Consider the following 113,389-nt stretch of genomic DNA (forward strand, 5'->3'; position numbering starts at 1 on the left):
ACGATCAGGGAAAAGCGTGACCTGGTCCCGGTCGATACCATTGATGAAACCCGCCATCCCTGTCTCCTGCCGCCTTGCGAAAGCTTACCACGGAACAGCGTTTCCACACAGCCTCGGCCGTGAGCCCCCGCACGCCTGGCGCGACAGGGTAAGGGTCCCGCCGCGCCGCCGCATGACGGCTTTGAGCCCCAAACTGAACGCGTCGACATTGTTTGAGTTCATTGTTGCAGCATCGGCAGGCCAGTTACAACAGGCCCTATCCAGACATCGGGCAGCTTTCGCTAGCCATACCCTCTTCCATCTCGCCGCGTTCGGTGCGTCAGTGCTTCGGTCGCAAAGTCCATCGGGGATGTGGAGCTGTGGTAATGCCGCGAGGCCAAGGAAGAGTATCGCCAAGCAACCGAGAATTCGTTGGCACAGAACCTGTAAAAAAATTAGGTGTACGAATAGCGTTTTGACGCAGGTAAACAGGTCAATATGACTATACTCCAAGACCATGCGCGAATTCCGTAACACAGTCTTCCGGTTTCACCTCATCAGTTTCCTTCACTCACGTCCGCATTCTGGTGATTGTCATCAGCGCGAACATCCACCGTAACGTCAAGGTCGCGGAAATCAGAGTTCGTGCCTCTGAAACTGCCTGAAACCGGTGAAATTTGATGAATATTCCGGGCAACAGCGACGGACACAAGATTTGCGGAACCGAAAGATCTATTCGTTGGATCGAAAGGTATCCATCCCGCTCCTGGGACAAAAACCTCCACCCAGGCATGGGTTGCGCCCGCCTCGGTTGTCCCGATCCTGTTTTCGAAGGGATCGAAGAGATAACCTGAGACAAGCCGCGCTCCGAACCCCAATGTTCGGACAGCCTCTGCATAAAGTACGGCGAAGTCACGGCAGGTGCCCCAGCCACGGTCCAGCGTCTCGAGCGGGCCCTGTGTGCCTTCGGTTTCGCGTCCCTGATAGGCGATCCGCGTCGTGATCGCATTGCTGACGTCTTTTAGAAGGGCCAGCGTGTCGGTTGGCCTCGCCGCAACGATAGACCTGACCCAGCCTTGCAGACGCTGCGCCTGATCTTCGTACTGCGGTAGGATGAGCACGCCGAGGTCAGCGCTTTCGTCGGGCGAATAGATGAAAGGATAGGATGCTGCAGAGACCGAGATTGGAAAGACCGGCCAGACGGGCGCGCGCAGATCAACGTGGGACTGTGACAGGATTTCCAGTTCGCACGCCCGGGATCGGAAACTGGCCGAAGCCACGACATTGCCGGCCACGTCATGCGACCAGTCGATGACCGCCTCAGGCCGAATATCGAGTCTGAATGACAGCAGCCTCAGGTCGGGGGTTTCGCGGGGGCGCAGCATCATCCGGTGTGGCGCCAGATCCACGGCATTGTGAAAGCGATACCGTGTCCTGTGGATGATCGAGAGATGGGTCATGGCGAAATCACGACGACCGCCCACCGCGCTGGCGCCCGGTCGACCCGCGATCCGGAACGGAGCTCCGCCAGGCACTCGACCCCTTGCAGCGAGGGCAGATCCGGTGTCCGAACCCTTCGCTCGCAAACGGCTTGCGACAGGACATGCACAGGTGTTCCGCCGCAACGTCCGCTTTGGCAGGCACGATCGTATCGTCCAGTGATGTGGGGCGCCCGTCCGTCACCTGCCGTCTCCTCCTCGCACCGCTGCCTGCGCAGCGGCGGCCTTTTGAGCAAGGTGTTCGCCTGCAAACCTCATTCACCGATACCCGGCCGAGGTGTGCCCGGTCGAGGTCCCGGTTCGGGAACAGCCGTTTGCGGCACCGACATGACCGATGAAGCAGGTCGTTCGCGCCCGTGTACACGCGACGGAAGACGCATCCTGTAGAGGGTCCTGATCTCGTGTTCCGACACACCGTCCGCCAGCATGACGAGGCGAATGAGCGGGTCGGACAACATCCGCTCGACGAAGGCTGCCGTCGGTTCACTGTCCCGATCCCGGCCTTCGGCGCCATCGCTCCCGGTTGCGGGCAAAACCCGGCTGACGCTGCATCCTACGAGATCCGGTCGCCGCAGGGCGTCAAAAGACCTGGCTATCTCGTCCTGTCCCGTGCGGGGAGCGGCGCGGCCGCCGGACGCCTTGCCCGATGAGGCAAGACTGGCGGCGAGGCACTCGCCGGACATGCGCGGAAGGGTTGTCATATCGACGTGAATGTTCACCTGAAAAATCCTTGGAAATGGTGGAAGGACACTGCCAATGGGCAAGTGCCCATTGCTGCGACGGTCCGTGGTCTCTGGCCCTGAAGGTCAGGTATCGGGGATGTCGGGCCTTTCGCCGTGAACGTCCTGGGTCCACACCTCAAACCCGGACAGGGTTCCCGGCCCGAAGATCTGCGTCAGCGGCACGTCTGCGGCATCCCTGCCGCGCGCCACGAGAATGCGCCCGGTGCGCCGTTTATTGTTTCGCGGATCGAACACCCACCATTGGCCGCCCAGATAGACCTCCATCCATGCAGCGAAATCGTCGTCGGCATGGGGCAGTGGTTCGCCGATCTCGCTCAGGTAGCCTGTGCAGTACCGGGCCGGGATGTTCATGCAGCGACACAGCGCGATGCCGAGATGGGTGAAATCCCGGCAGACCCCGAAGCCTCCGGCCAATGTCTGCGCCGCGGTACGGGTTGCGTCGGCCTTCATGTAGTCGAAGGTTATGGTGTCATGCACGTAGTTGCAGATCGCCTGCACCCGCGACCAGCCCTGGTCTGTCTTTCCGAACAGTTCCCAGGCGCGTTCCGACAACAGGTCGGTATCGCAGTAGCGGCTGCCCAGCAGGTAGACGAGCGTATCGAAGGGCAAGTCCTCGACCGCATGTTGCCGTGCATCGGGGCAATAGGGGTCGGGATCCCCTGCATCGCGGAAAATCCCATCGGTCTTCAGGGTGAATTCGCCAGCAGGGGCCACCATGCGCGTACACCAGTTGCCGAAGCCGTCGCGGTAGCTTTCGAGCGGAACGCTGGGCTGGGTCACGAGGTAATCCGCGCGCTCCAGGTCGCCGAACCGCGAATAATGCACATTCAGCAGCGCGATCAATGGGGTCGGCTGGGTCAGGGTGTGGGTGATGCGGCACCCGATATTCATGCGCAGCGCCGACGCGCCGTCACCCATCGACGAGAGGCGGGTGTCCTTGTTCACGGACGATCCTTTCAATACCTCGCAAGAGGTCGTTGCAGTTGTTCGATCAAGGGCGAGGCAGCAAAGGTCTGCCTGACAGCCATCCCACCGGGCACGTCCACACGGGCTCGGCAGATGTCTGAGGATGGGGTCGTTCTACGGAAACGAGCAGCGCGGTGAGAGCTCTGGTCGTAGGATAGCGATTGCCGGACAATCGGCGGGGTCCGCTCTTCCTTCAAACCCTCAAAACTTGGGATACGCACGTCGTGCTTGAACAATATATAGGAAGTCTCGCCTGAATTACAACGGCGCTGGCTGTAAAGATCAAAGGCCTCTGATCGTCCTACGTCTCCGATCATCGTATCCGGGCGCACGGTATGATCTTTGAGGAACGGAGCCGCCTTGCCTCGGTCACGGGTTCAGCCCGCAATGTTCGTCACGGGACGTGGGAATGGCCTTTGGGGATGTTTGGCTTTTCCGCCATGTTTTCTCGAAAAATGTCACCGACACGAAAGAGAACCGGAACGCATGTGCCCCCGAGCCGTTGGCCTAAGTATCGTATAGCGCGCTGGTGCGGGCTGCGTTGCTGATCTCCTGTAGCATAGGAACGCCCGCATGATCGACAAGAGCCTGACGATCCTCGTTGTCGAGGACGAGCCGATAATTCGCATGGACCTGGCGCTCGGTCTTGCGGATTTGGGATACAACGTTCTGGAAGCGGGAGATGCAGCAACAGCACTGCGCGTCATGGACGGCAGCGATGCCGTCGACGTGCTTGTCACCGATATCGACATGCCCGGCGAAATGAACGGTATCGCCCTCGCGACGGAAGTGCGGCGGCAGTCTGACAGTTGCCGGATCGTCATCATGTCGGGTGGCACGCCTCCCGCACCTCATGCCTTGCCGCAACACAGTCCGTTTCTTGCGAAACCCCTCGCAGCCACGGACATCGTTGCAGCGCTTGTTCGGATACCGTGATTTCAGGCAGGCTTGGCTGGCATATGGAGGGTGAAGGTCGTGCCTGCCTCCGTTGAAGACGACACATCGAGCCGTCCGCCGTGCGCCAACGCGATCTGTGACGCAATGTAAAGGCCAAGCCCAAGACCTTGAAGGCTTTTCTGCTTGCTCTCATTGCGTGAGAACGGCTGAAACAATGACACCTGTACCTCCGGCGGGATCGGTGTGCCTTGGTTCGTGACGCTGGCAACCAACTCACCGTCGCGCTCTGCGATGTCGACCGTAATGGGTTGATCGGGGGCACCGTGGGCCACGGCATTTCCCAGAAGGTTCGACAAAAGCTGGCCAAGCCGCTGCGGATCGGCGACCAGAGCGCGCGGCAAGTCGATCGAAGGCAGGACCGGCTGACCGGCAACCTGCTCGATCTCGCCAATCACGTCGCGGAACACCGGCACAAGATCGACCGGCACGGGCGCATTCACTTCGATGCCAGCGCCAAGGCGGCCACGGGCAAAATCCATCAGGTTGGCTATGATCTGGCTTGCCCGCGTCAGCGCACGCTTCATCTCCAGCACCAGCACCGCCCGGCGTTCCGGCGAAAGCTCGCGCTTCTCGATCATCCGCAAGCCGGATGTGACCGCGGCGATCGGATTGCGCAGGTCGTGCCCGACGATGGCAATGAACTCTTCCCGCAGCCGTGCGGTATCGCGTTCGGTCTGAAGGCTGGCGCGACCCTCTGCGATCTCCTGCCGTCCCCTGGCAAGTTCGTCCTGGCGGTCGAGCTCGCGGGCGATTGATCTGGCAAAGATCGTAAAGAGCTGTTCTGCCTGCGGCCCGATCTCTTGCGGGTCGGGGTCGATGGCACACAGGGTGCCCCAGATACTGCCATCGCTTCTGATGATCGGAACCGAGATGTAGCTCTTGAATCCGTATTGCCGGGGCGTGGGGTGATCGCGGTAGACCTCGCTGTTATCCACATTCGAAACCATGATGCTGCTGCGGCAGGCCCGCACTTCGCGACAGATGGTCGATGCGACATCAAGTTCGTCGCCTGGCGTCAGACCGAAATTCACATGATCGCGGGACGCGCAGGTCAGCCAGCGGTCTTCGGTCACGCGAGCGACAGCAACAAAACCCATGCCCGTTGCCGTGCCGCAGGCATCGAGGATCATGGAAATATCCGAGACAAGATCGACTTGCCGGATACTTTCTTGAAGGGGATCAATATTGGGTAACACGTGCCTGGCCGGTAGAGTGGTTTCAGCTCAATTTACTTGACCTGATGACGAATTCCCACGGGCCAATGCGCGTCACCGGATGCCCGGCGCGCTTCAGGACGCGCGGTCGGGAACGAATCCGGCAGACAATGCCGCAGCGACGAAGGCGCTGCGTGCTTCCTTTACCGGACTCATGCAGTCCATGGCAGATTCAATCTTTTCCAGGGCTGCCTGACGCGCATCATCCACGATGGGCCAGTTGCGGCGCAGCCAGTGACGCGCCTTTTCGATCGTGCTGAAGCGTTCGGCGACACCATTGTGCGCCGGGTAAAGGGTGATCGGGGCACCCCATTGTATTTCAATCATTCTTCGTCCTTGTTTGGTAACGCGATCCCGGCGTTGCCTGCCCAGAAGGGCAGTCCGCAACGCGCTTCGAAAATGGAGGAGATCGCCTGTTCGGCGCGACGGCGGTCGCGCCTGGTCCCGCATCGGGGACATTGTCGGCTCCGAATACTCGGAACCAACCCTGTTATTCGGCCCCGGTATCCGGAGGCAGAGATGTTGCGACGCTCAGCTTGCCGCGTCGTCGGGTTCCGTTGCCGGTGTTTCGGTCGGTTTCGGCGCCACCGTTTGCGGCTTCGGTGCGCCAAACTTGCGATTGTAGGGACGTTTTTTCGCAGGCGTGCTCAGGAATTCCTTGAGATCAAGCTGCTTTTTCGGTTGGGAATAGCCCATTTCCGTCTCCTTGTGCTAAGTTGAGTACGATGAGCCGCACAAATTCATTCGGAGAATTTTGCGCGAGCAGGAACGTGGGAAGCGGCGGTGTGGAGAACGAGGATCAGTCGTCGTCGCCTTTGTCTCGATCCTCGCGGGCAGCCTTCAGGCGTGCCGTTTTCTCAGACCGGGCCAGAGCCTCGTCATCCAGCAAGCGCTTTGCGCTTGCGGTCGTCTTGTCAAGCGCAGTCATCGGCTCAGCGGCCTTTGCAGCCGCAGAGGAAACGGTGGGCGTCAAGTGCCGCCCACCGTTTCCCTTTTGAGCCGGAACACCTTTAAGCAGGTCTTCCAGCTTGGTCTTCACGCAAGCGCCAGGTTGGTGGCGGATTCGCGACCGTCACGACCGCTTTCGACGTCGAAAGTCACAGCCTGACCGTCTTCGATCCGGCTGATCCCGGCGCGCTCGACGGCAGAGATGTGCAGGAAAATATCTTTGCTGCCATGTTCCGGCTGAATGAAGCCGAAGCCTTTGGTGCTGTTGAACCATTTCACGGTGCCATTGGCCATATCCGTGGTCTCCTTGATAAACGCTGCCCACATAATCGCGGCAGCCCGGCGTAGTCGATCCAAGCCGATCAACCGAAACCAAGCCATTGGCGGCGGAATAACGAAGAGAAGAAACCTAAGCATCTTTCAGTTAGTGCTCGCCTGACAGATTTTCAAGGGCCTACGTGCAATAGTGCTTGTCGCTGAGCCCAGACCACGGGTCGGGAGCGCGCAGATCTGCTGTTGATTGGGCTTCGGTCCAACGTCGGCGGCTGGGCCGGAAACGCGAGAGGTACGGGGCGCCGAGAGCCGCACCCACTTCCTGCGCATCACTGCCATTTGTCCAAGACGCAGCGGAGGTCGGCTATCCGCCCTCTCTCCTGAGGGCCTTTGCAACCGCAGCGCATATCGAGCACTCGCGGCGAACGGCAAAAAGGTCCGCTCTGCCGACCTTTGGTCCTCCGCAAATGCTGCGCGATGGACGAATGGCCGGTCTGGTGAAGCTGCACCGCGGCGATCGGTCAGGGACTGAACGGCAGGTCTGGGCCGGGGATCGCGCCATATGGCCCAGCCAGGCTTGGCACACGGCGCGCTGCTGCGCCGCATAACTGCCCGGGCGCATAACTGCCCGGGCGCAGAGCTGCCCGCCGTACGCGACGCAGCGTGAGGCCGCCCCCATGGTGCAGGAGTTGCACAGGTTTGCGATCAGATGAGGGTGATGAGGCGCAAGCGCTGGCTTTCCGGCTTGTATTCCAGACCCACCAGAGCACGAAACCAACGTTCAGTGGCCGTAGGGCGTGCCTCGATCATGATGTTGAAGCGGCTAACGCCGTGTGCGTCATCCTGCACCATGCTGTAGATGTAGTTGTGGCTGATACGTTCACTGATCATTTCCCTCAACTGGTCAAGGTTGCCGCCGAGCAGCCCCAGGCCTTCCAGGCTCTTGGCCTTCTCGGTTGAGAGATACTCAAACTTTCGAGGGTCGATCTCGATGTCGCAGTTCCCCAACGGAAGAGCGACGGGGCTGATAGCATTGAGAGAGAACTCGGTGTCCGCCTCGTAACCTTGAACCACGGGACGCTCAATCTTGTAGCTCAGCAGAAGCATGAACTGTGTCCCGGGAATGCTGCGCACTGTGTAACCGGCCTTCTTGAAGCCGAAACCGACCAGATCAATGTTCTCAAGCGCGTCGCGATCGTCTTCGTGCTGGCCGATGATTGTTCCACGGAACTGCACGTAGGCGTTGCCTAACTGTGTGGATAGCCACGCCTTAAAAATTGAACTGAAGGTCGTGTCGACGTGGCCGACATAGCAAGGGTAGTCCTCGAATCCCCCGTGAATATTGGCCAACATCTGGTCGGTAAGGTTGTTGACGTAGACAGCGTAGAGCATCGGGCTCTCGAATTGGCGGCCTCCCACTCGAACAAGCTGTTCGTCGGCCTGCTTTAATGCTCCCCAGCGGCGCTCGTCTGTAATGTCAGCGTGCAGCACGGAATGGCTACTTTGCCTGCCAAACAGGCGGAGGAGCCGTTGATGGACCGGGTAGTGGTATGAATCAGATGACTCGAAATCGATGTTAAAGAGGAATGCGGCCTCGTGGCGGTCTTGCTGGGGCACCAGCGCAGTTCGTAGTGCATCGTAGTCCACGCCTTTTTTCGCAAGCAGGGCAGACGTCGAGCGAGCAATTCCCTGGATTTCTCGGTGCATCCATTCCGGCGTCATTTTGAAATGGTCTCGAAGCACTTCGAGAAAGATGTTGTTGCGAGCGTCGAGGGTGTGAACGGTGATGCCCATGATCTGTCCCGTTTCCTTAGTGACCATTCCTAGCGCTTTTCGATCGACTATAGGAGCGGGACGAGTGGCACCTTTGTCCTGCGGAGCTGATCTTGGCGTGCCGGACTTTGCTGCACGATGCCACGGATGGCCGGTTTGGGGAAGCTACGCTGCAGCGGAGCCAGCTTGGTGAAGGTCCGGTGAGGGCCGGGTCAATCAAATTCACACCTGTCACTCGGACGCGATCATGATTGAAGACTGTGCCAGCTCTGCCGTGACTGAATGCCGAGGCGGCAGGTGCTTGTCAGCTCCGTCTTGTGGGAGTCATTCATCGATCAGGGCCTCATACTCCGACACTACCCTGTTGAGCATCGCGCAGAAGGTAGTGCGCTCATCCCCAGCAAGTGGGTTCCTGTCAAGTGAGAATGTGGTGCCGCGCATGACATCTAGGACACGTATTTGTTGAGCGGAAACACGTGGTAATGCCTGTGAGCATACCCATAGAGCAATTGATGCGGCCTCATCTGAGATCACGGGGGTGTGGAAGAAGTACGGATACACAAAATACTCATCACCGCGACCATCGACAACGGAAAGCAGGTTCTCAACTGTTATCGAAATTCCGGTCTCATGTAGTTCAACACGTCCGAAGTGGCGTGCGCCTTGCTCGTAAGGCGCGTTGGTCCACCTCCGGCGCTGCCCCCACCAGAGTAGAAACCCGTCACGTAACTGGGGGTACAGGTTTGCGCGTCGCGGATTCGCCTCGATGCGTGCTTCGGTGTCCGTAGATAGATCGCCGAGCCCGAGAGCGTGCTGCTTGGCATCGCGCCAAAAAGGCCCATAGAAGTCACCGCCGCCTTGGTTTGCTCCGTTTTCTCTATTGCGTTCGGCTCGAATGAATGTACGTAACTCTCCGCGGAGTAGAACTTGATCGGCAAACGATAGTTTTAACGCCTTTCTTAGGGAAAGATCCGAAATCGACATAGCAGCTCCACAGTGTAACTTTCGCAATTGGTGACCAGCTTGCTGATTCGAGCAAGTTAAAGTTGCAAATAGGGAGCGGATCTGCCCTCCAACTGCGGCTTATTGCTCTCTACTGGGTTCCTAAAAGCGCCAGATTATGACGACAAAAGAGCCATCCCAAAACACAACCTATCTGCGTGTGCCGCCGCCTCCGCACCAATTTCATCGACCTCTAAGGATTTTTTCGCAGAATGCCGCTCTTGGAACAAAAGATATCCATCAGTGGGATTTGGCAGTTACATCGCCCAGGATAAAAGGCTGCTTTGGGGCTGAGACAGGCGTTCCGCAGCGCCCGGCGTGGAGGTCGGCAGAGGGCCGGCTTTGGGCTTTCATGGCGTTTGGAGCGAACGTGCGCACTGAGCTAGCACCAAGATCCTAAGCGTCGGGTAGCTCATCAGATTTTTGATCAAGGGAGGCACCGGTTGTCGTTGCTCGGTGACTCGGCTCTGCACATTTGGGTGTCAGTTGATTGGTATCGCCAGATGTTAATAGTAGACCTATTGCAGATGAGGAACCGAGCATGACCCGAGAGCCATTCTACGAAGATCCAGCAGGAAATCAGACGCTGGAAGAAATCGAAGCATTCCTTCGCTCAAGAGTCGTTGGTGATGAGGTTGCGATCCACAACCCCCAAGGCGGACCAGGGCTTTTGTGTATCTTGCTGGCGACGGTTACAGTTGTTCGCCCCCGCGGGCGGCTTTGGACGGACAGACCCGCTTTTGTCGGAGACAGTCGCTGGTTCGTAAAATCCGGCAAGAATTGTGGCGCGCCAACTGGACAGTCGCGGCTGGTTATCCCGACCAAAGAAGTAAGGCGGTATGCAACAGAGCGCCGGTTCGCTCTCGATTTCCGTCCATTTTCATAATAGCGTGCTCAAGCAATTCTTATGCACTCGGAGTGCGTTGCTGCAACTTGCCAAGTCCGGTTTGGGGCAGCTGCGCCGCAGCTAGGCCCAATCTGGCGAATGACGGCGACGGCCCGGAAGGGAAAACGTGTCAAAAATGATGCGCCGCATCTCCGCAAATCGGCTATGGAGACTAATGCGGCCATTACTATTTGTTGGCTGTCGAGGAATCTCATCAGAGATCAGCAGCTAGAAAACTTGAAAGGACGTTTTTTGAATCTTCCGATCGTAAACACCTTCGATCCCCCCTATGAATTATGGGAAACTAGGCCCGCAACTCTGGAGGAAATGATCGCCAATGAGGGGCCGGGCGATATTAAGGTTAGGATGGTGTCAAGTATTTCTGACGCCCGTGAGGCTGCGGAATACATTGCCAGAGTCGCTGTCGACAATGGTTTTAGCAATCACATCGAAACTGCGCTGAGTAATAGTAACGCGTACAAAGCATGGCTGAGCGCAATGCCTTCTAGAACGCCCGCCGAGCTATCCCGCTACCAAAGGGAATTTCCGAGAAGCGACCTTTCTGCGGCTTCCCGGGAAGTCGACCAGCACGGCAGTACCCTTAGTCCTGGACAGTGCTTGTTTCACGGCGGGCTGTGGCCGGGCGGTCGCTGTCTGATTACTGAACGCCCGCTTTCCACGTCGCTGTGCCCCCAAGTGGCCTTGAGGAACGCAGAATACAATGCAAAGGCGTATGATGCAGGCCGGCTCGACCTGCTTGTGCTCCGCGTAAACAATCCGAAGACCAAAGCCTTTGTATTCAAGCGTACAGGCACGAATCTCGGTCATGAAGTCGAGGTCCTGTTGGCATCAGGCGCAATCCTGACATTGAGGGCCGAAACTCTCATTCGCTGTACCTACCCAGCCACGAAAGTCGATCACCCCAAGAAAGAGATTCCGATTTATGTCCTGGAGGTCGAGGTCTCGTAAGTGGTCGCTAAGCGAGCGAAGCGCCGTCAACGGTAACTTTGTCCGCCCGGCCGTCCTTCTTCCCCTGGAAATGCTGCACGCTGGACGAAAGGCCGGTTTGGTGAAGCCGCACCGCGGCGATTAGCGAGAGACTGAACCGGGTCTTTGGGCCGTCCACGCCCCGCGAACACGGTTCACCTGGGCGAGGAGCCGGTCGCGCCGCCGCATGACCGGTTCGAGCCCAAAGGAACGGATTATGCTCGGTGCATGAATGACTGCTCGTTCGGAAGACGGCCCAAAACGTGACATAGACAAAGGCCGTTTCGCCAAGCGTTTGTGGCACAAGATTTTTCAACGTTTCGCGCGATCACGCTGAGCCTGACCAAAACGACCGTACTTGGCGCCGGCGATAATGACTGTCTTAAGGGAAAAGATTTTGGACGAAGGTTTTTTTGCCTGACTCTTCGCTGTTCCTGCGGCTACAATCCATTGCGCGACAGTTTAGGGACAATGAAATTGTGAGCAGAGACGACTACCTCGCCAACTCACGAGCGGCGGGCATCTACATGCAAACTTTCACTCGCGAGCGTCAGGGGGGCTTTAGCGAGACGGCGCGTGAGTCGAGCCCTCGCAAAGGCTGGAATGGAGAGGGCGTCGATGAGGCCCACGATGTCGCGATGTCCCTATGGCACTACACGGATGAGCACTTTCTGAACTGCAGGATTCCAGAGGACTATGGCTCGCCTGAAGCATTTGCAAGCGCCCTTCAGTCCTTTCGCGGCTGGCTCATACGCGTGAGGGATCAACTGCAAGAGATCATGGATCAGGCGGGCGATCGCATCGCCTTAACCGTTCCGATCACATTCAATCACGTGAAAGATACGCTATTCGCCACTGACGAAACACTCCAGCAACTCGCCGAGGCCGGTAAGGAACTGCCGGGTGGTGTAGCCGCTGTATTCGGTGCCGCGCCTACGCCCATGGAAAAGGTCCAAGAGATCGCGAACCGCTTCCCTAGTGTCGTCGCGCGTATGAGGACGCGTCGCAGTACTCGCCCGCCTCTAGAGATCGCCGACGAGTACGATGTTCAGTATCTGTTTCAAGCACTTCTCGGTGTTCCCTTTCTAGACGTTCGCCCAGAAGAGCCAACGCCTTCGGTTGCCGGTGGAGCGGGGAGAGCGGACACGCTCCTTAAACCCGAACGCATCGTTGTCGAGTACAAATGTACGCGCCACAACCTGGAGGCCAAGGAGCTGCGCAAGCAGATTGCCGACGATTTCCTCCTCTATGGGGCGCAGGCGGAGTGCGATCGGCTCTTCGTGTTCGTCTACGATCCAGTCCAGAAGTTGGAGAACCCAGAAGGGTTCGAGGATGACCTCACGCGGACCATTGACGGGTTGGATGAGGTTCGGATTGCGGTTCGACGCTAAGTGGGTCCTTCCATCACGTCCCAAAGAACTCAGACGTTACTGACACAGACTAAAACCACCGTTTCTGTCCCAGACCAAACCGACCGTTTCTGCCGCCCAGCCTACATCAAAGAGGACCTCGGCGCAGCTGCAGCTAAAGCCCGGTTTGTCCGCCCTGCCGACCTTCATCTTCCGAAAATGCTGCGCGATGGACGAATGGCCGGTCTGGTGAAGCTGCACCGCGGCGGTCGGCCAGGGACTGAACGGCAGGTTAGGGCCGTTCACGTCGGTCGCCGGTCCGATGCGGAAGGGGCGGGAGAGTAGCCACTTTGCTGCGCCTTGCCTGGATGACTGCTCCGGGCTGGGTATGCCCCGGCCCGTTTGCGTGAACGCGACCGCGTTGGTGCTATGTGTGCAGGTTGGCACTCGGCCATTGGACTAGCCGGTTCAACTCCGTTGATGGTAGATAAAATAAGCGCTCGTCCGCGGCTCTTGCTATCCGAATTGGTCGAAGCGAGAAGTGCAGCACAAAAAATGTTGAGGGAATTTAATGGACGTAAATGAATTTATCGGACTCGCCAAGTGGATGAACGACCGCGTGAACCCGGCGATGTCGTTGTATGAACAGTTGGCCAAGTCGATGGAGCAAAATACGTCCAATGGGAGCAAGGTGCCACTACGTGAGCATCTGGACGCCGTGCAGAATGCACTGCTCAAAATGCCCCTATCACAACTGAGCTATCAACAGACTGATCTGTTGGACGAAATGGAAGTTGGCGACCTGCTCGGCGCGAAGGGCTGGCGCTTCGTTGAACGCACCGTGAAAGAAGGCAACTACGATCCAGCCAGTGCCGCCACTGACATTCGTAAGGCCAAGCAGCGCCTGGACAGCGCACTCCAACAGTTTAAGAAGATTCGTCTGTCACTATCCGAGGTCGGCATTAAAGGCGAACCGGATTACGAGACATCTGATAAGGTGACGGTTCGTGTTCGCTTCAAGGATGCTGTCGAGATCGGAAACGTGACCCAGCTCAAAAAGTGGTCCACCGAATGGTATGATATCTCTCGTGGCTTAGCCATGGCAGCAGGTGAGCGGCCAGAGGATGTTGAAGTAAAGGGAGCAAGCACAGGCTCACTGATTTTAATCCTTGGAACGACTCTCTCTGTGGCGAGCATCATTGCCCTAATCATGAAGCAAATTGCTTCCACGGTGAAATCGTCCATGGAGATTGCGCATACTCTCCAGGACTGGAAAATGCGTAAGGTCGCTGATGCCGAAGTGGAGCGAGTGCTCCTCGCGCGGCGCAAGAGTGTCGAGGATGGTGGCGTGCAAGACGCCCTCGAATTGGTCCGTGAGAAGATCGGCGAGCGCATTGCAGGCGATGTTGAAAACGCGCTCAAAAAGTCTATTGAAAAGATGTTTCGGTTCACCTCCAAGGGCGGTGAACTGGATATGTTGCCTCCACCTAAGCCTGCCGATGACGAGGAGTTGGACGATACGGTAGCAGAAGCCATCAATACGATCACCGAAAACGTCGAAGAGATGCGCACGCTCAAGGCCGCCACCCAGTTACTGATTGAGGATCAGGCAAACGACGCACCAGATAAAGAAGCGGATGATGCTGAGGCAGGGGAATAGCTGCCCGGATGCCCGGAAAGCGCCGTCCTTCCAGGGCTTCCTCAACGTACTCACAGGTCTGCTTGGACGAGCCGCGCCGCAGCAATGTAGCGGTATGTTGAAGTCCGCTTTGGGCCGCCTTTGCCGAGCAGTGCCGCTCATCTTGGCGTCCGGAAAGATGCTCTGCCGCGGGTCTGATCAGAGGTGTTTTGACCTCATGATACGCGTCCGGCTGAGTGCTGCGGCAACGCAGGGCCGCAGGAAAGGTGGGCCCAAAATGGATGCTGCAGCTTAAGGTTGACAGTCAGCTCTTCGGTCGGGGTTGCCCTTTGCCGCTTGACGCCGCGAACATAGTTGTTGCGAATGAAATGAAGCTTCGTAGTCGCGGTGTCATCAGGCGGTCGCGATAATAGACCAGCCACATCGGACGCTCACCCAAATACCAGGTCGGCAAGAGGCGGACCAGATCGTCAGCCTCCAGATCACGTTGCACCAGAATCTCTGGTTGCATGATCAGGCCAAGTCCCGCCTTCGCGGCACTGTGCAAAGCTTGACCATTGTTTACCGTAATCATCCTCTTGGGCGCGACCTCCACAGCTTCCTCATCTTTCGTAAACCGCCAAGGAGTCGACGCGGAGGGCGTGAAGGCAATCGCTTCGTGACGATTCAGGTCCTGAGGATGTTCAGGCGTGCCCATACGGGCGAGGTGCCCGGGTGAAGCACAAACAATCATCCGATAGGGCGCCAGTGGCCTGGCGATCAAGCTGCTGTCCGGCATTGAGCCAATACGGAAGACAAGATCAAACCCTTCCTCAACCAGATCGACGTTGCGATCAGTCAACGCGATGTCGATTTCGACATCGGGAGCGCTTTCCCTGTAACGACCAAGTGCGGGCATCAGCGCTTCCGAGCCGAAGGTCGTGGCGCAGTGATCCGCAACCTGCCTAGCGCCCGCACCTGCTGCAGCTCGGTCGCGGCCTCGGCAAGTGCGATCCGTTCGAGGATATCCTTGCATTGCTCGAGGTAACTGGCGCCGAACGTGGTCAGGCTTTGTCTCCGCGTTGGCCGATTCAGCAGGCGAATTCCGAGATGGGACTCGAACGCGGCCAGTTGTTGGCCGACCATCGCGGGCGATAGCTGGAGTTCTGAGGCCTCCGCGCTCATCGATCCAGCCTGCACCGTTGTCACGAAGGCCCGCATCCCGCGAACAAAATCCATTTAATGAAAATCCCATAAAGACCTCAAAATTTATCGCAGATTATCTGCTTTTGCTTTCAAGATTATGGTTCCCAAAACGAAAGACCAGAGAGCCGTGGCGCCCTGCGCTGATGGCCTCGCGACCCAAGGGAGATTCATATGACCGAGACCGCGATAGAACGGGGACGGCGCCTGTCTGAACAGTTCAGCCCCGGAATGGAGGCGACGCTCGAGGCACGATACGGGCATCTTTTGCCCGACATGGCCTCCAGCGTGGTGAGCTATGTCTACGGCCAGCATTACGCCCGGCCCGGCCTGGCCTTGCGCGACCGCTACCTTGCGACGATTGCCGCACTTGCGGCGCAGGGCGACCAGACCGCCGCTCAGCTCAAGATCAATATCGCGGCCGGATTGAAGGCTGGCCTGGCGCAGAGAGAGATCGCCGAAGTGATCTGGCAGATGGCCCTCTACGGCGGCCTTCCGGCATCGATCAACGCTTTGAACACGTCGATCGCCGTTTTCTCTGAACAGGATGCCTTGATCGGCTGAGACATGGCGCCAAGCGGGAGGACTTGCCCTTCTGCGCCCCATTTTCAAAGGAGCTTGAACATGGATCTGGGATTGAAAGGAAAGCGCGTCGTCATAAGCGGTGGCAGCGCAGGTATCGGGGCCGAGATCGTGAAGCTCTTCGCCCAGGAAGGATGCCGCGTCGACTTCTGCGCGCGCGGGAACGACAGGATCATGGCACTCAGCGAGGAGATAAGCGCCTCGCTCCACCCCGGCATGGGCCGGGTGTCGGGAACGGCGCTCGACATGACGGATCGCCAGGCTGTTGCGGATTGGCTCGATGGCATCGGAACTTTCGACATTGCAGTCGCCAATGTCAGCGCGCTTTCGGGCGATTGCGAGCGAGCACTTGCGACCGATCTGCGCAGCACGGTCAACCTGCTTGAGGAAGCCTCGGGTCGGCTCGCGGATGGTGGTGCGATCACCTATGTCGGCTCCAAGGCCAGCGGCATCGCCACACCGGGGTTCGAGGTTTATGGTGCGATCAAGGCGGCCATGGTGCACTATGCGAAGTCGACCGCCGGCAAGCTGATTTCAAAAGGGATTCGTGTGAATGTCGTCACGCCCGGCGATACCTTTGTCGAGGGCGGCTTTTGGGATGGGATCAGGCACAATGCGCCCGAGGCGTACAAGGCAGCCATTGCGGAGAATCCCCTCGCTCGCTTGGCAAGGCCGGAGGAAATCGCCCGAGTTGTGGCATTCATTTCCAGCCCCTCCGCGAGCTTCGTGAGCGGCGCCAACTGGCATGTCGATGGTGGGGCGCCCCCCCATGTGCAGCAGTAGCCGGCGGCGTAAGGATGCGACGCATGTCCGAGGCTGCCGTTCGTTTCTATGCGGCATAGAGCTGCTGCCAGGCTTCTGATCGGGGATGACAGGCGCGCCAGAGGTCGAGCGGTTGGCGCGCATATCGGCAATGTTCGCGCCGCTGACCTCAGCCGGTCAGACCATGCTGCAGATGCCACAGATGGCCGATTTGGGAAAGCTGCTCTCCGGCGATGTGCAACCGGGGGAATGGCCGCATCGGGCCGCGGACTTGGCGCGCTCGGGCGGAGGGCCTGCTTCGCCACCGCATGACCGGTTCGAGCCCTTTCCAAGCCCCTTACGTCATTGGCTACCGCACCATCGAGGTCGCGACAAAGGGTTAATTCGCTGCTGTGAGATGCTCCCGGAGGGTTGTTGTGCCATTCGCGAACAAGGCAACCCCGCCAAGGGTCTCGGCAATCCGGTCGCCGATGTAGCGGCCGACGGTCAGGCCAGCCGAACGCATCAGCATGGTCGTGACCCTGATCGCAATGGCTATGATAAAGATATCACCTGCAAGAATGCGAAAAATACGCTGACCGCCATGGCATCGATTGATGTGCCGATTGCTGTAATGATCGTCGCCCCAAAGAAGGTGGATCGAGGTTCATCATCGGTGCGGGTCCGGGTCCGGAGCGCCATGTGAATGCTGACCTCTGCGAGCAATGCGAAGGCGATCCAATGATCGACCTCGGCGACATACTGCGAGGCCGCAACGCCAGCCAGCCCACAAGAGGGGTGATGGCCGCGATCACGCCGAAGATTGCCCCGGTGCGCAAAGTCATCGCAAGTCCGGGGCGGCCCTCCGTTGGGCCGTCGCCGATGGAGGTGACGAATGCGTCAATCGACATCGTGATTGCCAGCACGCCAATGGAAAGTGGAGACATGGATGACTTCATTAGGGCCGTGCCGGGCGATGGATGGACCCCGCTCGTAGAGCCACCTCGCCACGGTCTTGCAAAGCCCGTTGGGGGGGCATGCCACGCGGATTTCCACGATTATGTTGACATGACCCCCGCCACGAAAGCGGTCGCCATTCCCCGATGCCATCGCATAAGGAGCTCCCGCCGCAAAATGTCACGTTGTTTCGAGATATTAAAATGAATCTCATTCACAGATGCGCGGGAGTAAGAAAACAGAACGCCGGGCGATGATGCAACGGATTTGGATCCGTTCAGCATGTTCGCTTCGTCCCCTCGGCTGACCTTGCGCTGTCGGTCCATGCTGCACGACGCCACCGATGGCCGGTTTGGGGAAGCTGCACCACAGCGGGCCCAATCCGGCGAGTGTCCTGTGTGGAAGGCTCCCGCATGGCAAGTCGTAATTGATCTCGTGTACCTTTTCAGAAGCGGTCGCGAGCCGGGCCGGTTTTCCCTGCAACAGCTTCGTCAGCCAGGGATCGGCACGCTCGGGATGAGTGGTGAGCTGACGCACATGCGATGTCATCTCGACAAAGACAAGCTGGCGCAGGTACCGGTCGCCCATCCATTGCCCGGCAGGGCATTGCGGCACGCAATGCCCCGAGAAGGGGGGTGATCTTTCCCAACCGCTCCTTGCCACCGCTGGAGTGGTTGCGTGGTGTCAGACCAAGCACGCCGCAAATTCCCGACCACTCTTGAACTGGTGACCCGACCCGATCGTGGCGGCCACGGTCGAGGCGGTCACTGGTCCGACATCCCGCTGCCCGACAGCACATGCGACGCATGTGCGAGAGGGGGAATGGTCTGCAGGAGTTGCGCCTGGCGGCTGAGACGCGCCTGGATACGCATGGTGATCTCGTACCAGCGAAGGCGGTTTTTCAGCTCGACCAGTTGACGGCTGAGAACCCGCAGAACGTCCTGGGCAAGCTCTGGGAACCCGGACATCCCTTTCGCAAAATCGATGGCCCGCGCAACGCCCCGGGCGATGGCGATCCCGAACTCAGCAGCCAGGCTTCGGAGCATATTGATCAGCTGGGGGCGCTGCCGAACCACGAAGTCCAGTGCGCGATGCAGGGAGAGCAGCGCCTGCTGGTCCGCGGATTTGATCTCGACAAAGCGCATCGTCGGCCGCGTCTGCGCTGCCGCGCGTCCTCCGCCTTCGGATGATCCCCCGGATCATCCGATCGCTGTCGCGACCGTCTTCAGACCCTCGCAAATAGCTTCTGCATCGACAGCATCGGACTTGCCCCGTTTCACGTAGGGTTTGACGTACATCGGCGGCATCAGCCGGACAGTATGACCGAGCTTCGTAAGCGCGCGGCCCCAGTGATGGCTCGATGCGCAGGCTTCGATGCCGATGGAGCAGGAGCCATCCACCCACTCTGCTTTGAGGCGCTCAAGGACGAGATGCGCATCTGCTTCAGCTGCTGTGAAATTTCCTGCCCGGTGCCTTTGTTGGCAACGCCCTGCTTTACCAGCCGTGCCACTGGGAGTTGATCTTGGCAACTTGGCGCGCTGAAGACTCCGGACCAGCGACGAGCTTTGAGCGTACCCATAGGAACGTCTCCACGAACGAAGGCCCGACCTCGCGTTGGAAGTGCCGGGCTTTGATGCTTCTCGAAGACAGGTAGGACAGCGATCCGCTCTCGGCGAATGACGGCTTCGACGGGCCGCGGCGCTCCGGTATCGCGATCCGAGGCTGCAAGTCGGCTCAGCGCCGGGAAGCAGCCGGTCAGGGATGACCTTACATCTCTCGGCCCAGATCCGCTTCAAGCGCACTGATGCGGGTCGCGCCTGGCAAGCTGGCACGTTTGTTCTTGTGACGGCCTGCTCCGGTTATCAGTTCAGAAAGGGGCCGCCCGTCTCCGGGCGGCCCCAAGGGACTTTACAGAAGGGCGAGAACCTTCTGGGCCGCAGCGTCGGACGATGCCGGGTTCTGCCCGGTCACCAGACGGCCATCAGCCACGGCATGAGGCTGCCAGTCGCCGACGCATTCGAACTCGGCACCAAGCGCGCGCAGCGTCGTTTCCAGCAGGAACGGCACCTCCTTCGTCAGGCCCACGGCCTCTTCCTCGCTGTCGGTGAAGGCCGTGACCTTGCGGCCCTTCACGATGGAAACGCCGTTCGCATCGACGACCTTCGCGAAGGCCGCCGGGCCGTGGCAGACCGAGGCAACGATCTTGCCGCTGTCCCAGGCCTTGCCAATGACCTGGGCGGCAAAGGGGCTTTCGGCCAGATCGAACATCGCCCCGTGGCCGCCGGGAATGTAAAGCGCATCGTAGGTGGTGACGTCCTCGTCCTCGAGGCGCCCGGGCTTTGCCAGAAGCGCCTTTGCCGTCGCATCGGCGCGGAACCGCGTGACCGAGGCCGGGGCCTCCTCGGCGGGCACGTCGGAATTCGGGTCGATGGGAACGGGCTTGCCGCCCAGCGTCACCAGCGTGACGTCGTGGCCCGCATCGAGGAAGGCGTAATAGGGGCTTGCCAGCTCTTCGTACCAGACGCCGGTGGGCTTGCCGGTATCCCCCAGGACATCGGCCGCGGTGGACAGGATCAGAATACGTGCCATTTTCAAGGCCTCCTTGCAGTGTTCGGACCGTTCCGCCAGGAGCACCTGCGGAACGTCTCCGGACTGATATGGGGTAAGACCCACAAATCGAGAAATTGATGCACGCCATGTCAGATATCGATTAAATGGGTGAATGACCGCCGATATATCCCTTCTGCGCGTCTTCCATGCCGTGATGGAGGAACGCAATGTCACCGCTGCGGCGCAACGCCTTGGCCAATCGCAAAGCACGGTCAGCGCGGCGCTTGCGCGCCTGCGCCTTGCCCTCGGGGATGAGCTTTTCCTGCGTGCCAGATACGGCGTCGAGCCGACCGAGAAGGCGCTGCAGATCGCGCCGGACATTGCCGCCGGGCTGGACCGGCTTGAACAGGCGTTCCGGGCCGCCGAACCCTTCGTGCCCGCCCAGAGCACGCGGCGCTTCCGGCTGTTGCTGGGCCCCTATGCGGAGGTCGTGCTCGTCCCGCTTCTGGCGGCGGCCTTTGCCCATCACGCCCCCAGGGCCGAGCTTGAGATCGTGCCGATCGGACCTGATCTTGATCCCCGATCCCTTGCCGGGCAGACGTTCGATCTTGCCATCGGACGGTTCTCACCGCCACCGCAGGACCTTGTGGTTTCGGATCTGTTCACGGACGGGTTCCGCTGCATCGTCGCGCCCGGAGCCCTGGCGGAAGGCGCGGTCCTGGACCGGGACCTGTATGAGCAACTGCCGCATGTGGTGGTGTCACCGCCTGGAAAATGGCGCACCGGGCTGCACAAGCTGACGGCCGATGCGGGGCTGCGCCGCAATACCAGTGTCATCGTCTCGCATTTCCTGACGGCCGCTTCCGCGGTTGCCAGCGTCGGCGGTATCGCCACCGTCCCGGCCCGTATCGCCGGCATGGTTGCCGCGCCTTACGGGCTTCGAAACGTGGCGGTCCCGCTGGACCTCGGGACCTTTCCGACACAGATCGCCTGGCACCCGCACAACAGGAACGATGCGCGCAACATATGGCTCCGAGACCTGTTGAAGGCCATTTCATCTGAAGAAGACCAGTGAGGTACCTGCCAAGGGGGGCTTGGTTGGCCCTTGGTGAGGCCGAAGTCGGACCGCAGTGACCGCTTCGGGGCGCGGGCACTGCGCCGCAAATGACCCTGCCCGGGGGGAAGGCGTCCATCACCAGACCGCAGAGGGGATCGGTTCCGGGCCTCGGTCGGCATTGCACCGGCTGCGACGGACAGGGCAGTTTTCGGATCGGATTTGGGGGGGCTTCGGCACAAGGGGGCGACTTAAGGCACCGAAGGTTCGGCGCGCTTCCGGAAAGCTTCGGATTTGGGGGCAGGGGCGCCTGAGTTCAAATCTCGCCTTTTCCATCAAGCGTGGGATTTGCCCCTTTCCTGCCTGCCGTTGCGCAACCGCGCGGGGCGCGGACGCTTGTCGCGTTGCCCCGGGGCGCATTTGCCTGTCCAATGGGCCCAGATAGCCAGGCCCCGGACGGCCAGCCATCCAGTTTCCCTTCATTCCTTCCTTCCGGCCCCAGGCCGATGACCGGAGACCCATATCCGATGACCAAGACCGAGACCCTTCCCCGGGGCATCCTGCGGGATCGCCCCGACCGCTACGGCCTCGTCTCGAGGCTGTTCCACTGGTTGCTGGCCGCGATGATCTGCTGGCAGCTGCTGGGCATGATTCTGAAGGTGACGCTGGGCCGGGTGCCCGTGGCGGGCTTCTTCGTCAGCCACCACCAGCAGCTGGGCAGCGTGATCTTCTGCCTGGTGGCCCTGCGGCTGGGCTGGGCACTGCTGAACCGCGGGCATCGTCCCGGCCATGGCGCCGGCCTGGCGGGCATGGCCGCCCGGTTGGGGCAGGGGGCGCTCTACCTCGTCATGGCGGCGGTGCCCACCATCGCCGTGCTGCGGGCCTGGGGCGGCACGCGGGGCTTTGCCCCCTTCGGCTTCGAGATCTTCGCCCCGCGCGAGGTCGCGATCGGCTGGACGCGTGCCCTGGGCGAACTGCACGGGCCGCTGGGCTGGGCGCTGCTGGTGCTGATCGGCGGCCACGTCGCCATGGCCCTGCTGCACCAGCATGTGCTGCGCGACGGCACGCTGCGCCGCATGGTCTGAGCGCCGCCCGGGGTCCCGCCGAAGCAGGGGTGATTCGCCCCGTGCTTCGGCGTTTTCGTCGGGGAATGACTATATATTGTGTTGATGACCGATTATCCCCTACGCATATGGTAGGTCGCCGCAAAAAAAATTTGGTCCCCCGCGCCTGAGCGCAACCCTGTGGACAAATTCCGGCACAAGATTCAGGGTGCCGCCAACCTGACTGAATCCCAACAGCTTTTTCATCCCCACGGGGGATAGCCGAAATGCCCCTGTCTGGGGGTATGTCGCAACGTCCGCGGGGGCGCGGACAAAGCGGAAAAACCCGGTTGACCGAGGCGGCAGCTATCCCTCAAATTGTGACATATAGAGGGGCGGCCACTAGATGTAGTGGGTGAAAAGCGCGCCACGACAAGCCTGACCAAAGCTGATTTCCGCTGTGTGGCGGTCGGCGCGTGCTGTTTCGCAGCCCGCGAGGTCAGAAGGCATGTCCGGCGATCCCCCGAAACGTGTGTGCGGGACGGGCCCGAGGCCAGTCCGTCCCGGTTCTGGGTCTGGTTGCAACGGGGTCATTCGAGATGAAGATCGAGCGCAAGTTCACGGAAGCCGGGAAGGACGCCTACGCGGGCATTCCCTTCGTCACCACCACCTCCGAGATCCGCAACCCCGACGGCACCGTCGTCTTCCATCTGGATGCGCTGGAGGTTCCCGAAAGCTGGAGCCAGGTCGCAAGCGACGTCATCGCCCAGAAGTATTTCCGCAAGGCCGGCGTGCCCTCGCAGACCCGGCGCGTGCGCGAAAAGGACGTGCCCGAATTCCTATGGCGCTCGGTCCCCGCCGAGGGCGCCGAGATGGGCGGAGAGACCTCCTCCAAGCAGGTCTTCGACCGGCTGGCCGGCGCCTGGGCCTACTGGGGCTGGAAGGGCGGCTATTTCACCACCGAGGAAGACGCCCGCGCCTATTTCGACGAGATGCGCGTGATGCTGGCCACCCAGAAGGCGGCGCCGAACTCTCCGCAGTGGTTCAACACCGGGCTGCACTGGGCCTATGGCATCGACGGTCCGGGGCAGGGCCATTACTACGTGGATTACAAGAGCGGCAAGCTGACCCGCTCGGCCTCGGCCTATGAACATCCCCAGCCCCATGCCTGCTTCATCCAGTCGGTGAAGGACGATCTGGTGTCGGAAGGCGGCATCATGGATCTCTGGGTGCGCGAGGCGCGCCTCTTCAAGTACGGCTCGGGCACCGGCACCAACTTCTCTTCCCTGCGTGCCGCGGATGAGCGCCTGTCGGGCGGTGGCAAATCCTCCGGCCTGATGGGCTTCCTCAAGATCGGTGACCGGGCTGCGGGCGCGATCAAGTCGGGCGGCACCACGCGGCGCGCTGCCAAGATGGTCATCGTCGATGCGGATCACCCCGACATCGAGGATTTCATCAACTGGAAGGTGAAGGAGGAACAGAAGGTTGCCTCCATCGTCGCGGGTTCGAAGATGCACGAGCAGAAGCTCAACGCGATTTTCGACGCGATCCGGAACTACGACGGCGAGGACGGTGAGCAGTACGAGCCCGCGGAAAACGCCGCATTGAAGACGGCGATCCGCGCGGCCAAGAAATCCGCCATCCCCGAGACCTATATCAAGCGCGTGCTGGACTATGCGCGCCAGGGCTATGCCAGCATCGAATTCCCCACCTACGACACCGATTGGGACAGTGAAGCCTATGCCAGTGTGTCGGGTCAGAACTCCAACAACTCGGTGCGCGTCACGGATGCCTTCCTGAAGGCGGTCCGCGACGATGCCGACTGGGAGCTGATCCGGCGCACGGACGGCGCCGTCGCGAAGACCATAAAGGCGCGCGACCTGTGGGAAGACATCGGCCATGCCGCCTGGGCCTGCGCCGATCCGGGGATCCAGTTCCACGACACCGTGAACGCCTGGCACACCTGCCCGGAAGACGGCGCGATCCGGGGCTCCAACCCGTGTTCGGAATACATGTTCCTGGACGACACGGCCTGCAACCTCGCGTCGATGAACCTGCTGACCTTCCTTAAGGACGGCCAGTTCCAGGTCGAGGATTACCTGCACGCCACGCGGCTCTGGACGCTGACGCTGGAAATCAGCGTGACCATGGCGCAGTTCCCGTCGAAGGAAATCGCGCAGCTGTCCTACGACTTCCGCACCCTTGGTCTGGGCTATGCCAATATCGGCGGGCTGCTGATGAACATGGGCCTGTCCTATGACAGCGACGCGGGCCGGGCGCTGTGCGGCGCGCTGAGCGCGATCATGACCGGCACCGCCTACGCGACTTCCGCCGAGATCGCGGCAGAGCTTGGCCCCTTCTCGGGCTATGCGCGCAACGCCGATCACATGCTGCGCGTCATGCGCAATCACCGTACGGCAGCGCAGGGTCTGTCCGAGGGCTACGAGGGGCTGGCCGTTCCCCCGGTGCCGCTGGATCACGCGAACTGCCCCGATGCCACGTTGGTCAAGGTCGCCATGGCGGCCTGGGACGAGGCGGTGCGGCTGGGCGAACAGCACGGCTACCGCAACGCGCAATCCACGGTCATCGCGCCCACCGGAACCATCGGTCTGGTGATGGATTGCGACACCACCGGGATCGAGCCTGACTTCGCCCTGGTGAAGTTCAAGAAGCTTGCCGGCGGCGGCTATTTCAAGATCATCAACCGCTCGGTGCCCGCAGCCCTGGCCAAGCTGGGCTACGGCCCGGCCCAGGTCGCGGAAATCGTGGCCTACGCGGTCGGTCATGCCTCGATCGGCAACTGCCCGGCGATCAACCCGACGGCGCTGGTCGGCCACGGCTTCGGCCCGGTCGAACTGGCCAAGATCGACGGCGCGCTGAAATCGGCCTTCGACATCCGCTTCGTCTTCAACCAGTGGACCCTGGGCGAGGACTTCTGCCAGCAGACCCTCGGCATCCCGGCGGAAAAGCTGAACGATCCCGCCTTCGACCTGCTGCGCCACCTGGGCTTCACCCGGGCCGAGATCGAGGCCGCGAACGATCATGTCTGCGGGACCATGACGCTGGAAGGCGCACCGCACCTGCGCGAGGAACACCTTGCGATCTTCGACTGCGCCAACCCCTGCGGCAAGAAGGGCAAGCGCTTCCTGTCGGTGAACAGCCACATCCACATGATGGCGGCGGCGCAAAGCTTCATCTCGGGCGCGATCTCCAAGACGATCAACATGCCCAACAACGCCACCATCGCCGACTGCAAGGCGGCCTATGAGCTGAGCTGGTCGCTGGGCATCAAGGCCAATGCGCTTTACCGCGACGGCTCCAAGCTCAGCCAGCCGCTGGCCGCGGCGCTGGTCGAGGAGGACGACGAGGCCACCGAGGTGCTGGAAACCGGCACCCCGACCGAGAAGGCCGCCGTGCTGGCCGAGAAGATCGTCGAGAAGATCATCGTCAAGGAAGTGGCCCGCGGCCGCGAGAAGATGCCCGAGCGCCGCAAGGGCTATACCCAGAAGGCCATCGTCGGCGGCCACAAGGTCTACCTGCGCACCGGCGAATACGAAGACGGCACCCTGGGCGAGATCTTCATCGACATGCACAAGGAAGGCGCGGGCTTCCGGGCGATGATGAACAACTTCGCCATCGCGGTTTCCGTGGGTCTGCAATACGGCGTGCCGCTGGAAGAGTTCGTCGATGCCTTCACATTCACCAAGTTCGAACCGGCGGGGATGGTGCAGGGCAACGACAGCATCAAGAATGCCACCTCGATCCTGGACTACATCTTCCGCGAACTGGCGGTCTCCTACCTGGACCGTACCGACCTGGCGCATGTGAAGCCCCAGGGCGCCACCTTCGACGACATCGGGCGCGGCGAGGAAGAGGGCCGTTCGAACCCGAAGGACCTCAGCGAAACGGCGGCGACGAAATCGCTGGAGGTGCTCAAGCATATCTCTTCCACCGGCTACCTGCGCAAGCGCGTCCCCCAGGAGCTGATGGTGCTGAACGGCGGCAGCTTTGCCGAGGTCGCCAGCGTCGCCCAGACCGTGCGCACCACCACCACCCTCGCCTCGGGCGCCACCTCGATGGATGCGCGCACCAAGGCCCGGATGCAGGGCTACGAGGGCGAGGCCTGCGGCGAGTGCGGCAACTACACGCTGGTCCGGAATGGCACCTGCATGAAGTGCAACACCTGCGGCGGCACTTCGGGGTGCAGCTGATGCGCGACGACGGGTGGGGCAGCGGCGCCAAGCCGCCAATCAAGGCAAGAAGCCCCGGGACAGGGGCGACCAGCAGGAAAGGCCGGAGGGCCATGCAGAAACACGGGCACATGAATGAAACGGAGCGTCCCATGGAACTGATCGTCGGCAATACCCGCGTGGTCCCCAAGGAGATGCACCTCATTCCCGGCGGCGTGGTCGCCGAGCTGACCGGCCCGGCGCTCTATTCGGTGCTGGATGCGACCTGCGATGGCCGCGTCTCGGTCGAGGTGTTCGGCGGCGCGCGCGGCACCCGTTCCATGACGGTGACGGAAATCAAGATGCGGGGCGCCACCTCTACTGTGACGTTCCAGGAAAAGGGCGAAGGCATCGTTCTGAACTGAACGGCTTTCGCTCTCAGGCCGGGGCCGCACCGACGGGTGCGGCCCTTTGCCTGTGTGCCGCTTACACCGGGATCAGCCGGCAGTCGGCCTCTGTACAGGCGGCGCGCACCGGGTCGGGCAGGACGCCCGCATGTACCACCACCTCGTAATCCCAGATCCGCCCGGCGCCCATCGGCACCGCGCGCCCGATCTTGGCGCTGTCGAAGACCAGCACCCGGCAGGCTGCCGCACCCGCGATGGCCTCGCGCGCGCGAAGCTCGTCCATGTTGAAATCCAGCACCTCGCCCGTCTCCGACACCCCGCCGCAGGAGAACACCGCCCAGTCCAGCCGGAAGGGGCGGAAGAAGTCATGGGCATCGGCGCCGATCACGTCCATGTCCCGCAGCCGCACCGCGCCGCCCGCCAGCTGCACCGACAGCCCCGGCGCGGGCCGCAGCGCCATCAGCGCGTGGATGTTGTTGGTCGCCACGAACAGGTTTGCGCGCTCGCACAGCGCGCGGGCCACCTCCTCGACCGTGGTGCCGGTGCCAAGCGCCAGGCGGGCGCCTGCGGGGATCAGCGCGGCCACGGCGGCGGCGATGCGGGTCTTTTCGCCCCGGCCCAGGGCCAGGCGCGGCTGGTAGCCGATGTTTTCCTGCGGGGGCAGGCTGGCCGCGCCGTGGCGGCGGCGGATCACGCCCGCCTCGTCCAGATCGCGCAGATCGGTGCGCAGCGTCTGCACGCTGACCTCAAGCCGCTCGGCCAGCGCCTGCGCCGACAGCGGCCCGTAAAGGGACAGCAGGTTCACGATCCGGTCCCGCCTGCGCGCCATCTCGGACATGGGGTTTCCTTCGAAAGTCTGGGTTCTGCATGTTCCCGGGCTGGGTAGAGGATGCCGCCCGGCTTTCACAGCGTCAATTTCTGTTTTTTTCGAAATATCACGGGGCTGTCATCTGGCGCCTGTAGCCGGGCAGGGCAAGTTGAAAGCCGCAGAATGGCTTTCGAACGAAAACAGTTCAGGAAACGGGAAGTTCCAATGAACCTGCGCATCGCTGCCCTTCTGACCGCCCTTCTGCCGCTCTCGGCCCAGGCCGAGACGCTGACCCTCTACACCTCCCAGCCCAATGCCGACGCCCAGCAGACCGTCGATGCCTTCATGGCGGCCAATCCCGACATCACCGTCGATTGGGTGCGTGACGGCACCACCCAGATCATGGCCCGCCTCCAGGCCGAGATCGCCGCCGGCGCCGCCCAGCCCGACGTGCTGCTGATCGCCGACACGGTGACGCTGGAAGGCATGGCCCAGCAGGGCCAGCTGATGGCCTACACATCCCCCGAGGCGCAGGCTTACGACCCCGCGCTGTTCAGCCCCGAGGGCTACTACTATTCGACCAAGCTGATCACCACCGGCATCGTCTACAACACCGGCGCCAAGGATCACCCGACCTCCTGGGCCGATCTGGTGGGGCCGGACATGAAGAACATGGTCGCCATGCCCTCGCCGCTTTATTCCGGCGCCGCGCTGATCCATCTGGCGACGCTGACCGGCGACAAGGATCTGGGCTGGGACTACTACAGGCACCTCGCTGCCGAGGGCACCCGCGCCGAGGGCGGCAATGGCGGCGTCTTCAAGGCCGTCGCCTCGGGCGAGAAACCCTATGGCGTGGTCGTCGACTACATGGCCATTCGCGCCGAGGCCAAGGGATCGCCGGTGAAGTTCGTCTTCCCGAAAGAGGGCGTCTCCTACGTGACCGAGCCGGTCGCGATCCTGAAGGACGCCAAGCACGTCGAGGCCGCGAAGAAGTTCGTTGATTTCCTGCTCTCGCAGCAGGGCCAGGATCTGGTGCTGAAGATGGGCTACATCCCCGCGCGCTCCGGCATGGGCGTCCCCGAGGGCTTCCCGGCGCGTGACCAGATCAGGCTGATGTCCTTCGACCCGGCCAGGGCGCTCGCCGATGCCGACAAGAACAAGGACACCTTCGCCGAGATCTTCGGTGTGAAATGAGCCCGATGCGCTCTGTCATGACACGCGGCAGCCGGTCCGAGGGCCGGCTGCTGTCCCTGCTGATGGTCCCGGTGATCCTTGTGACGCTGGCGCCCGTGGCGCGCCTGCTGGTCGAGGGGATCTCGGGCGAGACGGGGTTTTCGGCCAGCCATCTGGTCCCTGTCCTGACGGCCGAGGCCACCCGCATCGCGCTGGCGCATTCGCTGGTGACGGCGGGGCTGGGCACGGTGATCTCCTGCCTGCTGGGGGGTGCTTTCGCCTTTCTGGTGGCGCTGACCGATCTGCGCGCCAAGGCGGCGCTGGTCTTCTGCCTGATGATCCCGATGATGATCCCGCCGCAGATCACCGCGCTGGCCTGGACCCAGGTGACCGGCCCGTCCTCGGTGCTGCTGAAGACGCTGGGGATCGCGCCGCCGCTGGGCGCGCCGCAGCCGCTCTATTCGCCGCTGGGCATCGCGCTGCTGCTGGGGATCCAGCACACCTCCATCGTTTTCCTGACCCTGCGGGCCGGGCTGCGCGCCATCCCGCCCGAGGCGGTCGAGGCCGCCCGCGCCGCCGGCGCCCGGGGCTTTCGCCTCTGGCGGCAGGTGGTGCTGCCGCTGAGCCTGCCAAGCCTGGCCGCCGGCACCGCCATGGCCTTCGTCACCGCCCTTGGCAATTTCGGCATTCCGGCAATGCTGGGGATCCCGGCGCGCTATTCGACGCTGCCGACGCTGATCTACCAGCGGCTTTCGGGGATGGGCCCCTCGGTGCTGCCCGAGATTTCCGTGCTGGCGCTTCTGATCGGGGCCGTGGCGCTTCTGGGGGTGATCGCGCACCGGCTGTTCCTGCGGCGCCGCGCCTACGGGCTGATAGGGCTGGCGAACCGGCCGCTGGAAATCTCTCTGGGGCGCGCCCGTCCGCTTGTCGAAACCCTGCTCTGGGGCGTCATCCTGCTGATCCTCGTGCTGCCGCTGCTGGCGCTTCTGGCGACTTCTCTGGTGCCGGCCTACGGCGTGCCGCTGACCCTGCAAACCCTCACGCTTGAGGGCTGGCGCGAGGCGCTGTTCCATCAGCCGGTGACCGCGCGCGCCTTCGCCAATTCCTTCCGGCTTGCCGGGGGCGCGGCGCTGGTGCTGATGGCGGTCTGCCTGCCGCTGGGCTGGCTGATGCTGCGCCGTCCGACCCGGCTGACGCGCTGCTTCGACCTGCTGGTCGATCTGCCCTATGCGCTGCCCGGCGTCGTGCTGGCCATCGCCTGCATCCTGCTGTTCCTGAACCTGCCCTTCACCGAGCGCACGCTTTACGGCACCGCCTGGATCATCTTCATCGCCTACCTCGCGCGGTTCTTCCCGATCATGCTGCGCCCCGTCCAGGCGGCGCTGGCGCAGCTGGATCCGGCGATGGAGGAAGCCGCGCAATCCTCGGGCGCCGCGCTGTCGCGACGCCTGCGCACGATCCTGCTGCCCCTCATCGCCCCGGCGGCGGCGGCGGGCGGCATCCTCGTCTTCCTTACCGCGTTCAACGAACTCACCGTTTCGGCGCTGCTGTGGTCCTCGGGGACCGAAACGCTGGGCGTGGTCATCTTCAACCTCGACGACAGCGGAGAGACCGTCATGGCCTCGGCGGTCTCCGTCTCCGTGGTGCTGGTGGTGGTGGTCCTGATGGGCCTGATCCAGCTGGGCGCCCGTCATCTTCCGAAAGGAGTCGTGCCATGGCAGAGCTGAGCCTGAACCGCCTGGGCAAGACCTATCCCGGCAGTGCACGCGCCGCGCTGGCCGATGTCACCGCCACCATCGCCGATGGTGAATTCATCGCGCTTCTGGGGCCGTCGGGCTGCGGCAAGACCACGCTGCTGCGCCTGCTGGCGGGCTTCGAAGGCCCGACCGAGGGCGAGATCCACGTCGGCGGCACCCTGATCGCGTCGCGCCGGAACCTCGTGCCGCCGGAAGAGCGCAACATGGGCATCGTCTTTCAAAGCTACGCGCTCTGGCCGCATATGTCGGTGGCGCGCAACATCGCCTATCCGCTGGAGGTGCGCGGCATCGCGAAGCCCGAGCGGAGCACCCGCGTCGCCGCCGCGTTGGAAATGACGGGCCTGAGCGATTTCGCCGACCGCGCGCCCGCCGCGCTGTCGGGCGGGCAGCGCCAGCGGGTCGCGCTGGCCCGTGCGCTGGTTGCCGATCCCTCCGCCGTGCTGCTGGACGAGCCCCTGGCGAACCTCGACCTGGCGCTGCGGGGCACCATGCAGGAGGTCTTTACCGGCTTTCACGCCCGCACCGGCGCGACCATGGTCTATGTCACCCATGACCAGACCGAGGCGATGGCCATGGCCGACCGCGTCGCCGTCATGTCCGAGGGGCGCATCCGCCAGTTCGCCGCGCCCGAGGTCCTTTACAACGAACCCGCCGACGATTTCGTCGCGGGCTTCGTGGGCGATGGCGCGGTTCTCCCGGCGCTGGCCGAGGGGCCGCGCGGGCCGGGGCGGGCGCAGGTGCGGGTGCTGGGCCACAGCCTTGAGGCGCGGGCGCGCTGCGCTGCCCCCGACCGGATCTGTGCCCGCCCCGAGGATATCACCCTCTCCGATACCGGCCCGATCCGTGCCGAGGTGCGGGCCTGCACCTATCAGGGCGGGCGTTTCCGCCTGACGCTGGCGGCGCAGGGCGGCGCCCGGCTGATCGCCTTCTCGCGCGCCCGCGCCCGGCTGGGCGAGACCCTGGGCCTGAGCCTGGGCCGCCCCTGGGCCTATGCCGGAGGCGCCGCCCATGGCTGAGGTGCAGGTGCTCTCGGGCGTGGGCGACAAGGGGCCCGCCTGCCTGCGGGTGACCCATCCCGGGGGCTGCTGGCTGCTGGACTGCGGCCATGGTCCGGAAGAGAGCGCGCCCTTCCGGACCGAGTGGCTGGAGGGGGTGGATGCGGTCTTTATCAGCCATGATCATGTCGATCACATCGGCGGGGCGGTCCATGTCATCGCGGCGGGCCTGCCGATTTACACCACGGCGATCACCGCCCGCGCCCTGCCACCCGGCGCCCGGGTGAGCGAGATCCCCGTGCAGGGCCGGATGCGGATCGGAGGGGTCACGCTGACCACCGGGCGCAATGGCCATGCCCTGGGCGGGGTCTGGATGCACTTCGACCTTGGGCGGGGGCTGTTCTATTCCGGCGACTGGTCCGAGGAATCGCACTGGTTCGCCTTCGACGAACCGCCCGCCGCGCGCACCGCGCTGATCGACGCCAGCTATCACCTCGATCCGGTGCCGCAGACGCGGCGCAAGGCCGATCTGGATGCGCTGCTGGCGGGGCTGCCGGGGCAGGTTCTGTTGCCGGTGCCGCCCTCGGGGCGCGCCGGAGAGCTGGCGCTGCACCTGATGGGGCAGGGGTCTCTTGGCCTGGATGACACCTGCCGCGACGTGCTGGCAGCCGCACTCGGGGCGGGGCCCTCTGCCGGGATCTCGGAGGCGGCACATGCACTGGCGCCGCTGCTGGAGCACCCCTTCGATCCTGAGGCGCGCTTCCTGCTGTGCGACACGCCCAATGCCGAGGCCGGAGCGGCGCGGGCCCTGCTGGAGCGCGCCCAGCGGGCGGGGCGGCTGGGGCGGGATTTCCACGTCGTCTTCACCGGCCACATGACCGCCCACGCCCGCGCCCTTGCCGCGCATCCGGGCGTGCATTTCACCCGCTGGAACGTCCATCCGCCGCTGGGGGACCAGCTGGCGCTGGTGGACCGGCTGGGGGTGGAGCGCTTCGTGCCGCTGTTTTGTCCGCTGCCCGAGGATTACCTGGTCGAGGACCGGACCCCGGCGCGGCTGTTCTTTCACGAAAGGGTTTCCCTGTGAGTCCTGATCTGCCTTCCCTGCCACGGCGGCGCTTCTGCGTGATCCGCCATGGTGAAACCGATGCCAACCGCGCGGGCCTGATTGCCGGGCGCACCGAGGCGATGCTGACCGACACCGGGCTGGTGCAGGCGGCGGCGCTGTCGGGGCTGGACTGGGGCGGCCCGGTGCGGGTCTGGACCAGCCCGCAGACCCGGGCGCGCCAGACCGCCAGCCTGGCCTTCCCCCATGACACCGCCGGCGTGCTGGAGGGGCTGCGGGAGCGCGACTGGGGCGCGCTGGAGGGCCGCCCGGTTTCCGAGCTGATCCCGCGTGGGGAGACGCCCGCGGGTGGTGAAAGCTGGCCCGCGATGCTGGCCCGCGTCGCCGCGGCGCTGAGCCATGCGCTGGAGGCCTCTCAGGAGGCGCTGCCGGTGCTGGTGGCGCATTCCGGCACGATCCGGGCGATCCGGCGGCTGTGCGGGGCAAGCGAGCACGGGGCCAGCCCGCGCAATGCCCATCCCCTGGCCTTCGTGCCGGGACCCGAGGGCTGGCGGGAACGTCCGGTGACGGAGGGCATGGCATGGACTGCGTGATCTTTGACATCGACGGCACGCTGGCGAGGTTTGACAGCGCGCGGCTGGGGCATCTGGTGCATGGCGAGGAAAAGCACTGGGACGCCTTCCATGAGGCCATGGCCGGGGCCGACGTCATCGCGCCGGTGGCGCGGCTGCTGCGCGCGCTGAAGGCGGGGGGCGCGGCGATCGTTTTGTGCTCTGGCCGGCCCGAGGGCTGGCAGCCGCACACCGAGGCCTGGCTGGCGCAGGCGGGGCTGTCCTATGACGGGATCTACCTGCGCCCCGGGGGCGCCGATAGCTGGCCGGACCCGGAGGTGAAGGCGCACCTGTTGGCGCGGATCCGGGCGGACGGGTTCGACCCCTGGCTGGTGGTCGATGACCGGGCCTCGGTCGTGGCCTTCTGGAGGGCGGCGGGGCTGGTCTGCCTGCAATGCGCGCCGGGGGATTTCTGAGGCCAGGCGGAGATGAAATCGGCGCCTGAAAATCGGCGCCTGACGGCGCCGACCCTTCGGGGAGGATATTTTCGGCCAGATGAAAGAGCCTGCCGGTCCTTGGGCCGGCGGGCCGTTTCGCCTCAGGCGCGGCGGCGCCAGGCGGCGATCCAGATCGCCACGAGGAGCAGCGAGAAGAGCGCGTTCCAGCTGGCCATGGAGATCCCCCACATCGACCAGGCGACCTGATCGCACTGCACCAGCGGCGCCGTCATGATCTGGTCGAAGAGGCTGTCCGAGCTCATCGTCGAGATGTCGCCGGAGGTGCAGGTGGTGGGGCCGGCGACGATGTGGCGCTCCACCAGGGTGTGGTAGATGCCGATGCCGGCGGTGGTGAGCGCGGCCAGTGCCCCGAGCGGTGCGATCCAGCGCCAGCCGGTCAGGGCGGCGATCAGACCAAGAACCACGGCCACCACATGCGGATAGCGCTGCTCCATGCACAGGTGGCAGGGCGCCAGGCCGCCGATGTACTGGAAGCCCAGGGCCCCGAGAAGAAGGGCGGCGGACCCAGCTGCGGCCAGGAGCGTCGTCTGTCTGTAGGTCATATGTACTTCACCACCAGGAAACCGGCGATCAGAATGACGAAAAACAGCGTGAAGACAAGACCGAGGCGTTTCTCGATGAAGTCACGAACGGGTGACCCGAACTTCCACAGCAGGGCCGCGATGATGAAGAAGCGCAGGCCGCGCGCGACCACCGAGGTGATCATGAAGGTGACGATGTTCATCCCCGTCCAGCCCGACATGATGGTGATCACCTTGTAGGGGAAGGGGGTGATCCCGGCGCCCAGCACGGCCCAGAAACCGGCATTGTTGAACTTCTCGTTGAAGACTTCCATGGAATCGGCCTTGCCGAGATGTTCCAGGATCGGCTGGCCGATGCTGTCGAAGGCGAAGGCGCCGATCGCGTAGCCCAGCATCCCCCCCAGCACCGAGGCGATCATCGCCACCAGCGCGATCACGAAGGCGCGGCTGGGGCGGGCGATGATCATCGGGATCATCAGCAGATCCGGCGGGATCGGGAAGAAGGAACTTTCGACGAAGGCCACGAGGGCGAGCGCCCAGAGCGCGTGAGGATGATCCGCCATGCGGATGGTCCAGTCGTAAAGTCTGCGGATCACGGGACTGCCTGAAATTGCTTGCTGGAAAAGAACTCTGGGGCTCAGAGACCACGCTGCGCTGCGGCGGTCAAGATGTGCTGCCCGGGGGGCGGCGGTGGCGCGCCGTGCGCCCTGCGATTGTGCGGGCCTGCCCTGAAATAAGGCTGGACCTGCGCGCGCGGCCTCGCTAGAGGAAAAGCAGGTCTTCCGGTGCCGTTTGGTGCCGGCAAGGCGGCGCCGCTGTCGATCCCAGTTGCGGAAACCGGATGGTTTTCAGGGGATTGCCGGGAACGGTGCGGCGGGACCTGCCGAAGGCGCCCTCCGGGGGGCCTTGGCTATCTGGCGTCGGGATCGTGGCGGAACGGTAGACGCAGGGCATTCAAAATGCTCCGCCTTCGGGCGTGGGAGTTCGAGTCTCCCCGGTCCTACGCAGCCAGAACGACCCCTTCGGGGGCATGAAAGCCGGCCCTGGGGCCGGCCTTTTCGTTTCTGCAGAGGCTCAGGCCGCCAGCACCGCCTCGAGCGTGCTCAGAAGCCAGTCGGCATCGGCGTCCGAGAAGACCAGCGGCGGGCGGATCTTCAGCACGTTGGCCTCCGGCCCGGTGGCCGAGATCAGCACCCGGCGTTCGCGCATCTCGTTGACGATCCGGGCGGCAAGGGCGGCATCGGGGCTGCGGGCGGCGCGCTCCGTGACCATCTCGACGCCGATGTAGAGGCCGGCGCCGCGGACATCGCCGATCCCCTCGAACCGGTTGGCCAGGCCCGAGATGCCGTCGCGCAGCAGCGCGCCGATGCGGGTGGCATTGGCCTGGAGATTGTCGTTCAGGATCACTTCCCGGGTGGCGCGGGCGGCGGCGATGGCCACGCCGTTGCCGCCGAAGGTGTTGAAATAGCGCATGTCGCTGCCGAAGCTGGCGACGGCCTCGGGGGTGACGGCGATGGCCGCGACCGGGAAGCCGTTGCCCATCGGCTTGCCCATGGTGACGATATCGGGGTCGATGCCGTGGCGCTGGTAGCCCCAGAACCGGTCGCCGGAGCGCCCGAAGCCCGCCTGCACCTCATCCGCGATGAACAGCCCGCCGGCGGCACGCACCGCCTCGGCCACCGGGCCCAGCACTTCGGGAGAGGCATAGACGCCATCGGAGGAGAACAGCGAATCCGCCACGAAGGCCGCGAGCCCGTCGCCGGCGCGCATCAGCTCGTAAGCCTGGCGGGTAACGGCATCGGCCAGCATCCGGCCAAGGGCCGCCGGGTCGTGGCGGTAGCTGTCGGGGGCGGGGATGCGGCGCACCCAGGTGCCCAGCGGCGCCCGTTCCCCCAGCGAGGGCGAGAAGCCCGCCGTCAGCTCGGAATTGCCGTGATAGGCCTCTTCGGTGACGATGATGCCGCGCCGCCCGGTGTGGTGCTTGGCGATGCGCAGCGCCAGGTCGTTGGCCTCGGACCCGGTGCAGGTGAACATCATGTGCCCGGTCTCGCCGATGCGGCCGCCGAAGCTGGGCAGCATGGCCTCTGCATAGTCGAGGATCCCGTCCTGCACGTAGCGGGTGTGGGTGCAGAGCGTCGACATCTGTTCATGCACGGCTTCGATCACATGCGGGTTGCAGTGCCCGACCGAGACGACGTTGTTGTAGGCATCGAGGTATTCGCCGCCCTGCTTGTCGAACAGCCGGGTGCCACTGCCCCGGCAGACCTCGACCGGGGTCTGGTAGAACAGCCGGTAGGCCGGGCCCAGAAGGCGGGTGCGCCGTTCGATGGCATGGGCCAGAGCGGGGTCGAGATGGGCAAGGCTGTCGGGGTTGAAGGCATTCACCATCTTGCCGCCGGCGGGCGTGGGAGAGGTCATGTCGGAGGGCCTTTCGTATGAGCGGTTCAGGTGAGCAGGGTGGAAAGCGCGGCCGGGTCGCGGGACAGGTACCAGTCCAGCTGGGCCCAGCCCTGAGTGGTGTTGCGCAGGATGTAGCTGCGGTTCTCGGGAAATTCGCGGGCGCGCCAGAGCGTCAGCAGGGTGCGGGTCACGACGCGGGCAAAGACCAGATGCGGCAGCAGCGCCAGCTCTTCCGTCGAAAGGGGGGCGCGGCTCAGGTAGCCCTGAAGGACGCGGCGCGGCCCGTCGAACATGTCGCCCTGTCCCAGCTCCTCCGCGTCGCGGGGCAGCTGGTTCAGCATGGCGGTCGACAGGTCGATGGCGACGGCGGTGTGCACCACGTCGCCGAAATCGATGATCCCGGTGACCGATTGCGCGCGGCTGCGGTCCACCAGCAGGTTCGAGCGGCTGAAATCATTGTGCACCACCTGGCGGGGCAGCGCGTCGATGCGCGGCGCCAGCGCGCGGATCTGGTCGAAGGCGCGCGAGAGGGCGCGTTTCTGCGCTGGGTCGGCGACATCCTCCAGCAGCCCGGCAAGCGAGGGCAGGTGGCGCACGTCCCAGGCCAGGGCGCGCGTGGCATGGGGATGTTCGAACCCCGCCATGGCCAGGCGCAGCTCTGCCAGGCGTGTGCCGATCTGGATCTGCTCTTCGGGCAGGGGTGGCAGGCGGTCCAGCACCTCGCCCTCCAGGAAGGTCATCACCCGCGCGCGGCGCGGCCCTTCGGGGGTCGGCAGGGCGGGCAGGATCTGGCCGTCGGCACTGCGCAGCACACGCGGCACCGGCATTTCGGGGGCGCGGGCCTCCAGATGCAGCAGCGCCTGCAACTGCAGGTCCAGCTCTCCGGCGCTTTCGCCGGGGTTGGCGATCTTGAGGATCACGCGGGAGCCATCGGCGCGGCGCACCGCGAAGGTATCGTCCTTCTCGGTCGCCAGCCGCTTGAAGCTGCCCTCCAGCCCGTAGTACCGCAGGGCCAGCTCGGCGGCGGCCTCCCGGGTCAGCGGGGTGAAGGGCGTCGCGAGGGAGCCGAGGTCGGGGCCAGTGCTGTCCGGCAGGGTCGTCTGGGGGGGCATCTTGGGCTCCGGGGCTGGATCAGAGGGGCCGGGCGGGGCGCTGCGCGGCCAGGGCGCGGCGGGCCTCTGCGGTGGTGCGGGGGCGCGCGGCTTCGACCTGGGGCAGGTAGCTGCCGCGCGGATCGGGCCGGGGGGGCAGCTGATCGGCCCGGGCGCGGGCCGCCGCGACGATCCCGGCCTGGCGCTCGGCCAGCATGGCCCCCAGGGCGGCGCGGCGGGCGGCGGGGGCATCGGCGGGCAGGGCGGCGCACAGCACGGCGGCCTCCCGCGTCAGCGCATCAAGGCGGGCCCGCAGCGCCGGGGCCTCGTCGGGGAAATGCGGCTCGATCCGGCGCTGCATCCCCTCGATCTGCCACCAGGCGTCGGGATCGGCACCGGTTTCGGGCTGCTGCCAGGGCGCGGGGGGATCGCAATCGACCCAGAGCGGCAGGAACCCCGACAGGCAGGGAGAGCCGAGGCTGCCCCAGATTTCGGGCGGGGTGTCCCCGGGCGACAGGGCCACGACCATGCTGGCGGCGGTTTCCGATCCGGTATCGGCCTGTACGGCGTGCATGCAGACACAGCTCTGGCCTTCCAGCCCCGGGGCCCGGTCCTCGGCGCCGGGGCCGTGATCGCGCAGCGCGGCGATCATCGCGTCGCGCCCGATGCCGCCCTCGGGCGGGATTGCGACGCGCCCGGCCAGATGCGCCTGCGACATGGCCAGCCGGGCGCGGCAGGACTTCAGGTTGGGGCGGTCGGGATCGGTGAAGGCCGCGGCCCAGTCGAAGGGACGCGCCGGATCATGCCAGCCCTGCGCCACCGCAAAGGCCTCTGCCCCGTTCGAGATCAGGTCGTAGTCGCTGCCGATCTGGTACACGTTCGAGATCGTCGCCCAGCCGGTCACGCGCCGCGCCGCCCAGTGGCGTCCGGCGGTCTCGATCACCCAGCCGCGCCGGCCATCGGCCAGCAGGAAGGCGTTGTGATAGAACATGTCGCGCGTCACGGCGGCGCGCCCGGCCTGGCCATACCGCTCCAGCAGCCCGGTCAGGACCGCCAGCCCCTCGTCGGCATCGCGCGCCCGTTCCAGCGTCAGGCGCAGCAGGTCCATGCCCAGCAGCCCCGGTTCGGGATCGGCGGGCAGGCGGGACCAGACGGCCTCGTTGCCGATGGTCAGGCCGTGTTCGTTCACGCCATGCTCGAAGCCCCAGATCCACCAGGGACGCGAGCCCAGACAGGCATGGGTCCGCTCCGCCTGCGGCAGCTCCGCATAGGTGGTGCGCAGACGGGTGCCGGGGGCATGAGAGGCCGCGGGCACCCGGGTCAGGTACTGGGCCTCGTTCGGCTCCCGGTCGGAGTTCTTGGCAAAGTAGCTGCGGCCGTCCGCCGAAAGCGGCCCCAGCACCAGAAGCGTGTCGCACATGGCCTTGTTCCGCGCTCAGTCCAGATGGGTCACATGGACCTGCGGCAGCCGGCCCTGGTTCCACTTGCCCCCGATGGCGCGCTCGACCTGGGCGGCCAGCTGCAGCAGCAGGCCGTCGCCGCCCTGGCGGGTGTGGATCTGCATCCCCAGCGGCAGGCCGTTTTCATGCTGCGCCAGCGGCAGCGACAGGCCCGGCGTGCCGCACAGGTTGTTGAGCGGCGTATAGGCGAAGAAGCCCCAGAGGTTGCCGAACCAGTCCAGCGCCGAGGGGTTGTCGGTCAGCGTCAGGTACTGGGTGGTGCCGATCTCGGGGGTTTGCAGCGCGGTGGTGGGGGTCAGCAGGATGTCCCATTCCTCGAAGGCGGCGCCGAAGGCACGGGCGGTCTCGTTGAAGGCCAGCTGCATGTCCGCGCGCTCGGTATAGGTGGCGTCCTTGCCCTGTTCCCAGATCCGGATGTTCATCGGTTCGATCAGGTCTTCGGGCGGGGTTTCCAGCCCCTTGAGGCGCAGGAGGTTGTTCACCGTCTGCGCGAAGTTCGTGATGTAACAGGTTGTCTGCGCTGCATAAGCCTTTTCAAAATCCACCTTGGGCAGGGCCCATTCCACGTGGTGGCCCAGGTCTTCGAAGATCTTCGCCACCCGCGCCAGTTCCGCAGCGATATGCGGGGTTGCGCGGTAGGGCCCCCATTCGTGGGACACCGCGATCTTGAGCGGTTTCGGATCGCTTTCGATCTGCTTCAGGAAGGACTGCCCGGGCGCCCAGTAGGGCATGAACTCGCCCGGGGCGCCGCCCCGGCAGCTGTCGACGAAGGCGGCGGTGTCGCGCACGCTGCGGCTGATGCAGCCCTGGGTCGAGACCACCGAGGTGAAGTCCGAATTGCCCGGCGCGATGGAGAAGGTCCCGCGCGAGGATTTCAGCCCGATGGCGCCGCAGCAGCCGGCGGGAATGCGGATCGAGCCGCCGCCATCGGTGCCATGCGCGATCGGCAGCACGCCCGCGCCGACCATCACCGAGGACCCCGCCGAAGAGCCGCAGCTGGTAAAGCCGGTGTCCCAGGGGTTGCGGGTGACATACATCGCCGGGTTCTCGGCCGAGGAGCAGCAGCCGAATTCCGGCGTCGTGGTGCGGGCGATGATGTTCAGCCCGGCCTGTTTCATCTTGGTGGTCAGGAAGGCATCCGAGGTCGGGCGATTGCCCTTCATGTAGAAGGAGCCCTGTTCCTGAAGTCGCCCGGCCAGCGTCGGACCAAGGTCCTTCAGCGCGAAGGGCAGGCCGGCGAAGGGGCCTTCGGCATTGGCGCCGTTCACGGTCGAATCAGCGACCGCATCGTCGAAGACCTCGATCACGCCGCAGATCTCGGCATTGGTGGCGGCGATGCCGGCGGCAGCCTGGGCGGCGACCTCCTCCGCGGTCAGGTCGCGGTTGCGAATCCGGTCCGCCAGGCCAAGCCCGTCATGGGCAAACCATTCCTTCCAGCTCATCGCCTGGGTCATCGTCAGTCTCCTGTTCACGTGGGGCCGAGCCCTTGGGGCAGCGGTGCGGGCCACCTTCCGGCCACGCAATCCTGGCAGTCCCGACGGGCCGGAGGCGCCCTGCGGCGCACCGCTCCGGCGGGCTGTCAGGGCGACGCTAGGAAGATTGTCGACAATTGGCAATCGGCAATATCCGGCGCTGGAAAGCCTTTCCGCAAGAAACGCGGAAACACCGGCAGGATGCAACAATTTGCATCAAAGCCCCCTCCATTTGCTGATATCACGTGAAATTTCGCAGGAATGGCGGGGGTGATCCCGGGCCGAAAGGCCTGGTCCGCCAGCCAGGAAATATTGTCTAAATATTGTTCATATTAATTTTAACAGTCTGATAATATTTGGAAAATGTAATTTCCGCGGTGCGGAAACCTGCCCGTACACGGATCATTTGACCGGGGCTGCCATCATCCGGCTTGCGCCATTGGAAAGGCTCCTCCTAAGGTCGATGCGTGATTGTCGACAATCGTCAAAACAACAAAATCACGTCCAACAGGAGTACAACATGTTCCTTCCGAAGTCTGCTTCGGGACTGCTCAAGGGTGCGCTCGCCGTGGCGTTCCTTGGGGCCGGTTCCCTGACGGCCCAGGCCGAAACCACGATCAACGCGGTGATGAACGCGCCGCTGCGCGCGCTCGACCCGGCGATCAGCACCGCCTACATCCTGCGCAACTACGGCTACATGATCTACGACACGCTGCTGGCGCGTGACGAGGCCGGCAAGGTTCAGCCGCAGATGGCCAGCTGGACGGTTTCCGACGATGGCAAGACCTACACCTTCACCCTGCGCGACGGGCTGAAATGGCATGACGGCACGCCGGTCACCGCCGCCGACTGCGTCGCCTCGATCGCCCGCTGGGATCAGGTCGACAAGACCGGGCAGGTGATGGCCTCGCTGATGGAAACCATGCAGGCCGTGGACGAGAAGACCTTCACGCTGACCTTCAAGGAGCCCACCGGCATCGCGCTTCTGGCGCTCAGCAAGCCCTCGGGCATCCCGCCCTTCATGATGCAGAAGAAGGTCGCAGAGACCCCGGTCAGCACGCCGATCACCTCGACCATCGGGTCGGGTCCGTTCAAGTTCGATGCCAGTGCCTACCAGCCCGGCGTCAAGGCGGTGTTCCTGAAGAACGAAGATTACGTGCCGCGGTCCGAACCCTCCAGCGGCATGGCCGGCGGCAAGGTCGTCAAGGTCGACAAGGTGGTCTGGACCACCATGCCCGACCCGATGACCGCGATGAACGCCATGATGTCCGGCGAGATCGACTTCATCGAACAGGCCCCCCATGACCTGCTGCCCCTGGTCGAGGGCAATCCCGACTTCAAGCTGCAGACCTTTGCCAAGCAGGGCAGCCAGAACCTGGTGCGCCTGAACTGGACCCAGCCGCCCTTCGACAACCTGAAGTACCGCGAAGCCGCGCTTGAGGCCCTTGGCCAGCAGTCCATGCTGAGCGCCCAGGTCGGCAACGGCAAGGATGCCTCGACCACCTGCGCGGCGGTCTTCGGTTGCTCGGGTCCCTACGCGACCGACTACAAGGCCGATGACATCATCAAGCCGCACCCCGAGAAGTCCAAGGAACTGCTGAAGGAAGCGGGCTATGACGGCAGCCCGATCATGCTGATGCAGGCCACCGACCTCGCGAGCCTCGCGCCGCAGGGTCCGGTGATCGCCCAGCAGCTGCGCGACGGCGGCTTCAAGGTTGATGTCGTGGCGATGGACTGGGCCAGCGTCGTGGCGCGCCGCTCTTCCAAGGCACCGGTTGCCGAAGGCGGCTGGAACATCTTCTCGACCACCAACGTGCTGCCCGACGTGGGCGATCCGGTGGGCTTCATCGGCACCGCTGCCGGGGGCGACAGCGCCTGGTTCGGCTGGCCGAACGTGCCCAAGATCGAGGAACTGCGCGCCGCCTTCGCCCGTGCCTCCGACACCGAGACCCAGGTCAAGATCGCCAAGGAGATCGACCAGCTGGCCATCGACAACGTGGTCATGATCCCGATGGGCGAATTCGCCAACATCAACGTCGTCTCCTCCAAGCTGTCGGGCATGCCCGAAGCCGAGGCGCCGGTGTTCTGGAACGTGACCAAGTCGGAGTGATCCAGACGTGCTGAGCTTCATCATCAAGCGAATCCTCTCGGCGATCCCGGTCCTGTTCATGGTCGCCATCCTGGTCTTCCTCGTGCTGCGCCTGGCGCCGGGGGATCCGGCGGTGATGATCGCGGGTCCCAACGCGACCCCCGACCAGCTTCAGCAACTCAGAGAGAGCATGGGCCTGACAAGGCCCCTGCTTGAACAGCTGATCATCTGGCTGACCAACATGGCGCATGGCGACATGGGCACCTCGCTGATCTCGGGCAAGCCCGCGACCGAGCTGATCATGGACCGCTTCGGCCCGACGCTGGCGCTCAGCCTGTCGACGGTGGTGCTGGCCATCGTGGTGGCGATCCCGCTGGGGGTCGTGGCCGCCTGGCAGCGCGGCAAGGTGCTGGACCGTCTGGTCATGGGCCTTTCCGTGCTGGGCTTCTCGGTGCCGGTCTTCATCATCGGCTACGTGCTGATCCTGGTCTTCGCCCGCATCCTCGGCTGGTTCCCGGTGCAGGGCTACCAGCCGCTCTCGAACGGCTTCGTGCCCTTCGCGCAGCGCCTGGTGCTGCCCTCGGTCGCGCTCAGCTTCCCTTATATCGCGCTGATCGCGCGGATCGTGCGCACCAATGTCATCGAGGTGATGAACGAGGATTACATCCGCACCGCGCGCGCCAAGGGCCTGAAGGAATCCGCCGTGCTGATGGGCCATGCGCTCGGCAATGCGGCGGTGCCGATCATCACCATCATCGGTGTCTCCATCGCGATGCTGATCGGCGGTGTGGTGGTCACGGAGTCGGTCTTCAACATCCCCGGCCTTGGTCGCCTCGTGCTCGAGTCGGTTCTGGCGCGCGACTACACGGTGATCCAGGCGGTGATCCTGCTGTTCTCGGCCATCTACGTGGTCATCAACCTGGTGGTCGACCTGCTTTACGGCGTCTTCGACCCCCGGATCCGCTACTGAGGCCGCCCGGTGGCCCCGCCTCTCCGGGGCCGCCCAACCTTCTCTCTTCCCGCGGGCGCCCCGGTTGCGCCCCTGACCGGAGACCGACCTGCCATGTCCTCTGACACGCCTGCCCCCGAACCCCAGTCCCAGACCCTCAGCCTGCCCGAGATGGAGGGCGGCGGCGCCAGCGGCCTGCGTGCCGTCCTTGGCGGCATCCTGTCCAGCTGGTCCGCGCGGATCTCGGCGGCGGTGCTGCTGATCATCGTGCTGATGTCGGTCTTCGCGCCGCTGGTGACCAGCCACGACCCGATCCAGCTTGATCCCGCGATCCGCCTCCAGCCGCCCTCGGCCGCGCATCTTCTGGGCACCGACAGCTACGGGCGCGACATGTTCGCCCGCATCGTCTACGGCTCGCGCATCTCGTTGCTGGTGGGGGCGGGCACGGTGATCGTGGCGCTGCTTTTCGGCATGATCATCGGCGTTCTGACCGGCTATTTCCGCTGGGTGGATGCGGTGCTGATGCGGGTCATGGACGGTCTGATGGCGATCCCGGGCGTGCTGCTGGCAATCGCGCTGGTGGCGATCTCGGGGGGGACGCTGGTGACCGTGCTGGTCGCCATTGCCGTCCCCGAGATCCCGCGCGTCGCCCGCATGGTGCGCGGCGTCATCATGGGCGTGCGCAACGAACCCTACGTGGAGGCCGCCTCGGTGCTGGGCACCGGCATGTGGCCGATGGTCTGGCGGCACATGCTGCCCAACACCGTGGCGCCGCTGATCGTGCAGGGCACCTACATCTTCGCCGCCGCGATCATGACCGAATCCATCCTCAGCTTCCTCGGGGCCGGCATCCCCCCCGAGATCCCCTCCTGGGGCAACATGATGGCCGATGGCCGCCTCTACTTCCTGCTCAAGCCCGAGCTGATCTTCTTCCCCGGTGTCATGGTCTCCCTGACGGTGCTCAGCGTGAACATGCTGGGGGATGTGCTGCGCGACCGTCTGGATCCGCGCATGGCGAAACGGCTCTGAGCGGCCACTGACAAGGTACATGGCAAGGAACATGGCAATGACCAATCAAGCCGAAACCGATCTTCCCGTCCTGTCGGTCCGCAATGTCACCATCGACACCATCCCCGGCGGCGCCAAGCCCATCGTGCGCGACATCAGCTTCGATGTCCGCGCCGGAGAGACGGTCTGCGTGGTGGGGGAATCCGGATCGGGCAAGTCCGTCACCTCGATGGCGATGATGGGCCTTTTGCCGAAGGATGCGCTGCGGGTGACCGGAGGCCAGATCCTGCTGGATGGCGAAGACGTGCTGAGCGTCTCCGAGGGCCGGATGCGGGCGCTTCGGGCCTCCAAGGTCTCGATGGTGTTCCAGGAGCCGATGACGGCGCTGAACCCGGTGAAGACCGTGGGCGAGCAGGTCGACGAGGTGCTGCGCATCCATACGAAGGACAGTCGCGCGGAACGCCGCCGCAAGGTCCTCTCGATGATGGAGCGGGTGCATCTGCCGGACGTGGAGCGCATCTACCGCTCCTATCCGCACCAGCTTTCCGGCGGTCAGCGTCAGCGGATCGTCATCGCCATGGCACTGATCCTGCGCCCACGCCTGCTGCTGGCGGATGAGCCGACCACCGCGCTGGACGTCACGACCCAGAAGCAGATCCTGAAGCTGATCAAGGAATTGCAGGAAGAAGAGGGCACCGCCGTCGTCTTCGTGACCCATGATTTCGGCGTCGTCTCCGAGATCGCGGACCGTATCGTCGTGATGAACCGGGGCGATCTGGTGGAAACCGGCGACTGCCGGCAGATCCTTTCGGCGCCCAGGCAGGACTACACGCGGATGCTGGTGTCTTCCGTGCCCTCGATGCAGCCGCGCTGCGCGCCGCTGACCGATCAGCCCAAGGTGCTGGAGGTCGTCGGCCTGAGCAAGCGCTACGGCAAGCCCGGCAAGTCCGAGGTGCTGGCCGCCAGCGACATCACCTTCACCGTCCGCAAGGGAGAGATCACCGGGATCATCGGCGAATCCGGCTCTGGCAAGTCGACGGTGGCGCGCTGCGTCATGCGCCTGACCGACCCGACCGAGGGCGCCGTGGTGCTGCAGGGCCAGGACATTGCCCCGGTGCGCAACCTGCGCGCCGTGCGCCAGAAGGTTCAGTACATCTTCCAGGATCCCTACCGCTCGCTCAACCCGCGCCGCACCATCGCCCAGTCGCTGATGGAGGGGCTGGTGAACTACGGCATGCCCGAGCGCGAGGCGCGCGAGAAGGCCGCCCGCACGCTGGAGCTGGTGAACCTGCCCGCCGCCGTGATGGAGCGCTATCCGCACCAGTTCTCGGGCGGGCAGCGCCAGCGCATCGCCATCGCCCGCGCCATCGTGATGGAGCCCGATCTGCTGATCGCGGACGAGGCGGTCTCGGCGCTGGACGTGTCCGTGCAGGCGCAGGTGCTGGCGCTGTTCGAGGACATCCGGGAGCGCACCGGCATCTCGGTCCTGTTCATCACCCATGACCTGCGGGTCGCGGCGCAGATCTGCAACGCTCTGGTGGTGATGCAGAAGGGCTGCATCGTCGAGCAGGGCGCCACCCGCGACGTGCTGACGAACCCGTCCCACCCCTATACCCGCGCCCTGATCGACGCCGCACCGGCGCCGGACTGGGACTTCCAGAACTTCCGCCCGCTGCCGCTGGCGGTCTGACACCAGGGGGCAGATGCCCCGAAGGAGCCTTCCGAGATGCGTATCCTGCTGGCCGGTTTCCAACATGAAACCAACACTTTCGCCACCAACCCCGCCGATATGGCCGCCTTCGAGCACGGCGGCGGCTTCCCCGGTCTCTGCCGGGGGGCGGCGGTGGTGCAGGCGATGGTGCCCGGGGTGAACATCCCGGCTGCGGGCTTTCTGACGGCGGCCCGCGCGGCGGGCGCCGAGGTCGATCCGATCCTCTGGGGCGCCGCCTGTCCCTCGGGCCCGGTGACGCGCGCGACCTATCAGGCCATCACCGACGAGATCGTCGCGGGCATCGCCGCGCGGCTGCCGGCGGATGCGGTCTATCTGGATCTGCACGGCGCCATGGTGGCCGAACACCTGCCCGACGGCGAGGGCGCGCTGATCGAACGGGTCCGCGATCTGGTCGGCCCCGACATGCCGCTGGTGGTCAGCCTGGACCTCCATGCCAATGTGACCGAACGCATGGTGATGGCCTCGGATGCGCTGGTGGCCTTCCGCACCTATCCCCATGTCGACATGGCGCTGACCGGGGAACGCGCCTTCGCGCTGGTGGCCGCCCGCATTGCCCGGGGGCGACCCTTCGCGCGGGCCATGGCGCAGGTGCCCTACATGGTGCCGATCTGCTGGCAATCGACGATGAACGAACCGGCGGCGGGCCTCTACGGCGCGCTGGAACAGGTCGAGGCCGCGACCGGCGTCACCAGCCTGTCCTGGGCGATGGGCTTTCCGGCGGCGGATTTCGACGAATGCGGCCAGCTGATCTGGGCCTATGCCGATGACGCGGTCACCGCCGAAGCCGCCGTGGCCGCGCTGATGGATCAGGTCGTCGCCGCCGAACCCGCCTTCACCGGCGCGCTTCTGGCGCCCGATCAGGCCGTGGCCGAGGCGCTGCGCCTGAACGCCGAGGGGCTGAAGCCCGTGGTCATCGCCGATGCCCAGGACAATCCCGGCGCCGGGGGCAGTTCCGACACCACGGGGCTGCTGGCCGCGCTGGTCGCGGCGGATGTGCCCGATGCGGCTTTGGGTGTGCTCTGGGATCCGGCGGCGGTCGCGGCGGCCCATGCGGCGGGCGAGGGGGCGCAGATCGCCCTGTCCCTTGGCGGGCATTCCGGCGTCGTGGGCGACCAGCCGTTTGAGGGCACCTTCACGGTCGAAAAGGTCTCGGACGGGCGGCTTTACACCAGGGGGCCCTATTACGGCACGCGCGAGATGCAGCTGGGCGACGCCGCCTGCCTGCGCATCGGCGGTGTCCGCATCGTCGTCGCCACCGAGAAGGCGCAGATGGCCGACCGCGAGATGTTCCGCTTTGCCGGTATCACGCCCGAGGACACCGCCATCCTCGTGGTCAAAAGCGCGATCCATTTTCGCGCCGATTTCGCCCCGATCGCGGCGCGCATCCTGACCGCCGTTGCCCCCGGGGCGATGATGATGCGCGCGACCGACTGGTCCTGGCAGCACCTGCGCGACGACCTGCGCCTGATGCCGGGCGGGCCGACCGCCGCCGAACATCGCGCCGCGCAATCCGAGAACGCCTGAGGAGGAGGCACGCATGAAGGACATGTCCACCGGCCCGGTCTGGGCCCTGTCGGCGGCGGCGACCGCCACCGCGATCCGTACCGGCACGCTGTCCGCGACCGAGGTCGCCCAGGCGCATCTGGACCGCCTTGAGGCCGTCAATCCGGCGATCAACGCCGTGGTCGATCACCGCCCCGAAGAGGTGCTGGCCCAGGCCCGCGTCATCGACACCCGCCGCGCCTCGGGCGAGGATCTGCCGCCGCTGGCCGGCGTCCCGGTCACCATCAAGATCAACATCGACCAGAAGGGCTTTGCCACCAGCAACGGGCTGCGCTCCAAGGCCGACCTGATCGCGACCGAGAACACCCCCGTGGTCGATGGCTTCCTGAAGGCCGGGGCGGTGCTGCTGGGGCGCACCAACACGCCCGCCTTCTCGGCCCGCTACTTCACCGACAACCAGCTGTTCGGCGCCACCCGCAACCCCCGCAACCCGGGCCTGACGCCCGGGGGATCCTCCGGGGGCGCGGCGGCGGCGGTGACGGCCGGGATCGGCGCCATCGCCCATGGCAACGACATCGGCGGATCGGTCCGCTACCCGGCCTATGCCTGCGGCATCCACGGGCTGCGCCCGGGGCTGGGTCGGGTCGCGACCTACAATGCCACCGGCCCGGACCGCTCCATCGGGTTCCAGCTGATGTCGGTGCAGGGGCCGCTGGCGCGCAGCGTCCATGATGTGCGGCTGGGCTTTGCCGCCATGTCGGGCCGCGACCTGCGCGATCCCTGGTGGTTCGGAGCCGATGATCCGAACCCCGCCGATCCCCGCCGCGCCGCCTTCTGCGCCCATCCCGAGGGGATCGACACCGCCCCCGAGGTCGAGGCCGCGCTGCGCGATGCCGCCCAGCGTCTGCGCGATGCCGGCTGGAGCGTCACCGAGCTGGAGTCGATCCCGCCGCTGAAGGAAGCCAGCCGGATCATGCACAAGCTCTGGGTGGCCGATAACCCCGGGCGCATCCTTCAGGCCGCGCTGGACGAGGGGGACCCGGGCGCGATCTTTGCCATGAAGGGCGCGATGGCCTGGGTCGGAGAGGTCTCTCTTGCCGATTTCTCGGACACGCTGACGCGGCGCGCGGCGCTGGTGCGCGAATGGCTCGCCTTCCTTCAGGACTGGCCGGTGCTGCTGCTGCCGCCATCCTCGGATCTGCCCTTTGCCCCGGATGCCGATCTGGAAATGGGCTTCGAGGCACTGACCGAGAAGCAGTATTTCATGGCCGGGCTGCCCGCCATCGGGATGCCTGCGCTGATGGTGTCGACCGGGCTGGTGAATGGCGCGACGCCGGTGGGGGTGCAGGTGCTCTCGGGGCGGGGCGGCGAGGCGCTCTGCCTGTCCGCCGGCGAGGCGATTGCCGCCCGTGGCGCGCCGCCCGCGCCGGTTGATCCCGTAACCGACTGACTTTTATTACACAGATTGAACGTTCCATGTCCCTGACCGATCTCCGCTCTCCTCATGTCTCGCGCGGGCTCACGCTGCGCAAACCTGCCGTCGAAAGCTCTGGCGGCATCGTCACCGCGCAGAACCGCCAGGCGGCGCAGATCGGGGCCGATATCCTGGCCGCCGGTGGTTCGGCGGTGGATGCCGCCATCGCCACCTCCTTTGCGCTCGGGGTTCTGGAACCCTGGATGAGCGGCATCGGCGGCGTCGGTGCCCTGCTGGTGCGCCCCGAGGGCGGCGCAGTGACCGCCATCGACGCCGGCGCCGTGGCGCCGGGCGCCCTTGATCCCGAAGATTTCCCCCTGGTCGAAGGCAAGGATGGCGATCTGTTCGGCTGGCCCAACGTGCTGGAAGACCGCAACGTGATCGGCGCCAGGTCGATCTGCGTGCCGGGGCTGCTGCGTGGGCTAGAGGCCGCCCATGCCCGGTTCGGCAAGCTGCCCTGGGCCGATCTGGTGGCCCCGGCCATCGCGCTGGCCCGCGCCGGGCTGGTGGTGGATGCCCAGGTCACCGCCTGGATTGCGCAGGAAATGTCGCGCCTGCGCCGCGATCCGGTGACCGCCGCCTGGTTCCTGCCCGAGGGGCTGCCCCCCGCCGCGCCCGCCGCCGTGGCGGGCCGGGTCCGGCACCTGGCCAACCCGGCGCTGGCCGAGACGCTTGCGATCATCGCCGCCGAAGGGCCCGGCGCGCTTTACGAAGGGCCGCTGGCCGAGGCGCTGGCCGCCGATGTGCAGGCCGCCGGTGGCTATCTGTCCACCACCGACCTCTCCGGTTTCGCGGCCAGGGTGACGCCTTCGAAAACCGAACGGTTCCGGGATCGCGACGTGCATTTCGTGCCCGTGCTGAACGGGGGCGTGACCGTCGCGCTGGCGCTGCGCCACTTCGGCGAAACCCCGGCCGAGGGCACTGCGGTGCCCGGCCCCGAGGCCGTGCTGCGCAGTGCCCATGCGCTGGCCCAGGCCTGGGCGCACCGCTTCAGCGAACTGGGTGACGGAGCCGAGCACACGCTGCCCAGCTGTACCTCCCACCTCAGCGTGGTGGATCGGGACGGCCTGTGCGTCTCGCTGACCCAGACGCTGCTGTCGCTTTTCGGCTCGGCGGTGGTGTCGCCGGCCACGGGGATCCTGCTGAACAACGGGGTGAACTGGTTCGATCCGCGCCCCGGTCGGGTGAACTGCATCACCCCGGGCGCCAAGGCGCTGGCGAACTACGCCCCGATGATGCTGACCGGCCCGGAGGAAACCGTGGCCATCGGCGGCTCGGGCGGGCGCAAGATCCTGCCGGCGATCTATCAGGCGCTGATCCACATGGTCGATCACGGCCATGGCCTGGAGGACGCGATTGCCGCGCCGCGCTACGATCTGTCGGCGCCGCCCACCGTGGTTGCCGATCCCCGCCTTGGCCGCGACACGATCGAGGCCCTGGCCGCCGCATACCCGGTGGTTCTGGCGGACCGGGAGATGCACCCCAACAGCTACACGACCCTCGGCGCCACCAGCCGCAAGAACGGGCGCAACTTCGGCATGGCCGAACCCTGGCACCCCACCGCCGAAGCCGTGGCCGAGGGCAGCGACGCCCTGAGCCTTCCTGCCACCCGAGGAGAGATCTGATGTCCGATCCCGTCATCGACCAGCCGCTCTGGAGCCTTCCGGCCACCCGCATCGCGGCGCTGGTGAAATCCCGCGCCCTGAGCGCGCGCAGCGTGACCGAGGCCTGCCTGGCCCGGGTCGAGGCCGTGAACCCCGCGATCAACGCCATCGTGGACTACCAGCCGGAAAACAGCCTGGCCGCCGCCGATGCGGTGGATGCCATGGTTGCCGCCGGGCGTGATCCGGGGATCCTTGCGGGGGTGCCGGTCACCATCAAGGTCAATGTCGACCAGGAGGGTCATGCCACCACCAACGGGCTGAAGGCGCAGAAGGATCTGATCGCGACCTCGAACAACCCGGTGGTGGAAAGCCTGCTGTCGCAGGGCGCGGTGTCGCTGGGGCGCACCAATACGCCCGCCTTCAGCTACCGCTGGTTCACCAATAACCTGGTCCATGGCCACACCTACAACCCCCGCAACAGGGCGCTGACGCCCGGGGGGTCTTCGGGCGGGGCGGGGGCCTCGGTCGCGGCGGGGCTGGGGGCCATCGGCCATGGCACCGATATTGCCGGATCGGTGCGCTATCCGGCCTATGCCTGCGGGGTGCACGGGCTGCGCCCTTCTCTGGGGCGGGTGGCGGCGCTGAACCGCTCGGGGGCGGACCGGACCATCGGCGGGCAGATCATGGCGGTGTCGGGGCCGCTGGCGCGCAGCGTCGGGGACCTGCGTCTGGCGCTTCAGGCCATGGCGCGCCCCGATGCCTGCGATCCCTGGTGGGTTCCGGCGCCGCTGGTGGGGCCTGCGGTGGCGAAACGCGCCGCCCTCTGCATCGCCCCCGACGGGATGGAGACCGCGCCCGAACTGGAAGCCGCCCTGCGCGAGGCGGCGGCGAAACTGCGCGATGCCGGCTGGCAGGTCGATGAATTGGACGCGCTGCCCCCGATTAGGGAGGCCGTGGCGGTGCAGCTGACGCTGTGGATGGGCGATGGCTACGAGGCCCTGGTGGCCGAGGCCGAGGCCGAGGGCGATCCCGGTGCCATTGCCGCGCTGGGCGGCCAGCGCGCCTTCGTCGAGACGCTGGCGCCCGACAGCCTGCCAAAGGCGCTGACCACGCGGGTTGCCATCGCGCGGGCCTGGCAGCTTTTCACCGAGCAATACCCGGTGGTGCTGCTGCCGCCCTGCGCCGAACTGCCCTTCGCGGACAATCTTGATCTGAAGGACGAAGCCTCCTATGGCAGGGTCTGGCGCGCCCAGATGCCGATGATCGGTCTTCCGGTGACGGGGCTGCCCTCGTTGACGCTGACCACCGGGATGACCGGCGACAGCGTTCCCGTGGGCATCCAGATCGTCGCGGGCAAGTACCGCGAGGACGTGGCGCTGGAGGCGGCAGAGGCGATCGAGGCCCGGGGCGATCCGGTGCAGATTGCCACTCCCTGACAGGGGCGGGGCCCGGCTGGTACCGAATGCGGGGGTGGTCTCCGCTGGGGAGGGGAAGAGTGAAGCTGAAGAAGTTGCAGCCGGTCACCCGGCAGTCGACGGAAACCATCGTGATCGAGAACCTGCGGTCCTTCATCCTGTCGGGCGAAGTGCCGCCCGGCGGACGGCTGACCGAGGCCGCCATGTCCGAACAGCTGGGCGTCTCGCGCGCGACGCTGCGGCTGGCCCTGCACCGGCTGGCCGGGGAGGGGCTGCTGACGCAGATCCCCTATACCGGCTGGGAGGTGGCGCAGCTGTCCTCCCGCGATGTCTGGGAAATCTGGACCCTGCGCGGCGCGCTGGAGGGGCTGGCGTCGCGGCTCGTGGTGATGCGCGATGCGCCCGAGGTCTTCGCGACCCTGGAAGAGGCCTATGCGGAGCTGGAAAGCGCCTGCGCGCGCGGCAACATGCGCGCCATCACCGCCGCCGATTTCGCCCTGCACCAGAGCATCATCCAGGGCGCCGACAATGCCCGGCTTTCCGCCCAGTACCGGGTGGTCGAACAGCAGGTCCGGCTGTTCATCATGACGAGCAATGTCCATGTCGCGACCGGCCCCGAGGATATCATCGCCCAGCACGTGCCGCTGATGGAGGCCTTCCGCCGCCGCGATGCCGCCGCCGCCGCCGATGCCGCCTGGATCCATGACGAGACCGAGGGCCACCGCCTGATGGACTGGCTGATCCGCACCGGCGTCGCCACCCCCGACCAGCCCAAGGCCTGAGCCCCCGGCCAGCGCGTTTCCCTTCAGGGCCGTCCCGTTACCGGGGCGGCCTTCGCCTTTTGCGGCCCCGGGGGCGATCTTTACGCGTCCTTTACGCCTGCGCCCGGCAATCCGAATGGCGCCCTTACGCGCCCGGCGGGCACATCGCGGACATCAGACACAGGAGGTGCCGATGTCCGATTTTTTATACCTGGGCCTGACCCTCGCCGGCTTTTGGGCCGTCGTGGTGGCGGTCTTCCTGTCGGGGAGGCTGTGACCATGGTGGATCTCTGTCTTGGGCTGGCGGTGGCGTGCGGCGTGCTGGTCGTGCTGCTGCGCGCCCTGTTGCGCGCGCAGGGCGGCGACAGGAGGCAGCCATGAGCACGCTGGCAAGCCTCGCGCTGTTTCTCGGCGTCCTCAGCCTCGGGGGCTGGGCGCTCTCGGGGTACATGACGCGGATCTACGAGGGGCGCCGGGTCTGGCTGAGCCCCGTCGTGGCGCCGCTGGAACGCGCCCTTATGCGCCTTGCCGGGCCGCGCGCATCTGCGCCGCAGGGCTGGCGCGCCTATGCGCTTTCGGCGGTGATCTTCAATGCCGCCGGGGCGCTGCTGCTGTTCGCGCTCTTGCGGCTTCAGGGGCACTTGCCCTTCAACCCCGCCGGCCTGCCGGGGCTTTCCGCGCCGCTGGCCTTCAACACCGCGATCAGCTTTGTCACCAATACCAACTGGCAGGCCTATTCCGGCGAAGCACAGCTGAGCCTGCTGTCGCAGATGCTGGGGCTGACGGTTCAGAACTTTGCCTCTGCGGCGACCGGCATGGCGGTGGGCATCGCGGTGATCCGCGGCTTTGCCGGCACCGCCGGGCGGACCGATCTGGGCAATTTCTGGCAGGACCTGCTGCGCGGCATCCTTTACGTGCTGCTGCCGATGTCCGTTGTTCTGGCGCTGCTGCTGGTGGCTGAGGGCGTGCCGCAGGTGCTGGCGGGGGCGGTCCATGCAACCACGCTGAGCGGTGCGGACCAGTGGATTGCCCGCGGCCCCGTGGCCTCTCAGGTGGCGATCAAGCAGCTGGGCACCAATGGCGGCGGCTTCTTCGGCGTCAACGGCGCCCATCCGTTCGAAAACCCGACCGTGGCCTCCGACATGGTGCAGACCCTCGCGATCCTGCTGATCCCGGTGGCCTTCTGCTTTGTCTTCGGGCGCATGGCCGGGGACCGGCGGCAGGGCCGGGCGATCTTTGCCGCCATGGGGCTGCTGTTCGTCGCGGGCCTTGCGGTGATCCTCTGGGCCGAGCTTCAGCCCAATGCCCTGATCGGCGCCGGTGCGGGGCTTGAGGGCAAGGAAGAGCGTTTCGGCCCCGTGCTTTCCGCGCTCTGGGCGGCGGCGACCACGGCGGCCTCCAACGGGTCGGTCAATGCCATGCATGACAGTTTCCAGCCGCTTTCGGGCCTGATCATGCTGATCAACATGCAGCTCGGAGAGGTGATCTTCGGCGGCGTCGGATCGGGGCTTTACGGGATGCTCCTCTATGTCGTGCTGGCGGTCTTCCTGGCCGGGCTGATGGTCGGGCGCACCCCGGAATACCTGGGGCGCAAGATCGAGGGGCGCGAGGTCACGCTGGCCATGCTGGCCTTCCTGTCGATGCCGCTGGGCATCCTGGGGGGCGCGGCGCTCTCGGTGATGGTGCCGCAGGCGGCGGCCTCGGCCCAGGCCACCGGTCCCCACGGGCTGAGCGAGACGCTCTATGCCTATTCCTCGGCGGTGGCCAACAACGGCTCGGCTTTCGGGGGCTGGAATGCCGGCACCCCCTGGCAGGAGACCGCGCTGGGCCTGCTGATGCTGCTGGGACGCTACGCGATCCTGGTGCCGGTGCTGGCGATTGCCGGATCCCTGGCCGCAAAGCCGCGCGCCGCCGTGACGGCGGGCAGCTTCCCCACCCACGGGCCGCTCTTCGTGGTGCTGCTGATCCTGACCGTGCTGATCCTGGGCGCGCTGACCTTCTTCCCGGTGCTGGCCCTGGGGCCGCTGGCGGAACAGGCCGCGCTGGCCGCAGGCCAGGCCTACTGACGCGCCGGCCCCTTCGGGGGCCGCGCCCTTCCCCTCAGGAGGACCCGAGATGTCCCATTCCGAACCGGCCCAGAAGGGCCTTTACGGCCAGGCCCTGCGGATGGCCCTGCGCAAGTGCGATCCCCGCAGCCTGATTGCCAACCCGGTGATCTTCGTCACCGCCCTTGTCGCCGCAATGACCAGCGTGCTGGCGCTGCGCGACCTGTTCACCGGCGCGCCCCATGCGGGCGTCAGCCTCCAGATTGCCGCCTGGCTCTGGATCTGCGTGCTGTTCTCCAACTTCGCCGAGGCCCTGGCCGAGGGGCGCGGACGCGCCCGCGCCGATGCCCTGCGCGCCACCCGCACCCAGACCATGGTGCAGCTTCTGGCCGATCCCGAGGATGACGCGCCCCGCGCCGTCCCCTCGGACCAGCTGAAGCCGGGCGATCTGCTGCGGGTGGGGCCGGGCGACCTGATCCCCACCGATGCCGAGGCCGTGAAGGGCGTCGCCTCGGTCGATGAAAGCGCCATCACCGGCGAAAGCGCCCCGGTGATCCGCGAGGCGGGCGGTGATCGCTCCTCTCTGACCGGGGGCACGCGGATCGTTTCGGACAGCCTGGTGATCCGCATCGTCGCGGCGCCCGGGCAAAGTTTCCTCGACCGGATGATCGCCATGGTCGAGGGCGCCGAACGGCAGCGCACCCCGAACGAGATCGCGCTGAACATCCTGCTGGCGGGCCTCAGCCTGATCTTCCTGATCGTCACCGTCACGCTGGAGCCCTTCGCGCGCAGCGCCGGGCTGGTGATCCCGGTGGTGACGCTGGGCGCGCTGTTCGTGACGCTGATCCCCACCACCATCGGTGGGTTGCTCTCGGCCATCGGCATTGCCGGGATGGACCGGCTGGTGAAGGCCAATGTCATCGCCCGTTCGGGTCGCGCGGTCGAGGCGGCGGGCGATGTCGACACGCTGCTGCTGGACAAGACCGGCACGATCACCTTCGGCAACCGCATGGCCGATGCCTTCCTGCCCGCCGCCGGTGTTCCCGAACGCGCGCTGATCGAGGCGGCGCATCTCGCCTCGCTTTCCGATGAGACGCCGGAGGGCAAGTCCATCGTGACCCTGGCGCGCGAACGCCTGCCGGAGCTGGCGCAGGATCTGCCGAAGGGCACGCCCGTGCCCTTCACCGCGCAGACCCGGCTGTCGGGTCTGGACCTGCCGGAGCGCGCGCTGCGCAAGGGCGCCGTCGATGCGGTCGAGCGGCTGACCGGCGCGGCGCTGGAACCGGCGCTGAAACGCGCGGTGGAAGAGATCGCGCGGTCCGGCGGTACGCCGCTGCTGGTGGCGGAAGACACCCGGGTGCTGGGGGCGATCCACCTCAAGGACGTGATCAAGCCCGGCGTGCGCGCCCGTTTCGCGGAACTGCGCGCCATGGGCATCCGCACGGTGATGATCACCGGCGACAACCCCCTGACCGCCGCCGCCATCGCCGCCGAGGCCGGGGTCGATGACTTCCTGGCCGAGGCGACGCCCGAGATGAAGCTGGACTACATCCGCCGCGAACAATCCGGCGGGCGTCTGGTGGCGATGTGCGGGGATGGCTCGAACGACGCGCCCGCGCTGGCGCAGGCCGATGTGGGCGTGGCGATGAACGCCGGCACGCCTGCCGCCAAGGAGGCCGCCAACCTTGTCGATCTGGACAGCGATCCCACCAAGCTGATCGAGATCGTCATGGTCGGTAAGCAGCTGCTGATCAGCCGCGGCGCGCTGACGACCTTCTCGATCGCCAATGACGTGGCCAAGTATTTCGCCATCCTGCCGGCGATCTTCGTGGCCGCCTATCCGGGGCTCGGGGGGCTCAACATCATGCACCTGCACAGCCCCGAAAGCGCGATCCTCTCGGCGGTGATCTTCAACGCGCTGATCCTGGTGGCGCTGATCCCGCTGGCGCTGCGCGGGGTGGGCTATGTGCCGGCCTCGGCGGCAGCGCTGCTGCGCCGCAACCTCTCGCTCTACGGTCTGGGCGGGCTGATCGTGCCGTTCATCGGCATCAAGGCCATCGACCTGGCCATCACCGCCCTTGGCCTTGCCTGAAAGGAGCTTTCCGATGCTTGTCCATTTTCGTCCCGCCCTCGTGCTGCTGCTGGCGCTCTCGCTGCTGACCGGGCTTGCCTATCCCCTGGCCGTGACCGGCGTGGCCGGGCTGATCTGGCCCGCCCAGGCCGCTGGCAGCCTTGTGCGGCAGGGGGACCGGATCGTCGGTTCCGCGCTGATCGCGCAGGGGGAGGACCGGCCCGCCTATCTGCATCCGCGCCCCTCCGCGGTGGATTGGAATGCCTCGGCCAGCGGCGCCTCGAACCTCGGGCCGACCTCGCGCGATCTGGCGGGGCAGGTGGCGGATCGTCGTGCTGCCTATCAGGCGCAGAACGGCGTCGCCGCGCCCGGGGATGCGGTGACCGCCTCGGGTTCGGGGCTGGATCCCGACATCTCGCTTGCCAATGCGCTGGCACAGGCGCCGCGCATCGCCAGGGCCCGGGGGATTGCGCCTGAAAAGGTCCGCACGCTGATCATGGACCGGGTGCACCGCCCCTGGCTGGGGCTTTACGGGGTGCCATACGTCACCGTGCTGACGACCAACCTGGCCCTTGACGAAGCCTTCCCGGCACAGCCCTCTGGAACCCGGTAAGGAGAGACGATGATGCCGGACAGGACCCGCCCCGATCCCGAGGCGCTGCTGCCCGAAGCCCGGCGCGAGGGGCGGGGAAGGCTGAAGGTCTTCCTCGGCGCCGCGCCGGGCGTGGGCAAGACCTACGCCATGCTGGAGGCCGCCCGGCGCCGCCGGGACGAGGGGGCCTCGGTGCTGATCGGCGTGGTCGAGGCCCATGGCCGCGCCGAAACCGAGGCGCTGCTGCGCGATCTGGAGGTGCTGCCGCGTCAGCCCTTCTACCACGGCGGGCGCATCCTGCACGAGATGGACCTGGACGCGCTGATCGCGGCGCGCCCGGATCTGGCGCTGATCGACGAGCTGGCGCATTCCAACCTCTCGGGCACCCGCCACGAAAAGCGCTGGCAGGACGTGGAGGAGGTGCTGGCCGCCGGCATCGACGTCTTCACCACGCTCAACGTCCAGCATGTCGAGACGCTGAACGACACGGTGGCGCGGATCACCGGCATCCGGGTGCGCGAAACGGTCCCGGACCGGGTGCTGGAAGAGGCCCACGAGATCGAGCTGGTCGATCTGCCCCCCGACGAGCTGATCGCGCGGCTGCGCGCCGGCAAGGTCTATGTCCAGGACCAGGCGGCGCGGGCAGTGGCAAACTTCTTCGCCAAGGGCAACCTGACGGCGCTGCGGGAACTGGCGATGCGCACCGCCGCCGACCGGGTCGATGCGCAGCTGCGCGAACACATGGCCGCCCATGCCATCGAGGGGCCCTGGCCGACGCAGGAGCGCGTCCTGGTGCTGCTGCCCGACGGGATCGAGGGGCGCGACGCGGTGCGCATCGCCAAGCGCGCGGCGGACCGGGCGCGGGTGGAATGGCTGGCGGTGGGCCTGACGGAACTGTCGCGTGAAGGCACCGGCGTGCCGCGCCCGGCACAGGCGCTGCGTCTGGCCCAGCGTCTGGGGGCCGAGGTCAGCCAGCTTCAGGTGGACCGCGATCCGGGCGCCGAGATCCTGGACTATGCCCGCCGCCACAACGTGCGCCGCGTGGTGCTGCCGCGCCCGCCGCCCCGGCCCTGGGCGGCGCGCCTGCTGCGCCCGCGGGCCCATGAACGCCTGCTGCGCCAGCTCCTGCGCGAGGGGCAGGATTACGAGCTGACGCTGGTTGCCGATAGCGCTGCGCCGCGCCGCGGGCCTGCGCGCCGACCCCGCCTGCTGCCCGCCGATCCGCTGCGCGACGCGGGCCGCGCGGTGCTGGCGGTGGCGCTGACCTCGGCTCTGGCGCTGGCCATCGACCGCTTTCTTCCGGTGGTCAGCCTGTCGCTGCTCTACATGACGGCGGTGGTCGCCATGGCGGCGCGGCTGGGGCTGGGCGCTTCGGTCGCGACCGCCGCGCTCAGCTTCTTCGTCTACAACTTCCTCTTCACCCGGCCGCGCTACACGCTTGAGGTCTGGAGCCAGAGCGAACTGCTGACGCTGGTGCTGTTCCTGGTGGCCTCCATCGTCACCGGCAACCTGGCGGCGCGGCTGCGCAGCCGGGTGATCGCGCAGCGCGCCATCGCCGAACGCACCAGCACGCTTTACGATTTCTCCCGCAAGGCGGCGGCGGCGGCCTCTTTCGACGATGTGGTCTGGGCTGCCGTCAGCCATGTCGCCGCCGTCCTTCAGGGCGAGGCGATCCTGCTGGCCCCCGATGCCGAGGGGCGCCTTGCCATCGCCGGGGCCTTCCCGCCCGAGGACCGCATCGGCCCGCGCGAACTCTCGGCGGCGCGCTATGCCTTTGATCATGGCGAGGCCGCGGGGCAGGGATCGGGCACGCTGCCGGCGGCGCGCTGGCTGTTCCTGCCGCTCAGCGGGGCCGACCGGCGGCTGGGCGTGCTGGGCATCGCCACCCCCGACGGGCGCAGCGCCGATCCGGCCGAGCGTCGCCTGCTGGAGGCGCTGGCCGATCAGGTGGCGCTGGCGCTGGAACGCATCCGCCTGTCCGAGGATCTGGCGCAAAGCCGCGTCGCCTCGGAGGCGGAACGGCTGCGCTCGGCGCTGCTCTCTTCGGTCAGCCACGACCTGCGCACGCCGCTGGTCTCGATCCTGGGGGCGGCGGAGGGGCTGGAGCTGCCGGGCCTTGGCCCCGAGCAGCGCGGCGCCCTTACGGAGGTGATCCGCGAGGAGGGCGAGCGGCTGGATCGCTACATCCAGAACCTACTCGACATGTCGCGGCTGGGCCATGGGGCGCTGAAGCCCAACCGCCTGCCCGTGGATCTGCGCGAACTGGCGGGGGCGGCGCGTCACCGGCTGCGCGGCGTGCTGCGCCCCTTCCACCTTGAGGTGCAGATCGATCCCCGCCTGCCGCCGGTCTCGGGCGATCCGATCCTGCTGGAACAGGTGCTGGTCAACATCCTCGACAATGCGGCGAAATATTCCGATCCGGGGGCCGGGATCACGCTGGGCGCCCGGGTGCAGGGCGCGCGGGTCGCACTCTGGATCGAGGATCACGGGCCGGGCCTGCCGCCGGGCAGCCAGGAAGCCGTCTTCGACATGTTCTGGCGTGCCGAGCAGGGCGATGGCGGGCGCACCGGCACCGGGCTGGGGCTGGCGATCTGCCGCGGCATCGTCGAGGCCCATGGCGGCAGCATCCGTGCCGGCGCGCGCGCGGACCATGGCCGCGGCACCCGGATCACGCTAGATCTGCCGCTGAGCAACCCGGAGGCCCTGCCATGAGCGCCCGCATCCTGCTGATCGAGGACGAGACCGCGATCCGTCGTTTCCTGCGCGTGGCGCTGGAAAGCGAGGGGCACGACGTGCTTGAGGCCGCCTCGGCGCGCGAGGGGCTGGCGCAGGCGGCGCGCACCGCGCCCGATGCGGTGATCCTGGACCTGGGCCTGCCCGATGCCGACGGGCTGAGCGTGCTTCAGGGGCTGCGCGGCTGGTCCGAGGTGCCGGTGCTGGTGCTGTCGGTGCGCGCGGACGAGGCCGGCAAGGTGCAGGCGCTGGACGCGGGCGCACAGGATTACGTGACCAAGCCCTTTTCCACCGCCGAGCTTCTGGCGCGCATCCGCAGCCTGCTGCGCGACCGGCGCAGCGCCGAGGAACCGGGCGCCGAGATCACCCTGGGCCCGCTGCGCATCGATGCCGCCGCCCATCAGGTGCAACTGGCGGGCGACCCCCTGTCGCTGACCCGGCGCGAGTTCGACCTGCTGTGGATGCTGGCGCGCCATGCCGGGCGACTGCTGACCCAGGAGATGATCCTGCGCAGCCTCTGGGGCGAGGCCCATGCCGAAGACACCCAGTATCTGCGGGTCTATATCCGCCAGCTGCGCGCCAAGTTGGGCGATGATGCCGCCAATCCGCGCTGGATTTTCACCGAGCCCGGCATCGGCTACCGCATGGCGTCCGAATAGGACCGACAGACACGCACAGGTAATAATTCTCCCGCTGTCCGGGAGTCTCGCGTTGACATTGATATTTTAGTGTATCAGTTTCAGGGGGCGCCCGAGGAGGGGCGCCTGGGCTGGCTCTGGGAGGACCCCCGATGAATTCCGACATCTGATCGTCCACGGCCCGGGGCCGTGGCGCAGGGTTTCCTGCGGCCTGTCTCCGGGCGTTCCATACGTACCGATATTTTAACGGCCCGCTGCCCGGGCCGGCCCGTCGCACCGGGGTCCTTTGGCCCCGGCCCGTCACCCCATGCGGGCGCAGGAGGCGCCCGTTCGACTTCCGAGGAGGAGACCCCCATGAAGACCCGGACCCGCGCGGCCCTGGCCGCGATCCTGCTGAGCGTCGCACCCGGCGTGCTGCTGGCAGAGACGACCTTTCCCAGCCCGATGAACTACGGCGCCCATGCCGGCGTGCCCCTGACCGAGGTCGGCACCTATCCCTGGCTGGCCAATGCCGCCGCGCTGACCAACGATGGTCATATCTTCCTCGGGATGCCGCGCTGGCCCGGCTTCGAGAAGACCCCCGGCATCGCAGAACTGAGCGTGGTCGACAATTCCCTGTCGGCCTTCCCGGGCGGCGACTGGAACACCTGGGAAAGCGGCAAGCCCACCGCCGATGCGCTGGTCAACGTCAACACAATCCACATCTTCGATGACGATACGCTCTGGGCGGTCGACCAGGGCTCTCCGTTCTTCGGGCCGCAGGTGGATGATGCGGCGGCCAAGGTGCTGCAATTCGACACCAAGACCGGCAAGCTGCTGCGCAAGATCACCCTGGGCAAGGATGTTCTGCCCGAGGGCGCCTCGCTGAACGACCTGCGGCTGGATGCGGAAAACGCCTATTTCACCGATTCCGGCAAGGGTGCCATCGTCATCGTCAACCTCAAGACCGGCAAGGCGCTGCGCCGGCTGGCGGGGCATTTCTCGGTCACCGCGAACCCCGCCCGCCCGCCGATCGGCGAGAAGGGGCAGATGCTGATGAAGAAGGACGGCTCGCTGATCCATGTCCATTCCGACCCGATCGAGATCTCGCCCGATGGCCAGTGGCTGTATTACCAGCCGCTGACCGGGCCGATGTACCGGGTGCCGACCAAGGCGCTGCGCGATCCCGACCTGTCCGAGGCCGATCTGGAGAAGCAGGTGGAATTCGTCTACGACACGCCGCCGCTGGTGGGCACGGCGATGGACAGCAAGGGCAACCTCTACATGGCCGAGATGGACCGCCCCCGGATCACCGTGCTGACGCCCGATGGCGCGCTGCATGTGCTGGCCGAGGATGACCGGCTCTGGGGGCCCGACGCGATGTTCATCACCGCGGATCGGGAGCTTTACGTGCCGATCCCGCAGACCGGGCGGATCGCGGCGAACCGTGGCCCGGATGGCAAGGACATGATCCAGCCGCCGTTCCACCTTTACAAGATGGCGCTGCCCGACTGGCTGGGTGACCGCGAGGCGGTTCCGCCGGTCTACCAATAAGGCCTGGCAGCAGGCCCTGGCGCGTCCCGGGAAGGCCGGGGCGCGCCTGCAGATCAATGGCGCAGCGGCGCGGCGGTGCTGCGGCGATAGGTTGCCGGGGCGACGCCCTCCCAGCGGCGGAAGGCGCGGGTGAAGGCACTGGGTTCGGAATAGCCCAGCCGTTCGGCAATGACCGAAACGCTCAGCTTCGGTACGGCCAGGTAGCGCGCGGCCATGCGGCGGCGTTCGCCTTCAAGCAGGTCGGCAAAGCTGGTGCCGGCATCGTGCAGCCGACGTTGCAGCGTCCAGCGCGGCATCTGCAAGCGCTCGGCCACGAAATCGAGGTCGAGGCCCGGCTCCGAGAGGTTTTCGCGGATCAGCGCGGCGGTGCGGGCGGCGGTGTCGGGTTCGGCCTGGGCCATGCCGAGGCTGCGCAGGTTGCAGCACAGCAGCTCGCGCAGGGCGGCATCGGCGCCTGGCATCGCGCGGGCGCCGTCGGCCTTGCGGTAGACCAGGGCATTGGTGGCCTGGCCAAAGCGCACCGGGGCGCCGAAGGCGGCCTCGATCTGGGCGCGGTCGCCGCAGTCGGGCTGTTCCAGGTCGATCAGCTCGGGGCTCCAGCCGGGGCCGGCGGCGTGGCGGAAGACGTTGCAGTACATCCCCATCGTCACCAGCGCGTCCTGGCGGCGTTCGGCCACGCGCGCGGGGTCGATGCGGTAGCTCAGCCAGCACAGCCCGTCCTGCTGGCACAGGGTCGTCGTGGTGCCCTGCTGGTGCCAGGGGAAGAAGGTGGCCAGGTTCTGCGCCGCCTCGCCCAGATTGGCCGAGGAGGTGGCGATATAGCCGATCAGACCCAGCATCTGCGGGGTGAAATCCTGCCCGTAGGCCAGGCCGAAACTGCCGTCACCGGTCCTTTCGGCACCGTATTCCATCATCCGGCAATAGGTGCCCAGATCCATCTGGCGCGTCGGCGCCGAGAGGGTCTCGGGGTCGAGGCCCAGCGTGCCGAAGAAACTGTCCTGGCAAAGACCGTAGCGGCCGATGAAGCGGTCCATGCCGGTCGCGGCGGCACTCAGAACTTGCGGGGTTGAAGCGTGCTGCATCGTTCCCTCCACTCACAACTAGAGGCGTGCGATGCAACCTGGGGCGTCGGAGTGCAATCTTCGGGGCGCGCGGCGGCTTGCGAAAGGACTCATTTCTTAAGCGTTTGCCTAAAAATGAAACAGACCGCCCGGGGAATGGGCGGTCTGCAAAGTGTACAGCTCTGGGAAGCTGGGGATCAGTCCTGCAGCGGATCGTGGACCTGACCGCGGGTGCGCAGCCAGGTGGCGCCGGTGCCGATGGCGACGAGCACGGCGAAGAGCACGAAGATCTCGAAGTTGTAGATGATCATCGCGGCCATGGCGAGGCAGGCGAGGCCCAGGGCGATGGCGGGCAGCACCGGGAAGAGCGGGGCGCGCCAGGGGCGTTCCAGGCCGGGCTCGCTCTTGCGCAGCTTGAAGAGCGAGAGCATCGACATGATGTACATGACCAGCGCGCCGAAGACGGCCATGGTCACGATGGTGGCGGTCAGCGACTGGCCGGCCACCGAGATCAGGCTGTCCGAGTAGATCGCCGCGACGCCGACGATGCCGCCCGCGATGGTGGCCACGTGGGGCGTCTGGAAGCGCGGGTGCAGGGCCGAGAAGACCTCGGGCAGGAAACCGGCACGCGACAGGGCGAAGATCTGGCGGGCATAGCCCATGATGATGCCATGGAACGAGGCGATCAGGCCGAACAGGCCCAGCCACACCAGCATGTGCGTCCAGCCAGAGCCTTCGCCGACGACGCGGATCATCGCCTGGGGCAGCGGGTCGTTCAGGTTGGAAAGCTGCGTCCAGTCACCCGAACCGGCGGCAAAGATCATCACGCCGAAGGCCAGCACGACCAGCGTCAGGATGCCGGCGATATAGGCGCGCGGGATGGTGCGGTGCGGGTCGCGGGCCTCTTCTGCGGCCAGGGCCACGCCCTCGATTGCCAGGAAGAACCAGATCGCGAAGGGAATGGCGGCGAAGATGCCGCCGATGGTCGCCACCGAGAAGGTGTCGGAGCCACCCCAGCCGCCGGCGGTGAAGTTGGCCAGCGAGAAAGCCGGAGAGACGACGCCCATGAAGACCAGCAGTTCGAAGACCGCCAGCAGCGTCACCAGCAGCTCGAAGGTGGCGGCGACCTTCACGCCCGCGATGTTGAGCGCGACGAAGATCACGTAGGCGCCAAGCGCTGCGGTCTTGGGATCAAGGCCGGGGAACTGCACGTTGAGGTAGGAGCCGATGGCCAGCGCGATGGCGGGCGGGGCGAAGAGGAATTCGATCAGCGTGGCAAAGCCCGCGATGGCGCCGCCCACGGGGCCGAAGGCACGCCGCGCATAGGCGAAGGGGCCGCCGGCGCGCGGGATCGCCGCCGTCAGCTCGGTGAAGCTGAAGATGAAGGCCGTGTACATCACCGCCACCACGATGGTGGTGATCAGGAAGCCCAGGGTGCCTGCGCTTTCCCAGCCGTAGCTCCAGCCGAAATATTCCCCGGAGATCACCAGCCCGACGGCCAGCCCCCAGAGGTGAAATACGTTGAGGCTCTTGGCGAGCTCTGTCTTGCCTGCGGACATGTCCGTCTCTCTCCTGTCGGTGAGGTGTCTGGTAAGGGTCTTGGTCTTCTTGGTCTTTCCAGTGCCCCCGAAGGGGCGGGCGGCCCCGGGTCAGTCCGGGGCGCCAATGCCTTTGGCGGGATCGGGCGCGGCCAGGGCCGGCGCCTCTTCCTTCAGCCGGGTGCCGGTCAGGCCGCGCGCACGGGCCTCGCGGACCAGCCAGGCCAGCTTGGCGGCGGCGGTTTCATAGCTCTGGCCGCCGCTGGTGTGGATGTTGGACAGGCAGTTGCGCTCGCTGTCCTGGCGCCCGGTGCGGGGGCCGTAGGTCAGGTAGAGGCCCATGCTGTCGGCCACCGTCAGGCCCGGGCGTTCGCCGATCAGCACCGCGACCATGCCGGCCCCCAGGGCGCCGCCGATCTCGTCGCCGATGGCAACGCGGCCCTCGCGCACCAGCACGACGGGGCCAAGGGTCAGGTCCGAAAGCTGTTCGGTCACGATCTTGAGGAAAGGCGCCGCATGGGTGGCGATGGCCGCCGAGGACAGCCCGTCGCAGACCACGAAAACCAGATCCGGCGCCGGATCGGCGGGGGCCAGCGCGGCGCGGTCCGCGTCGCTCAGCCGGCGGCCCAGATCGGGGCGGCGCAGGTAGGTCGGCCGGTCGGGCGCGGCCGAGGCCATCCGCAGCACCGGCAGATCCGGCAGGCCGGCGGCAAGCGCGTCGAAATCAAGCGGCGCATGGACGGCGTCGCGGGCCCGGGCGGCATCGGCGCGGAAGGTGTTCAGCGCCCCCGTGGGCAGGCCCGCGCCATTGCGCCCCAGCCCGATGCGGGCGGGGGTGGCGGCGCGCAGCCGGGCCCAGGGATCCTGAACGGGCGTGTCGTCGGAGGGATGGTCGGTCATGGCGCGATCCTTCTCGGGCGGCTCGGGCGGGGTCAGGCGGGCAGGGCGGCGCGGCGCCCGGCCATGGACTGGATCAGCCGGTGATCCTCGGCGCGGATGCGGCCTTGGGCATCGACGATCTGCATCTTCTCCAGCCATGCCTCGAATTCCGGGGCGGCGCGGCGCCCGAAGCTTTCGCGCAGGTAGAGGACATCGTGATACGACAGCGACTGGTAGTTCAGCATCACGTCGTCGGCGCCCGGCACCGCGATGAAGAAGCCGCATCCCGCATCCGAGAGCAGCGTGACCAGACCGTCCATGTCGTCCTGATCGGCATTGGAATGGTTGGTGTAGCAGACGTCGCAGCCCATCGGCACGCCCATCAGCTTGGCGCAGAAGTGGTCTTCCAGCCCGGCGCGGGTGATCTGCTTGCCGTCGTACAGGTATTCCGGCCCGATGAAGCCCACCACCGTGTTGACCAGGAAGGGATCGAAGGCGCGCGCCACCGCATAGGCGCGGGTTTCGACCGTCTGTTCGTCCATGCCGTGATGGGCATTGGCCGACAGCGCCGCGCCCTGTCCGGTCTCGAAATACATCAGGTTCTGCCCGACGGTGCCCCGGTTCAGCGAGCGGCCGGCATCATGGGCCTCGGCCAGCATGGCCAGGTCGATGCCGAAGCCGCGGTTGGCGGCCTCGGTCCCGGCGATGGACTGGAACACCAGATCCAGCGGCGCGCCCCGGTTGATGATCTCGATCGAGTTGGTCACGTGGGTCAGAACGCAGCTTTGCGTCGGCATCTCGTAGGACTGGCGCAGGTCGTCCAGCAGCTCGATCAGGGCGATGGCGGCGGGGACGTTGTCGGTGGCGGGGTTGATGCCGATCATCGCATCGCCCACCCCAAAGAGCAGCCCGTCGATGATGCTGGCGGCGACGCCTGCGGGATCATCGGTCGGGTGGTTCGGCTGAAGCCGGCTGCTGACCCGCCCCGGCAGACCCATGGTCGAGCGGAAGGCGGTCGTCACCTCGATCTTGCGGGCGACCGCGATCAGGTCGCGGTTGCGCATCAGCTTGCTGACGGCGGCGGCCATCTCGGGGGTGATCCCGGGGGCGAGGCGTTTCAGCGCGGCGGTATCGGCGGCGTTCGAGAGCAGCCAGTCGCGGAACTGGCCGACGGTCATATGCGCCACCGGCGCGAAGGCCGCCGCATCGTGGCTGTCGATGATCAGCCGGGTGACCTCGTCTTCCTCGTAGGGTACCAGCACCTCTTCCAGGAATTCGCGCAGCGGCAGGTCGGCCAGGATCATCTGGGCGGCAACCCGCGCCAGCTCGCTCTCGGCGGCAAGGCCGGCCAGCTCATCGCCCGAACGCAGCGGAGAGGCGGCGGCCATCACCCGCGCGAGGCTGTCGAAGCGGAAGGTCTCCTGGCCGAGGGTCTGGCGATAGGTCGGCATGCGATTCTCCGGATGGATCGGGCTGTGACACGCAAGGCTAGCAGGGCGGGCCCCGGCAGGACTTGACCGCGGAACACAAAAGCTGGGCATCCCGTCGCACCGGTTGCGGCCTGCGGTCACGTCGCCGTGAGGCGCCGCCGGATTCGGCACCCGGGCGGCGCCTTGCCGCAGCAGGCTGGACCCCGTGCCCCGACGCGATATCTTGGATGGGGTGCCGCAGGGGCAGGCGGGCGGAAAGCTGCCGCCGGTTCCCCGGCTTCGGCGTCTTCCCGGGCCGCTGCCGTGCGATCCCATCTTTTCGCCGGACGGGTTTTCGGCATAGCGACACCGAACCGTCATCGCCCCGGTGCATGACGAACAGAATCGTCTTTAGAAGGACCCTCCGAATGATGACCCCGCCGCTGCAATTTGGATGGGAAGAATGGCTCTCCCTGCCGGAGCTGAACGTGCCCGCCATCCTCGCCAAGGTGGATACCGGCGCGCGGACCTCGGCGCTGCATGCCTCCGATATCGAGGTCATCGGCCATGCCGAAAGCCCGCTGGTGCGCTTCACCCTCTATCCGGTGGCCGACAATGACGAGGTGAAGGTGCAATGCACCGCGCCGCTGGTGGACCGCCGCGATGTCACCTCTTCCAACGGCGAGAGCGAGCAGCGCTTCGTCATCCGCACCCGCATCGAGGTGGCCGGGCAGGGCTGGCCGATCGAGATCACCCTGACCGACCGCAGCACGATGGCAAGCCGGATGCTGCTGGGCCGTCAGGCGCTGCTGGACCACATCACCGTGCTGCCGACCGCCCGCCGCCTTCAGGCCGAGCTGGGCTATGGCGCCTACGACCTGCCCCAGCCCGAACCCGAGCCCGAGCGGCGCGGCCTGCGCATCGCCGTGCTGACGCGCGAGGACAACTACACCACCCGCCGCCTGGTCGAGGTCGGCAAGGCGCGCGGTCACCGGGTGGACCGGATCGACACCACACGCTGCTTCATGGCGATCAACACCCTGGCACCCGAGGTCTATTACGACGGAGAGCGCCTGCCGCGCTATGATGCGGTGATCCCGCGCATCGGCGCCTCGATCACCACCTATGGCGCCGCCGTGGTCCGCCAGTTCGAGACGCTGGGCACCTATTGCGTCAACGGATCCGAAGGCATCACCGCCTCGCGCGACAAGCTGTTCGCGCATCAGCTGCTGGCACGCGCCGGCATCGGAATGCCCGATACCGCCTTTGCCTCCTCTCCGAAGGACACCCGCAACCTGATCGAACTGGTGGGCGGCGCGCCGCTGATCGTCAAGCTGCTGTCCTCCTCTCAGGGCAAGGGCGTGGTGCTGGCGGAAACCAAGAAGGCGGCGGAAAGCGTGATCTCGGCCTTCCGGGGGCTGAAGGCCAACTTCCTGGTGCAGCATTTCGTCCGCGAGGCCGCCGGAGAGGACATCCGCTGCCTGGTGATCGGGGGCAAGGTGGTGGCGGCGATGAAGCGCAAGGGGGCAGAGGGCGATTTCCGGTCGAACCTGCACCAGGGCGGATCGGGCGAGCCGGTGAAGATCACCCAGCAGGAACGCCGCGTCGCGGTGAAGGCGGCGCGCACCTTCGGGCTGAACGTCGCCGGGGTGGACCTGCTGCGCGCCCATGACGGCCCCAAGGTGCTTGAGGTCAACTCCTCTCCGGGGTTCGAGGGGATGGAAGCCGTGACCGGCAAGAACCTTCCCGAGATCCTCTATCAGGACATCGAGGCCCGGCTGAAGCGGAACGCCTAGGCGGGGGCGGCCAGTGCGCCGGCCAATTCCGCGCTGAACAGTCCCAGCAGCGCCGAGGCCGGGGCGGGATCGCGGGTCGCCTGCACGAAGAGGGTGGCCAGCGCCGCCTGCCCGGGCAGCAGCGCCCGCAGCCGCCCGGCCCGCAGATGCGCCTCGGCGTAATGGGTGGGCAGGTAGCCCAGGTAGCGCCCCGAGAGGATGAACATCGCCTGGGCCTCGATGTTTGAGGCCTCTGCGCCCGAGCGGGCACCGGGAAAGCGGCTCAGCTCATGGGGGCCGGCATAGGGGCGGGTCACGAAGGGATGGCGGGCGATCTCCGCCTCGGTGATCCGGGCGCTGGCGAACAGCGGATGGGCGCGGGCACAGTAAAGCAGATGCGCCTCGTCGCGCAGCGGGCTCAGGCACAGCCCGGGCCGGGGGCCGGGATCGGGCAGCAGCGCCAGATCCAGCGTGCGCGCCTGCAGATCGCCCAGCAGCCGGTCGGGGCTGTCGATGCGGATCTCGACCCGGGCCTGGGGTGCGCGCCGCGCGATGCGGTCCAGCACCTCGGGCAGGGGCCAGCCGGGATCGCTGAGCGTGTTGTCCACCAGCCCAAGCCGCAGCGTGCCGGTGATCTGCCGCCTGAGGCCCCCCACGTGATCCTCGAACAGCGCCAGCGCATCGAACAGCGCATCGGAGCGGGCATGGACCTCGACGCCGCGCTCGGTCAGGGCAAAGCCGCCCCGGCCGCGCTGGCACAGCCGGAAGCCCAGCCGGTCCTCCAGCGCCTTCAAATGGAAACTGACGGCGGATTGCGACAGGCCAAGCGCCTCCTGGGCGCCGGCAAAGCCGCGATGCGCCACCACGGCGCGGAACACGGCAAGGGCACGCAGGTCGCTCTGGGCCAGTTTCATCGAATGCATCCAAATTTCTGATGTAAACATCAGTACCCAACGATTTTTCCCATGCAAGTCCCGCGCTAGGGGGAAGGAAACCTGTTGCCCCTTCCGGAGAGACCCATGGCCCATGATTACGACAGCGGGCGGCTGAACCTGCCCTTCGTCGGCATTTCGACCTTCGCGAAATCCCCCTATGTGCAGGACTGGTCCGCCATCGAGGCCGATGTCGCCGTGATGGGCGCGCCCTTCGACAGCGGCACCCAGTGGCGCGCCGGGGCACGCTTCGGGCCGCGCGGCATCCGCGAGGCCTCGACGCTGTTCTCCTTCGGTCATGCCGGGGCCTATGATCACGAGGACGACGTGACCTATCTTGAGGGGGTGCGCATCGTCGATATTGGCGATGCCGACATCATCCACACCGACACCCTTGGCAGCCATGCCAATATCGAGGCCGGGGTGCGCGCGATCCTGAAGGCCGGGGCGCTGCCGGTGGTGCTGGGGGGGGATCATTCCATCAACATCCCCTGCATCAACGCCTTCTCGGAGCAGGAGCCGGTGCATCTGGTGCAGATCGACGCCCATCTGGATTTCGTCGATGAACGCCACGGCGTGCGCTTCGGCCATGGCAGCCCGATGCGGCGGGCCTCGGAAAAGCCCTGGGTCAGCGGGCTGACGCAGCTGGGGATCCGCAACGTCTCCTCCACCGCGAAGGAGGGGTACGAGGCCGCCCGCGCCAGGGGATCGGACATCCTCTCGGTCCGTCAGCTGCGCGCGCTGGGGGTGGAGGCGGTGCTGGAGCGCATTCCCGCCGGGCGCCGCTACTACCTGTCGATCGACATCGACGGTTTCGACCCCTCGATCGCGCCCGGCACCGGCACGCCTAGCCATGGCGGGTTCCTCTATTACGAGGTGCTGGAGCTGATCGCCGGGCTGGCGCAGCGCGGGCCCATCGTCGGCATCGACCTGGTCGAGGTGGCGCCGGATTACGACCATACCGGCAGCACCGCGATCCTTGCCGCACAGATCCTGCTGAATGCCATTGGCCGGATTTTCGCGGCGCGGTCCCCTCTGGGCCGATAATGGGAATCTTTGGGTCCGAGTGTTGAGATAATATCGGTTTCAGGGCCTCAGAAATGTCCGTTGACCGGACTTTTTGGCGGCCCCTGTGCCTGTCTGATTTGCACGGCGCGGGCCGTGCTTCCCGCCCAGATTGTATTTTCGCGACCGGCCCGGGGCAAATCCGCCGCGGGCCGCGCAGGTGCTTGGAAGCCCCGGTTTTTACCGCTAAGGCCAAGGCCGCGGCCGCGGGCCGACAGGGGTTTCAGCAGCAGAGTGCATATGACAGACAGAGAGTCCTCCGCCACCGGGATGATCCGCCTCGAAGAGGAATGGCGGATGCTTCAGCAGCAGACCTCGGCAGAGGTTCGGGCCCGGCTGGCAAGGATCGTGCTTGCCCAGGCGCCCCGCATCGTGGAGGAATTCTACGGCGTGCTTCAGCAGGACGGGGAGGTCAACCAGCTGGTGCCCGACGCGCTTGTGCAGTCACGGCTGGCCACGACCTTGCGGGACTGGCTGCTGGCGCTGTTTCCCGGCGATGAGGCGCCGGACTTCTACACCATGGCCGCGACCCAGGCGACCGTCGGCGGCATCCACGCGCGGATCAACCTTCAGGTGGCCCATGTCAACCGGGCCTGGCGCCAGCTGGGGGCGCGGCTGCAGGCGGCGATCATCCTTGAGGGCGGGGCCCCGGACGAGACGCTGGTAGCGATGCTGCGGCTGCTGAACGGCACGCTGAACATGGCCTTCGAACTGATGGCGAGCGCCTATACCCGCGACAATCGCCGCGCCGCCAAGAGCGAGGAGGCCTACCGGCTGTTCTCGCTTGGCCAGAACCTGTCGCAGGAGCGCGAGGCGCAGCGCGCGGCGATCGCGGAATGGACCCAGAGCGTGCTGTTCCGCATCACCACCCAGCATGGCACCGGGCGGCGGGTGCCGCTGTGGCAGTCGGAATTCGGGCTCTGGCTGACCCACCGCGGCAGCGTGATCTTCGACGGTATCGCCGAGCTGGACCAGGTGCGCGACGCGATCGACGACATCGACAACACGATCCTGCCGCACCTGGCAAACGAGGGGGCGAATGCGCCGGAGATGCTGTTGCGGCTTCAGGGCCGGATCAGCGAGGTGAAGGCGCTGCTGGGCGAATGTTTCGGCGCCGCCACCCGGATCGAGGGCGGCCACGACCCGCTGACCCGGATGCTGAACCGTCGCTTCATGGACACCATCCTCGCGCGGGAGCTGACGCTGGTGCGCAAGACCGACAAGCGGCTGACGGTGCTGATGATCGACATCGACAATTTCAAGCGAATCAACGACCGCTATGGCCATGCCGCCGGCGACACCGTGCTGGCGCTCTGTGCCCGGGCGGTGATGGATGCGGTGCGGATCAGCGATTTCGTGTTCCGCTACGGCGGCGAGGAATTCCTGCTGGCGCTGGTCGAAACTTCGGAGGCGGAGGCCCTGGGCATGGCCGAGCGCCTGCGCGCGGCGATCGGCGACCTTCAGATCCCGCTGGGCGACGGAGAGCTGGTGCGTGTCACCGCCTCGGTCGGGCTGGCCGAATACAAGGGCCATCCCGATTACCTGCGGCTGGTCAAGGCAGCCGACGAGGCGCTGTACCGCGCCAAGCAGAACGGCCGCGACCGGATCGAGACCGCCGGCTGAGGCGGTTGCGATCCGGTCCGGGGACCCCGTTCAGCCGTTCAGCGCATCGCCTTCGGCAACCAGTGCTGCCAGTTCCTCGTGGGTCATCGGGATGCCGGGGAATTCGGTCAGCATGGCGAAAGGGGTGCTGTAGATGCTGTTGCGGCCCGCCGGGTCGTTCAGCAGGTCCCCGGCGCGGCCCTTGACGCCGCCGCGCGCGGCAAACAGCGCCCGGATGCGCGGCCCCATCACAGGGTGTTCCATCCAGTCGCCGAACAGGGACCAGGGACCCAGCACCACCGGCAGCGCCTCGCCGGGGACGGTGCAGGTGGCGCTCAGGCGGATGTCGCGGGACGAGGCGCCGATGCGGACCTCCAGCGCGCCGCCCGGGAAGATCCAGCGTGCCAGTTCGCTGTGCCAGTGCGCCAGGTGGCGGCGCGGCACGGCGACCTCGACGGTGCGGGCCTCTCCGGGGGAAAGGTGCAGTTTCTGCCAGCCGCGCAGCTCTTGCGGGGGGGTGACAAAGCCGTTGCCGGGGGCGCTGACATAAAGCTGGACCACTTCCGAACCGGCCCGCTCGCCGGTGTTGCGCAGGGTCAGACGGGCGCGCAAGGCGATCTCGTCCTGCGGGTCGCAGACCTCAAGGTGCAGGTCCTCGTAGGCGAAGCTGGTGTAGCTCAGGCCGTGGCCGAAGGGGTAATCGACCGCGATGTCGCGGGCGTCGTAGTAGCGGTAGCCGACAAAGATCCCCTCCGAATAGGGGGCATGCTGATGCGCCCCGGCGAAATCCAGGTAGGCGGGGCTGTCCTTCAGGCGGCGCGGAATGGTCTCGGTCAGGCGACCGCCGGGGGCGGTGTCGCCCAGCAGAACGTCGCTGATGCTTTCTCCCTGGGCCTGGCCTGTCAGCCAGAATTCCACGATGGCGGCGGCGCCGTCGCGCCACTGGGCGGTGGTGACCACGGCGCCGTTGACCAGCGAGACGACGACCGGCGCGCGCAGCGTGCCGGCGCGGCGGGCCTCGTCCAGCGCGGCCAGAAGCGCCAGCTGCTGTTCCGGCAGGTCGATATGGCTGCGGTCGCTGCCCTCGGCCTCGGCGGCATCGGTCAGCCCGAGGACCAGCAGCACCACGTCTGCGCCCTCGGCCAGCTGCACCGCCTCGGCCAGCAGCGCGGGATCGGCGGGGCCGGGTTCCAGCCCGTAGCCCGGGGCAAACCCGGTGCTGGCGCCGGCGGCCTCCAGCCGGGCGTCGAGCGTGCCCAGAACCGGCGAGACCTGCCGGGCATTGACCCGCGAACTGCCGGCGCCCTGAATGCGCGGGGTGCGCGCCAGCTCGCCCAGCAGGGCGAAGCGCTGGCCGGGCTGCGGGGCCAGCGGCAGGATGCCGTCGTTCTTCAGCAGCACGGTCGATTCCGCGGCCGCCCGGCGCACCAGCGCGTGATGGGCCTGCGGGTCCGGCGCGGGGGTGTCGCCCGGGGCGGTGCGTTCGGCCAGCTGGCGCAGGGTCGCGACCACCTCGTCCAGCCGGTCGGGCGTCACCCGGCCCTCGGCCAGCGCAGCTTCCAGCACCGGGCCCACCGGCCCGCCGGGCATCCTGAGGTCCATGCCCGCCATCAGCGCCGCGGGCGGATCGTAGACCCCGCCCCAGTCCGAGATGATCAGCCCGTCAAAGCCCCATTCGCCGCGCAGGATGTCGCTCATCAGCCGCGCATCCTGAGAGACATGGGTGCCGTTGATCCGGTTGTAGGAGGTCATGATCGACCAGGCGCCCGAGCTTTCCAGCGCGATCTGGAAGTTGCGCAGGTAGATCTCCCGCAGGGTGCGCTCGTCCATGTCGGCGCTGATCCGGTTGCGGTCGGTCTCCTGGTTGTTGGCGGCGAAATGCTTGAGGCAGGCGCCGACACCCTGGCTCTGGATGCCCCGGGCCGAGGCCCCGGCCAGGCGCCCCGACAGCAGCGGATCCTCGGCGTAATATTCGAAGTTGCGCCCGCAAAGCGGGCTGCGCTTGAGGTTCAGCCCCGGGCCCAGCACCACGTCGACACCGCTGGCGCGGGCCTCTCGGGCCAGGGCCGCGCCGACGCTTTCGATCAGCGCCTCGTCCCAGGACGAAGCCAGGGTGACGGCCGGGGGAAAGCAGGTGGCCGGGGCGCTGCGTTCCAGCCCCAGGTGATCGGGGTTCTCGTCATCCTGCACCCTCAGACCATGCGGACCGTCGGCCAGGCGCAGCGCGCGCAATCCGGTTTCGGGTTCGGCATGGGTGGTCCAGTAGTCCCGCCCGCGCGAGAATTTCAGCCGGTCGGCACCGGGCAGGCCGGAGGACGGGGCCGGATGGGCGGGGGCGGTCTTGCTGGTCATGGGATCCTCGGATCGGGCAGGGTGGGAAGGGCTCCTGCAACAGGTCATGGGGATCGAAGAATTTCAAACCGGACCGATGGTCAGGTCGGCGCGGACGCGGGCACCTGCCCAATGCTTGATCACCGGGGGCTGCGGGGCCGGGACGGGGTGGTTGCGCAACGCCTTCCGCTGGGTCAAGAAACGCTTTACAAAAAGCATTAAATAATACTTAATCTCCCGCACGAACATCTGATGTTCGAAGGGAGGAAATCAATGAAACTAAAAGCAACGCTCCTTGCGGGCGCCGCTGTCCTGTTGCCGGTGCTGGCGCAGGCGGGGGACCTGACCGTGGGCTTTTCCCAGATCGGATCGGAATCCGGCTGGCGGGCCGCCGAGACCACGGTGACGAAACAGCAGGCCAAAGAGCGCGGCCTGACGCTCAAGTTCGCGGATGCCCAGCAGAAGCAGGAAAACCAGATCAAGGCGCTGCGGGGCTTCATCGCCCAGGGCGTCGATGCGATCCTGCTGGCGCCGGTGGTGGCAACGGGCTGGGACCAGGTGCTGGAAGAGGCGCGCGACGCCGAGATCCCGGTGATCCTGCTGGACCGGACGGTGGATGCCCCGCAAGAGCTGTACCTGACCGCCGTCACCTCGGACCTGGTGCACGAGGGCGCGGTGGCGGGCCAATGGCTGGTCGACGCGGAGGCAGGGGAGGACTGCCGCATCGTCGAACTGCAGGGCACCACCGGCTCGTCCCCGGCGCTGGACCGCAAGAAGGGCTTCGAACAGGCCATCGCGGATCACCCGAACCTGAAGATCGTGCGCTCTCAGACCGGGGACTTCACCCGCAGCCAGGGCAAGGTGGTGATGGAAAGCTTCCTCAAGGCCGAGGCCCCGGGCAGTATCTGCGCGCTTTACGCCCATAACGACGACATGGCGGTGGGGGCGATCCAGGCCATCAAGGAGGCGGGGCTGCAACCCGGCAAGGACATCAAGATCGTGTCCATCGACGGCGTGCCCGATGCCCACCTGGCCATTGCCCACGGCGAGATGAACGCCACGATCGAGCTGACGCCGAACATGGCGGGCCCGGCGCTGGATGCGCTGGAAGCCTATCTGAAGGACGGCACGGCGCCGCCGAAATGGATCCAGACGGAGTCGCGCCTGTTCACCGCCAAGGACGACAACATGGCGATCTACGAAGAGAAGAAGACCCTCGGCTACTGAGGCGCCGCCGGGCTGTCCCGGGAACGGGGCAGCCTGGCCCGGTGCCATGCGGGTGCCGGGCCCTTCCCGTTGTCAGATCCGAGGTGAGCCGATGTCTGTTCCCATCCGCCCCCTGCTTCACGCCAGGGGGATCAGCAAGTTCTTTCCCGGCGCGGTGGCGCTCGACGCGGTCGAGCTGAAGCTGAACCCCGGCGAGGTCCACGCCCTTCTGGGCGAGAACGGTGCCGGAAAATCGACCCTGATCAAGTGCCTGACCGGCGCCTACCGGCGCGATGGCGGCACCGTGACGCTGGACGGGCAGGACGTGTCCCCGGCCAGCACCAACGAGGCCCAGGCGCTTGGCATCGGCACGGTCTACCAGGAGGTCAACCTGCTGCCCAACCTGACCGTGGCCGAGAACCTGTTCCTGGGTCGCCAGATGACCCGCTTCGGGCTGGTGCGGCGGCGGGCGATGAATGCCCGGGCCCGCGCCGTGCTGGAGGATTACGGCCTCAGCATCGATCCGGCCGAGCCGCTGACCTCCTATTCCGTGGCGGTGCAGCAGGTGGTGGCGATTGCCCGCGCGGTCGAGATGTCGGGCAAGGTGCTGATCCTCGACGAACCGACCGCCTCGCTTGACCGCGACGAGGTGCAGCTGGTCTTCGGGGTGATCCGCCGCCTGAAGGCACGCGGGCTGGCCATCGTCTTCGTGACCCATTTCCTGGACCAGGTGTTCGAGATCTGCGACCGCGCGACGATCCTGCGCAATGGCCGGGTGGTGGGCGAACGCCTGCTTGAGGCGGTGCGCCCCGACGATATCGTGACGCTGATGCTGGGCCGCCAGCTGGAGGCCCGGGTGCAGGCGCGCCGCAGCGGCCCCGGCGGAGAGGTGCTGGTGGAGCTTGAGGGGCTGGGCCGGCGCGGCATGTTGGAGCCGGTCAGCCTGAGCATCCGTGCCGGAGAGGTGGTGGGGCTGGCGGGGCTGCTGGGCTCGGGACGGACGGAACTGGCGACGCTGCTGTTCGGCGCGGTGGCCGCCGACAGCGGCACGGTGCGCAAGCGCGGTCGGGCGCTGCGGCTGGCGCGTCCTCGCGATGCCATCGCCGCCCGATTTGCCCTGTGCCCCGAGGACCGCAAGACCCACGGCATCGTCGCGGACCTGTCGGTGCGCGACAACATCCTGCTGGCGCTGCAGGCCCGGCAGGGCTGGATGCGCCCGGTGCCGCGCGCCCGCGTCAACGAGATCGCCGAGCATTACCGCCGCGCGCTCGACATCCGCGCCGCCAGCCTCGACATGCCGATCCGGCTGCTGTCGGGGGGCAATCAGCAAAAGGCGCTGCTGGCGCGCTGGCTGGCGACCCGGCCCGACCTGCTGATCCTGGACGAACCGACGCGCGGCATCGACGTCGGCGCCCATGCCGAGATCATCGCCCTGATCGAGCGCCTGCGCGAGGAGGGCATGGCGCTGCTCATTGCCTCGTCCGAGCTGGAAGAGCTGGTGGCCTATTCCAGCCGCGTCGTGGTGCTGCGCGACCGCCGCCAGGTCGGCGCGCTGGAAGGCAGCCGGATCACCCCCGACAACATCATCGGCGCCATTGCCGCGCAGACGCCCCAGACACCGCAGGAGGTGCCGGCATGATTTCCCAGACAACGCCTTCGGTCTTCAAGCGGGTGCTGCCGCAGCTGGTCATCCTGGCGGTGGTGCTGGCCTGCAACCTGGCAGTCTTCCCGGGCTTCTTCGCGCTTTCGGTGCATGACGGCCGGGTCTTCGGCAACCTGGTCGACGTGCTGAACCGGGGCGCCCCGGTGGCGCTTCTGTGCATCGGCATGACGCTGGTCATCGCCACCCGGGGCATCGACCTGTCGGTGGGTGCGGTGATGGCGATCGCCGGTGCGGTGGCGGCCTCCGTGCTGGCCGGGGGGCAGGGCTGGGGCACGGCGCTGCTGGGCGCGCTGGCGGCGGGTCTGCTGTGCGGGCTCTGGAACGGCGTGCTGGTGGCGGTGCTGCGCATCCAGCCCATCGTGGCGACGCTGGTGCTGATGGTCGCCGGGCGCGGCATCGCCCAGCTGATCACCGAGGGCACCATCCTGACCTTCCTCGATCCCGGGATGATCCGGCTGGGGGCAGGGACCGTGCTGGGCCTGCCGACGCCGATCTGGATCTGGATCGGCCTGGGCGCTCTGGTGATCACGGTGGTCCGGCGCAGCGCCCTTGGGATGCTGATCGAGGCCATCGGCATCAACGAGGCGGCCTCGCGGCTGGCCGGCATCAACAGCCGGGTGCTGCTGATCTGCGTCTACGGTGTCACCGGGTTCTGCGCCGCGCTGGCCGGGGTGATCGTGGCCGCCGACATCAAGGGGGCGGATGCCAACAATGCCGGCCTCTGGCTGGAGCTGGATGCCATCCTGGCGGTGGTGATCGGCGGCAATTCCCTGCTGGGGGGGCGGTTCTCGATCCTGGCCTCGCTGCTGGGGGCGCTGATCATCCAGTCGGTCAATGCCTTCATCCTGCTGTCGGGCCTGCCGCCCGAGTTCAACCTGATCATCAAGGCGGTGCTGATCCTGGCGATCCTGGTGATCCAGTCGCCGAAGGTGGGCCATGCGCTTTACATGCTGCGCGCCGGCGGCCTGCCGCTGGGCGGGCGCACCAAGGCGCGCAGCCCGCTGACATCCAAGGAGGAGAAGGCGCAATGATCCGCGCGACCCATCTGCCGCTGCTGGTGACGCTGCTCACCTTCGTCCTGGCCTATGCGCTCTGCGCCGCGCAGTATCCCGCGATGCTGTCCAGCCGGGTGATCGCCAACCTGCTGACCGACAATGCCTTCCTGGGCATCGTCGCGGTGGGCATGACCTTCGTCATCCTGTCGGGCGGGATCGACCTGTCGGTCGGATCGGTGATCGCCTTCACCGGGGTCTTCCTGGCCGTGGTGCTGCGCGACAGCGCGATGCCGCCGCTGCTGGCCTTTGCCCTCGCGCTGCTCATCGCCACCGCCTTCGGTGCCGCCATGGGGGCGATCATCCACTACCTGGAGATGCCGCCCTTCATCGTCACCCTGGCGGGGATGTTCCTGGCGCGCGGCGCGGCCTATGTGCTCTCGACCGAAAGCGTGCCCATCGACAATGCGCTCTACGACACCCTTCAGGCGCTTTATATCCGGGCGCCGGGGGGCGGGCGGTTCCGGCTGATCGGGGGGATCATGCTGGCGGTCTTCCTGGCGGGGGCGCTGGTGCTGCACCGCACCCGGCTGGGCCAGAACGTCTATGCCCTGGGGGGCGGGGTCGCCACCGCACGGCTGATGGGGGTGCCGCTGGCGCGCACCACGATTGCGATCTACGCGATCTCGGGCGGGCTGGCCGGGCTCGCCGGCATCGTCTTCTCGCTCTATACCTCGGCGGGCTATTCGCTGGCCACCGTCGGCGTGGAGCTGGACGCCATCGCCGCCGTCGTCATCGGCGGCACGCTGCTGTCGGGGGGCTACGGCTATGTCGCCGGGACCTTCTTCGGCATCCTGATCATGGGGCTGATCCAGACCTACATCGTCTTCGACGGCACCCTGTCGAGCTGGTGGACAAAGATCGTGATCGGTGCTCTGCTTTTCGCATTCATCCTGCTGCAGAAAGGTCTTACGTGGGCGACGACAAGCCGAAGGAAAGTTCTGTCTGGCTCCGCCGCGCCATCATGACAGTGGTCTCTCCGGATGCCCGCCGGGCGCGGGCGTCCAACCATACCTCCTCCGTGGTCGAGCAGCTCGGCCGCGCCATCGTGGCCGGGGAATACCCGGCCGAGACCATGATCCCCCTCGATCCCGACCTGTGCGAGATGTTCGACGTCTCGCGCACCGTGATCCGCGAGGCCAAGAAGACCCTGTCGGGCAAGGGGCTGATCCAGTCCAAGGCCAAGGTCGGCACCCATGTCCGCCCGCCCGACGACTGGAACATGTTCGACGAGGACGTGCTGCGCTGGCACAGCGCGCTGCGCAGCCCCGGGCGTTTCTACGACGAGCTGCTGGAGATCCGGCTGATCTTCGAACCCGCCGCCGCCGCCAGCGCCGCGCGCCATGCCAATGCGGGCGACTGCGCGCGGCTGTTCTCGCTCTGCGACCTGATGGAAACCTCGGACAACCGCGCCGATTTCGCCGTCGCGGATTACGAGTTCCACAAGCAGGTGCTGCGGCTGTCGGGCAACCGCTTCCTCGGCTCGCTGGGGGACATGGTGCAGACCGCGCTCTATGCGCTTTTCCTGGTGGAGGGAGAGCAGAACTTCCTGGCGATCCGCGCAGAGGTGGCGCAAAGCCACCGCGAGATCGCCCGCGCCATCTGCGGTGGCCTGCCCGGACCGGCGGGCGCGGCGATGGAGCGCGTGATCCGCGACGGTCACGCCCGCACCACCGGGACCGCGGGCTGAGGGCAGGGTTGCGGACCCCGATCCGGGGTCTTGATCCGGGGGGCGCCGCGTGGCAGACCTTCGTTCAGAGGACGACCTCCCCGCAACGGGCAGATGGCCGGGACGACCCGGCAGCAGCAGGAGGTTGCCATGCGCTCCCCTTTAGACCGTCTGCGTCATACCCTGTGTTTCGAGGTTCTGGCGCTGCTGATCATGATCCCGCTCGGGGCCGCGCTGTTCGGCCAGCCGCTGGGCGATATCGGCGTGGTGGGCGCGGTCAGTGCCACCGTCGCGGCGATCTGGAATTACGTCTACAACCTGATGTTCGACCACGCGATGCTGCGGCTGAGCGGTGGCACCCGCAAGGGGCCGGTGGTGCGGGTCGGCCATGCGGTGGGGCTCGAGATCACGCTGCTGCTGATGCTGCTGCCCTTCATGAGCTGGTACCTGGGCGTGCCGCTGTGGCAGGCGCTGATCATGGACCTGTCCTTCGCGGCCTTCTACACGGTCTACGCCCTGGGCTTCAACTGGGGCTACGACCGGCTGTTCCCGCTGCCCGAATGGCGCGATCCGCCCGCTGCCGGGCCGGAGGGGGACCGGGCCTGACCGCCCCCTGATCGCCCGGGGGTCAGGCCGCCATCTCGGTGGCCAGCGCCGCCTGCACATCGGTGACGAAGCGGCCCGACATGCCCTCGTAGGCGGTGTTGGTCAGCGCCACCGCCACCAGCCCCGATGCCGGGTGCATCACCCAGTTGTGGCCGTAGACCCCGCCCCATTGCAGCGCGCCCGCCGGCAGCGCCGTTTCGGCCCGGGCGGGATCGCGGACCAGCGCCCCGGCCATGCCCCAGTCCCAGCCGGGCCCGGAACTTTCGAGGCCGTCCAGCTGCCCCTGCAGCATCCGGGCGCCCGCCTGCGGGCCCAGCAGGGGTGCACCGCCCTGGCAGATCACTTCGAGGAAACGCAGCACCTCGGCGGCGGTGCCCGCCATGCCGGCCCCGCCCGAGGGGTAGGAGCCCGCGTCATGGATCCGCCCTGGCGCGAAGGTGACGCCGGTGTCGGGGGCATCGAGCGGCAGCATCTGGCCCTCTGCGATCTCCGCCGGGGCACCGGGGCCGTTGCCGTAGGGCGTGACCAGCCGCGCCGGATCGCGCAGCGCGAAGCCGGTATCGCGCAGCCCCAGCGGGGCGGCGACCAGGCGCTCCAGCTCCTTCGCCAGATCCGCGCCGGTGGCGGCCTCGACCACCGCGCCCAGCACGTCGAGGCCCAGCGAATACTGCCAGCGCGTGCCCGGTTCGAACCCAAGTGGCACCCGGGCCAGGCGGCTGAGGTTCTCGGCCAGCGCCAGCCCGGGCTGGTCCAGCCCGTCCGACACCCGGTGGTGGTGATAGGGGCTGTGCGGTGGCTCCTGGAACCCGTAGCTCAGCCCCGAAGTGTGGCTGAGCAGCTGGTTCAGGGTGATCGCGGGGGCGGTGCCGTCGGCCAGCCGGGGCCGGAAGTCCGGCAGCCAGCGGCTGAGCGGGGCGTCGAGGTCCAGCACCCCGTCCTGCGCCAGCCGCAGCACCGTCGCGGCGACGAAGGGCTTGCTGACCGAGGCCAGCCGAAAGATCGCATCCGCCCGCATCGGCCGCCCCGAGGCACGATCCGCGACCCCCGCGGCCCGGCTGTAAAGCGGCGTGCCCTGCCGCGACACCATCACCACGGCGCCGACCAGCCGCTGCTGGTCCAGAGCGCTGTCCAGCGCGGCATCAAGGCGGGCGTCAAGGGAAGAAGAGGGCATCATCGTCAGATCTCCGGCAGGGGCGGCACGCAGTTAAGCCCGCAGGCCCGGCAGGGACAAGGGGAAGGCCGGGAAGGGGCACGAACGACCGTTATGTGCAAAAATTCCATGCACTGAGCGAATAATTTCAATTTTCATGCAAAAATGCGGAACCCGAAGGGGTCCTGGCGGTTGACCTCTGTCCACAGACGGCGTTTGTGGGCCCCCCCGAGGCTACGTAAAGAAGAAGATGAACCAGACAGTTCCGCCTGCAACGACCCTTCCCTGCACACCCGTTTCTGCCACGCCCTCCTCCAGACCGCGCCATCTGCGCAATGCGATCCCGCCCGCCGCCCGCCATGTCCGGGGCTGGCGCTACTTCGCGGGGCTTTTCGGAGGCGAACATATCGCAGCCACGGAATTCGTGATCGGCGTCACCTTCGTGACCATGGGGGTCGGTACCCGCGAACTGCTTCTGGGCCTGCTGATCGGCAACATGCTGGCGGTCGCCAGCTGGATGCTGGTCACCACCCCCATCGCGGTCGAGACCCGCCGCTCGCTGTTCAGCTACCTTGAACAGATCACCGGCCCGTGGTTCAGCAAGCTCTACAACAGCGCCATCCTGCTGTTCTACGGCGCGCTGGCCGCCGCGATGATCACCGTTTCCGCCTATGCGGTGCGCTTTGCCTTCGGGCTGCCGGTTCAGCTGCATGCCTATCCGACCTCGGTGGCCTTCGTCGTCATCACCCTGGCGCTGAGCGCGGTGGTGATCGTCGTCGCCGCCCGGGGCTTCGAGGCGATGGCGAATTTCGCGACCATCTGCGCGCCCTGGATGCTGGCCTGCTTCATCTGCGGCGGCGCCGTGGCACTGCCGCTGCTGGCGCTTCAGGCCAATGGCCACACCGGTCTGGGCGGGCTGTCGGGCTTCCTCGATACCGCCGATGCGACGATCTGGAAGGGCACCACGCCCGAGGGCAAGCCCGGCATCTCGGTCTGGGAGGTCGCGGCCTTCGCCTGGGCCAACGGGGCCATGGTGCACCTGGGCCTGATCGACATGGCAACCTTCCGCTTCGCGCATCGCAAGTGGTACGGGGCCTTTTCGGGGATCGGGATGTTCCTGGGGCATTACGTCGGCTGGCTGTCGGCGGGCCTGATGGGCGCAGGCGCCGCGGTGGTCGTCGGCAGCTCGCTGCTGGTGCTCGATTCCGCCGATGTGGCCTTTGCCACCCTGGGCTACGTCGGCGTGCTGGCGGTGATCTGTGCCGGCTGGACCACGGCGAATGCCTGCCTTTACCGCGCGGGTCTCGCGGCCAGCGCCCTGATGCCCTCGATGCCGCGGGGCCGGGCGACGGCGATCATCGGCGTGCTGATCGCCGTAGCCGCCTGCTTCCCCTTCGTGGCGCAATCGGTGATGCCGCTGACGGTCTACGGCGCGATCCTGCTGTGCCCGGTCGGCGCCATCGTCATCGCCGAGCATTACCTGCTGCCGCGCCTGGGCCTGACCCGCTACTGGTCGCGCTACCTTGGCCAGTCGATGAACTATGCGGCGCTGCTGGTCTGGGGCGTGGCACTGGCCTTCGCGGCGACCATGGTGGTGACCGGCTGGATGAGCTTCTACTACATCTTCCTGCCGGAATACCTGATCGCCCTGGCGCTCTATCCGCTGGTCGCGGCCCGCATGGGCGCGCGCGACACCTGGCCCAAGGACGAGGCGCGCCAGGCCGAGCGCGAGGCCGTGCTGCAGCGGTTCGAGGAAAAGCGCCTGGCCGAGCATGAGGAGGACCAGGAGGAGGACCCCTCGAACGAGCATACCGCGCGGCTGGCGAAATGGCTGCTGTTCGGGGCCGGGGCGGTGCTGGCGATCATGATCGCCATGGCGGTGCGGCTGGCACTTTATGCCGGTGATCCGGCGCTGCTGGGCACCATGCGGCAGGATTATTTCCTGACGGCCGTGGCGCTGACCTTCACCTATTTCCTGATGGCGCTGGCCGCGATGCGGGCCACCGACGCGCCCGAGGGCTGACCCCTCGGCCCCGGCAGCGCCGGGACCGAGAGACGCAGGGCGTGATCCCGGGGCAGACCCGGATCACGCCCTGTCACGTTTCAGGGATGGCCGCCGCCGCCGCCACCGCCCGGGCCGCCGGCAAAGCCGCCACCCATGCCGCCGCCGAAGCCGCCACCGCCGCCACCGAAGCCGCCGCCGCAGGGACCCAGGCCGAAGGGCCCGCAACCGCAGGCGCTGAGGCTCAGCACGGCCACCAGGCCAAGCGCGCCCAGCAGGACGCGTTTACTCGAAAACATTGCACTTTCTCCTTTGTGCTTTCGCGAAAGCCCGGGTTGAACGCAGAGGCGGGTCGTTTCCGTCGCGCTGACGTCGCGGCTGCCGCGACCGGGGGCCGTCAGAGACGGTTTGAACCCGGTGGCGAACACGCTACCGTTGGCGCGAGGCGGGCGCCAGATGCCCCGGAGCCCGTTAGACCGCATGACCCAGCATCCAGATCCCCGAACCGCATCCTCCCGTCCCGTGCCCGATGCCGGACCGCCCGGACGGGCCCGGATCGTGATGGGCAGCTGCCTGGGGCTGATCGTGGCGCTGAACCTGCTGCACGGGCTGGGGCTGAACGGCCCGGTGGTCTGGGCGGCGAACCTGCTGACCATCGCGGTTCTGGCAATGCTGGCGCCGCAGGTGCGCGGCTCGCGCCATGTTTTCATGGCGATCTCGGTGCTGATCACGGGCGTGGCCTGGCTGCTGCTGGACGATCCCGGCCCGGCGCTGGCCGCAGGGCTGGCGCAGGGCAGCTTCATCGTCGCCTTCTTCTGTGCCCTGGCCAGCCTGCAGCACGTTGCGGGGCGTTCACCGGCGATCGCGCGGGCGGCGGCCTTCCTGGCCAGCCAGCCACCGGGGCGGCGCTACCTGGCCCTGGGCTTTGGCGCCCAGGTCTTTGCCCTGATGCTGAATTACGGTGCGTTGTCTCTGCTGGGCACCATGGCGCGCCGCTCGGCCGAGCGGGAGGCAGATCCGGCGGTGCGCGCGCTGCGCACGCGGCGGATGCTGCAGGGCGCGCAATGCGGCTTCAGCGCCTCGCTCTGCTGGTCGCCACTGGCCTTCGCCACGGTCATCACCTCGGCGCTGGTGCCGGGTGCAGAGCTGGGCAACGTGGTGCTGCACGGGCTGGGCTCGGCGCTGATCCTGGTGATCATCGGCTGGCTGGTGGACCGGCGGCTGAAATATTCCCTGCCCAGCGGCACCGTCATCGCGCCCCCCGACCAGAGCAGCGCGCGCGACGTGCGATCGCTCTGGCCGCTGCTGTGGCTGCTGCTGGGGGTGGCGGTACCGGCGGGCCTGATGGATGTCTTCGCGGGCGTGCCGCCGTCGCGTTCGGTGCTGGGGCTGGTGCCGCTGATCGCCGCGATCTGGGTGCTGGTCGAGGCCCCCCGGGGCCGGCGCATCCGCGAACTGGGCGCGCGCGGCCATCACTACCTGTTCCGCGACCTGCCGAACTTCAAGGGAGAGCTGACGCTGCTCAGCACGGCGGGCTTCATAGGCAGCGTTGCCGGGGCGCTGCTGGCGCAGTGGATCGCCACCGCCGGCTTCGACCTGAGCGCCGTGCCCGCGCGCCTGCTGCTGGTGCTGCCGCTGCTGCTGGTGCCGCTGGCCGGCCAGCTGGGGCTGAACCCGATCCTGTTCGTGTCGATGTTCGCGCAGCTTCTGCCGGCCCCTGCCGCACTTGGCATCACGCCGATCTCGATGGTGCTGGCGCTGACCGGGGGCTGGGCGCTGACGGCGCCGACCTCGCCCTTCACGGCTTCGGTGATGATCATCTCGCGCCTTGGCGGGGTTTCCCCGCGCGAGGTCGCGCTGCGCTGGAACGGGGTCTTCGTGGCGCTGGCCGCCCTTGGCCTGGCGATCTGGGTGCAGATCCTGGCCTGAGGGGGAACGGGGCGATCCGGCAGGACCGCCCCGAAGCTGTTCTTCAAAACCGGATCAGAAGGTCCGCGACAGCGTCAGGCGGAAGTCGCGACCGGATTCCGGGTAGGACGCGGAGCTGGTCGTGTACTGGGTCACGTAGTACTTGTCGAAGACGTTATCGATGCCGAAATCGACGCGCATCCCGCCCATCGGACGGCCCTCGGGGACGGTGTAGCTGACGGCGATGTCGTTCACGCCCCAGCCGGCCTGATGCAGGTCGTTGAGGTCCTGCGCCACGCCGCCGCGCAGGGTCCAGCTGACATCCAGCCCGTTGGCGAAGGTCTTGCCCAGCGTCAGGCGGCCCTGATCGGTCAGAGCATAGGGATAATCGCTGTCCCCCGAAGAGGTCCGCTGACGGTATTTGTTCGAGAAGCTCGTGACCATCGAGGCGCGGGTGTAGAAGCCGCTGGCCAGACGGTAGCCCAGCTGCGCCTCAAGCCCGGAACTGCTTTGCAGCTCGTAGGCGGTGCTCGGGTAGCTGTTGGCGTCCCAGACGTCGATCTTGTAGACCCCGATCGAGGCCTCCAGCCCGTCGCCCGAGGTGATCACGCTGTCGCCATGGTAGCGCAGCCCGGTCTCCCAGGTGCGGCTGTGCGAGGTGTCCTCGCCCCAGTATTTGCCGTTGCTCCAGGTGTTGCCGGCATATTCCGGCAGCGTCAGCCCTTCGCCATAGGTGAAGGAGGCATAGCCGGTGAAGCCGTGGCCCAGACCCTTTTCAAGCCCCAGACCGGCGGTGCGGGCGGTCGAATCCATGTCGTCGAGGTCGGCGCCGGTGCTGCTGTGCAGGTTGGTAAGCTGCTGATGCTCGATCCGGGCACCGGCAGAGAGGCTCCAGTCCTGGCCAAAGTCCATCTGGTCCATGGCAAAGAGCGCGGTGCGGTCGTATTCGCCATCCCCGGCGACGCCGCTCATCACGCCATCATGGTCCTGATGCGCGAAGGAGACGCCGGCGCGCAGCGTGTGATCCACCGACCCGGTGCTGAAGCGCGCGGTGTTGGTGGCGGCCAGCGTGTCGGTGTCGACGTCGTAATCCCCCGCGAACATCGAGGAGATCATCGAGAGACCCTCGATATGGTATTGCTGACGGGATCGCGCATAGCTGACCTCAAGATCCACCAGCGGGTTCGAGGCGGGCTTGTAGGTATAGCTCAGCTTGGCGACATTGCCGGTGCGGTCGCGGTTCACGTTGCCGAAGATCGACAGCATGGAGGCGGTCGCATAGGGCACGTTCTGCTGCACGCTTTCGGAGCGGTCGTAGCTGAAGGTCAGCGCCTGATCGCGGTTCTCGCCAAAGCGGTAGCGCGCCTTCAGCAGCAGCGAGGGCACGTTGTAGCCGCCCAGGTCGATCTCGTCGCCATGGCCGTCCTCGCGGTTCTCGGAATAGCTGCGCGAGTAGTTGGCAAGGAAGTCGAAGTTCTCGTTCGCCTGCCAGGCCAGGGTGGAAGAGGTTTTCCAGCCGTTGCCGTTGGAATTGGCGCCCAGCACCTGGCGGAACTTGAAGCCGGGGGTGTCGCCGGTCAGATCGGCGGCGTTGATCGTCTCCATCGCCACGGTGCCGCCCAGAATGCCCGAGCCGTATTCCAGCGAGGCCAGCGGCCCTTTCAGCACCGAAACCTGCTTCAGCAGCAGCGGATCGACGACCTGGCCCGCGTTGTCGCGGTAGTAGTTGCCGCCGGCGGTCGACACCCCGTCCAGCGCGGTCACGACGTTCTGGGAATCCGGCATCGCCGAGTTGCCGCCATAGCCGCGAATGCTGATCGAGGAATGCAGCAGGTCGCTGGAGCGGGTGGTGGTGACGCCGGGCACGTCCTCGACCGCCTCGGCGACGGAGGTGGCCTGCTTCTTCTGCATCGCCTCCTGGGTGATGGTGGCGGTGCCCGAGGTGCCGGCGGGGCCGGTATCGGTGTCATCGGCCACGGTGATGGCATCAAGGGAGGTGGTCTCCTGCGCCTGGGCGAGGGGGATCACACCGGCGGACAGCAGAAGGCCAAGGGCCGTTGTCACGGCCAGCCGGTGACGGACATGCGTCATGTAGGGTCTCCAGTAGAGCGGTTCTTGGGGTCTGGGCTGGCTTTTGCTGGCGGTCGGGGGCCTCAGGTGGCTGCGGACTGCGGCAGCAGCCAGGGCCGGGCACCCGGGGGGGCCGTGTTGGTGCGCAGCGCGCAGCCGTAACAGGCCGAAAGATCGTGGTCGGTCAGCACCTCTTCGGGGCGACCGGCGGCGCGTAGGCGACCGGCCTGCAACAGCACCACCCGGTCGGCATACATCGAGGTCAGGTTGAGGTCATGCATCACCGCCACCACGCCGCCGCCCGCACGGGCATAGTCATGGGCCAGCTGCATGATGCTGAGCTGATGGCCGATGTCGAGCGCCGAGACCGGCTCGTCCAGCAGCAGCCAGCGGGGAGCGCCCTCCAGCACCGGCTCCCAGATCTGGACCAGCACGCGGGCCAGCTGGGCGCGCTGACGTTCGCCCCCTGAAAGCTGCTGAACCATGCGGCCCTCGTGGCCGGCAAGGCCGACGCGGGCGATGGCGGCGCGCACCAGCGTGGTCGGATCGCCGGGATGGGCGCGGGCCAGTCCCGCGCTCAGACCCAGGCGGACCAGCTCCAGCAGGGTGAAGGGAAAGGCGACCTCGGCCGATTGCGGCAGCACGGCGCGCAGCTGGGCCTGACGGGCGGGCGCCAGATCGCGCAGGTCCAGCCCGTTCAGCCGGATCTCTCCGTCATAGGCGCGCGCGCCCGAAAGCGCCGACAGCAGCGACGTCTTGCCCGAACCGTTCGGGCCGACGATGGCCGTCACCTCTCCGGGACGGGCGGTGAAATCCACGTCGTGCAGCACGCGGCGCTGGCCGTAGCGCAGGTTCAGGGATTTGGCACTCAGCATTGCATCAGCCCTCCAGCAGGGCGCGGTTGCGCATCAGGATCCACAGGAAGAACGGCCCGCCCAGGGTCGCGGTGACGATGCCGATGGGCAGTTCCGCCGGCGCGACCAGGGTGCGCGACAGCATGTCGGCCAGCAGCAGCAGGATCGCCCCCAGCAGCGCCGCATTGGGCAGCAGGCCCCGGTGTTCCGGCCCCTGCACCAGCCGCAGCAGATGCGGCACGACGATGCCGACAAAGCCGATGCCCCCGGTGATCGCGACCGAGGCCCCGACCGAGGCCGCGACGCTCAGGATCGCGATGCGTTTCATCTTCTGGATGTCGACGCCCATGTGCAGCGCCACCGCCTCTCCCAGCGACAGCGCATCGAGGGCGCGGGCCAGGAAGGGGGCGGCCAGCAGGCCCGCCGCGATCAGCGGCCCGGCGACCAGCAGCTTGGCCCAGGTCGCCCCGGCGACCGAGCCCATGCTCCAGAACGTCAGGTCGCGCAGCTGGTTGTCGGTGGCGCGGTACAGGATCAGCCCGGTCAGCGCCCCGGTCAGCGCCGCCAGCGCGATCCCCGCCAGCAGCATCGTCGCGACCGAGGTCCGCCCGCCGCGCGTGGCGATCATATACAGCACCAGCGTTGCCGCCCAGCCGCCCAGGAAGGCCGCCAGCGGCACCAGCGCGCCCTCGGTCATTGCCAGAAGCGGCGCCGGAAGCAGCCCGCCCAGCACGATGGCCGCCACCGCGCCCAGCCCCGATCCGGCGGAAACGCCGACCAGCCCGGGATCGGCCAGCGGGTTGCGGAACAGCCCCTGCATCACCGCCCCCGAGACCGCCAGCGCCGCGCCCACCAGCGCGCCGGTCAGCACCCGAGGCATCCGGATGTCCCAGACGATGGTCATCTCGGCGAGCGAGGCCTGCGCCAGCCCGAAGCGCGCCAGCAGGGCGCCGATCACGTCGGTCTGCCCGGCGGCACCCCAGCCCAGGCCCGCCAGCATCACCAGCACAAGGCCCAGCACCAGCAGGGCGCGCAGCGTCGCGGCCCGGGCGCGCCGGTCGCCGGAGGTCATAGGTTCCGAGGGGCTGAGGATCGCCATGGCTCAGGAGGCTCCGGCCAGCAGGGCGGCGTGCAGGGTGCGGGCGAATGCGGCGGTGCGCGGGCCGAAGCCAAGGGCGGCGGGATCGACGCGCACCAGCGCGCCCCGGTCACCGGCGGGGGTGCGGGCGACCGCCGGCAGCGACAGGATGTCGGCGTCAGAGCTGTCCATCTGCCGCGCGCCGGTCGATGTCATCATCAGGATCACCTCCGGGGCGGCGGCGATCAGCGCCTCGTCCGAGAGGATCCGGTAGCCGTCGAAGGAGCCGGCCATGACATTCGTCGCGCCCGCAAGCGTCAGGATGCCGTCGGCGCCGGTATGGCCACCCGCGACGGTCAGCCGCCCGGCCTGATCCGAGAGCACGAAAAGCACGCGCGGATGCGGGCCCTTCGCCACTTCGGCGGCAAGGGTTTCGAAGGCCGCGGCCTCCTGGCGGGCGAGCGCCTCGGCCTTGTCGGGCAGGTCGACGGCGGCGCCGATGGTGCGGATCTCGGCCAGCACGCTCTCGGCGGTGTAGCCGTCATGGACCTCGATCAGGGGCAGGGCGGTGGCGCGCAGCTGGTCCAGCACCTCGGGCGGGCCGGCGCTGTCGCGGGTGATCACCATGTCGGGGCCGACCGACAGCACCCCTTCGGCGGAAAGCTGGCGCATGTAGCCGACATCGGGCAGCGCCAGCGCCGCTTCGGGAAAGCGCGAGGTGCTGTCGCGCGCGATCACCCGGTCTCCGGCGCCCAGGGCGAACAGCGTCTCGGTCACCGCGCCGCCGATGGCGACGATCCGGTCGGCGGCGGGGGCCGCCACCGGCAGGATGGCCAGCAGCAGCGCGCTCAGAAGCGGTTTCATTCGGCGGCCTCGCGCAGCGAGGGGATGGCATCGAGGATGGCGTGCCAGCCGTCCAGCGTCTCGTCGGTCTCGGTGCGCTGGCCGAAGCACTGGAAGATCAGCTCTCCGCGCGCATCGAAGGCCTCGATCGAGGTGGCGGGACCGCGCTTGGTGGGTTTCTCGACCACGTAGACCTCGGCGATATGGTCGTTGCGCAGGTGGATGTTCACCTCCGGGTCCAGCACGTTCAGCCAGGGGCCCATGGGTTTCAGCGTGTCGAAAGTGCCCCAGTGGATCTGGATATGGCCGCGGTTGCCGACGAAGAAGCCGACCCGCTGATGCGCGGCGGAAACGGCCTCAAGCCAGTCGGCAACGGCGCTGACGGCGACGCGGCGGGCGAAGGGCGCCCCGGCCATGCGGTAGGCGCCAAGGCGGTTCATCCCGAGGCGCGTGCAGATCCGGTTGAACTGGTGCGTGTCGGTCATCTTGCGCCATTCGGCCACCAGCGCCTCGCGCTTGCCGGGGGCGGGGCGGGCGCCTTCGGGGGCGGGGGGCGCGTGCGGGTCGATCTCGGGCGACTGGTCGTCCAGGCGCAGCTCCGCGATCAGCGGCGCCCAGGCCTCGGTGTTGGACTCCTCGCGCAGGTAGATCTTCTGGAGCGCCTCGCCGTAGCGGTCGAAGACCTGAAGCGAGCGGCGCAGGCCCTTCGCGGTCTCTTCCTCGACGGCGAAACCGTAGGTCCAGTATTTCGGGAACAGGCGGGTGTCGATCTCCTTGCCCAGCACGAAGGCGGCATGGGCGCCGGAATGGTAGTCGCCGAAGGTGCCGACGCGTTCGAGCACGCAGGAGTCGTTGCGGGTCAGCGACATGATGCGCCCCAGACGCGCCATGTTGGGCATCAGCACATCGGGATCGGCGGCGATGCGGGTGACGCTGAAGGGGGCCGGGGCGCCGGTATGGGCGGCGACCAGCGCGGCTTCGGAGACGTTCAGGGAAGCGGCCAGGTCGCGCGCGCGCAGCGTGCTGTCGCGACGGGCGGCGCGGAGGGTTTCGGCGGGGGGGCAGGCGCGCATGGCGGACCTTTCGCAGGACAAGGGGGCCGGACCCGCGGGCGGGCCGGACATGGGGCAGGATGCGGAAGCAGCCTTCGGGGACGGGGACAGGCAGAACGCGTCTGCGCAACGCCACGAGGGGCGGCGGTGGCGGGGCCTGCGGTCCGGTGTCGGTGAAATGGGAAAGGGGCTAGCTGCCGATCCGGCGCTTGCTGATCTCTGCCTATTATTCCTGACAAATATTGTCAATATTTTCGCGTGGGGTTTTTGACCGTCGGGACTTGCGTTGCGTCAGCTTTGGGCAGGGCGCGACCGTGCCGCGGGGGCGCGGCGGCCCGAACGGCATTCCATGCGGTGGCGGATGTCTTCAGGCCGCGGCCAGGGGCCCGGGCGCATGTGGATCAGGCGGTCCGCCGCCGGCGCGGCCCCGGGATGAGCAACTTGCCGCTTCCGGCCCGTCAGGATGATTGACCGTATCCGTACCATCTTCCACACTTGATCCGAGGCCGGTGTGTTTCCCTCAATCCGCCGTGAGACGCGCTCCCCGTTTCCATGGTCACCGGCCTCGCCTTTTGACCCGACGCCCGGGTCTTTGTCCGAGGCGACAGTTGCGTAGCGTCACCCTGGGCGCTATGCACCGCATCAATTTCAGCGCGCATCCATTTGGACTGACTCGGCTTCGGGCGCCTGGACATCTTTGGGAGAGGATGTGGCGCCCGGGGCCGTTTTCAGAACAGCCCCTTCATAAGGCTGTTGAGCCACAGGATCCCCGCGTCGCTGCGGAAATTCGAATGGTAGTGGGTGCGCACGTCGATGGGGGGAAAGATCTCGGGCATCTCCATGGTGCGGAACTCCCGGCTTTCGACCAGACGGGTGGCGACCGAGGCGGGGTAGATCGCCGCCAGGTCGGTGGAGCGCACGATCTCGGGGATGACCGAGAAGTGTTCGATCTGCGCGCGGATGGTGCGGAAGATGCCGTGCTGTTCCAGCACCGCGCGCACGGTCTGGTAGCCGGTCGCATTCACCGCCACCTCGACGAAATCCAGTGTCAGAAGGCTGTGCGGCGTCAGGTGGGTTTCGCTGCAGGGATGGCCGTCGCGTACGATGCAGACAAAGCGGTCGTCCAGCAGCAACATGCTTTCGAACTCGGGCGGCGAGAGGTCGGGCAGGAAGCCGAAGGCCATGTCCACCTGGCCCGAGCGCAGCTTGGCCTCGATCTCTTCGGCCTCAAGCTGGACGGAGCGGATGCGCACCCCCGGTGCATGGGTCAGCAAGGGCGCCAGCAGCCGCGGCAGCACGTAGCTTTCCGAGATGTCCGACATCGCCACCGTGAACACGCGCGCGGATTTCTGCGGATCGAAACTGCCGTGCACCGTCATGGTCTCGCGCAGCGTGTCGTGGCAGGACTTGAACGGAATGTAGAGCCGGCGGGCGGCGGGGGTCGGCTCCATCCCCTTGCCGATGCGGGTGAACAGCGGGTCGTCGAACTGTTCGCGCAGCCGTTTCAGCGCATGGCTGACCGCCGGCTGGGTCAGGTTCAGCCGGTCGGCGGCGGCGGTGACAGAGCGCTGATCCCAGAGCGCCAGGAAGACGCGGACCAGGTTCAGATCGAAGGTGTTGAAATTCATCTGGCTCATGCCTGAAATTAGGACAATTCATCCAGGTTATCAAGCTGCACGCCCTATGGTGCCGGGACCCAGAATGGACGGCGTCATGACTCATCTTTCCTTCGACCCTGCCACCCTCGACGACCGCGACGTCTACAAGCTGCTGAGCGGGGCGATCCTGCCGCGTCCCATCGCGGTGATCACCAGCCGCTCGCCCGAGGGGGTCGACAATGCCGCCGCCTTCAGCTTTTTCGGCGTGCTGAGCCATGCGCCCGCCACCGTCGCCGTCGGGATCGAGCCGCGCCCCGATGGCAGCCGCAAGGACACCGCCCGCAACATCCTGGAAACCGGGGTGTTCACCCTGCACATTCCCGATGTCGCCATGGCCCGCGCCGTGCAGGAGATCGCCGCGCCGCTGCCGCCCGAGGCCGACGAGATCGCCCTGGCCGGGCTGGAGACGGCACCGGGCACCCATGTTGCCTGTCCGCGCCTGCTGGCCGCCCCGGTGGCACTGGAATGCCGCTTCCGCCAGCGGCTGGAGCTGGGACCGGCCCGCGACATCCTTGTGGGCGAGGTGCTGGGCATCTTCATCCGCGAGGGCGCGGTGAACGACCGCCTGCATGTCGATGCCGGCGCGCTGGATGCGCTCGGGCGGCTGGGCGGCGCCAGCTACGTGACCACCCGCGACCGGTTCGAACTCTAGGCCCGGTCGATGCCGGGGCAGGGCAGAGACCACTGCCCCGACATTTTCGGCGCGGGTGGAAAGGTTGCGGTTGATTTGGATATGATCTTTTCCTAATAATGCGACCATGACCCAGATGACCCAGCCCAGGATGACCCAGACCGCCTTGCCCGAGCCCCGCAGTGCCGGCCCCGGCCGCCCGCGGGAATTCGACCTTGCCCAGGTGCTGGACCGGGCGGTTCTTGTGTTCCGCGAAAAGGGCTACAACGCCGCTTCGATCGGTGATCTCTGCGCCGCGACGAAACTGTCCTCGGGCAGTCTCTACAAGGCCTTCAAGGGCAAGCAGGGGATCTTCCTTGCCGCTCTGGCGCGTTATGTGAGCGGTCGCGATGCGGTGCTTGCGGCACGCCTCTCGGAGGCGCCCAGCGGACGGGCGGAACTGCGCGCCTTCATCTCGGTCTATGTCGAGGCCAGCCAGGGCGCGGAGGGGCGCACGGGCTGCATGGTCGTCGCCGCCCTGGCCGAGATCACCACGTTCGATCCGGCCCTGTCCGAGCCGGTGCGCCAGGCCTATGGCCGGCTTGAGGCGCGCATTCTGGGGATCTTCGCGCGCGGGCAGGCCGATGGCACGCTGCGCGTCTGCGGCGATCCGGTGACCCGGGCGCGGCTGCTGCTCTATACGCTGCAGGGGATGCGGCTGGCCGGCAAGGTCGGCTGCGCCGAGGCCGGCACCGCGCATCTGGTGGACGAGGTCCTGCAGCTTTTCGACTGACCCCGCGTTTCCCTTGCGGCCCGCAGCCCCCGCCTCCCTTGCTGACCTCATTTCGGAAATGATCATTTCCTAAAGCTCAGGATCCTTCATGACAGAACGCACGCATTCCCCGCAGGCCCTGGCGCAAGTCGCGGCCCGGAAACCGGCCCAAATTCCGGCCCAGGATCCGGTTCAGGTTCAGCTACGGTCGCCGGGGCTGGCCGTCTCTCTTCTTCTGGCGCTGGCCTGTGGGGTGCTGGCCGCCGATATCTACTATGCCCAGCCGCTGGTGGGGCTGATCGCGGCCAGCCTCGGCCTTCCCGCGCCGCTCGCCGGGCTGGTGGTGACGCTGACCCAGCTGGGCTACGGGCTGGGGCTGATCCTGGTGGTGCCGCTGGCCGACATCTTCGAGACCCGACGCCTGGTCCTGACACTGGTGGGGCTGAGCATCCTGGCCCTGGTCGCGACCGCCCTGGCGCCGACTGCGGGGGCCTTCCTGGCGGCGGCCTTCTGCACCGGTCTGGGCGCCGTCGCGGTGCAGGTCCTGGTGCCCTATGCCGCGCATCTGGCGGATGAGGCAAGCCGGGGCCGGGCGGTCGGCAATGTGATGGCCGGGCTGATGCTGGGCATCATGCTGGCCCGCCCTCTGTCCAGTTTCCTGGCCGGCCTGGCGGGCTGGCAGGGGGTCTTCCTGCTGGCGGCGGCGGCGCTGGTGCCGCTGGGACTGGTTCTGCGGCTGAAATTGCCGGAACGCCGCCCCGCAGGCCGGATGGGCTATGGCGCGCTGATGCGCTCGATCCTCAGCATCGCCGCGACGACGCCGGTCCTGCAGCGCAGGGCGCTGTACCAGGCGGCAATGTTCGGGGTCTTCAGCCTGTTCTGGACGGTGACGCCGCTGTTGCTGGCCAGCCCCGCCATCGGGCTGGGGCAGGGCGGCATCGCGATCTTCGCGCTGGTCGGGGCGGCCAGCGTCCTGGCCTCTCCGATCGCCGGTCGGATCGCCGACCGCGGCTGGGGGCGCCCGGCGACCCGGCTGGCGCTGCTGGGCGGCATGGCAAGCTTTGCCCTGTGCCTCGTGCTGCCTGAGGCGCCCCGCCCGGCCATCGCCCTGCTGATCGTGGCGGCGCTGCTGCTGGATTTTGCGGTGACCACCAATCTGGTGCTGGGCCAGCGAGAGATCTTCCTGCTGGAGGCCGCCATCCGCGCCCGGCTCAATGGCATCTACATGGCGACCTTCTTCCTGGGCGGGGCCCTGGGATCGGCGCTTGGCGTCTGGGCCTATGCCGCGGGCGGGTGGCACATGGCGGCCCTGCTGGGGCTGGCGGCGCCGACGCTGGCCTTCCTCTTTGCGCTGAGCGAGCGGCGCTAGGGACGGGCGCTCCGAAACGGCGAAGGCCGGCGCGGGGCGCCGGCCTTTTGCGCAACTTCAGCCGCGGATCAGGGCCGCGACGGCGCAGACCAGCGCATCCGCGCCCCTGGCACCGACCAGTTGCAGCGACACCGGGGCTCCGTTCAGCGGCGCAAGCGGCATCGCCAGCGCCGGGTGGCCGCTGAGGTTGAAGGCGCGCACGTTGCGGGTCACCGCGACGGCGGTGGGATCGCGGCGCGCCAGTTCCAGAGTCGGCGGTGCATCGGCCAGCGTCGGCAGGGCGATCACCTCGGCCTGTCCCAGCAAGGCGTCGATCTGGGCGGTGATGCGGGCACGCACGGCTTCGGCCCGGGCGATTTCGTCCGCGTCGACATCCGCGCCGGCGGCGATGCGCGCGGCGACGGCCGGATGCACCTTGCCGGTCTCCAGAAGCGGCCCGGAGGCGGCCCAGTTCTCGGCATTGATCAGGCTGACGCCGGCTTCGAAGGCTTCGGCGGCAGCCGGAAGCTCGGCCTCATGCACGGCGATCTCCGGGGTCCGCAGCGCGGCGCGCACGGCGGCGTCGATGGCGGGGGTGGCCTGTCCGGACAGGTAGGCGACGCGGGCGGTCTTGATCCGGCGGGCCACGAAGCCCGGATCCATCGCCGCCATCGCCCATTCCAGGTCTTCCAGGGTCGCCGCGAAGGGGCCGACGCAATCGAGGCTGCTTTCGGCGGGCATCACGCCCTTGCGGCTGAGCCGCCCGTAGCTGGGCTTCAGCCCCCAGACGCCGCAGCAGGCCGCCGGGATGCGGACCGATCCGCCGGTGTCGGTGCCGATGGCGATGCGGGCGCTGCCCTCGGCCACCGCCGCCGCACTGCCCGAGGAGGACCCTCCGGGGATCAGCTCGGGGAACTGCGCATTGACCGCGGTGCCCGCGTGATCGTTGATCCCCGAGACGCCAAAGGCCAGCTCGTGCAGAGTGGTCTTGCCGAGGACATGGCCCCCTGCGGCCAGCAGGCGCTCCACCACCTCGGCATGGGCCGGGGCGGGGGGGGCGTCCTCCAGCGCCGGGCAGCCGGCGCGGGTGGGGAAGCCTGCAATGTCGATCGAATCCTTCACCGCGATGGCAGGCCCGGCGGGATCGCCCAGCGACAGGCGCGTGACATAGGTGGTCATCGCGCGCCCTCCACCAGTTCGCTCCCGGCTTCGGCCAGCAGGGTGGCCTCGGCCAGGAATTCGGCCTCGGGCAGGCCGGCGGCCAGCACCTCGCCGTCGCGGTCCAGGCCGAAGCGCAGCATGGGTCGGCCGAACGGGTCCACCCATTGCTGGATCACGGTCACGTCCACGTCCTGGAAACGGTAGACCTGCCACATTTCGGTTTTATGGGTCATGACTGCGCTCCGCCCGGTTCAGGGTTTCATCAGCACCGAGGCGGACGGGTAGTCCGAGGCCCAGGTGGCCGGCAGCGGGGCGACAAAGACGTTCTCGGTGCGGTTGCGGGTGTAGCGCCAGACGCCATCGTCGCATTTCTTGAACGCGTTGAAGAGCCGCGAGGAGCGCAGCAGCGCCTTGCCGTCGGAGAACAGCCAGGGCTGCATGTGGACCCACTGGCCGGTGGCGGTCAGCCCGTCCTCGGAGACATGGATCTGTTCGGAGGTCACGTAGTGGCAGTTCAGGATCAGCGCCGGATCCTGCTTCTGGCCCCAGAAGCCCTCGAAGTGGCGGCGCACGGCGGCCTTGCCCTCGGCGCGCCCGAACTGGCCGTCGTAATATTCGCCGACGCCTTCCCAGACGGCTTCCTCGGCGAACAGCTCCATGATCAGGTCGATGCGCTCGGCATCGTCCTTGACGCCATATTCGGGCAGCGGCGTGTCGCAGAGGAACATGTAGCGCATCTGGACGTTGCGGACCTCGTTGGCGGCTTCGAGGTTCTCGATGCGGCGGGTCAGCGCCTGGAGGGTGTCTTGCATGTCGGTCATGGGTCTTCCGTGGAAATCAGAGAGAGGGATTTTGCGCGGGCGCCGGGGCGCCCAGGCGGTGGAAGTTGCGGTCGAAATAGACCAGGCTCTGGCTGTCGTCGCGCAGCTCAAGTGCCTCGACCCGGCCGAGGATCACGCTGTGGGTGCCGACCTCCTCGATGCCGCTGATGCGGCAGTCGCAGCGCACCATGGCATCCTTCAGAGCGGGTGCGCCGGTCGCCAGCGTCGCCCAGTCCTGGCCTTCGAAGCGCTCTTCGGGCGACAGGCCCGGGCGGCCGAACCGCATCGCCAGCTCGGCATGGTCATGGCCCAGCACGTTGACGCAGAAGACGCCGTTGGCGATCAGCAGGTCATGCGCCGACGAGCCGCGGTTGACGCAGACCAGCAGGGTCGGCGGCGTGTCGGTGACAGAGCAGACCGCCGAGGCGGTGATGCCGTGGCGCCCGGCCGCGCCGTCGGTGGTGATGATGTTCACGGCCGCGCCAAGGCGCGACATGGCCTGCCGGAAGGCCGTCTGATCGGGATGGGTCATGACGTTACAGGTCCAGGACAAGTTTTTGGGATTTCGCACGCGAGCAGCAGAGCATGATCTGGTCGCCCTCGGCCTTTTCCGCGTCGGTCAGGAAACTGTCGCGGTGATCGGCCTCGCCCTCAAGCAGGTCGCACAGGCAGGTGCCGCAGATGCCCTGCTCGCAGGAGACTTCGACCGCGATGCCGATGCCTGTCAGGGCCTGCACGATGGTCTGGTCGGGGCCCACGGTCACGGTCTGGCCCGATTGCGCAAGCTCCACCTCGAAGCTGTCGCCGCCGGTCTCGACCTCGACCGAGAAGTATTCCTTGTGCAGCTGCGCCTCCGGATAGCCGCGATCAGCCGCCGAGCGCAGCACGAAGTCCATAAAGCCCGCGGGGCCGCAGGTATAGACATGGGCGCCGGTGGCGGGATCGGGCAGGTCGGTGGCGGGATCGAAGGGACGGGTCGCGTCCTCTCCGCTGTCGAAATGCAGCGTCACGTTTGCGGCCCAGGGGGCGGTCGCCATTTCCGCAAGGAAAGCGGCGCTGTCCTTTTCGCGGGCGCAGTAGTGCAGCGCGAAGGGGCGGCCCTGGGTGTGCAGCGCATGGGCCATCGCGATCATCGGGGTGATGCCGATGCCGCCGCCCATCAGGACGGAAAAGGCGGCATCCTCGGCCAGCGGAAAGAGGTTGCGGGGTTCCCCGATGCGGATCGTCGCGCCTTCGGCAAAGCCGGCGTGGATGGCGGCGGACCCCCCGCGCGAGGCGGGGTCCTTCAGCACGCCGATGCGGTAGAGCGCGCCTTCGGCGGGATCGCCGCAGAGGGAATACTGGCGCACCAGGCCCTGGCCGATCTCGACGTCGATATGGGCGCCGGGGGTGAAGGGGGGCAGCGGCGCGCCGTCAGCCGAGACGAGGTCCAGCACGACGATGTCGCGGGCCTGGGACTGGCGCCGGGTGATGGTGGCTTCGATCATTGTGGCGTCCTTGTCTTTTAACGGGTCGGAACGGAAACGGGGCGAAAGACGGGTCCGGCGCTGCGGGCCGGACCCCAGTCGGGGAAACCGGTCGGGCCCAAGGGGGAGGAAGGCCCGACCGCAGCGATCACAGGATGTAGGAGATGCCCGACAGCGTGTGATCGGCATTGATCAGGCGCACGACCTTGCGGGCGATCTTCAGGCCCGCGCCTTCGCGCACCAGGGTGAACTCCACGTCGGCGACATGGGATTTCATCCGTTCGCGGCGGTATTCGGTCAGCGTCTGCATGCAGCGCAGCTCGATGGTGACGCCATCGTCCGACAGCAGCCGGAAGCGCGACAGCGCGCGCACGGTGCGTGCCAGCGGCGAGGCCGAGACGGAGTCCCCGCCCATCATCCGCTCGACCCGCTTCGCGCGCATCACCGCGTCGTCATAGGCGTAGTTCAGATGCGCCTCGAAATCGGTCACGCCGGGTTCGACGGGCACGATGTACTTGGCATCCGCGCTCCACATGCCCAGCCAGTCGTCGAATTCGCGCTGATCGAGGCGGTCGGCCTCAAGCCAGACGAAGGCCATGGCATCCAGCAGCGCGGTATCTTTCACGGGAGTCATCATGTCCATGTCTCAGGCCTCCATCAGTTTCTTCCACTGCCGGTAGGCAGCGCGCATGCCGATCTCGGAGCTGACATCGCCCTTGACGGTGCCCTCTGCGGTCGGTTCCTCGGTCTCGGTCGAGCGGTTCAGCAGCAGCCAGAGCTCCTTGCCGCCCTGGGCGCCCTGCTGGACGCGGTCCCAGACCTCGGCGTCATCGGGGCTGCCAAAGCCCATCGGGCCCTGGAAGAACTCGTGGATGCGCAGGCGTTCGCGGTTCGCGATCTCGGGGCCGCCGTCCATGGCAAGGGCGATGTGGCGCACCTCGGTCTCGGTGACGGACACCGGCTGGAGGACACGGAAGAACGCGGCAGAGCAGCCGAGGTTGGGGAACAGGTTCACGTTGAAGCCCGAACCGCCGACGGCGCGGATGATGCGGCGCACCTGCTGCTCTTCGTGACCCTCGTCGCGCAGCGCCTGGGCAAGATCGGCGAACTTGTCGGGGATCGGTGCGTCGAGGTTTTCCTCAAGGTCGACCAGCTCGGGCATCATGATCATGACCGAGTGGCCATTGCCCAGATCCTCGACCCAGCCGCCCTTGTTCATGATGTCGAACTGCTCTTCGGTCTCGACATCGGTCAGCTTCAGGAAGGGCTTGTGCACCAGCGGGAAATGGTAGGCGTCGGTGGTGTTCTCAAGCTGGATCTTCCAGTTGCCCGGGAACGAGAACTTGTGTTCGCCATTGGCCTTCACCGGGTAGCCGGCGCCCTGTTTCATGAACAGGTCGATCCATTTCTTGGCGCCCGCCAGGAAGTCCTCGAGCGGCTCGATCTCGTCGTTGAAGGTGGCGAAGACCAGGCCGTTGTAGGTCTCGGTGCGCAGGGCTTTCAGGCCCAGCTTGCCGCGTTCCAGCTTGCCGGCATAGCTTTCCTCGTAGGGCACGCCGCGCAGGCTGCCGTCGAGGCCGTAGGCCCAGCCGTGGTAGGGGCAGACGAAGGAGTTGGTCTTGCCCTTGGACACTTCGCACACGGTTGCGGCGCGGTGACGGCAGCGGTTCAGCAGGACGTGGATGTTCTTCTTGCGGTCGCGGGTGACGATCACCGGCTCAAGACCGACGCGGGCGCGCTTGTAGCTGCCGGGCGTCGCGATTTCGCTCTCGTGCGCGACCCAGACCCAGGTCTTCGTGAAGATCTTGTCCATCTCTGCTTCGAACAGACCGGGGTCCGTGTACAGAGTGGTCAGGGCCTTGTCGTCCTGGACGAGCGCGGCGAAGGGCGTGTCCAAATCTTTCATGTGGGGGTCCTCAGGTTGAAGGGGCGGGGATGACCGGCAAGGGGCCCCGGCACGATGACGCGGGGGCGTCATCGCTGGCCGGGCAGGCCGGTCGGAAGGGATCAGATCAGAACAGGAAGCGGCGGAACCATTTCCGGGTCGCCATGCGGAAGGCCCGGTCGAACAGGTAGCCCAGGATGCCGAGGGAGATGATGCCCACGAACACCCAGTCGGTGCGCCCGAAGTTGCGCGCGGTCCAGATCATCGAGCCAAGGCCGGTCTGCGCCGAGACGATCTCGGCCGAGACGACGGTCAGGAAAGAGTTGCCCATGGCGATGCGGGCGCCGGTGATCATGAAGGGCACGGCCGAGGGGAAGATGACGGTGGTCATCTCGGTCAGCTTGCTGGCCCCCATGGAACGGGCGGCCTGCAGGCGCAGCTGGTTGACGTTTTCCACCCCGGCGATGGTGTTGATCGTCACGATGAACACGGTGCAGTAGAAGATCAGCGCGATCTTGGTGATCTCGCCCGGGCCAAGCCAGATGACGGCCAGGGTCACGAAGGCGATCGGCGGGATGAAGCGGAAGAACTCGATCCAGGGATCGCAGAGCAGGCGGACGATCTGGAAGCGGCCCATGAACAGGCCGAGCGGCACGCCGATGATCACGCCCGCGGCCCAGCCGGCGGCGATGCGCCAGGCCGAGGCCCCGATCGCCACGAAGAGAGAGCCGTCGGCGATCATCTCGCCGGTGGTCTTGGCGACGCTCCAGGGCGAAGGCAGGAACAGCGGAGAGGTGTTCATCGCGCCAATGTGCCAGGCCAGCACGCCGATCACGACCGAGAGCACGCCGATCAGGACGCGTTTCATTCCCTCTCCCATTGAGAAGCCAGTCCTTGCACCACGTGTCGGGGTCTGCTGGGTGGCGTCGGTCATGTTGCCGGTTCCTCTTCTCGGTTCAGGCCCTGCTGTTCGAGGGCACGTTTGACCTCTTCGCCGATGTCGTCGCGCAGCCGGCGGAACAGCTCCAGGCATTCGGGGCTGGCGGCGTCGCGGGGGTGCGGCAGGTCGATGGGCTGGATGGTCTTGATCCCGGCACGCGGGCCGGCGGTCATCACCACGACGCGGTCGGCCAGCAGCAGGGCCTCCCAGATGTCATGGGTGACGAAGACGATGGTGCAGCCGGTCTTGCGCCAGAGCCGGTCCAGCTCTTCCTGAAGCACTTCGCGGGTCTGCGCGTCCAGCGCGCCGAAGGGTTCGTCCATCAGCACGACGGAGGGTTCGTTGATCAGCACCCGGGCGATCTGCGCGCGCTGGCGCATCCCGCCCGACAGCTCTTTCGGGAATTTGTCGGCGGCGTGGGCAAGGCCCACCATGCCGATGAAATGTTCCGCCTTCTTCGCGCGTTCGGCCTTGGCCACGCCGCGGATCTTCAGGCCGTATTCGACGTTCTCGCGGATCGTCAGCCAGGGGAACAGCACCTCGGCGGACTGGAAGACGACGCCGCGGTCGAGACCGGGCTTGGTCACCCGGTCTCCGCCAACGGAGATGCTTCCAGCGACCGGGAGGAACCCGGCGATGGCGTTCAGAAGCGTGGACTTGCCGCAGCCCGAAGGGCCCAGCAGGCAGACGAATTCGCCAGGCTTGATGTCGAGGTTGACGTTCGAGACGATCTGCGCCGTCCCGAACGAGATCCCGACATGGCCAAGCTCGATGGAAGCTCCGTTGGACATGTGGCTTATCCCTTGTAGAAGCCGCGCTGCATGTAGTCGCGGTAGGGGACCAGTGCGTCGGTCACCTTGTTGTCGACGAGGAACTGCGCGATGCTGTCAAAGCTCTTGAAGTCCGCGTCGGTGAAGTCACGCACCGTCAGGGTCATGTCCTTGGAGACGGTCAGCGTGGTGTCGACCGGGATGTGGGTCACGGCCTTGACGGCCTCGGCGGCGCGTTTGGGGTCGTTCTCCATCACCTCGGAGCCGCGGGCGACGGCGCGCAGCACGGCCTGAAGCTCATCGGGGGCGCTTTCCAGGATGGCCTGGCTGGCGTTGGCCCAGATGGTGTCGGTATAGCCCACATCGCGCGAGGTCAGGGCGATCTTGGCGCCCTGGGCGACGGCGGTGGCGGGCCAGGGTTCCCAGGCGAAGAAGGCGTCGATATCGCCGCGCATCAGCAGGGCGGGCAGTTCCGGCGGGCCCGAGGGGACCATCTTGAGGCTTTTCGCATCCAGGCCGAAATGCGCGATCGTCAGGCCCGTGCAGTAATCCGAGATGGAGCCGGGGATGACGCCGAAGGTCTTGATGTCCTTGGGGCTTTCGATGCCGGGGCGCAGCACCAGCTTGACGTAGAGGCCCGAGTAGTAGACCACCGCCAGCGGGCGGATCTCGGCGCGGTTCATGCGCACCATGGTGGTGGATTCCGATGCCGAGGCCAGATCCACCTGGCCCGCCACGAGGGCGTTCATCGCCTCGCCGCCGCCCGAGTAGGTCTGCAGGTTCACCTTGACGCCCTCATCCTTGAAGTAGCCCTCGTGCTGGGCGACGAAGAAGCCCGAGAACACCGGGTCCGAGCCGACGCCGATGCGGATCGTCGTGCCGGCCGCGCGGGAAAGCGAGGGGGCAGAGAGCACCAGGCCGGAGGCGGCGAGCCCGGCGGTGGAGGCCATGAAACCACGGCGAGAGATGTTCGTTTTTGTCATGTCGCGTCCTGTTGGAAGTGGTTGTCTTGTTGAGATTTTGGCGTCGGGCCCGGGGCGGGGGCCCGACGCGGCGGTGTCACCGGGACAGGGTGAAATGGCAGATGCCGGTCCCGGTCATGGCGTGGCAGCTGGTCTCCTCGACCCGGACGGCTTCGGCATTCAGCAGAAGCGGGCCGATGGCGGTCAGGATGCCACGGATGGCGCCGCAGACGGGCTGGTCGGACCGGCCGATGCCCATCGCGAAGGGGCTGTTGCGCACCTGGACGTCGATGCGGTCGGCAGACACCGCCCCGAACGTCCAGATGCCCCACCCGAGTTCGCCCGAGGTGTCGGCAATGGTCTTCATCATCGCGTCGGGATCGACGGCGCCGCTGTCGCGGTAGGCCTTGACGGATTTGCCGCCGAATTCCGCGACCGAGGCACAGAGCGCCTCGACCGCCTCCTGCCGCGCGGCAGGCGAAAGCCGCGCGAACATCCCCATCAGCGCATCGGGGCGCATCATCAGGTAGCGGATCGCTCCGTCGCGCATCTCTCCGGCATCCGGGGTGATGGCGAGGCGCTGGTGGAAGGTTTGCGACAGATCCATCGGCGCGGCCTCCTTACGGGTAGCCCGCCGGGGCCGGCAGACCCGAAAGCACGGCGCCGGCGTTTTCCATCGTGACGTCGTTCAGCGCCGCGTGCTGGGTGACGACCAGGCAGTCGCGCAGGATGCGCTGCATCTGGTGGCCTTCCTGGATTGCCGCCATGCCGCTGATGCGGAAGCAGTGCTGGATCGTGTCGGTGGCCGCGCGCGCGGCGTGGCTGGCCGAGAGCCGCAGCAGGTTGTTGGTTTCAGGCGAAACCTCGGCATTGTGCGCCAGCTCGTCCCAGGCCTTCTCGGCCATCTCGTAGTAATAGGCGCGGGCGGCGCGCATACGGGCCTCGCCCTCGGCCAGGCCGGTGCGGAAATAGGCGCGGTCGGCCAGGCGGGGGGCGCCGGGCATCAGCTTGGCGCCACCGGACATCTGCGTCGCCAGGTCCAGCGCGGCGCGCGCCAGGCCAAGGTTGCAGGCGGCGTGCACCTGGGCCTGGAAGGCCAGCGGCGGGTAGCGGTAGAGCGCCTCGTCGTAGATGCCCATGGCGCCGCGCTTGCAGGTCCACATGTCGGGATAGAAGCGGTCCTTGACCTGGGTGTCATGGCTGCCGGTGCCCTGCATCCCCATCACGTCCCAGGTCTCGATGATCTCGACCTCGGCGGCGGGGGCGACGGCCATCAGCACCTCGGGGGGCAGGCCCTCGGCGGCGCGCTGGACCGAGTCCGAGCCGACGATGCCGACACCGATCCAGTCCGCGCCCATGCAGCCGCTGGCGAATTTCCAGCGCCCCGAGACCTGCCAGCCGCCGTCAACGCGTTCGGCCTTCTGCAGCGGGTAGAGACCGCCGGCATAGACCTGATCCGGGCCGGTGGCATAGATCTCTGCCTGGGCCTCGTCGGGGAGGGCGGCGATGTAGGTGTTGGCGGAACCGAAGGCCGCGACCCAGGCCGCCGAGCCGTCCACTTCGCCGATCTTCTCGACCATCTTCAGGAAGTGGTGCGGTGCCATGGCATCGCCGCCGAATTTCGTCGGCGTCGCCGAGCGGAAGATGCGGGCTTTCTTCATCATGGCGACGATGTCGCGCGGTACGTGGCGTTTCTGGTGGATCTCGTCCCGGCGGCTGCGGATCTCGTCCAGCAGGGCCAGGAATTCCGGCTGCTGCGTGAGTTTCGAGAAATCGACAGCCTCTTCCACGGGGCCGGGCGGCTGGGCAAGGGCATTGAGCTGATTCATGGCGAACCTCGTGTTGGCGTTTGATCCAAGTCAAACCGAGGCAAAAAGAATAAATACAATAGATTGTCATAATTAACTGTATGCACGGTTTTCATATATGGGGCCGGGCTGTGCAGCGTCCCGGATCATGGGGTGCTCCGGGGTCGATTTAAAATTATAATAAAAACAATTGCTTGAATCCGGGCTGTCAGAGCGGCCACGGGCTGTGCCGAAGGCGGAACCTGACGCCACCGTCAATGCCGTCTCGCCACTGTGAGGTGGCGTGAGTGCAGGGGATTGCTTTTGAATTGAGCAGGCTGCGCAAGAAATGTTCAGGGAAAAATCATGTTTCACCGGAATGCGGGGGCGGGAAACGCAAAACGCCGCGCTTGCGCGCGGCGTTCGGGGGCCGACTCGCGATGCGAAATCAGTCCTTGGGCCAGGGCTTGCAGACCTGATCGACATTGGCCGCGGTCACCATCGGGTGCGGCACGTAGTGCGACTTGGCCATCTCCTTGCCGTTGAAGTAGTCGGTCAGGCTCTGGACGGCATAGGTCGCCTCGTCGACGGGGGATTGCAGGACGGTGCCGTACTGCTTGCCGGACTTGATGTTCTGGATGCCGACGGGTTCGCAACCGCCGCCGATCATCGCCATCTTCGTCGGGTCCATCCCGGCGCGCTCGGCGGCGATCAGCACGCCCTGCATCATGATGTCCTCGGCGGCATAGACGCCCTTGATCTGGTCGCCGTACTTGGTGAACAGGCCGGCCGCCGCCTGGGTGGAGGTGCCGGTGTCCCAGTTGCCCGGCTGGGAGCCCAGGATCGTCAGGTCGGGCGCCAGCTTGGCCAGGGTCTCGGTGAAGCCCTTGGTCATGGAGATCGTCTGGGCCTGCCCGATGATGCCGGTGATCAGGATCACGCCGCCCTTCTTCTCCATGCCCTTGTCGTCGAAGGCCTTGACCATCAGCTGGGCGGCCTTGGCGCCCTGTTCCTCGTAGTTGCCGCCGGAATACTGGACCCAGAGGTCGTCCATCTTCTGATCCGGCTGCACGTCGGTCAGCAGCAGCGGGATGCCGGCGCGCTTGACCTTGCGCATGGAGGGGAAGAGCGCGGTGCCGTCGATGGTCCACAGCAGGATCGCGTCGGGCTTCTTGGCGATGGCCTGGTCGATCTGGGTGGCCTGCTGGGCGGCGTCGAACTTGTTGGTGACGACCTCCAGGTCGATCCCGGCTGCGGCGGCCAGCTTGCGGATCTGGCCGTTGTAGACGGCGCAGTATTCGCAGATGTCGTCGGCGCCGAGGAAGATCACCTTCTTGCCCTCCTGCGCGCCCTCTGCCGAAGCGGCGCCGGCCAGGGCCAGCAGGCTGCCGGTCAGCAGCGTGCCAAGGGCGGTGCGAAGCGTCTGTTTCATGGAATTCCCTTTCCTGTTGGTCTCTTGATTTTGGAAGTCAGTGGGCGGCGCGGCTGCGGCGCAGCCACTGGCCCGGGGCGCCGTCGACCAGCACCGCAACCAGCAGCACCGCGCCGTTCAGCAGCATCACCACCGGAGAGCTGGCGCCGATCAGCCCCAGCCCGTTGTTGAGCACGCAGAGCACCAGCACGCCGATCGCCACGCCGAAGGGGCGCCCGACGCCCCCCGAAAGCGCGATGCCCCCGAGGATCGCCGCCGAAGCCGCCTGCAGCAGCAGGTTCGCCCCGAAGGTCGAGGAGGCACGCCCCAGCGTGATCGCCAGCAGGGCGCCGGCGAGGGCGGCGAACAGGCCGCTGGCGATGAAGGCCGATAGCACCGCCGAGGCGACATTGGCCCCCGACATGGTGGCGGCCTTGCGGTGGCTGCCGGCGGCGATGATGTCGCGGCCCAGCCGGGTGATGGCCAGCGCCACGCCGACGGCTGCGAACAGCGCGATGGTGATCACCGAGCGCGGCGAAAGGACCGAAAGCCAGCTGGCGTTGAAGGCATCGGTCAGGTCGTAGTTGGAGAAGCTGACGCCCTGGCCGCCCTCCAGCCAGACGGCGAAGCCCGACAGCAGGATCATCACGCCCAGCGTGGTCACGAGAGAGGACACCTGAAGCCGCAGCGTCAGCAGCCCGTTCAGGGCGCCGACCCCGGCGCCGAAGGCGAGCGCGGCGGCCAGGCCCACGAAGGCATTGCTTTCGCCCAGCTTCAGCATGATCAGCCCGGAAACCGCGACCATGGCGCCGCCGGAAAGGTCGAATTCCCCCACCAGCATGGTCAGCGCCAGGCCCAGGGCGACCAGCCCCAGCAGGCTGAAGCTTTCACCCAGCGAATAAAGGTTGCCCGGCGCCAGGAAGTAGCTGTTGGCGAGGGTAAAGATCAGCCCCATGGCGATCAGCAGCAGCCAGCGCAGCAGCATCAGGGGATTGTCGGCAAACTGTCGGAACATGGCGGGGGTCCTTTCTCAGCGCTTCTTGCGCGACAGCAGCGCGCCGGCGGTGACCGCCACGAGAACCGCCAGCCCCTTGATCATGAGCTGCACCTCGTAGGCGAAGTTGTTGACGAGCAGGATGTTGGTCAGCACGGCCAGGAACAGCGTGCCGGCGGCGACGTCGATGATGCGCCCCCGTCCGCCCGAGATGGCGACCCCACCCACCAGCATTGCGGCGATGGCGCTGAAATCCAGATCGGCGCCGACGCGCATGTTGCCGGTGCCCGACTGCGCGGCGATCAGCGCGCCGGCCATGGCGGCACCGGCACCGGCCAGCACGTAGGACAGCACGACGACGCGGCGGGTGCGCAGGCCGGCCAGCTCGGCGGCGGCGGGGTTGGTGCCGCGCAGGCGCAGCTCCCAGCCGGTGCGCGACCGTTGCAGAAGCAGTTCTGCCACCACGACGACCACGAGGAAGATCACCGCCTGCCAGGGAATGCCCGGCAGGATCGCGCCATTGCCAAGCCAGCTAGGTCCGCCGGTGGCCAGCACGGTGCGGCCGCCGGAAAACGCCGTCGCCAGACCGGCGATCAGGGAAGAGGCGGCGATGGTGGTGATGATCGCGTTGCAGCGCAGCAGGCCGACCACGATGCCCTGGATCAGCCCGAAGACCACGCCCAGGGCCAGGCTGCCCAGTAGCGCCCCGATCACGCCCAGACCCGAAAGCTGGATGTAGATGATCGAGGCGAAGGCGGCGGTGCTGCCCAGCGACAGTGCGAAGAGGTTGCCGCTGATGGTGACCGAGGCCAGCCCCACGGCGGCGATCCCCACCGTCGAGGCGGCATAGAGGATCGAGGCGATGTTGGAGGCGGTGGCGTAATTGTCCACCGTCAGGCAGGCCAGCAGGAACATCGCGACCGTGGCGATCTGGATCACCGTGGCCTGCACCCGGGCCGGTGCGAACAGGCCCGAGAGCGGACCGGGCAGGGGGGCGGAACGGGATTGCGTGCTCATGCCGCCACCTCGTCCGGTCCGTGCAGGATGTCGTGCAGGATGCTGTCGGCATCGACCTCGGCGCGGGCCGCGTCGCGCACCATGGCGCCCCGGTAGAAGGTGATCACCCGGTCGGAGGCTTCCAGAACCTCCTCCAGGTCGGTCGAATAGAAGAGCAGGGTCATCGCGTCACGCTCTGCTAGGGCCCGGAGGCGGGCGTAGATTTCGCTGCGCGCGCCGATGTCGACGCCGCGCGTGGGTTCGTTGAGCAGCAGAAGCCGCGGCCCAAGCGCCACCGCCTTGCCCAGCGACACCTTCTGCTGGTTGCCCCCCGACAGGGTCGAGACCTCGTGCGGCAGGCGGGCGGGGTCGATGGCAAAGCTTTGCGCCAGCTCGGTCGCAAGCGCGGTCACGGCAGAGGGCAGCACCCGTCCGGCCCGCGACACCCGGCCCAGCACCTGGCTGACCAGGTTGGTGCCGATCGGCGCATCCAGGAAGACGCCGCGCGCGGCGCGATCCTCCGAGACATAGGCGATCCCGGCGGCATAGGCCTCGGGTATGCTGCGGGGGGTGGCCTCGGTGCCGTCCAGCGACAGGGTGCCACGGGTGCCGGGCTTCAGCCCCGCAAGGCTTTCCAGCAGCATGTCCGCGCCCGAACCCAGCTGACCGACCAGCGCCACGATCTCTCCGGGCTGGACGCTCAGGTCGGGGGCGGCGAAGCGGCCGGGCAGCGACCAGTCCTTCAGAGCCAGCCGGGGCGCGACGCCCACGCGGGCGTGACTGGGGGCGATCTCTCCGGTCTTGACCTCGTGGCCGATCATCGCGCGCACCAGCGCGTCGCTGGTCAGATCGGCGGTGTCGGCGGTCAGGATGTGGCGGCCGCTGCGCAGCACCGTCACCCGGTCGGTCAGGGCGAAGATCTCGTTCAGGCGGTGCGAGATGATGACGATGGTGGTCGCATTCTCGCTTTTGAGGCGGCGCAGCACCGCGAAGACCTTCTCGATCTCTCCGTCCGAGAGGGTGGCGGTGGGTTCGTCCAGCAGCAGCACCCGGGCGCCCCGGGCGATGCCGCGGGCGATCTCGACCAGCTGGCGTTCGGCCAGGGTCAGCTTTTCGGCCAGCAGGTCCAGGGGCACATGCTGCAGCCCCACCGCGTCCAGGGTCTGGCGCACATGGGCGCGGAACGGGCCGCGCCGGTAGAGGGCGCGCACGTCGCGCGCGCCCATCATCACATTGTCGATCACCGAGAGATGCGGAATGATCGACAGCTCCTGGTGCACGATGGACAGCAGCGCCGGATCGACGGGCCTGCCCAGCGGCACGATCTGCCCGGCGATGCCCAGCTCTCCGTCATCGGGGGTGACGAAGCCGCCGAGGATCTTGACCAGCGTGCTCTTGCCGGCGCCGTTCTCTCCGCACAGACCGTGGATCTCTCCTTCGGCCAGGTCGATGTCCATGCCGCGCAGGGCCTGCACGCCGCCATAGCTCTTCTTCAGGCCGCGTGCGCTGAGGAGGGGCGCGCGTGTGGTCATTGCGCTGTGCCCACCAGCGGCAGGGCCGAGAGGCTGCGCGACAGCGAGATCAGCTTCCACGGCAGGTATTCGGCGATCGCCAGGCCCACGACATCGGTTTCGCCGGCGACGGCGCCCAGGATCTCGATGACCTGCGACAGCTCAAGCTTGCCGGTGGCGACACCCTCGAAGGCATCGGCGGGCACGTCGGGGCGGTTGAACAGCAGATCGTCGCGCAGCGCCGGGTCCAGCACGTCGACGTCGAAATGCACCGCGACATGGCGCGCGCCGCTGGCCTTCAGCCACTCCAGCACCGGGGCGGGGCCGCCGGCCAGCGCTTCGGGGCCGATGACGGTCATGTCGCGGTCCTTCAGATAGGCCGATTCCTGTGCCATCAGGTCATTGACGCCGACATAGAGAACCCGCGCGGGATCGACCGGCTTTTTCACGGCGGCGGTGAAATCGGCATCGCCGTCGCCCATCAGCATGGCCAGCACATGGGCATGGGCGTGGCTGAACTGCGACTTGTTCATGATGTCGGGATGGGCATCGACCCAGATCACCGCCAGATCGTCGTAGCGTTCGTTCAGGTAGGCGATGGGCGCAAGATCCACCAGGCAATCGCCGCCGACGGTCAGGATCGCTGCCGGATCATGGCTGCGGATCGCGGCTTCGGCCGCCTGCAGCTGGGTCAGCAGCGCGGCGCGGGACTTGATGCCGTCGACGGGCGCACGCTCGCCGTCCAGCGGCACTTCGATCACTTCGCGCGGACCTGCGGTCTGGGGCAGCATGGCATCGAGGATCAGCGCGCCGGTGCGGTAGGCGGGCTCGTCTCCGCCCTGCCACTGCGGCATGACGAGGCGCAGGGTGTCTTGCGGCAGAATGGGCATGGGGGTCTCCAATCGTCTGTACTTGCGATGGAGACAGGATGCGTCTTCGGGGCCGGGGGGTCTCTGCCTGCGCGGCCAGAAAGTCGGACTGGACCGCCATCCGGGCGGCCCGCAGGGTCGAAAAGCTGGCCGTGCAGTCCGAGTGCGCGCCCGGGTTCTGCCCTAGTCTGGCGAAAACAACACCAGCAAGGAGACCCTGATGTACACGGTCGCATTTATCATGAAACGCAAGCCCGGCATGACGCTGGAGGCTTTCCTGGACTACTATCGCGACCGCCACGGTCCCCGCATGGTCGAGCTGATCAAGGATCGCGGCCTGATCGCCTATGAGCATTTCCCCTTCGACGCCGCCCAGACCGAAGGCCGCTACCTGGCCTCCGAAGGCCCGGCGTATGATGCGGTTTCCGTCTACAGCTTCGAGACCGAGGCCCAGGCCGAGGAATGCTGGGCACTGCCCGAGGTGATCGAGGACAGCGCCGCCTTCATCGATTTCGACACCATGGTGACGCTGCCCACGGCGCGGCGCACGGTGTTCATGTTCGGCTGAACCGACGGGGGCATCCGGGCCCGTGATCCGGAAGCGGGGCGCCTTCGAGGCGCCGCAGGGGCGTGCACCGGCGCGCCCCTTTCTGCATTTCACATTCCGTATTTGATATTCAATTAGAGTGGCATTTCTCGCTCAATCCCCGATGAATTGGAATAAAATTCCCTCAACTTTAAGAAATGAATATCACGGGAGTGTTATTGCAATTCGATTTTCGTGAAAGGTTTCTTCGAATTTGAGCGGATTGTCGCAGGCCCGCCTG

General features: G+C 66.8%; 101 protein-coding genes, 1 tRNA gene and 1 pseudogene. 48 read left to right on the plus strand and 55 right to left on the minus strand.

Translation table 11 applies throughout. The features are described from left to right. Window positions 1-536 precede the first annotated feature (536 nt). The 3 genes from KM176_RS06380 to KM176_RS06390 form a co-directional block, all read right to left on the minus strand. Window positions 537-1,439, minus strand: a complete 903-nt coding sequence (locus KM176_RS06380; protein ID WP_160892571.1) for a transglutaminase family protein — start codon at window positions 1,437-1,439, stop codon at window positions 537-539. Between the two features lie 293 nt (window positions 1,440-1,732). Then, window positions 1,733-2,197, minus strand: a complete 465-nt coding sequence (locus KM176_RS06385) for a hypothetical protein (protein ID WP_160892573.1) — start codon at window positions 2,195-2,197, stop codon at window positions 1,733-1,735. 87 nt (window positions 2,198-2,284) lie between these two features. Next, window positions 2,285-3,118, minus strand: coding sequence for a transglutaminase-like domain-containing protein (locus tag KM176_RS06390; protein WP_375372118.1), 834 nt, complete (start codon window positions 3,116-3,118; stop codon window positions 2,285-2,287). 642 nt (window positions 3,119-3,760) lie between these two features. On the opposite strand from KM176_RS06390, the gene KM176_RS06395 reads away from it, so the two are divergent. After that, on the plus strand, window positions 3,761-4,123 hold the full coding sequence (locus tag KM176_RS06395; RefSeq protein WP_160892575.1) for a response regulator: 363 nt from the start codon (window positions 3,761-3,763) through the stop codon (window positions 4,121-4,123). Window positions 4,124-4,125: 2 nt separating this feature from the next. Here KM176_RS06395 and KM176_RS06400 read toward each other — a convergent pair whose 3' ends face one another. The 7 genes from KM176_RS06400 to KM176_RS06430 all read right to left on the minus strand — a co-directional run bounded on the left by KM176_RS06400 (window position 4,126) and on the right by KM176_RS06430 (window position 9,336). After that, a complete protein-coding gene (locus KM176_RS06400; RefSeq protein ID WP_160892577.1) occupies window positions 4,126-5,274 on the minus strand; it encodes a GAF domain-containing sensor histidine kinase in 1,149 nt (382 codons plus the stop codon). Between the two features lie 159 nt (window positions 5,275-5,433). After that, window positions 5,434-5,685 (minus strand): DUF982 domain-containing protein, encoded by a 252-nt coding sequence (locus KM176_RS06405; RefSeq protein WP_160892579.1) that lies wholly within the window; start codon window positions 5,683-5,685, stop codon window positions 5,434-5,436. Window positions 5,686-5,889: 204 nt separating this feature from the next. Beyond that, window positions 5,890-6,054, minus strand: a complete 165-nt coding sequence (locus tag KM176_RS06410) for a hypothetical protein (RefSeq protein ID WP_202397741.1) — start codon at window positions 6,052-6,054, stop codon at window positions 5,890-5,892. A 103-nt stretch (window positions 6,055-6,157) separates the two neighbouring features. Then, window positions 6,158-6,397, minus strand: coding sequence for a hypothetical protein (locus tag KM176_RS06415; protein ID WP_160892581.1), 240 nt, complete (start codon window positions 6,395-6,397; stop codon window positions 6,158-6,160). After that, window positions 6,394-6,600 carry a cold-shock protein gene (locus KM176_RS06420; protein WP_160892583.1) on the minus strand — a complete coding sequence of 69 codons (207 nt, stop codon included), beginning with the start codon at window positions 6,598-6,600 and terminating at the stop codon, window positions 6,394-6,396. Before KM176_RS06420 ends, KM176_RS06415 begins: the two co-directional genes overlap by 4 nt. Window positions 6,601-7,284: 684 nt before the next feature. After that, a complete protein-coding gene (locus tag KM176_RS06425; RefSeq protein WP_160892585.1) occupies window positions 7,285-8,373 on the minus strand; it encodes a hypothetical protein in 1,089 nt (362 codons plus the stop codon). A 303-nt stretch (window positions 8,374-8,676) separates the two neighbouring features. Beyond that, window positions 8,677-9,336 (minus strand): hypothetical protein, encoded by a 660-nt coding sequence (locus tag KM176_RS06430; RefSeq protein WP_160892587.1) that lies wholly within the window; start codon window positions 9,334-9,336, stop codon window positions 8,677-8,679. A 1,003-nt stretch (window positions 9,337-10,339) separates the two neighbouring features. Here KM176_RS06430 and KM176_RS06435 point away from each other — a divergent pair. The 3 genes from KM176_RS06435 to KM176_RS06445 all read left to right on the plus strand — a co-directional run bounded on the left by KM176_RS06435 (window position 10,340) and on the right by KM176_RS06445 (window position 14,236). Continuing rightward, window positions 10,340-11,209 carry a hypothetical protein gene (locus KM176_RS06435; protein ID WP_160892589.1) on the plus strand — a complete coding sequence of 290 codons (870 nt, stop codon included), beginning with the start codon at window positions 10,340-10,342 and terminating at the stop codon, window positions 11,207-11,209. Between the two features lie 497 nt (window positions 11,210-11,706). Beyond that, the gene (locus tag KM176_RS25270; RefSeq protein WP_160892591.1) at window positions 11,707-12,618 is read left to right on the plus strand and encodes a PD-(D/E)XK nuclease domain-containing protein; all 912 of its coding nucleotides are present in this window, start codon (window positions 11,707-11,709) and stop codon (window positions 12,616-12,618) included. A gap of 529 nt (window positions 12,619-13,147) precedes the next feature. Then, window positions 13,148-14,236: a hypothetical protein gene (locus tag KM176_RS06445; RefSeq protein ID WP_160892593.1), complete on the plus strand. Its 1,089-nt coding sequence runs from the start codon at window positions 13,148-13,150 to the stop codon at window positions 14,234-14,236. Between the two features lie 283 nt (window positions 14,237-14,519). Here the strand turns inward: KM176_RS06445 and KM176_RS24815 are convergent, their stop codons facing one another. Together KM176_RS24815 and KM176_RS24820 are read right to left on the minus strand one after the other, a co-directional pair. After that, the gene (locus KM176_RS24815) at window positions 14,520-15,113 is read right to left on the minus strand and encodes a LysR substrate-binding domain-containing protein (protein ID WP_236045203.1); all 594 of its coding nucleotides are present in this window, start codon (window positions 15,111-15,113) and stop codon (window positions 14,520-14,522) included. Next, window positions 15,113-15,433: a LysR family transcriptional regulator gene (locus KM176_RS24820; protein WP_236045204.1), complete on the minus strand. Its 321-nt coding sequence runs from the start codon at window positions 15,431-15,433 to the stop codon at window positions 15,113-15,115. Before KM176_RS24820 ends, KM176_RS24815 begins: the two co-directional genes overlap by 1 nt. A gap of 138 nt (window positions 15,434-15,571) precedes the next feature. Here KM176_RS24820 and KM176_RS06455 point away from each other — a divergent pair, with 138 nt between their 5' ends. Both KM176_RS06455 and KM176_RS06460 read left to right on the plus strand, forming a co-directional pair. After that, window positions 15,572-15,961: a carboxymuconolactone decarboxylase family protein gene (locus tag KM176_RS06455; protein WP_160892595.1), complete on the plus strand. Its 390-nt coding sequence runs from the start codon at window positions 15,572-15,574 to the stop codon at window positions 15,959-15,961. Window positions 15,962-16,021: 60 nt separating this feature from the next. After that, window positions 16,022-16,762, plus strand: coding sequence for an SDR family NAD(P)-dependent oxidoreductase (locus KM176_RS06460; RefSeq protein ID WP_160892597.1), 741 nt, complete (start codon window positions 16,022-16,024; stop codon window positions 16,760-16,762). Window positions 16,763-17,275: 513 nt separating this feature from the next. Here the strand turns inward: KM176_RS06460 and KM176_RS25355 are convergent. Further along, on the minus strand, window positions 17,276-17,446 hold the full coding sequence (locus tag KM176_RS25355) for a manganese efflux pump (RefSeq protein WP_375372117.1): 171 nt from the start codon (window positions 17,444-17,446) through the stop codon (window positions 17,276-17,278). A gap of 15 nt (window positions 17,447-17,461) precedes the next feature. Here KM176_RS25355 and KM176_RS24830 point away from each other — a divergent pair, with 15 nt between their 5' ends. Beyond that, the gene (locus tag KM176_RS24830) at window positions 17,462-17,884 is read left to right on the plus strand and encodes a hypothetical protein (protein ID WP_202397742.1); all 423 of its coding nucleotides are present in this window, start codon (window positions 17,462-17,464) and stop codon (window positions 17,882-17,884) included. A 3-nt stretch (window positions 17,885-17,887) separates the two neighbouring features. Here KM176_RS24830 and KM176_RS24835 read toward each other — a convergent pair whose 3' ends face one another. The 4 genes and pseudogenes from KM176_RS24835 to KM176_RS06475 form a co-directional block, all read right to left on the minus strand. Beyond that, window positions 17,888-18,265 carry a hypothetical protein gene (locus KM176_RS24835; RefSeq protein ID WP_160892599.1) on the minus strand — a complete coding sequence of 126 codons (378 nt, stop codon included), beginning with the start codon at window positions 18,263-18,265 and terminating at the stop codon, window positions 17,888-17,890. 176 nt (window positions 18,266-18,441) lie between these two features. After that, on the minus strand, window positions 18,442-18,822 hold the full coding sequence (locus KM176_RS25405) for a hypothetical protein (RefSeq protein WP_236045206.1): 381 nt from the start codon (window positions 18,820-18,822) through the stop codon (window positions 18,442-18,444). 81 nt (window positions 18,823-18,903) lie between these two features. Beyond that, window positions 18,904-19,065: pseudogene (locus KM176_RS25410) on the minus strand (IS110 family transposase); the annotation flags it as partial. Window positions 19,066-19,585: 520 nt separating this feature from the next. Next, window positions 19,586-20,266, minus strand: a complete 681-nt coding sequence (locus KM176_RS06475) for a type 1 glutamine amidotransferase domain-containing protein (protein ID WP_160892601.1) — start codon at window positions 20,264-20,266, stop codon at window positions 19,586-19,588. Window positions 20,267-20,399: 133 nt separating this feature from the next. Here KM176_RS06475 and KM176_RS06480 point away from each other — a divergent pair, with 133 nt between their 5' ends. The 4 genes from KM176_RS06480 (at window position 20,400) to KM176_RS06495 (ending at window position 26,918) form a co-directional block, all read left to right on the plus strand. Further along, the gene (locus KM176_RS06480) at window positions 20,400-21,302 is read left to right on the plus strand and encodes a LysR family transcriptional regulator (RefSeq protein WP_160892603.1); all 903 of its coding nucleotides are present in this window, start codon (window positions 20,400-20,402) and stop codon (window positions 21,300-21,302) included. 506 nt (window positions 21,303-21,808) lie between these two features. Then, complete coding sequence (locus KM176_RS06485; RefSeq protein WP_160892605.1) at window positions 21,809-22,366, plus strand: cytochrome b; 558 nt, start codon at window positions 21,809-21,811, stop codon at window positions 22,364-22,366. 557 nt (window positions 22,367-22,923) lie between these two features. Next, entirely contained in the window at window positions 22,924-26,535 is a 3,612-nt protein-coding gene (locus KM176_RS06490) for a vitamin B12-dependent ribonucleotide reductase (RefSeq protein WP_160892607.1), read from the plus strand. 131 nt (window positions 26,536-26,666) lie between these two features. Beyond that, a complete protein-coding gene (locus KM176_RS06495) occupies window positions 26,667-26,918 on the plus strand; it encodes a hypothetical protein (RefSeq protein ID WP_160892609.1) in 252 nt (83 codons plus the stop codon). A 61-nt stretch (window positions 26,919-26,979) separates the two neighbouring features. Here the strand turns inward: KM176_RS06495 and KM176_RS06500 are convergent, their stop codons facing one another. Then, window positions 26,980-27,738, minus strand: coding sequence for a DeoR/GlpR family DNA-binding transcription regulator (locus tag KM176_RS06500; protein WP_160892611.1), 759 nt, complete (start codon window positions 27,736-27,738; stop codon window positions 26,980-26,982). A 195-nt stretch (window positions 27,739-27,933) separates the two neighbouring features. Between KM176_RS06500 and KM176_RS06505 the strand changes: the two genes are divergently transcribed. The 6 genes from KM176_RS06505 to KM176_RS06530 are packed head-to-tail and all read left to right on the plus strand — an operon-like array spanning window position 27,934 to window position 33,723. Next, entirely contained in the window at window positions 27,934-28,902 is a 969-nt protein-coding gene (locus tag KM176_RS06505; protein ID WP_160892613.1) for an ABC transporter substrate-binding protein, read from the plus strand. A gap of 17 nt (window positions 28,903-28,919) precedes the next feature. Continuing rightward, complete coding sequence (locus KM176_RS06510) at window positions 28,920-30,608, plus strand: ABC transporter permease (RefSeq protein WP_236045207.1); 1,689 nt, start codon at window positions 28,920-28,922, stop codon at window positions 30,606-30,608. Next, window positions 30,596-31,654, plus strand: a complete 1,059-nt coding sequence (locus KM176_RS06515) for an ABC transporter ATP-binding protein (protein WP_160892617.1) — start codon at window positions 30,596-30,598, stop codon at window positions 31,652-31,654. Before KM176_RS06510 ends, KM176_RS06515 begins: the two co-directional genes overlap by 13 nt. After that, the gene (locus KM176_RS06520; protein ID WP_160892619.1) at window positions 31,647-32,717 is read left to right on the plus strand and encodes an MBL fold metallo-hydrolase; all 1,071 of its coding nucleotides are present in this window, start codon (window positions 31,647-31,649) and stop codon (window positions 32,715-32,717) included. The genes KM176_RS06515 and KM176_RS06520 overlap by 8 nt, the downstream gene beginning before the upstream one ends. Window positions 32,718-32,755: 38 nt before the next feature. Then, window positions 32,756-33,289, plus strand: coding sequence for a histidine phosphatase family protein (locus KM176_RS06525; RefSeq protein ID WP_311136138.1), 534 nt, complete (start codon window positions 32,756-32,758; stop codon window positions 33,287-33,289). Continuing rightward, window positions 33,277-33,723, plus strand: a complete 447-nt coding sequence (locus tag KM176_RS06530) for a phosphatase domain-containing protein (RefSeq protein WP_160892623.1) — start codon at window positions 33,277-33,279, stop codon at window positions 33,721-33,723. Before KM176_RS06525 ends, KM176_RS06530 begins: the two co-directional genes overlap by 13 nt. A gap of 122 nt (window positions 33,724-33,845) precedes the next feature. Here KM176_RS06530 and KM176_RS06535 read toward each other — a convergent pair whose 3' ends face one another. Then, the gene (locus KM176_RS06535; protein WP_160892625.1) at window positions 33,846-34,307 is read right to left on the minus strand and encodes a disulfide bond formation protein B; all 462 of its coding nucleotides are present in this window, start codon (window positions 34,305-34,307) and stop codon (window positions 33,846-33,848) included. Continuing rightward, window positions 34,304-34,882 (minus strand): YqaA family protein, encoded by a 579-nt coding sequence (locus tag KM176_RS06540; protein WP_160892627.1) that lies wholly within the window; start codon window positions 34,880-34,882, stop codon window positions 34,304-34,306. The genes KM176_RS06535 and KM176_RS06540 overlap by 4 nt, the downstream gene beginning before the upstream one ends. Before the next feature lie 326 nt (window positions 34,883-35,208). On the opposite strand from KM176_RS06540, the gene KM176_RS06545 reads away from it, so the two are divergent. Then, window positions 35,209-35,289 (plus strand) — tRNA-Leu (locus tag KM176_RS06545). Window positions 35,290-35,360: 71 nt separating this feature from the next. On the opposite strand, the gene KM176_RS06550 is transcribed toward KM176_RS06545, so the two are convergent. Genes KM176_RS06550 through KM176_RS06565 form a run of 4 tightly spaced genes read right to left on the minus strand, consistent with a single transcriptional unit; the run spans window position 35,361 to window position 40,691 of the window. Next, on the minus strand, window positions 35,361-36,704 hold the full coding sequence (locus tag KM176_RS06550; protein WP_236045208.1) for an aspartate aminotransferase family protein: 1,344 nt from the start codon (window positions 36,702-36,704) through the stop codon (window positions 35,361-35,363). A gap of 26 nt (window positions 36,705-36,730) precedes the next feature. Beyond that, complete coding sequence (locus KM176_RS06555) at window positions 36,731-37,798, minus strand: phosphotransferase (RefSeq protein ID WP_160892629.1); 1,068 nt, start codon at window positions 37,796-37,798, stop codon at window positions 36,731-36,733. A gap of 19 nt (window positions 37,799-37,817) precedes the next feature. After that, window positions 37,818-39,197, minus strand: coding sequence for a C69 family dipeptidase (locus KM176_RS06560; protein ID WP_160892631.1), 1,380 nt, complete (start codon window positions 39,195-39,197; stop codon window positions 37,818-37,820). A gap of 15 nt (window positions 39,198-39,212) precedes the next feature. Further along, the gene (locus tag KM176_RS06565; protein WP_160892633.1) at window positions 39,213-40,691 is read right to left on the minus strand and encodes an amidase; all 1,479 of its coding nucleotides are present in this window, start codon (window positions 40,689-40,691) and stop codon (window positions 39,213-39,215) included. Between the two features lie 538 nt (window positions 40,692-41,229). On the opposite strand from KM176_RS06565, the gene KM176_RS06570 reads away from it, so the two are divergent. The 15 genes from KM176_RS06570 to KM176_RS06640 all read left to right on the plus strand — a co-directional run bounded on the left by KM176_RS06570 (window position 41,230) and on the right by KM176_RS06640 (window position 62,856). After that, a complete protein-coding gene (locus tag KM176_RS06570; RefSeq protein WP_160892635.1) occupies window positions 41,230-42,819 on the plus strand; it encodes an ABC transporter substrate-binding protein in 1,590 nt (529 codons plus the stop codon). Window positions 42,820-42,826: 7 nt separating this feature from the next. After that, window positions 42,827-43,768: an ABC transporter permease gene (locus KM176_RS06575; protein ID WP_160892637.1), complete on the plus strand. Its 942-nt coding sequence runs from the start codon at window positions 42,827-42,829 to the stop codon at window positions 43,766-43,768. Between the two features lie 93 nt (window positions 43,769-43,861). Then, on the plus strand, window positions 43,862-44,776 hold the full coding sequence (locus KM176_RS06580; RefSeq protein WP_160892639.1) for an ABC transporter permease: 915 nt from the start codon (window positions 43,862-43,864) through the stop codon (window positions 44,774-44,776). Window positions 44,777-44,807: 31 nt separating this feature from the next. Then, a complete protein-coding gene (locus KM176_RS06585; protein ID WP_446000304.1) occupies window positions 44,808-46,445 on the plus strand; it encodes a dipeptide ABC transporter ATP-binding protein in 1,638 nt (545 codons plus the stop codon). Window positions 46,446-46,481: 36 nt separating this feature from the next. Next, window positions 46,482-48,011, plus strand: coding sequence for a M81 family metallopeptidase (locus KM176_RS06590; protein WP_160892644.1), 1,530 nt, complete (start codon window positions 46,482-46,484; stop codon window positions 48,009-48,011). A gap of 13 nt (window positions 48,012-48,024) precedes the next feature. Next, complete coding sequence (locus KM176_RS06595; protein ID WP_202397743.1) at window positions 48,025-49,440, plus strand: amidase family protein; 1,416 nt, start codon at window positions 48,025-48,027, stop codon at window positions 49,438-49,440. 26 nt (window positions 49,441-49,466) lie between these two features. Continuing rightward, complete coding sequence (locus KM176_RS06600; protein WP_160892646.1) at window positions 49,467-51,089, plus strand: gamma-glutamyltransferase family protein; 1,623 nt, start codon at window positions 49,467-49,469, stop codon at window positions 51,087-51,089. After that, complete coding sequence (locus KM176_RS06605) at window positions 51,089-52,504, plus strand: amidase family protein (RefSeq protein ID WP_160892648.1); 1,416 nt, start codon at window positions 51,089-51,091, stop codon at window positions 52,502-52,504. The genes KM176_RS06600 and KM176_RS06605 overlap by 1 nt, the downstream gene beginning before the upstream one ends. Before the next feature lie 59 nt (window positions 52,505-52,563). Next, window positions 52,564-53,265 carry a GntR family transcriptional regulator gene (locus KM176_RS06610; RefSeq protein ID WP_160892650.1) on the plus strand — a complete coding sequence of 234 codons (702 nt, stop codon included), beginning with the start codon at window positions 52,564-52,566 and terminating at the stop codon, window positions 53,263-53,265. Window positions 53,266-53,621: 356 nt separating this feature from the next. Next, the gene (kdpA, locus tag KM176_RS06615; protein WP_160892652.1) at window positions 53,622-55,310 is read left to right on the plus strand and encodes a potassium-transporting ATPase subunit KdpA; all 1,689 of its coding nucleotides are present in this window, start codon (window positions 53,622-53,624) and stop codon (window positions 55,308-55,310) included. Between the two features lie 49 nt (window positions 55,311-55,359). Continuing rightward, window positions 55,360-57,381, plus strand: coding sequence for a potassium-transporting ATPase subunit KdpB (gene kdpB / locus KM176_RS06620; RefSeq protein WP_160892654.1), 2,022 nt, complete (start codon window positions 55,360-55,362; stop codon window positions 57,379-57,381). 13 nt (window positions 57,382-57,394) lie between these two features. Then, complete coding sequence (gene kdpC, locus KM176_RS06625; protein ID WP_160892656.1) at window positions 57,395-57,973, plus strand: potassium-transporting ATPase subunit KdpC; 579 nt, start codon at window positions 57,395-57,397, stop codon at window positions 57,971-57,973. A gap of 9 nt (window positions 57,974-57,982) precedes the next feature. After that, window positions 57,983-60,664 carry a sensor histidine kinase gene (locus tag KM176_RS06630; protein ID WP_160892658.1) on the plus strand — a complete coding sequence of 894 codons (2,682 nt, stop codon included), beginning with the start codon at window positions 57,983-57,985 and terminating at the stop codon, window positions 60,662-60,664. Then, the gene (locus tag KM176_RS06635; RefSeq protein WP_160892660.1) at window positions 60,661-61,344 is read left to right on the plus strand and encodes a response regulator; all 684 of its coding nucleotides are present in this window, start codon (window positions 60,661-60,663) and stop codon (window positions 61,342-61,344) included. The genes KM176_RS06630 and KM176_RS06635 overlap by 4 nt, the downstream gene beginning before the upstream one ends. A 333-nt stretch (window positions 61,345-61,677) precedes the next feature. After that, window positions 61,678-62,856: an L-dopachrome tautomerase-related protein gene (locus KM176_RS06640; RefSeq protein ID WP_160892662.1), complete on the plus strand. Its 1,179-nt coding sequence runs from the start codon at window positions 61,678-61,680 to the stop codon at window positions 62,854-62,856. A 53-nt stretch (window positions 62,857-62,909) separates the two neighbouring features. On the opposite strand, the gene qhpR is transcribed toward KM176_RS06640, so the two are convergent. The 4 genes from qhpR to KM176_RS06660 form a co-directional block, all read right to left on the minus strand. Beyond that, window positions 62,910-63,938 (minus strand): AraC-like transcriptional regulator QhpR, encoded by a 1,029-nt coding sequence (gene qhpR, locus KM176_RS06645; protein ID WP_160892664.1) that lies wholly within the window; start codon window positions 63,936-63,938, stop codon window positions 62,910-62,912. Window positions 63,939-64,114: 176 nt separating this feature from the next. Beyond that, entirely contained in the window at window positions 64,115-65,476 is a 1,362-nt protein-coding gene (gene eat / locus KM176_RS06650) for an ethanolamine permease (RefSeq protein ID WP_160892666.1), read from the minus strand. A 90-nt stretch (window positions 65,477-65,566) separates the two neighbouring features. Next, the gene (gene eutC / locus KM176_RS06655) at window positions 65,567-66,355 is read right to left on the minus strand and encodes an ethanolamine ammonia-lyase subunit EutC (protein ID WP_160892668.1); all 789 of its coding nucleotides are present in this window, start codon (window positions 66,353-66,355) and stop codon (window positions 65,567-65,569) included. Between the two features lie 32 nt (window positions 66,356-66,387). Then, entirely contained in the window at window positions 66,388-67,785 is a 1,398-nt protein-coding gene (locus tag KM176_RS06660) for an ethanolamine ammonia-lyase subunit EutB (protein ID WP_160892670.1), read from the minus strand. Between the two features lie 386 nt (window positions 67,786-68,171). On the opposite strand from KM176_RS06660, the gene rimK reads away from it, so the two are divergent. Next, window positions 68,172-69,539 carry a 30S ribosomal protein S6--L-glutamate ligase gene (gene rimK, locus KM176_RS06665; RefSeq protein WP_236045209.1) on the plus strand — a complete coding sequence of 456 codons (1,368 nt, stop codon included), beginning with the start codon at window positions 68,172-68,174 and terminating at the stop codon, window positions 69,537-69,539. Here rimK and KM176_RS06670 read toward each other — a convergent pair. After that, window positions 69,536-70,441: a LysR family transcriptional regulator gene (locus tag KM176_RS06670; RefSeq protein WP_160892672.1), complete on the minus strand. Its 906-nt coding sequence runs from the start codon at window positions 70,439-70,441 to the stop codon at window positions 69,536-69,538. The genes rimK and KM176_RS06670 overlap by 4 nt on opposite strands. A 96-nt stretch (window positions 70,442-70,537) precedes the next feature. Between KM176_RS06670 and speB the strand changes: the two genes are divergently transcribed. Continuing rightward, entirely contained in the window at window positions 70,538-71,497 is a 960-nt protein-coding gene (gene speB, locus KM176_RS06675; RefSeq protein WP_160892674.1) for an agmatinase, read from the plus strand. 258 nt (window positions 71,498-71,755) lie between these two features. Next, window positions 71,756-73,138 carry a GGDEF domain-containing protein gene (locus tag KM176_RS06680; protein ID WP_160892676.1) on the plus strand — a complete coding sequence of 461 codons (1,383 nt, stop codon included), beginning with the start codon at window positions 71,756-71,758 and terminating at the stop codon, window positions 73,136-73,138. Between the two features lie 30 nt (window positions 73,139-73,168). Here the strand turns inward: KM176_RS06680 and KM176_RS06685 are convergent, their stop codons facing one another. Next, a complete protein-coding gene (locus KM176_RS06685; RefSeq protein ID WP_160892678.1) occupies window positions 73,169-75,469 on the minus strand; it encodes a glycoside hydrolase family 3 C-terminal domain-containing protein in 2,301 nt (766 codons plus the stop codon). A 252-nt stretch (window positions 75,470-75,721) separates the two neighbouring features. On the opposite strand from KM176_RS06685, the gene ytfQ reads away from it, so the two are divergent. The 6 genes from ytfQ to KM176_RS06715 all read left to right on the plus strand — a co-directional run bounded on the left by ytfQ (window position 75,722) and on the right by KM176_RS06715 (window position 81,644). Then, complete coding sequence (gene ytfQ / locus KM176_RS06690; RefSeq protein WP_160892680.1) at window positions 75,722-76,675, plus strand: galactofuranose ABC transporter, galactofuranose-binding protein YtfQ; 954 nt, start codon at window positions 75,722-75,724, stop codon at window positions 76,673-76,675. Between the two features lie 91 nt (window positions 76,676-76,766). Beyond that, window positions 76,767-78,293 (plus strand): sugar ABC transporter ATP-binding protein, encoded by a 1,527-nt coding sequence (locus KM176_RS06695; RefSeq protein WP_160892682.1) that lies wholly within the window; start codon window positions 76,767-76,769, stop codon window positions 78,291-78,293. Then, complete coding sequence (locus KM176_RS06700) at window positions 78,290-79,348, plus strand: ABC transporter permease (protein WP_160892684.1); 1,059 nt, start codon at window positions 78,290-78,292, stop codon at window positions 79,346-79,348. The genes KM176_RS06695 and KM176_RS06700 overlap by 4 nt, the downstream gene beginning before the upstream one ends. Continuing rightward, a complete protein-coding gene (gene yjfF, locus KM176_RS06705; protein ID WP_202397744.1) occupies window positions 79,345-80,337 on the plus strand; it encodes a galactofuranose ABC transporter, permease protein YjfF in 993 nt (330 codons plus the stop codon). The genes KM176_RS06700 and yjfF overlap by 4 nt, the downstream gene beginning before the upstream one ends. After that, complete coding sequence (locus KM176_RS06710) at window positions 80,283-81,059, plus strand: FadR/GntR family transcriptional regulator (protein WP_311136139.1); 777 nt, start codon at window positions 80,283-80,285, stop codon at window positions 81,057-81,059. Before yjfF ends, KM176_RS06710 begins: the two co-directional genes overlap by 55 nt. A gap of 129 nt (window positions 81,060-81,188) precedes the next feature. Further along, window positions 81,189-81,644: a PACE efflux transporter gene (locus tag KM176_RS06715; protein ID WP_160892685.1), complete on the plus strand. Its 456-nt coding sequence runs from the start codon at window positions 81,189-81,191 to the stop codon at window positions 81,642-81,644. Between the two features lie 22 nt (window positions 81,645-81,666). On the opposite strand, the gene KM176_RS06720 is transcribed toward KM176_RS06715, so the two are convergent. Beyond that, the gene (locus KM176_RS06720) at window positions 81,667-82,818 is read right to left on the minus strand and encodes a serine hydrolase domain-containing protein (protein ID WP_202397745.1); all 1,152 of its coding nucleotides are present in this window, start codon (window positions 82,816-82,818) and stop codon (window positions 81,667-81,669) included. Window positions 82,819-83,044: 226 nt separating this feature from the next. On the opposite strand from KM176_RS06720, the gene KM176_RS06725 reads away from it, so the two are divergent. Next, complete coding sequence (locus KM176_RS06725) at window positions 83,045-84,817, plus strand: hypothetical protein (protein ID WP_160892686.1); 1,773 nt, start codon at window positions 83,045-83,047, stop codon at window positions 84,815-84,817. An 80-nt stretch (window positions 84,818-84,897) separates the two neighbouring features. On the opposite strand, the gene KM176_RS06730 is transcribed toward KM176_RS06725, so the two are convergent. Next, the gene (locus tag KM176_RS06730) at window positions 84,898-85,095 is read right to left on the minus strand and encodes a hypothetical protein (protein ID WP_202397746.1); all 198 of its coding nucleotides are present in this window, start codon (window positions 85,093-85,095) and stop codon (window positions 84,898-84,900) included. Window positions 85,096-85,276: 181 nt separating this feature from the next. Here KM176_RS06730 and KM176_RS06735 point away from each other — a divergent pair, with 181 nt between their 5' ends. Further along, a complete protein-coding gene (locus KM176_RS06735; RefSeq protein ID WP_160892688.1) occupies window positions 85,277-86,725 on the plus strand; it encodes a hypothetical protein in 1,449 nt (482 codons plus the stop codon). Between the two features lie 54 nt (window positions 86,726-86,779). Here the strand turns inward: KM176_RS06735 and KM176_RS06740 are convergent, their stop codons facing one another. From KM176_RS06740 to KM176_RS06765, 6 genes are all read right to left on the minus strand, one after another. After that, the gene (locus KM176_RS06740) at window positions 86,780-88,795 is read right to left on the minus strand and encodes a TonB-dependent receptor (protein WP_160892690.1); all 2,016 of its coding nucleotides are present in this window, start codon (window positions 88,793-88,795) and stop codon (window positions 86,780-86,782) included. Between the two features lie 62 nt (window positions 88,796-88,857). After that, window positions 88,858-89,649 carry a heme ABC transporter ATP-binding protein gene (locus KM176_RS06745; RefSeq protein ID WP_160892692.1) on the minus strand — a complete coding sequence of 264 codons (792 nt, stop codon included), beginning with the start codon at window positions 89,647-89,649 and terminating at the stop codon, window positions 88,858-88,860. 4 nt (window positions 89,650-89,653) lie between these two features. Beyond that, complete coding sequence (locus KM176_RS06750) at window positions 89,654-90,727, minus strand: FecCD family ABC transporter permease (protein ID WP_160892694.1); 1,074 nt, start codon at window positions 90,725-90,727, stop codon at window positions 89,654-89,656. A 3-nt stretch (window positions 90,728-90,730) separates the two neighbouring features. Further along, window positions 90,731-91,570, minus strand: a complete 840-nt coding sequence (locus tag KM176_RS06755; protein WP_160892696.1) for a heme/hemin ABC transporter substrate-binding protein — start codon at window positions 91,568-91,570, stop codon at window positions 90,731-90,733. Next, a complete protein-coding gene (locus tag KM176_RS06760; RefSeq protein WP_160892698.1) occupies window positions 91,567-92,622 on the minus strand; it encodes a hemin-degrading factor in 1,056 nt (351 codons plus the stop codon). Before KM176_RS06760 ends, KM176_RS06755 begins: the two co-directional genes overlap by 4 nt. A 707-nt stretch (window positions 92,623-93,329) precedes the next feature. Beyond that, window positions 93,330-94,238, minus strand: coding sequence for a LysR family transcriptional regulator (locus KM176_RS06765; protein ID WP_160892700.1), 909 nt, complete (start codon window positions 94,236-94,238; stop codon window positions 93,330-93,332). A 76-nt stretch (window positions 94,239-94,314) separates the two neighbouring features. Between KM176_RS06765 and KM176_RS06770 the strand changes: the two genes are divergently transcribed. From KM176_RS06770 to KM176_RS06780, 3 genes are all read left to right on the plus strand, one after another. After that, on the plus strand, window positions 94,315-94,911 hold the full coding sequence (locus KM176_RS06770; RefSeq protein WP_202397747.1) for a flavin reductase family protein: 597 nt from the start codon (window positions 94,315-94,317) through the stop codon (window positions 94,909-94,911). A 106-nt stretch (window positions 94,912-95,017) separates the two neighbouring features. Further along, a complete protein-coding gene (locus tag KM176_RS06775; RefSeq protein WP_160892704.1) occupies window positions 95,018-95,662 on the plus strand; it encodes a TetR/AcrR family transcriptional regulator in 645 nt (214 codons plus the stop codon). A gap of 88 nt (window positions 95,663-95,750) precedes the next feature. Then, a complete protein-coding gene (locus tag KM176_RS06780; RefSeq protein WP_160892706.1) occupies window positions 95,751-97,010 on the plus strand; it encodes an MFS transporter in 1,260 nt (419 codons plus the stop codon). A gap of 57 nt (window positions 97,011-97,067) precedes the next feature. Here KM176_RS06780 and KM176_RS06785 read toward each other — a convergent pair whose 3' ends face one another. The 17 genes from KM176_RS06785 to KM176_RS06865 form a co-directional block, all read right to left on the minus strand. Further along, window positions 97,068-98,168 carry an amidase gene (locus tag KM176_RS06785; RefSeq protein WP_160892708.1) on the minus strand — a complete coding sequence of 367 codons (1,101 nt, stop codon included), beginning with the start codon at window positions 98,166-98,168 and terminating at the stop codon, window positions 97,068-97,070. After that, on the minus strand, window positions 98,165-98,383 hold the full coding sequence (locus tag KM176_RS06790) for a hypothetical protein (RefSeq protein WP_160892711.1): 219 nt from the start codon (window positions 98,381-98,383) through the stop codon (window positions 98,165-98,167). Before KM176_RS06790 ends, KM176_RS06785 begins: the two co-directional genes overlap by 4 nt. Before the next feature lie 18 nt (window positions 98,384-98,401). Beyond that, a complete protein-coding gene (locus tag KM176_RS06795) occupies window positions 98,402-98,971 on the minus strand; it encodes a nuclear transport factor 2 family protein (protein ID WP_160892713.1) in 570 nt (189 codons plus the stop codon). Between the two features lie 16 nt (window positions 98,972-98,987). Beyond that, complete coding sequence (locus KM176_RS06800; protein ID WP_160892715.1) at window positions 98,988-99,503, minus strand: flavin reductase; 516 nt, start codon at window positions 99,501-99,503, stop codon at window positions 98,988-98,990. A gap of 4 nt (window positions 99,504-99,507) precedes the next feature. After that, a complete protein-coding gene (locus KM176_RS06805) occupies window positions 99,508-100,458 on the minus strand; it encodes a PDR/VanB family oxidoreductase (protein ID WP_160892717.1) in 951 nt (316 codons plus the stop codon). Between the two features lie 127 nt (window positions 100,459-100,585). Then, window positions 100,586-101,080 carry an aromatic-ring-hydroxylating dioxygenase subunit beta gene (locus tag KM176_RS06810; RefSeq protein WP_202397748.1) on the minus strand — a complete coding sequence of 165 codons (495 nt, stop codon included), beginning with the start codon at window positions 101,078-101,080 and terminating at the stop codon, window positions 100,586-100,588. 3 nt (window positions 101,081-101,083) lie between these two features. After that, window positions 101,084-102,343, minus strand: coding sequence for an aromatic ring-hydroxylating oxygenase subunit alpha (locus KM176_RS06815; protein ID WP_160892719.1), 1,260 nt, complete (start codon window positions 102,341-102,343; stop codon window positions 101,084-101,086). Between the two features lie 106 nt (window positions 102,344-102,449). Beyond that, a complete protein-coding gene (locus KM176_RS06820) occupies window positions 102,450-103,190 on the minus strand; it encodes an ABC transporter permease (RefSeq protein WP_202397749.1) in 741 nt (246 codons plus the stop codon). Between the two features lie 62 nt (window positions 103,191-103,252). Continuing rightward, window positions 103,253-104,053, minus strand: a complete 801-nt coding sequence (locus KM176_RS06825) for an ABC transporter ATP-binding protein (RefSeq protein ID WP_160892723.1) — start codon at window positions 104,051-104,053, stop codon at window positions 103,253-103,255. A 5-nt stretch (window positions 104,054-104,058) separates the two neighbouring features. Next, window positions 104,059-105,015: an ABC transporter substrate-binding protein gene (locus KM176_RS06830; protein WP_160892725.1), complete on the minus strand. Its 957-nt coding sequence runs from the start codon at window positions 105,013-105,015 to the stop codon at window positions 104,059-104,061. A 76-nt stretch (window positions 105,016-105,091) separates the two neighbouring features. Next, window positions 105,092-105,601, minus strand: a complete 510-nt coding sequence (locus KM176_RS06835) for a V4R domain-containing protein (protein WP_160892727.1) — start codon at window positions 105,599-105,601, stop codon at window positions 105,092-105,094. Window positions 105,602-105,614: 13 nt separating this feature from the next. Further along, on the minus strand, window positions 105,615-106,823 hold the full coding sequence (locus KM176_RS06840) for an acyl-CoA dehydrogenase family protein (protein ID WP_160892729.1): 1,209 nt from the start codon (window positions 106,821-106,823) through the stop codon (window positions 105,615-105,617). Between the two features lie 406 nt (window positions 106,824-107,229). Beyond that, window positions 107,230-108,213: a sugar ABC transporter substrate-binding protein gene (locus KM176_RS06845; RefSeq protein WP_160892731.1), complete on the minus strand. Its 984-nt coding sequence runs from the start codon at window positions 108,211-108,213 to the stop codon at window positions 107,230-107,232. Window positions 108,214-108,250: 37 nt separating this feature from the next. Further along, window positions 108,251-109,207, minus strand: coding sequence for an ABC transporter permease (locus tag KM176_RS06850; protein ID WP_202397750.1), 957 nt, complete (start codon window positions 109,205-109,207; stop codon window positions 108,251-108,253). A gap of 15 nt (window positions 109,208-109,222) precedes the next feature. After that, window positions 109,223-110,203 carry an ABC transporter permease gene (locus tag KM176_RS06855; protein WP_160892733.1) on the minus strand — a complete coding sequence of 327 codons (981 nt, stop codon included), beginning with the start codon at window positions 110,201-110,203 and terminating at the stop codon, window positions 109,223-109,225. Beyond that, window positions 110,200-111,714 carry a sugar ABC transporter ATP-binding protein gene (locus tag KM176_RS06860; RefSeq protein ID WP_160892735.1) on the minus strand — a complete coding sequence of 505 codons (1,515 nt, stop codon included), beginning with the start codon at window positions 111,712-111,714 and terminating at the stop codon, window positions 110,200-110,202. Before KM176_RS06860 ends, KM176_RS06855 begins: the two co-directional genes overlap by 4 nt. Then, window positions 111,711-112,583: an arginase family protein gene (locus KM176_RS06865; protein WP_160892737.1), complete on the minus strand. Its 873-nt coding sequence runs from the start codon at window positions 112,581-112,583 to the stop codon at window positions 111,711-111,713. The genes KM176_RS06860 and KM176_RS06865 overlap by 4 nt, the downstream gene beginning before the upstream one ends. 199 nt (window positions 112,584-112,782) lie before the next feature. Between KM176_RS06865 and KM176_RS06870 the strand changes: the two genes are divergently transcribed. Further along, on the plus strand, window positions 112,783-113,130 hold the full coding sequence (locus KM176_RS06870) for an EthD domain-containing protein (protein ID WP_160892739.1): 348 nt from the start codon (window positions 112,783-112,785) through the stop codon (window positions 113,128-113,130). Window positions 113,131-113,389: the final 259 nt, after the last annotated feature.

It is taken from the genome of Pseudooceanicola endophyticus (assembly GCF_018760365.1).
GTDB classification, from domain to species: Bacteria; Pseudomonadota; Alphaproteobacteria; order Rhodobacterales; family Rhodobacteraceae; genus Pseudooceanicola; species Pseudooceanicola endophyticus.

Excerpts from the sequence above, each read along its gene's own strand:
- KM176_RS06380 (WP_160892571.1), bottom strand. The coding sequence starts at position 1,439 with ATGACCCATCTCTCGATCATCCACAGGACACGGTATCGCTTTCACAAT.
- KM176_RS06395 (WP_160892575.1), top strand. The coding sequence starts at position 3,761 with ATGATCGACAAGAGCCTGACGATCCTCGTTGTCGAGGACGAGCCGATA.
- KM176_RS06400 (WP_160892577.1), bottom strand. The coding sequence starts at position 5,274 with ATGATCCTCGATGCCTGCGGCACGGCAACGGGCATGGGTTTTGTTGCT.
- KM176_RS06405 (WP_160892579.1), bottom strand. The coding sequence starts at position 5,685 with ATGATTGAAATACAATGGGGTGCCCCGATCACCCTTTACCCGGCGCAC.
- KM176_RS06410 (WP_202397741.1), bottom strand. The coding sequence starts at position 6,054 with ATGGGCTATTCCCAACCGAAAAAGCAGCTTGATCTCAAGGAATTCCTG.
- KM176_RS06420 (WP_160892583.1), bottom strand. The coding sequence starts at position 6,600 with ATGGCCAATGGCACCGTGAAATGGTTCAACAGCACCAAAGGCTTCGGC.
- KM176_RS06425 (WP_160892585.1), bottom strand. The coding sequence starts at position 8,373 with ATGGGCATCACCGTTCACACCCTCGACGCTCGCAACAACATCTTTCTC.
- KM176_RS06430 (WP_160892587.1), bottom strand. The coding sequence starts at position 9,336 with ATGTCGATTTCGGATCTTTCCCTAAGAAAGGCGTTAAAACTATCGTTT.
- KM176_RS06435 (WP_160892589.1), top strand. The coding sequence starts at position 10,340 with ATGACGGCGACGGCCCGGAAGGGAAAACGTGTCAAAAATGATGCGCCG.
- KM176_RS06445 (WP_160892593.1), top strand. The coding sequence starts at position 13,148 with ATGGACGTAAATGAATTTATCGGACTCGCCAAGTGGATGAACGACCGC.
- KM176_RS24815 (WP_236045203.1), bottom strand. The coding sequence starts at position 15,113 with ATGCCCGCACTTGGTCGTTACAGGGAAAGCGCTCCCGATGTCGAAATC.
- KM176_RS24820 (WP_236045204.1), bottom strand. The coding sequence starts at position 15,433 with ATGGATTTTGTTCGCGGGATGCGGGCCTTCGTGACAACGGTGCAGGCT.
- KM176_RS06455 (WP_160892595.1), top strand. The coding sequence starts at position 15,572 with ATGACCGAGACCGCGATAGAACGGGGACGGCGCCTGTCTGAACAGTTC.
- KM176_RS06460 (WP_160892597.1), top strand. The coding sequence starts at position 16,022 with ATGGATCTGGGATTGAAAGGAAAGCGCGTCGTCATAAGCGGTGGCAGC.
- KM176_RS24830 (WP_202397742.1), top strand. The coding sequence starts at position 17,462 with ATGATCGACCTCGGCGACATACTGCGAGGCCGCAACGCCAGCCAGCCC.
- KM176_RS24835 (WP_160892599.1), bottom strand. The coding sequence starts at position 18,265 with ATGGGCGACCGGTACCTGCGCCAGCTTGTCTTTGTCGAGATGACATCG.
- KM176_RS25405 (WP_236045206.1), bottom strand. The coding sequence starts at position 18,822 with ATGCGCTTTGTCGAGATCAAATCCGCGGACCAGCAGGCGCTGCTCTCC.
- KM176_RS06475 (WP_160892601.1), bottom strand. The coding sequence starts at position 20,266 with ATGGCACGTATTCTGATCCTGTCCACCGCGGCCGATGTCCTGGGGGAT.
- KM176_RS06480 (WP_160892603.1), top strand. The coding sequence starts at position 20,400 with ATGACCGCCGATATATCCCTTCTGCGCGTCTTCCATGCCGTGATGGAG.
- KM176_RS06485 (WP_160892605.1), top strand. The coding sequence starts at position 21,809 with ATGACCAAGACCGAGACCCTTCCCCGGGGCATCCTGCGGGATCGCCCC.
- KM176_RS06490 (WP_160892607.1), top strand. The coding sequence starts at position 22,924 with ATGAAGATCGAGCGCAAGTTCACGGAAGCCGGGAAGGACGCCTACGCG.
- KM176_RS06495 (WP_160892609.1), top strand. The coding sequence starts at position 26,667 with ATGGAACTGATCGTCGGCAATACCCGCGTGGTCCCCAAGGAGATGCAC.
- KM176_RS06500 (WP_160892611.1), bottom strand. The coding sequence starts at position 27,738 with ATGTCCGAGATGGCGCGCAGGCGGGACCGGATCGTGAACCTGCTGTCC.
- KM176_RS06505 (WP_160892613.1), top strand. The coding sequence starts at position 27,934 with ATGAACCTGCGCATCGCTGCCCTTCTGACCGCCCTTCTGCCGCTCTCG.
- KM176_RS06510 (WP_236045207.1), top strand. The coding sequence starts at position 28,920 with ATGACACGCGGCAGCCGGTCCGAGGGCCGGCTGCTGTCCCTGCTGATG.
- KM176_RS06515 (WP_160892617.1), top strand. The coding sequence starts at position 30,596 with ATGGCAGAGCTGAGCCTGAACCGCCTGGGCAAGACCTATCCCGGCAGT.
- KM176_RS06520 (WP_160892619.1), top strand. The coding sequence starts at position 31,647 with ATGGCTGAGGTGCAGGTGCTCTCGGGCGTGGGCGACAAGGGGCCCGCC.
- KM176_RS06530 (WP_160892623.1), top strand. The coding sequence starts at position 33,277 with ATGGACTGCGTGATCTTTGACATCGACGGCACGCTGGCGAGGTTTGAC.
- KM176_RS06535 (WP_160892625.1), bottom strand. The coding sequence starts at position 34,307 with ATGACCTACAGACAGACGACGCTCCTGGCCGCAGCTGGGTCCGCCGCC.
- KM176_RS06550 (WP_236045208.1), bottom strand. The coding sequence starts at position 36,704 with ATGACCTCTCCCACGCCCGCCGGCGGCAAGATGGTGAATGCCTTCAAC.
- KM176_RS06555 (WP_160892629.1), bottom strand. The coding sequence starts at position 37,798 with ATGCCCCCCCAGACGACCCTGCCGGACAGCACTGGCCCCGACCTCGGC.
- KM176_RS06560 (WP_160892631.1), bottom strand. The coding sequence starts at position 39,197 with ATGTGCGACACGCTTCTGGTGCTGGGGCCGCTTTCGGCGGACGGCCGC.
- KM176_RS06565 (WP_160892633.1), bottom strand. The coding sequence starts at position 40,691 with ATGACCCAGGCGATGAGCTGGAAGGAATGGTTTGCCCATGACGGGCTT.
- KM176_RS06570 (WP_160892635.1), top strand. The coding sequence starts at position 41,230 with ATGTTCCTTCCGAAGTCTGCTTCGGGACTGCTCAAGGGTGCGCTCGCC.
- KM176_RS06580 (WP_160892639.1), top strand. The coding sequence starts at position 43,862 with ATGTCCTCTGACACGCCTGCCCCCGAACCCCAGTCCCAGACCCTCAGC.
- KM176_RS06585 (WP_446000304.1), top strand. The coding sequence starts at position 44,808 with ATGGCAATGACCAATCAAGCCGAAACCGATCTTCCCGTCCTGTCGGTC.
- KM176_RS06590 (WP_160892644.1), top strand. The coding sequence starts at position 46,482 with ATGCGTATCCTGCTGGCCGGTTTCCAACATGAAACCAACACTTTCGCC.
- KM176_RS06595 (WP_202397743.1), top strand. The coding sequence starts at position 48,025 with ATGAAGGACATGTCCACCGGCCCGGTCTGGGCCCTGTCGGCGGCGGCG.
- KM176_RS06600 (WP_160892646.1), top strand. The coding sequence starts at position 49,467 with ATGTCCCTGACCGATCTCCGCTCTCCTCATGTCTCGCGCGGGCTCACG.
- KM176_RS06605 (WP_160892648.1), top strand. The coding sequence starts at position 51,089 with ATGTCCGATCCCGTCATCGACCAGCCGCTCTGGAGCCTTCCGGCCACC.
- kdpA (WP_160892652.1), top strand. The coding sequence starts at position 53,622 with ATGAGCACGCTGGCAAGCCTCGCGCTGTTTCTCGGCGTCCTCAGCCTC.
- kdpB (WP_160892654.1), top strand. The coding sequence starts at position 55,360 with ATGTCCCATTCCGAACCGGCCCAGAAGGGCCTTTACGGCCAGGCCCTG.
- kdpC (WP_160892656.1), top strand. The coding sequence starts at position 57,395 with ATGCTTGTCCATTTTCGTCCCGCCCTCGTGCTGCTGCTGGCGCTCTCG.
- KM176_RS06630 (WP_160892658.1), top strand. The coding sequence starts at position 57,983 with ATGATGCCGGACAGGACCCGCCCCGATCCCGAGGCGCTGCTGCCCGAA.
- KM176_RS06635 (WP_160892660.1), top strand. The coding sequence starts at position 60,661 with ATGAGCGCCCGCATCCTGCTGATCGAGGACGAGACCGCGATCCGTCGT.
- KM176_RS06640 (WP_160892662.1), top strand. The coding sequence starts at position 61,678 with ATGAAGACCCGGACCCGCGCGGCCCTGGCCGCGATCCTGCTGAGCGTC.
- qhpR (WP_160892664.1), bottom strand. The coding sequence starts at position 63,938 with ATGCAGCACGCTTCAACCCCGCAAGTTCTGAGTGCCGCCGCGACCGGC.
- eat (WP_160892666.1), bottom strand. The coding sequence starts at position 65,476 with ATGTCCGCAGGCAAGACAGAGCTCGCCAAGAGCCTCAACGTATTTCAC.
- eutC (WP_160892668.1), bottom strand. The coding sequence starts at position 66,355 with ATGACCGACCATCCCTCCGACGACACGCCCGTTCAGGATCCCTGGGCC.
- KM176_RS06660 (WP_160892670.1), bottom strand. The coding sequence starts at position 67,785 with ATGCCGACCTATCGCCAGACCCTCGGCCAGGAGACCTTCCGCTTCGAC.
- rimK (WP_236045209.1), top strand. The coding sequence starts at position 68,172 with ATGATGACCCCGCCGCTGCAATTTGGATGGGAAGAATGGCTCTCCCTG.
- KM176_RS06670 (WP_160892672.1), bottom strand. The coding sequence starts at position 70,441 with ATGCATTCGATGAAACTGGCCCAGAGCGACCTGCGTGCCCTTGCCGTG.
- speB (WP_160892674.1), top strand. The coding sequence starts at position 70,538 with ATGGCCCATGATTACGACAGCGGGCGGCTGAACCTGCCCTTCGTCGGC.
- KM176_RS06680 (WP_160892676.1), top strand. The coding sequence starts at position 71,756 with ATGACAGACAGAGAGTCCTCCGCCACCGGGATGATCCGCCTCGAAGAG.
- KM176_RS06685 (WP_160892678.1), bottom strand. The coding sequence starts at position 75,469 with ATGACCAGCAAGACCGCCCCCGCCCATCCGGCCCCGTCCTCCGGCCTG.
- ytfQ (WP_160892680.1), top strand. The coding sequence starts at position 75,722 with ATGAAACTAAAAGCAACGCTCCTTGCGGGCGCCGCTGTCCTGTTGCCG.
- KM176_RS06695 (WP_160892682.1), top strand. The coding sequence starts at position 76,767 with ATGTCTGTTCCCATCCGCCCCCTGCTTCACGCCAGGGGGATCAGCAAG.
- KM176_RS06700 (WP_160892684.1), top strand. The coding sequence starts at position 78,290 with ATGATTTCCCAGACAACGCCTTCGGTCTTCAAGCGGGTGCTGCCGCAG.
- yjfF (WP_202397744.1), top strand. The coding sequence starts at position 79,345 with ATGATCCGCGCGACCCATCTGCCGCTGCTGGTGACGCTGCTCACCTTC.
- KM176_RS06715 (WP_160892685.1), top strand. The coding sequence starts at position 81,189 with ATGCGCTCCCCTTTAGACCGTCTGCGTCATACCCTGTGTTTCGAGGTT.
- KM176_RS06720 (WP_202397745.1), bottom strand. The coding sequence starts at position 82,818 with ATGATGCCCTCTTCTTCCCTTGACGCCCGCCTTGATGCCGCGCTGGAC.
- KM176_RS06725 (WP_160892686.1), top strand. The coding sequence starts at position 83,045 with ATGAACCAGACAGTTCCGCCTGCAACGACCCTTCCCTGCACACCCGTT.
- KM176_RS06730 (WP_202397746.1), bottom strand. The coding sequence starts at position 85,095 with ATGTTTTCGAGTAAACGCGTCCTGCTGGGCGCGCTTGGCCTGGTGGCC.
- KM176_RS06735 (WP_160892688.1), top strand. The coding sequence starts at position 85,277 with ATGACCCAGCATCCAGATCCCCGAACCGCATCCTCCCGTCCCGTGCCC.
- KM176_RS06740 (WP_160892690.1), bottom strand. The coding sequence starts at position 88,795 with ATGACGCATGTCCGTCACCGGCTGGCCGTGACAACGGCCCTTGGCCTT.
- KM176_RS06745 (WP_160892692.1), bottom strand. The coding sequence starts at position 89,649 with ATGCTGAGTGCCAAATCCCTGAACCTGCGCTACGGCCAGCGCCGCGTG.
- KM176_RS06750 (WP_160892694.1), bottom strand. The coding sequence starts at position 90,727 with ATGGCGATCCTCAGCCCCTCGGAACCTATGACCTCCGGCGACCGGCGC.
- KM176_RS06755 (WP_160892696.1), bottom strand. The coding sequence starts at position 91,570 with ATGAAACCGCTTCTGAGCGCGCTGCTGCTGGCCATCCTGCCGGTGGCG.
- KM176_RS06760 (WP_160892698.1), bottom strand. The coding sequence starts at position 92,622 with ATGCGCGCCTGCCCCCCCGCCGAAACCCTCCGCGCCGCCCGTCGCGAC.
- KM176_RS06765 (WP_160892700.1), bottom strand. The coding sequence starts at position 94,238 with ATGAGCCAGATGAATTTCAACACCTTCGATCTGAACCTGGTCCGCGTC.
- KM176_RS06770 (WP_202397747.1), top strand. The coding sequence starts at position 94,315 with ATGACTCATCTTTCCTTCGACCCTGCCACCCTCGACGACCGCGACGTC.
- KM176_RS06775 (WP_160892704.1), top strand. The coding sequence starts at position 95,018 with ATGACCCAGATGACCCAGCCCAGGATGACCCAGACCGCCTTGCCCGAG.
- KM176_RS06780 (WP_160892706.1), top strand. The coding sequence starts at position 95,751 with ATGACAGAACGCACGCATTCCCCGCAGGCCCTGGCGCAAGTCGCGGCC.
- KM176_RS06785 (WP_160892708.1), bottom strand. The coding sequence starts at position 98,168 with ATGACCACCTATGTCACGCGCCTGTCGCTGGGCGATCCCGCCGGGCCT.
- KM176_RS06790 (WP_160892711.1), bottom strand. The coding sequence starts at position 98,383 with ATGACCCATAAAACCGAAATGTGGCAGGTCTACCGTTTCCAGGACGTG.
- KM176_RS06795 (WP_160892713.1), bottom strand. The coding sequence starts at position 98,971 with ATGACCGACATGCAAGACACCCTCCAGGCGCTGACCCGCCGCATCGAG.
- KM176_RS06800 (WP_160892715.1), bottom strand. The coding sequence starts at position 99,503 with ATGACCCATCCCGATCAGACGGCCTTCCGGCAGGCCATGTCGCGCCTT.
- KM176_RS06805 (WP_160892717.1), bottom strand. The coding sequence starts at position 100,458 with ATGATCGAAGCCACCATCACCCGGCGCCAGTCCCAGGCCCGCGACATC.
- KM176_RS06810 (WP_202397748.1), bottom strand. The coding sequence starts at position 101,080 with ATGGACATGATGACTCCCGTGAAAGATACCGCGCTGCTGGATGCCATG.
- KM176_RS06815 (WP_160892719.1), bottom strand. The coding sequence starts at position 102,343 with ATGAAAGATTTGGACACGCCCTTCGCCGCGCTCGTCCAGGACGACAAG.
- KM176_RS06820 (WP_202397749.1), bottom strand. The coding sequence starts at position 103,190 with ATGAAACGCGTCCTGATCGGCGTGCTCTCGGTCGTGATCGGCGTGCTG.
- KM176_RS06825 (WP_160892723.1), bottom strand. The coding sequence starts at position 104,053 with ATGTCCAACGGAGCTTCCATCGAGCTTGGCCATGTCGGGATCTCGTTC.
- KM176_RS06830 (WP_160892725.1), bottom strand. The coding sequence starts at position 105,015 with ATGACAAAAACGAACATCTCTCGCCGTGGTTTCATGGCCTCCACCGCC.
- KM176_RS06835 (WP_160892727.1), bottom strand. The coding sequence starts at position 105,601 with ATGGATCTGTCGCAAACCTTCCACCAGCGCCTCGCCATCACCCCGGAT.
- KM176_RS06840 (WP_160892729.1), bottom strand. The coding sequence starts at position 106,823 with ATGAATCAGCTCAATGCCCTTGCCCAGCCGCCCGGCCCCGTGGAAGAG.
- KM176_RS06845 (WP_160892731.1), bottom strand. The coding sequence starts at position 108,213 with ATGAAACAGACGCTTCGCACCGCCCTTGGCACGCTGCTGACCGGCAGC.
- KM176_RS06850 (WP_202397750.1), bottom strand. The coding sequence starts at position 109,207 with ATGTTCCGACAGTTTGCCGACAATCCCCTGATGCTGCTGCGCTGGCTG.
- KM176_RS06855 (WP_160892733.1), bottom strand. The coding sequence starts at position 110,203 with ATGAGCACGCAATCCCGTTCCGCCCCCCTGCCCGGTCCGCTCTCGGGC.
- KM176_RS06860 (WP_160892735.1), bottom strand. The coding sequence starts at position 111,714 with ATGACCACACGCGCGCCCCTCCTCAGCGCACGCGGCCTGAAGAAGAGC.
- KM176_RS06865 (WP_160892737.1), bottom strand. The coding sequence starts at position 112,583 with ATGCCCATTCTGCCGCAAGACACCCTGCGCCTCGTCATGCCGCAGTGG.
- KM176_RS06870 (WP_160892739.1), top strand. The coding sequence starts at position 112,783 with ATGTACACGGTCGCATTTATCATGAAACGCAAGCCCGGCATGACGCTG.